The following is a 115,343-nucleotide window of genomic DNA, read 5'->3' on the forward strand; positions in this document are numbered from 1 at the left end:
ATCTGCCTGAAAACAGAGAAACACATGAACTGCAAAGAACCATGAAGGCACGCCATCTGTTTATGATTTCTCTTGGCGGGGTAATCGGTTCCGGCCTTTTCTTAGGTTCGGGTTATACTATCAGCCAAGCAGGACCAACAGGAGCCATTCTATCGTATATTGTCGGCGGCTTTATTATGTTTTTAACGATGCTATGTCTTGGAGAATTATCTGTTGCCATGCCTGTATCGGGATCGTTTCAAACCTATACAACAAAATTCATTGGCCCGGGAACCGGCTTTGCCCTTGGCTGGCTTTACTGGTTAGGCTGGGCTGTTACCGTTGCCTTAGAGTTCCTGGCAGCAGGACAGTTGATGGAAAGATGGTTCCCTGATACACCGACGTGGATTTGGAGTGCTTTATTTGCAGTCATCTTGTTTTCAGTAAATGCACTATCTGCCAAAGCCTTCGGTGAAGCCGAATTTTGGTTTTCAAGCATTAAAATCATTGCGATACTGTTATTCATTGCCTTAGGCGGTGCCGCCATGTTTGGTTTAATTGATTTAAAAGGCGGACAAGAAGCACCGTTCCTGTCCCGCTTTACCGCATATGGTCTTTTGCCAAATGGAATCTCAGCCCTTATTATTACAATGATTGCGGTAAACTTTTCATTTCAGGGTACTGAATTAATTGGGATTGCCGCTGGGGAAAGCGAGACACCAGAAGTGACGATTCCAAAATCAATTAGGCAAACTGTCTGGCGCACTATGGTCTTTTTCGTGCTCGCTATTTTTGTAGTAGCAGGGTTAATCCCAATGGAAAAGGCGGGGGTGATCGAGAGTCCATTTGTTGTGGTCTTTGACAGTATCGGTATACCTTACGCGGCAGATATCATGAACTTTGTTATTCTTACTGCGCTACTGTCGGTTGGAAACTCCGGACTATATGCAGCAACTCGCATGCTTTATGCCTTGTCAAAAGAAAAAATGGCCAGTCCTGCTCTTGCCAAAGTGAATAACCGGGGCGTTCCGTTTAATGCTCTTTTGATCACCCTCGGTATTGCGCTTTTGTCATTATTAACAGGATTTTTTGCAGAGGAGACAGTTTTTGTTTGGCTGCTATCAGTTGCTGGCTTAGGTGCACAAGTTGGCTGGATCTCCATTACAGCTTCACAAATTGCCTTTCGCCGTAAGTTTATTCGCGAGGGTGGAAGAGTCGAGGATTTAAAATTTAAGACCCCGCTTTTCCCAATCCTGCCGATCATTAGCTTAACGTTAAACATTGCAGTACTTGTCAGCTTAGCGTTTGACTCTGAACAGCGCTTGGCCTTATACCTAGGCATTCCGTTTGTCATCGTCTGCTATCTGATTTATCACTTTAAGATTAAGGGCAATCGCGAGAAAGGCGATTTGGAGGAGCAAGAAATCCAATTGCAAAATGACAAGAGAATGATTATTTAATTCCTGTAAAAGCGCTGCGACACCAAAGCGATTTATAGTTTTTTGGACATACTACTAATGAGGTGATTTCTAATGGATAAATGGAACGAGCAATCAGCCCCAAATAACAATTTGCCTCCAAGTTCACTAAAGACAGGGAACTTTCTTGGTAACAGTAAAAAAGACCATGAATTTTCCGAAGAATTGTCTGATGGCGGAGAGCGTGACCAGTTCATTAAACGGCACCAAAATGATTTAAAGATGAAATGAAAGCGGCGATGGGATGATCGCCGCTTTTTTTCTTTACAAAGACTCGGCTTTATCAGAAGGGTGCTGGATTCTACACGAATTTAGACTAATTCTACATAGAAGAAGGATAATTCTACGTGATTAGAGGCTAATTCTACGTAAAACCAGAACAATTCTACATAATTCATGACTAATTCTACGCAACTACCCATTAATTCTACAAAAATAAAAAGCAGGGTCAATGAACTTGACCCTGCTTTACCCACCTAAAATTAGTCCCCATTAAACATGTCAAATATGCCGCGTGCGATGCTTCCTTCATCTTTGCCGCCGCCGCGGTGTGGGGCTGCCGCAAATACGCGGCTAGCCAGTCTGCTGAACGGCAGCGACTGAATCCAAACGGAACCAGGACCGCGGAGAGTTGCGAAGAACAGACCTTCACCACCAAATAAGGCAGTTTTAACTCCTTTTACAAATTCAATATCGTAGCTGACATTGCTGGTCATCGCCACCAAACAGCCAGTATCAACGCGCAATGTTTGACCTGGAAGTAGCTCTTTTTTGGTAATTGTTCCACCTGCGTGAACAAAGGCCATTCCGTCGCCTTCTAGCTTTTGCATAATAAAGCCTTCGCCGCCAAAAAAGCCGACACCGATTTTGCGTTGAAACTCAATCCCGACCTGAACCCCTTTTGCAGCCGCCAGAAACGCATCCTTTTGACAGATGATCTTGCCGCCAAGCTGGCTCAAGTCCATTGGAATGATTTTTCCTGGATATGGAGAGGCAAACGACACATGACGTTTACCGGAACCCGCATTGGTAAAGGTCGTCATAAATAAACTTTCGCCAGTGAGAACTCGTTTCCCCGCAGAGAAAAGCTTACCCATCAGACCGCCGCCTCCGCCGCCGCCGGAGCCATCACCGAAAATCGTTTCCATTTGAATGTCATCATCCATCATCATAAAGCTGCCCGCTTCGGCGACAACCGTCTCGTGCGGATCAAGTTCAACCTCAACAAACTGCATATCATCGCCATGAATCTTGTAATCAATCTCATGATTATTCATACAAGCTACCTCCACCTATTTAAAAATACAAGCCAACTATATTTTAAAATAAATAGGAAGAAAGTGCTAATTTTAACCAAAAAATCCAAAATAAAAAGGACGCCTGAATAGTTCAGACGTCCTTTTCTGCGTATTGCGGCGAAAAACCACACTCCACATAGTGTGTTCCGTTAAGGAATGTTTTTCGACTTATGCAACTCAGCTCATCGTTAGATGATTATAACATCCCCATAATAAAATATCAATGAAACAATTTTTAACATTTTACTTGAATATATATATCTATTATTATATATTCAAATAATCAGATATACAAAATAAGAAAATAAGAAGATAAGAAGGGTGAGTATGTTTACTGACAAAAGGTTCCATCAATATTCTTTAAAGAGCGTGCCAAAAGATCTGCTCTCAGGGCTGATTGTAGGGGTCATCGCGATTCCCCTTGGTATGGCTTTTGCCATTGCTTCAGGAGTGAAGCCAGAGTATGGAATCTATACGACCATCGTTGCCGGGATTCTCATCTCCTTATTTGGCGGATCCAAGTATCAAATTGGCGGTCCGACTGGTGCTTTTATCCCAATTCTATTTGGGATTGTCATGACATACGGCTATGAAAACCTGTTAATTGCCGGGTTCATGGCCGGAATCATCCTTGTGTTAATGGGCGTATTTAAACTGGGGTCATTAATTAAATATATCCCAAGGCCCGTCACGATAGGATTTACCGCGGGGATTGCTGTCACGATATTTACAGGCCAGATTGCCAGTTTCCTAGGATTAGAGGGGATTGAAAAACACGAAGAATTTATTAAAAACATTTGGGAAATCGTGGTTCATCTTGGTACGACCAATTTTTACAGCATCATAACAGCGGTCATTTGTTTGGTGACCATCATTTATACACCAAAAATCGCACCGAAGGTTCCTGGACCACTGCTTGGTTTGCTTGTTTCGACCTTTGTAGCAGCCCTGTTTTTTCCTGGGGAAGTAGCCACCATAGGCTCTGCGTATGGTCAGATTCCAAATTCATTACCGAGTATCCAGATTCCTGAAGTGAATATGGACGTGATTTTAAAGTTGATCAAGCCGGCGTTCATTATTGCGATGCTGGGCGGAATCGAGTCACTGCTGTCAGCGGTTGTTGCTGATGGAATGACCAATAGCCGTCATAACAGCAATCGAGAGCTGGTTGGTCAAGGACTTGCCAATATGATTACCCCATTGTTTGGCGGGATTCCGGCAACAGGAGCGATTGCGCGGACCGCCACGAATATAAAAAATGGAGCCGTGTCACCATTATCGGGAATATTTCACGGTATCGTGGTGCTCCTGGTATTAGTCTTTTTCGCACCATATGCCTCTTATATTCCACTTGCCAGCATGGCACCTATTTTAATGGTGGTTGCTTGGAATATGAGTGAGCGGAAGGTATTTGCCCATATCTTTAAAACGAAATCTACTGATTCACTTGTCCTGGTTGTCACGTTTATACTAACCGTGTTCGTCAACTTAACAACTGCAGTAGAAGTCGGCCTTGTCATGTCGGCAATCCTGTTTGTAAAGCGGATGAGCGATATCATGGTAACCGCAAAAGCATTGCCGAACCCGCAGAATAACCGGGCTAAAATGGAGACAGGGATGGTCACGGATACACATGATTGTCCGCAGATTAGTATCTTTAATATTGAGGGGCCGCTATTTTTTGGCGCTGCCTTAAGCTTTGAAGAAACCATTATGAAGACCATCAATTACCGGCCGAAAATCCTTTTGTTACGGATGGGCAGAGTTCCGTTCATGGATACTACCGGGGAAGCCAATTTGTCGAGTATTGTTCGCCAGTTTTCTAAAAATCGTATAGTATTAATATCAGGGGTAAATCCACAGCCTGAAAGGGTTTTGAGAAAAACGGGTCTATATGACATGATTGGCGAGGACCACTTTTTCGAGCATACCGGTGATGCCATTCAATTTGCCCTAAATCATCTTAATAAAAATAAGTGCCTCGGCTGTAAGCATTTTGCGTTTAGGGAATGTAAAAAGCTGTCGGGCTCTGAGGCAGTGGAAAGAACGAAGCAAAAGTTAACCGCTACGTTTTAGCAAATAGGTAAAGGTGATGATGATTTGAATTTAGAAATGCAAAGATTTAAGGCGGAATTTTTTAAGGCGCTTGCTCATCCCTTGAGAATCCGAATTTTGGAGCTATTAGCGGAGGGTGAAAAAAGTGTCAATGAAATTCAGACCATTGTCGGCAGCGAAGGTTCGGCTGTTTCTCAGCAGCTGCAGATTCTCCGAGCGAAGAATATTGTGTCTGGAACAAAAGAGGGTAATAAAGTCATTTATACACTGAAGGATCCGATGATTATCGAACTTCTGGCTGTTGCCCGGCAAATATTTAATAATCACTTGGTCGATACCATTACCATATTGGACAAATTTAAAGAAGATGAGGAAGTACCGATGGCGCCGAAGAATTAATTTCTTCGGTTTTTTTCTATTTATAAGGTAAAAAATGATTTATTGTTATAATTTGGAAATTATCGGTTTTTTGTAATATTTAGCCCATTATATCTGTAGAAAATTATATTACTATGAAAATGGAAAGATATTTATTTGGGAAGGTGATGGACTTATGTATGATTTAGTATTGCTGCATCCTCCAACTGTTTATGATTTCAGGAAAGAGATGCTGTTTACAGGTCCGATCAGCGATGTGGTTCCTTCTTCACCGGTATTTGAAATGTACCCCATTGGGCTGACGAGTATCGGAGATTATTTGGAGCGATATGGGTTAAAGGTCAAGATTATTAATATCGCCAACAGGATGCTGTTAAACCCAAACTTTGATGTCGAAAAAAAGCTTAGGAAAATCAAAACGAAGGCATTCGGGATTGACTTGCATTGGCTGCCGCATGCCCATGGCAGTGTAGAGCTTGCCAAAATCGTCAAGAAATACCATCCGGATACGCCCGTCATGTTTGGCGGCCTATCAAGCACTTATTTTCATAAGGAATTAATACAGTACCCATGCATTGATTTTGTTATGCGCGGTGATACAACAGAGAAATTGATTCTCATGCTGTTGAACAAGCTGGAAGCAAAGGGTGACAATTTTTTTGATATTCCAAACCTGACGTGGAAACGGGACGGACAGTATCATTATAACGATATGACCTATGTTCCTGAAAGTCTAGATGAATTTAATCATCCTGGATATCGCTACGTCATACGGTCAGTGTTTAAGTATTTTAATTTGTTGGATCCCTTGCCGTATAAGGGCTGGCTGCAATATCCAAACACCGCCATTCTTACCTCAAAAGGATGTACCTACAATTGCTTGATATGCGGCGGGTCGAGGGATGCCTACGAATTAAACTGCAATCGCAAGAGACTTGTCATGCGTTCCCCCAAAAAAATGCTTGAGGATATTGCGTTTATCCAACGGTTCACGCGGGCGCCGATTTTCTTGTTAAACGATATCCGCCAAGGCGGCAAGGAATACGTAGAAGAATTCCTTAGCGGTTTGGAAAAAATGGATTTGAAAAATGAAATCGTGTTTGAATTATTCAATTATGCCGATGAAGAATTTTTTAGCATGTTGGACAAGGCGATACCAAAATACAGTATCGAATTAACACTGGAATCGGCAGATGAGGAGATCCGGAAATATAACGGCAAGCTGCCTTGCACCAATGCAAAGGTAATCGAAATGCTGCAATATGCGCTGGAACATGGCTGTGCAAAGATTGATTTATTCTTCATGACGGGGATTCCTAATCAAGACTATGACAGTGCAATGCGTAATATTGACTTTTGTGAAATTATTCACAAGGAATGCGGTGAAAATCCCAAAATTTCGTATTTCGTTGCGCCATTATCTCCATTCCTTGACCCTGGCAGTCCTGCTTTTGAGCATCCGGATCAATACGGATATAAAAAATTCTGTCATAAGCTTGAAGATTTCCGCGAGACCATGAAGCAGCCATCATGGAAGAATATGCTCAGCTATGAGACAAACAAAATGACTCGTGAAGACATTGTCCGGGCGACCTATGATTCCGCATTGCGATTGAATGAATTTAAATATAACCATAACCTGGTTTCTAAAGAAGTTCATGATGAAGTAGCCTATAAAATTGAAAGGTCAGTACAATTCTTACGGCAATTAGATGAAGTGGCACTAATGCCTCAAGAAGAGCAATCCGTGGAATTGACGAAGATTAAAGAAGAGGTAGAGAGGATAAACCGCCATAGTATTTGCGGGAGTAATGAACTGAAATGGGAAGTCAAAAAGCTGTTCGCCGATTTCCCATCGCTAACCTTTATTGGTTTGGAATTACTGGTGAAGGATATTAATAAGGGTATCAAATGCCGGTTGGGGAAAATCGACCGAAATAATGCTGTTACAACAAGTGAAATCCACAAATAATAGAATGATATATTCGATATATTTTTCTACAAATAGTGACAATCGCATGACCTGTGTTAAGGTTGTTCAACTTATAGTCTGTTAATAACATAGTTTTGGGCCAATTTATGCTGCTTATAAACGGTTCTTTATCCTAGTTTTAAAGTAGAATTGTGTCAGATTATGTAGCCTAGACCTTTCTTGACATGATAAGAAATAAATGTTAAATTTTAATCAGCCGTTGCACGAGATAAGATTTATGTTACAAGCTTCTTCAAGGTTTTAACCATGTTTGGATGAGGTAATGAAAGTAAAGCTATCTACGTTGTAATTTGGTGAATTTACACATGGCTTGTTTCTAGCCAATAGGAGGATTTTTTTTCATGAAAAACGGTAAGGTTAAATGGTTTAACTCAGAAAAAGGTTTCGGATTCATCGAAGGCGAAGACGGTAACGACGTATTCGTACATTACTCTGCAATCCAAACAGAAGGTTTCAAAACTTTAGAAGAAGGTCAAGAAGTTTCTTTCGAAGTTGTTGAAGGAGCTCGTGGACCACAAGCTGCTAACGTTACAAAGAAGTAATTTCTGAATACTAAATTATAAACAGTCCGGTAAATGCGCCGGGCTGTTTTTTGTTGCCATTTTCCAACCGCCGTCTCCACCTTATTTTGCTATAATAGAAGTATTGGATTGCAACTCGAGTTTAAAATGGAGTGATGAGAATGAAATTTATCCATACAGCCGATTGGCATTTGGGGAAGCTGGTTCATGGTGTTTATATGACGAATAATCAGCGTGAGATACTACAGCAATTTATCGATGTTGTGGCTGAAGAGAAGCCAGATGCCGTAGTAATTGCCGGTGACCTATATGACCGTTCTGTTCCCCCAACAGATGCCGTCGAACTACTAGATGAAATTCTCTTTAAAATTAATGTAGAGCTAAAAACACCGGTGGTGGCAATTGCCGGAAATCATGACAGCGCAGAACGCCTGTCATTTGGCAGCTCATGGTACAAACACAGCCAATTCTATTTAACTGGAAAACTGACAAACACGTTCGAGCCTTTTCGAATAAACGGTGTTAACTTTTATTTGCTTCCATATGCAGAACCTGGCGTTGTCCGCCAGCTATTGGGGGATGACTCGATTCATTCCCATCAGGAGGCCATGAAGGCGCTAATCGGAAAAATGGAGGAAACGCTAAATCCAAATGAGCCCAACGTGTTGGTCGGACATGCTTTCGTTTTGGGAGGGCAAACTTCGGATTCGGAACGGATACTATCTGTTGGCGGTTCAGGCTGTGTCGGTGCAGAACTGTTTGAACCGTTTTCCTACACCGCACTTGGTCATCTACACAGCCCTGATGCGATTAAACACGACAAGGTGAAATATTCCGGATCACTGTTGAAATATTCTTTTTCTGAAGCGAAGCAGCGAAAGTCCATTTCAATTATTGAGATGGATGACAAAGGGAACTTTACCCATCGCTATCGTTCACTGAATCCTACTCATGACATGCGGGAACTGGAAGGGCATATGGAGGAATTGCTGGATCCGCAGTACTATGAAAAAGAACGGACTCATGACTATCTAAAAATAACCCTGCTTGATGAAGGGGCACTTATTGACCCCATCAATAAACTGCGGCAGGTATACCCAAACGTGCTTCATCTGGAGCGAAAAATGGATTTGACAGACCTAAAGAAAAAACAATCCTTTCAGGCGATCCGCAGTGAGAAAAAATCGGAAATTGAATTGTTTGAGCAGTTCTATACAGAAATGACCACTTCTGAATTCTCATCACAAAAAAAGGATGCGATGATTGAAATTATCGAGAAAGTGATGAAAGGGGCTGGGGTTGGATGAGACCGTTAAAACTGACCATGCAGGCGTTTGGCCCATACGCCGGAACAGAATTCATCGACTTTACGGAACTAGGAAACCGGACAATGTTTGTGATTTCTGGTAAGACGGGTTCCGGAAAGACCACCATTTTTGATGCCATCACTTATGCGATTTATGGCAAGGCAAGCGGTGAAGACCGAAATGGCCCTGAATTAAGGAGTCAATTTGCCAAAGACGATCTGTTAACAGAAGTTTCGCTAGATTTTTCGTTAAAAGGTAAAAGATACAGCATCACCAGGTCCCCGCAGCAGCTGAAAAAGAAGGATAAAGGTGACGGCTATACCCAAATCGGTGCCAAGGCCGAGCTTTATGAATGGGATGAAAATGGCGAGAAAACGATAATCGGCACTAAAATTAGTGATGTTGAGGAAAAAATTAAAGAAATCATGCTAATCGATGCCAATCAATTTCGGCAAATCCTGATGATTCCTCAGGGTGAATTCCGCAAATTACTGACCTCGGACAGTAAAGATAAAGAATTGATTCTTCAGCGGTTGTTTCATACTCAGCTCTATAAAATGGTCGAGGAGAAGCTAAAGGAAGAAGCAACAGTGTTGAAGAAATCTGTTGAGGACCAGGTCCAAGCAAGGAATGAAGCAATTCGTCGGATTGTGGCGGTGACAAATGATGAGCTTCGAGAGTACCTTGATGCTGGCAGTGTGAATGACACCATTATCATGCCGCTTTTGGAAGTTGAAATTGCTGGAATGAGCGACCTGTTGGAAAAATTGAAAGGTGAGCTAAATGAAAAGTCGCAAGAACGTGACCGAATCAAGGCTCAGCTTTTTGAAGCAGAGACAATCCTCAAACAGTTGCAAACAAAAGAAGAACTAAAGCAGGAAAAAGCGAGACTGCAGTCACAGGAGGATACTTTCAAGGAAGTCGAAGTGCAAATTGGGCGGGCACAACGGGCTGCACTGCTAGAGAAACAAGAGCAACTCTGCCACCGATTAAAACGGGAAGCCGACCAATATGAAGCCAATGTCAAAGCCATTAAGGTGGAGATTGGGCGTATAACTTTAATGGTTGAAACGAGTGAAACCAAGCTGCAAACAGAACTAGCTCGTGAAGCAGAACGCCAGGCTGCTCTTCATGAAGTGAATATGTTGGTAAATATGAAGGACGATGTGTATTGGTTTGCGGCATTGGCAAAAGAGACAGCTCAAACGGAACGTTTATTGGTGACAGCTAAGGATAAGCAGCTAAAGCTTGACAACCAGCTGATGGTTAATGAGGAAAAAGTTAAGGCTTTGCAAGCACAACGAGAAGAAATTGAAAAAGGGAAAATTACTTATCTTGAAAATAAAGGTAAAATGGACAAGCTGCAAGCTGAGCTCGTTAGTCTAGAAAAATACGAGACTTTACTTGGACGACACCATGAGGCAGTTACAAAGCTCCAAACTATTTCTAACCGCTATGAAAATACAAAAGCAAGGATGTTGGATGCACGAGCGCTTGTCGATGATTTGGAACAAAAATGGCTGCATGGACAGGCCTCACTATTAGCGTCAAAATTGCACGAAGGGGAAGCATGTCCAGTTTGCGGTTCGGAGCATCATCCAGCACCAGCTGCTGCGTATGGTCTTGGTCTCCCGAGCGAGGAAGATTTAAAGGTTGCAAAAGCCGATGCCGCGAAATGGGAAAAGGAAAAATCCGGTGATGAATCATTGCTGTATCAGTGTCAGTCGAACGAAAAAGCGGCCAAAGACGCTGTAGATGAAACTCTGGACGGTATTCTGTTATTGCGATCGGATTTTACCGAAGAAAATCTTGCGCTCATAAAAGGTGACATTATAGCTGAGAAAGCCGGACTTCTTCAGGTTCAAAGAAATCTTGAACAACAAATGGCACTGTTGGACAGAGTGATACAACAGATAGCGGCATTGGAAGCAGAAAAACAGGACATCCAGCGGCTTGGACAACAAATTGCTGGTGAAGTTACACAGTTAACCATTCAATATACCGAAAAGAATACCAATTTAACTAGAATGATGAATGCGATTCCGGAAAATCTTCGTTCTGAAGCTGAATACGAGAGAGCTGTTGCAGCCTCGAAAAATCGGCATGAATTATTGGTGAAAGTGTTGGAGGAGGCAACTCAACGCCTGCAGGCTGCGAAAGAAAAGCTTACTGCTGAATCTGCCAGATTACTAGACGCTGAGAGGTTATTCTCTACCAAACAGCAGGAACTTTTGACAGAACGTGAAATCTTTAAAAGTAACCTCGCGGAACAAGGTTTTGATAATTATAATGTTTATCATACCTCAAAGCGTTCTGAGGTAGAGATTCAGAGATTAGTGGCGGAGTTACGGAGTTACCGGGAGGGGCTTCGTTCGGTGTCCGACCGTTTGGAGGAACTGACACAGTTGCTGGCAAATGTTAAAACTCCGGATGTGGACGGACTAAAGGCCCTGTTAGAGAAAGCTAGTATTGCCATTGAGGCACTTAACCAAAAGCATACGAACTTGTTTGTGAAAAAGCGGGACAATCAAGAGATTTTCGCGGACGTGCTGCGTTTGAATGAAAATATGAAAGTGCTTGAGGAACGCTACAAGCTGATTGGCCACCTATATGAAATCACAAAGGGGCAGAACAGCTTCAGGGTTACCTTTGAACGCTACGTGCTAGCAGCATTTTTGGATGATATTCTACGTGAAGCAAATTATCGATTGCTCAAAATGACGTCGGGCCGATATGAGTTGCTGCGAAAAACTGACCGCTCGAAAGGAAATGCCCAGAGTGGATTGGAATTGCTTGTGTTTGACCAATATACCGGTCAAGAGCGCCACGTAAAAACTTTATCAGGCGGGGAGAGTTTTAAGGCCTCGTTGTCACTGGCCCTTGGGCTTGCCGATGTAGTCCAAAACTACGCAGGCGGGGTATCGCTGGAAACGATGTTCATTGATGAGGGCTTTGGCACGCTAGACCCTGAATCCTTGGACCAAGCGATTGAATCATTGATGGATATCCAAAGCAGCGGCCGATTGGTCGGGATTATTTCGCACGTTCCGGAATTAAAGGAGCGGATTGATGCCAGACTTGAGGTAATCGCCGGGCAAACCGGGAGCCGGACGGAATTTGTGTTTATGAATTAAATTGGAGCAGCGGGGGGCTTTAGGGCTCCTAGTTGCTTTTTTTGTTGATTGGGAATTTGGAAATCGTAACTTTGAGGGGGAGGAAGCGATCTACGTGCCCGAAAAGAGGATAGGAAGCTGAAATAGGTAACGTAGAAGGGGGTTACGTGCCCAAAAAGAGGGGAGAAAGCTGAAACTGGTAAGGTAGAAGGGTTCTACGTGCCCAAAAAGAAGAGAGAAAGCTGAAAAAGGTCACGTAGAAGGGTTCTACGTGCCCAAAAAGAAGAGAGAAAGCTGAAAAAGGTCACGTAGAAGGGTTCTACGTGACCAAAAAGAAGAGAAAAAGCTGAAACTGGTAATGTAGAAAGGTTCTACGTGCCCAAAAAGAGGAGCGAAAGCTGAAACTGGTAACGTAGAAGGGTACCGTCAAGAAATTTGTGTATTTGTTATATAGGGGCCAAGGAATTGTCGTTAATATTATTCTATCTATGGGCATTTATGTTACTGAACATTCAGACAGGGGAGGGGCGGAGGAGCCCCTCCCCTGTCTGAATGTTTCTGGAAACTTTTACTAGTTGTTGTATCTTTGGTCAAACATTTTTTGGAGCTGATCTTTAGCTTGGGCAAAACCGTCAGAAATACGTTTTGACCAAGTTTCATTCAGGTTTGTCACTGTGAAATAGACGATTTTTTCCGCGGCATTTATATCAGGCAAACTATTCATCGGCTTCAAACGCTTGCGGACCTCTTTATTCGTCCTCTCAATCCAGTTGGTGGTATAGATTGCCTTCCGAATGGAGGAAGGGTACTTCATAAAGGTCAACAGTACCGGTAAGTCCTTTTCCCACGAAGCTACCTCTTTAGGGTATTTCTTTTCCCAGTCCTTCTTGAACTTTTCAAATTGGATCTGGGCAATTTCGAATGTGGGAGACTGATATACAGCCTTTAAGCTTTCTGCAATTTCAGGCTGGTCTTTTTTACGGACATGATTCATCGTATTTCGTACTTTGTGAACTACGCAGCGTTGGACATCGGCTTTTGGATAAACGGCCTTGAATGCGTCATCTAGGGCGGCTAGTCCGTCAAATACTCCAAGAAGGACCTCTTTTACCCCTCGGGTGTACAAATCGGCAAGGATTTCTCCCCATCCAGTTGCACTTTCTCGACCACCGATATAGTAGCCCAGAATTTCTCTATAGCCATCTTCTGTTACTCCCATGGCCATATAGATAACTTCGTTATCAACGGTATCACGGCGCAGCTTGATGTACATTCCATCCAGGTATAGCACGGAATATCGTTTAGCCAGAGGGCGTTTTTGCCACTTCTCAATGTCCTCACGGGCCACTTCAGTAATGTTGCTTATGGTAGTTGCAGAATAAGCAGAGCCCACCATTTTTTCGATAAATTTGCCAACCTGTCTAGTACTCATCCCACCTTGATACATCCGCATTATAGCCTCTTCAAGCCATCCATCTCTTCGCTGGTATGGCTCAAACAGCTGAGTCTTAAATTCGCCCTGGCGATCTCGGGGAATAGAGATGTCTTCAATTCTGCCGTACTTTGTATCGAGGGAACGTTCATAATAGCCATTGCGTTTTAGATTAAGTTCAGGTCTTTCAACTTGAATAAAATTCTTAATCTCTTCCTGGAGAATCAGCTCCATTTTGTCCTTTAAAAAGCTTTTTACTAAATCTTCAAGTTGAATTGCGAAATCATTTTTAGTTATACTAGATGTCATGTAGGGTTATCCTCTCTTTCATGGAATGTCGACAATTCCGAGGATACCCTACTTTTTTTATTCCATGGAATACTCCAAATGTTGGAGAATCAATACACAAAATATTTTACATCATCCGTAGAAGGGTTCTACGTGACCAAAAAGAAGAGAGAAAGCTGAAAAAGGTCACGTAGAAGGGTTCTACGTGACCAAAAAGAAGAGAAAAAGCTGAAACTGGTAACGTAGAAAGGTTCTACGTGCCCAAAAAGAGGAGAGAAAGCTGAATCAGGTCACGTAGACAGGCTCTACGTGACCAGAAAGAGGAGAGAAAGTTGAAACAGGTCACGTAGACAGGTTCTACGTGACCAAAAAGAAGAGAAAAAGCTGAAACCGGTAACGTAGATTGCTTTTCAAAGATAGCAGCCAAAATAATGCAATGACTACATTGGCCGCCATCAAAAAGTACTCTATTTCAGCTCTTTCGCCAGCGCTCTTCCAGCCTGACGTCCCGTAAACAAACAACCGCCTACGAAGGTGCCTTCCAATGAGCGATAGCCGTGGATGCCGCCGCCGCCAAAACCAGACACCTCGCCAGCCGCATAAAGGCCCGGCACCGGATTACCCATTGAATCTAGGACTCTTCCAGATAAATCAGTCTGCAATCCGCCAAGAGTTTTCCTAGTTACTATATTTAACCGTACCGCAATTAATGGCCCCGCCTTGGGATCGAGAATCTTATGCGGCTTCGCAACCCTAATAAGCTTATCGCCTCGGTAGTTTCGTGCTGTCCGCATTGCCGCAATTTGCAGGTCTTTAGTAAATGTATTATCCATCTCACGGTCGCGGGCCCGGACTTGCCGCTCAATTTCCTCCAAAGAGAGCAAGTTATCCCCTGTTAATTTATTCATTCCCTCAACTAATTCTGGAAGGGTATTTACGATGACAAAATCCTCGCCTTTATCCATGAACGCCTGTACAGGAGCAGTCGGACCCGGCAGGACACGTACCAACACTTTTTTAATGCTCTTTCCGGTCAAATCAGGGTTTTGTTCTGATCCGGATAACGCGAATTCTTTTTCGATAATCTTCTGAGTTAAAATAAACCAAGAATAGTCGTAACCTGACTTCATAATTGCTTCTAAAGTTCCAAGTGTATCAAACCCCGGGAAATTAGGTGTTGGGAATCGCTTGCCGGTCGCATCAAACCAAAGTGAGGATGGACCAGGTAGAATTCGAATCCCGTGCATTGGCCACACTGGATCCCAGTTTTTTATCCCTTCCGTATAGTGCCACATCCGGTCGCGATTCACAATTCGTCCGCCGGCCTCTTCGGTGATTGCGAGCATGCGGCCATCGACATGCTCCGGCACCCCGGAAATCATCCTTTTTGGCACCTGACCAAGTCTCGACGGCCAATTTTTTCTAATCAATTCGTGGTTTCCACCAATGCCGCCGCTTGTAACCATAACTGCTTGGGAATGGAATTCAAAGCTGCCAATGACTTCACGTGAACTTGATTCGCCGCGTTTTGCATTACTTGGAACAAGGATATCACCACGGGCACCAATGACAGCTCCGTTCTCGGTAATTAACTCATTCACACGGTGACGCGGCCGGTAATCGACGAGGCCGTCAGCCATCGCTTTTCGAACTCTTTCCTCAAAAGGTTTCACGAGTCCAGGACCTGTTCCCCAAACAATATGGAATCTGGGTACGGAGTTTCCATGACCCTCAGCAAGATAGCCGCCGCGTTCTGCCCAACCAACAACCGGGAAAAAGCGGACACCCATATCATACAGCCACTGCCGCTTTTCACCTGCAGCGAAATTAACATAGGCCTCAGCCCATTTTTTTGCCCAATAATCTTCATCTTCTTCGCGATCAAATCCCGCAGAACCCAACCAATCCTGCCAGGCAAGCTCTTTGGAGTCCTTTATCCCCATTCTTCGTTGTTCCGGCGAATCGACGAGGAATAACCCGCCAAACGACCACCAGGCTTGTCCGCCGAGTGAGGTTTCCGGTTCTTGGTCCAAGAGAAGGACCTTTTTACCGGCATCAGCAAGTTCGGCAGTTGCGACTAAACCTGCCAGTCCCGCGCCAACTACAATCACATCATATCTCAAATTTCTCCCCCCAAAAAAATATATCTCTTTAGTACCAGATGGTATTGTAAGTTTACTGAAAAGTCAATCATTTTTGAGGTTCGGAGGTTAAGGGGAAAATTAAAAGAGTGGACTAGTTACGGAGGGATTTATTATGTCTGACTTTTGCCCAGTGCTTTGGCCGGAGGAACCCACACCGGACCATCTTAGAAATTGCAGTGAATGCGGCCTCGACAAGCATGGAACGCGGATGGTATGGGGTGAAGGGAATCCGAGCGCCCCGATAATGATCCTGCTCGATAATCCAGGGGCACGTGAGGACCGTGAAGGAAATGAATTTGTATGCGGCACCCGCCAAACGCTTCAGAAGGCTGCAAACCATGTTGGCTTAACGATGGAAGATTTGTATGTTACGTTTATTTTAAAAAGAAAGCCCGTTAAGGCCTATGACAAGGAACAGGTTCGGCAAATTTGTATGAATCACCTGTATCAGCAGCTAGAGGAAAAACAGCCTAAACTTATTATTTGTTTGGGAAATGTGGCGGTTCAATCCTTTTTCAAGGATGAGGTAGCTGAAGTGAAGGGACTAAGGGGAGCAATTCATCAAATAAACGGTTATCCAACAGCCGTTGCTTACCATCCATTGGCAGTCCGGCGTCGACCGAATCTTTGGACTGTTTTTATAGAAGATTGGCAGGTAGCAGCTGATTATTTTAAATCCAAATGAATACATAGATCAGTTTGATATTTTCATGAGAACTAAAATGATTGAAACAGTAGTTAAACAATCCTCATAGGCCGTTCATGAGGACAAAATCGAAGACAAAGAAAAGGAAACTGTCCTCAAGAAGCTTTATTGAGGACACTTTTGCTATTTTTTGATGCTGGTTAGTCCTCAAGGAGCTTTATTGAGGACACTTTTGCTATATTTTAGAGCTGTTTTGTCCTCAAACCATTCATGAGGACATCGATGACAAAGAAGTAGAGCCTGTCCTCATAAGCTATTCATGAGGACAAAACCGATGCAAGAGCCAGTGAAACTGTCCGCATTAGCTTACCATGAGAACAACCGGCCCCAAACCCCCGGGGCTAACCTTTTAAGACTATAAATCGATAGGTGTAGATTTTTGAATTTTTTGGTAAACTTAAAAAGGGGGAAAAGGTCACATGATAAAGGCTTTATTATTTGATTTGGACGGAACTCTATTGAATCGAGATGCTTCTGTCCACAAATTTATCAATAACCAATATGACCGCTTGAGAAAGTTCGTCGGACATATTCCAAAAGATACATACATTACAAGATTTATAGAATTGGATTGCCGCGGTTATGTCTGGAAAGATCAGGTCTACCAGCAAATGGTCAGTGAATTTTATAGTATCAATTTAAAATGGGAAGACTTGCTGCAGGATTATCTTGAAAGATTCAAGGATTCCAGTGTGCCATTTCCAAATTTGAAAGAAATGCTAGAAGAGCTGAAACTCCATGACTTTAAACTGGGAATCATCACGAATGGGAAGGGGCAATTTCAATACGATAATATCAAAGCCTTGGGTATTGAGCACTATTTTTCTACCATTCTAATTTCGGAGTGGGAAGGAATAAAAAAGCCGGACCCCAAAGTATTTAAGCGGGGTCTGCAGCAACTTCAAGTTTTGCCAGATGAATGTATTTTCGTCGGTGACCATCCAAACAACGATATACTTGCTGCCAAGAAGCTTGGAATGAAAACGATTTGGAAAAAAAACCAGCAATGGAATCATGTTGAGGCTGACTACATAATTAATGATTTAAATGAGATTCCGCTATTACTAAAGAAAGGTGATGGTTGACTATTACTAGGATTTGCATCGTTAGACATGGAGAAACGGATTGGAATTCAATCGGAAGGCTGCAAGGCAGCACAGATGTCCCGCTTAATGAGAAAGGGATTCAACAGGCAAAGGAAAGCGGCGAGTTTTTAAAAGATTGGCAATGGGATGTGATCTTTACCAGTCCGCTGCAAAGGGCGAATAGGACAGCGCAAATCATTAATAGTTACATGGACATCCCGCTTGTGGAAATGGATGATTTTAAAGAAAAGTATTTTGGGGTTGGGGAAGGCCTGACCTATGAGGAGAGAAAAAAGTTATACCCCGACCACAAATATCCTAATGAGGAAGACCAGGAAACCTTTACCAAACGTCTCATGAACGGTCTTGAGAAAATAAACCAAGAATATTATGAGAAGAAGGTTCTCTTGGTTTGTCACGGGGCCGTCATCAATGCTATCTTAGCCCACTTGTCTAACGGAGAATTGGGCTACGGGAAGACAAAAATAAGTAACGCGTGTATAAATGATATTCATTTCCACGAAAACCAATGGAAGATCAAAGCATATAATCAAACAGGTCACCTTTCGATAATAGTTTAAGGCGGTGGTTCGATTATGCATAAACCTAGTCTGATGAACAACAAGATGTCATCGCGGGTTCCATCCTTGTTCATGCATCTTGTTTATTGCTTACGTTTATGGTGTACCAACCGTCCAAGAAAATTTATTATCATGAAAACGGGCGGGAACAGCAATTTTTCGACCAATTGCAGGCGCCTAGTAAAGAATGGCTGATTTTTGATCGATCCGCTCACTCGCCGAATTATGAAGAGTTGGAGAAGTTTACGAAAATTGTAGTTTCAAAAGTTAGTTGAGGATATTTCAAATATATTTAAGGAATTGACATGATGATTAAAAAGATTGATTTTCAAGATATTACTCTGGTTGTAAGCCTTTTCGAACTTCAAAGGGCTTCCTACATGGTGGAAGCGAACATAATCGGCTTTGATGACATTCCTCCCTTAAAGGAGAGCTTTGATGAATTTCTGAACTGCCCTGAGACGTTCTTGGGGTATTTTGAAGGGGAAGAACTGGCTGGTGCCGTTTCGTACACAATTGATAGACATGAACTGACCATTTGCAGGATGGTGGTGTCCCCCAATCATTTCAGGAAAGGGATTGCTCAAAACCTATTAAATTCTGTGGAATCTAATCACCAAGGGATATTAGTTTTTAAGGTTTCCACAGGAAAGGACAATGACCCTGCGAAAAATTTATACCTCAAAAATGGCTTCCGTCTCATAGAGGAATTGGAGGTTGCACCCAACTTCTTTATCAGCAATTATGAAAAAAGAATGAAGTAAAGTGATAACCAGGGTGTCTAATTTTGGCACCCTGGTATCCTTTTATAGCACAGATTCGAACTCTTGAATCGTTCTTTTATGATCATCGGTAGTTTCTATGAAATTTCCCTCAGAAAATGTGGAAATAGTTTTCCTCCAAAATGCTTTAGCAGGTTCGTTTTTTTCAATTTGAGTTACTTGCCATTTTCCAGGGAACAATTTAAAAATTTCAGTTGCTGCGATTTTTCCATAGCCATTCCCGGCATATTTACGAATGATGAAGAATTCGAGTATGGTGTTTGGGTCGACTCCCTCAGCACTTTCGACTAAAGCAAACCCAATCAGTTCCTCCTCTTTTTTAATAAAAAAGGGATGATGGTTGGGACTGCTCCAATAGGGTGTTAAATCAAACGGTTTATAAGCGCCATTTTCCTCCAAAGTGATGGATGGGATATATTGACTGAATTCATAAATATAAAACTGCATTAGATTATGTAAAGTTTGCTCCTCTTCTTTTAACACGCGAATAAGTTCTATCATGTTTAACCTCCTAACTTACTTCTTTATTAAAATTTGACATTTTCCTGCTAAATCCCTTTAAAATAAATGTAGATATTATCTTGAACGGGGAGAATGAGGATGGACAAGTCCAAATTATTTGCGTACTGTCTCCAAGGGGATGTAACAGCTGCCTACGAGTATTTACAATTGGTACCTGATAAACCTAAAAAATACCAACAACTAGAGTTAAAATATGAAAATCGCTTTTTCTCTAGTAGACCAATGTATCGCTTTAAGACAAAGGATTCGTGGATACGAAAAGTACTAAAAGCCTACTACCAATATTTTACCGCGGTGCTGACAAGGAAGAGTGTGGTAGAGGCGGAACAGCAATTAATAGCGACACTGCAGCCATTGATTTCGGGCAACCTTGTTGATTTAGATAGTTTAGAAGAAAAATTGGAGGCATTGTTTAGGGAAAAAGGCTATTATTTTCTCGGTGGGGTCACACCTCCGTACCGGGGGCCTTATATTTGGAAAACACAGGAGAAGAGAGACTTCCAAGTTGAACTCCCGAATCATACCCAAGAAGTGACCGTATATTTTATATCCGATTTTATCCTGCTGAGCTGGGCTCACTACGCTACGTTTGGTGAGAGATATGCCGGCGGCTGGGCGCAACAAGACGGACTATATTATGTATGTGATAGCCAAAAGCGAAGGAATACTGAGATTGACAGTAATTGGTTCCAAGTAAGCTACTTGAAGCACGAAGCCCAGCATTCCAGTGATTACTCACAATTCCCGAACTTGGAGTCAAAAGATCTTGAATACCGTGCCAAGCTGGTTGAACTAATTTACGAAAAAGATTCGATGAGATTGTTAAAAAAGTTCTACTATGAACAAAAAAATGATCCGGCCCTGCCGCATCCTTATTCATCTTATGTCCTGATGAGCAGACTAGCATTACTCGCCTTTGGCAAAGAGATGATTGATGATCTTAAAGAATGGAAACTTGTAAACTCTGAGCAAATGAACTCTTGGGCTCGTGAATTATATGAGCAGCATACACAACAGCTTGAGGAAATTGGCCGTCATACTACCGGAATTATATAGTCATAATGCCGAAATTGGTCAATGAAGCTAATTTCGGCTTTTTAATTTCTTATCCATAGCTTGGGTAAGTTATTGCGATTTAGCAGGATGTTGCGTTAAATAGCTTGTCAAATCCTGCATATCCGCTGATTCGTGGACAATACCATTATTATCAAAGATGATAAACGCCGTCTTTTTATTGAGATGAAGATTAGGATAGATTTTTTTGGCCATATCAAGTTGGGGTAAACTTAAAATATTCTTTACATCGGTAATGACTGTTTGGTTCTCCTCAATTGGTGTCCCTTCATCCTGATTTCCGACGACCAAAAGTGAATAGGTTTGAGCGTCTTCAGCCAAAAGGGTGGGGTAAGGAAAAGGTTCATTAGGATCGTTTACTTGGGCTTTCTGCCCGCTAGTCTCGCTTTTGGGTTTTGTGTCAGCAGCTTTATGTTCTTTGCTTTGACAAGCTGTTACTAACAAGAAGCTCGCGAGCATTGGAATAATCAATTTTTTCATTGCGATGATCTTCCTTCTTTTAAAAAATGTCTTTCTAAAAACATATCACATTATTAAAAACTAAATCCTTTGTGAATGTGGAGGATTAGTGACAACAAAAGCAGGAAAAATAAAGAATATGTCAAAAAGAACAATATACACTTTTTTTGGGGAGTGATGGAATTGCAACAGGCTAAAATTGGGATTGACGCAGGCGGGACGTTAGTAAAAATTGCTTACCAAGAAAACGGTGAGATGCACTATAGAAAGTATCAAATCGGTGAATTGGATTCTGCCATTTCATGGCTGAAAATGATGACGCCGGATTTAAACGTTGCATTAACAGGCGGGAAAGCCCATATTGTCCAGGAAAAGTTTTACCCAGATGGGTTGAACGTTCCGGAGTTTGTGGCTACATGTGAAGGTGCCCGCTTTTTCTTGCATGAAGAAGGGAAGAAGCTGGATTCCCCGTTTATCATCGTCAATGTTGGAACGGGGACATCGTGGCATTTGGTAAATGGGGATAAGTATGAGCGTATCCTTGGCAGCGGAATGGGCGGCGGAACGTTTATGGGACTGGGTGCTTTGTTAACACATGAAGCTGGATACGAGCAGTTGACTGAGCTGGCGGCGAAAGGGAAAAAAGAACATTTGGACTTACTCGTAAAGGACATCTACGAATCTGATGAACCGCCAATTAACGGAGATTTGACTGCGGCCAATTTTGCAAAGGGACTTCAGGTTAAGCATTCTGACGAAGACAGGATGGCTGCCGTAACTAATATGATTGCGGAGACGATCATGTTATTAACCTTGCAGGCAGCTGCGATTCATAAGGTGAAAGAGGTCGTGTTTATCGGAAGTTCCTTAATTGATAATCCGATGTTAAAGGGAACACTGCACAATTATATGACGATGCTTGGTCTGCAGGCGATATTTTTAAAAAATGGTGAATACTGTGGTGCGCTTGGTGCGTTTCTGTCTGATTGAAAATTGTTCCCTTGAACATTTAAGCCTTTAAAGCTACAGTAGAGGAGAAGACGTTAAAGAAGGTGGCAAGCTTGGAAAAAAGATATTTTACGATCGGGATGGCAGGTCACATTGACCATGGGAAAACCTCCCTTACAAAAGCATTAACCAATGTCGATACCGACCGGCTGAAAGAAGAAAAAGAACGGCAAATTTCGATTGAACTTGGATTTGCTCCATTATATGAAGATGATGAGATACAGATTTCTGTCGTTGACGTTCCTGGACATGAACGGTTCATTCGTCAAATGATTGCCGGAGTTGCCGGAATTGATCTGGTAGTGCTTGTGGTGGCTGCCGATGAGGGTGTGATGCCGCAAACGAGGGAACACTTGGATATCTTAAAATTCCTCGGCGTTAAAAACGGCATCGTGGCGATTACGAAGATTGATCGGGTGGACGAAGACTTTATTGAGTTGGTAAAGGATGATATTTTAGGAGAGCTTACCGGGACCGTTTTTGAAGATGCTCCTTTTGTATTGGTCGATAGCCTATCTAAAAAAGGTATTGAGGAAATAAAGCAGCTTATTATCAAAAAACTGAAGGAACAGGAAATGCGTGATTCCAAGGGTGCCTTCCGACTGCCAATTGACCAGGTGTTTACCGTAAAAGGGCAGGGAACAGTGGTTCGTGGCACCGTATACGAAGGAACTGTGGAAGAGGGCCAGGCATTAAAAATCATGCCGAAAGGGCTGGAGGTTCGGGCCCGGCAAATCCAGGTCCATCATAAACAAGCGACAAAAGCTTATGCGGGGCAGCGGGCGGCAATCAACCTTTCCGGAGTTTCCAAAGAAGACCTTGAACGTGGTGATGTTCTCGTTTCTTCCGAACATTTTATCGTATCTAAAGTCATTGATGTGGCGATAAGAGTTGTCGATGAATTAGAGCATTTAATCAAACAGCGCATGCCTGTCAAGTTACATATTGGAACTGCTGAGGTAATGGGGCGCATCGTATTCTTTGACCGTAACGAAGTGAAAGCGGAGAACGGCGAAATTCTTTGCCAGCTTAGGTTAGAAGAAGAAATCCTGACCAAACGGGGCGACCGTTTCATATTACGCCGGCCTAGCCCTACAGAAACGATTGGCGGCGGCTGGGTTATTGACCCACGTGGGAATAAGTACCGGTTCGGGGACCAAACCATAGAAGAACTTGAGAAGAAAAAAGAGGGCTCTCCAACAGAACGGATTACGGCGGCGCTTCTAGAGGCAAAAAGCTTGCCGTTAACGGAATTGATTAAACGCACGGCGCTCGATGAGGGGACATTATCGCAACACCTGCAAAAAGAGGATGAGTTTGTTTTATACAATGGGAAGGAATACACCCTGAAACAGTTAGTTGACGCCATTGAGGAAGATCTATATGACCGCCTGCAGGACTTCCATAATCAACATTCGATGAAACCAGGTGCCAATAAGGCAGAACTTATTCAAACCATGCAAAAGAGATTTCCAAAATCATTGTTGGAATATGTTGTGGAAAACGGGATAACAAATGAGGTATTCCAGCGCAAAGGTCAGTTTGTTTCACTGGCGGCGTTTGTTCCGCATGTACCGAAAAGCTGGGCGAAACGGACAGAAAATCTGGTGGAAGATATGAAAAAGGATGGCTTAAAGGTACGTTACTTAAAGGATTATTTCGCTGCCGCTGGAATTCCAAGTAATCTTGAGCATGATCTTCGGAAGTTTTTGGAGGACCGGGAACTGATTGTCATGCTTGATGACCAATATGCCTATTATGGGGAAGTCTTTAAGCAGGCTGTGGAAAAACTTCGCAACGGAACAGGTCCCGAATTTGAAGTGGGAGCAGCAAAGGAAATTCTCGACCTATCACGTAAATATATGATTCCATTCCTAGAGAGATTAGATGCAAACGGGTATACCAAACGGGTCGAAAACAAACGAGTGTGGAAAAATTAGCAAACAAAAGCCCCAATCCCAATAACAAACGGGATAGGGGCTTTTTGCATTACGATAAAAATTCTGCCGGATTTAACCCAAGTTCTCGGCATATGTCGGCGACTGTTTGCTTTTCATAATTATCAAAGTTGCCATCCGCATAGCCAATTGCGATGCAATAGCGTGCAACAAGGCGGGCAATCTCTGGTTTATTTCTGATCTTTCCAATCGCACGAAATGCTTCTGCCGTCCCAAGCATCCGGTCCATTTCAATCCGTGATACAAAGTAATTGAATCGCTGAATGACCTTATTGGTATCGAAAACACGTAATTCATCACTCTGATGAACAAAATCGAGGAGCTTTTGGCGTTCGGAGGCATCTAAATAGCCATCGGCCATTGCCACTAAGGCGCATCCAGCGACAACCGCATCCAACACATCCTGGCTCTTATAGCGATTAAATAATTCCTGCGCACGCCGCTTCTGATTGTTTGCCCATTCCGCATAATCGGTTTGTGAAGGCGACCAGGTACTGCCGCAGCTGTTACAGGTAAATTTCAATTGATTTTGTCCAATAAAACCCCCGAGCAAACCAATTGGGCCAAGGATTAATCCGCCAACTGCTGCCTTGCCCAGACCAAATCCCTTTTTACCAGTTCTGACATTTGTTGAATGGCAGCGCGGGCAGCTAATATCGTCACCAGCATAGGAGGTCCGATGGGTCCCCGCATTCGAAGGAAACGTCTGTGACGGGTAGCCATAGGATGGTTGCCTGTTTGATGACTCAGGTTCAAGATGAATGGGCTGTTGATTAAATGGCTGATTAATCTGGCTTTGACGATAGGGGTCATAGTTGGTTTGGTTTTGTCTGTAAGGGTCATAGCTTTGTTGCGTTTGCCGGTTTTGATTATATCCGCCTTGGTTCTGCTGATTAAGATTGAAATTTCCTTGGTTGGGAAACCCGCCCTGATTCTGTCCAGCAGGGGTATAGCTTCCGTGACCCTGTTGAGCAGCACTGGTTTGATTTCCAAAATTGGGTTGTTGATAAGTATTAGTTTGCTGACTTGCCGGCGGATCATCAACGGTAACCCCGAAATTGCCGCATAACGCTGCCAAGCCGCCTTGGAACCCGCTGGCAATCGCGTTAAATTTCCATTCGCCATTATGTCGATAAAGTTCGGCCGCGACAATCGCCGTCTCGATGGTAAAATCCCTGCCCAAATTAAACCGCAGCAATTCTTCATTACTAACTTGGTTAAAAATTCGTACATAAGAATCCGATATTTGCCCGAAATTTTGCCGCTTTACTTGGGCATCGTGAATGGTGATTGTAAAGGCAATCCGGTGGATATGGGCAGGTACGCTTTTTAAATCAATCCGGATTTGCTCGTCATCCCGAACGCCTGAACCAATGCGATTATCGCCGCTATAGACAATTGAACCATTTCCACCTGAAGGATTATTATAAAAAACAAAATCGAGGTCCGACTGAACTTTCCCGTTTTGGCCCAATAAAAAGGCAGAAGCATCCAAATCAAAGTTGGCGCCGCCCTGATTAATGGTCCAGCCAAGCCCGACGACGACATTCTGCAGCCCCGGGTGGGCCTTAGTCAAATCTACCTTTTGCCCCTTGCTTAGTGTTACTCCCACAATCGCTCACTCCTATCATATTCTACTTCCAATTATAAACCATATAAGAGGAAATTTTTAAAAACAAAAGTACTAGATTCAATAGAAAATACTACGGTTACATTGTAGAAAAGTTTCAATTACTTTTTAAAAAGCAGAAAAAATATTTCAGGAATTTTAAGAACAGTTTGAATAATAGTCAAAACTATTCTATAATATTAAAAAAATAGAAAAATAGAAAAATAGAAAAAGAAAGGAGAACCTATGAAATTATATGTATCCGTCGACATGGAAGGGATTACAGGCCTTGTGGACCATACCCATGTTGATTCAGACAAGCATAATTATGAGCGCAGCCGGATTATTATGACGGATGAGGCCAATTATGTCATTACCTCTGCCTTTGAAACCGGTGCGAAGGAGGTAGTGGTAAATGATAGCCACTCAAAAATGAATAATCTATTAATTGAAAGGCTGCACCCCGAAACACAGCTGATTACGGGTGATGTCAAGCCCTTTTCAATGGTGCAGGGGTTGGATGGATCCTATGATGGTGCCATCTTTACTGGATATCATGCAAGGGCAGCGCAATTTGGCGTCATGACACATTCGATGATTTTCGGTGTTCGGAATATGTACATAAACGATGTAGCTGTTGGAGAACTAGGATTTAATGCCTATGTCGCCGGCTATTATGATGTACCAGTGATCATGGTTGCAGGAGATGACGGTGCTGCACTTGAGGCCGAACAATTGATTCCAAACATCACCACCGCTATTGTCAAGGAAGCCATTTCCCGTTCCGCGGCAAAATCATTAACGCCTGCGAAGGCAGGGCAGCTGCTTAAGGAAAAAACAGCTCTGGCGATAAGAAACAGAGACAAAGTGAAACCGCTGACTCCGCCAGACCGGCCGCTCCTTGGAATTGAATTTACCAACTATGGTGAAGCTGAGTGGGCTAATTTAATGCCGGGTACCGAAATTGTGCCTGGAACAACGATCGTCCGCTTTCAAGCAAAGGATATTCTGGAAGCATACCAAGCCATGCTGGTTATGACCGAATTAGCGATGAGAACAACATTCTGTTAGGACGTGGTGATACGTGAATACATATTTTATTAAACGCTTTGTCGCCATGATTATTACATTATGGCTCATTATTACCGGGACATTCTTTTTGATGCACTCGGTCCCGGGGTCACCGTTTAACGAAGAACGGACAACCAATGAAGCGATTCAAAAAAACCTGGAGTCCTACTATCAACTCGATAAGCCGTTATTAGTCCAATACGGAAATTATCTCAAGGCCTTGGTCCAGTTCGATTTGGGTCCTTCGATAAAAAAATCATCACAAACAGTAAACGATATGCTCGGCAGGGGATTCCCGGTTTCGTTCGAACTCGGCTTTTACACCTTAATTCTGGCGGTCATTTCCGGAATTACACTTGGTGTTTTGGCAGCGCTTCGCCATAACGGAATGGTCGATTATCTGGCGATGAGTATTGCGGTACTCGGCATATCGGTTCCAAACTTTGTCATGGCGACTTTATTAATTCAACAATTGGCTGTAAACATTCCCATTTTTCCAGTAGCAACCTGGTCCAGCCCTAAACACATGGTTCTGCCAATCCTGGCATTGGCAACAGGTCCGATGGCGATTATTGCCCGCCTGACACGGACCAGCATGCTGGAAGTCTTGACCCAGGATTATATTCGAACTGCAAAAGCGAAAGGGCTTTCACCAGTGAAAATAGTCTTCAAACATGCATTAAGAAATGCACTACTGCCAGTTGTAACCGTGCTCGGTTCCCTTGCGGCAAGTATTTTAACGGGAACATTTGTTATTGAAAAAATCTTCGCCATCCCTGGAATGGGCAAATACTTCGTTGACAGCATCAATAACCGGGATTACCCCGTCATCATGGGGACAACCGTATTCTACAGTGCCATTCTCATACTTATGCTGTTCTTAGTTGATTTAGCCTATGGGGTTTTGGACCCTAGAATTAAGCTGCACAAAAAGGAGGCGAAATAAATGGAACTGCGCAAACAAGATGTACGAAATATTTCGCCCGACGTTCCAGACGAATGGTTCGTTCCGAAAAATCAAAGCAAGCAAGCCCAGGAGGCCGTTGTCCGGCCGAGTCTTTCCTACTGGAAGGATTCCTGGCACAGGCTGTTGAAAAATAAATTAGCGATGACGGGATTAGTCTTCCTAGTATTGTTGGCGATACTGGCTATTTTCGGTCCGATTTTATCGCCCCATTCAATTGAAACGCAAAGATTGACCGAGCAAAATTTGCCGCCATCTGGTAAGTATTGGTTTGGCACAGATGATTTGGGACGGGATGTGTTTACCCGGACTTGTTATGGGGCCAGGATTTCCTTATTTGTCGGGTTGATGGCTGCGTTAATCGATTTCATTATCGGTGTCGTCTACGGTGGGATTGCCGGCTATAAGGGCGGCGGGACTGATAACCTGATGATGCGGTTTGTTGAAATACTATACGGCCTTCCATACCTTTTAGTCGTAATTCTTGTCATGGTCGTGATCGGCCCGGGGTTAACAACTATCATTCTAGCCCTTTCGATTACCGGCTGGGTCGGAATGGCCCGGATTGTCCGCGGACAGGTCCTGCAAATTAAAAACTATGAGTTTGTCCTAGCTTCCAAAACATTTGGAACAAGTGCAGCCCGGATTATCCGGAAAAATTTGCTTCCTAATACAATGGGGCCAATCATCGTGCAAATGACCCTGACCATTCCATCGGCGATTTTTGCTGAAGCATTTTTAAGCTTTATCGGGCTGGGAATTCAAGCCCCGCACGCAAGCTGGGGTGTGATGGCTAATGATGGATTGTCTACAATTCTATCAGGCTACTGGTGGAGACTATTCTTCCCGACCTTATTTATCTCACTGACCATGTTTGCATTTAACGTTTTAGGCGACGGGCTGCAGGATGCACTCGATCCAAAGCTGCGGAGGTAGACAGCATGGAAAAAATACTACAAGTAAAAGATTTACACGTATCCTTTTCAACCTACGGGGGTGAAGTCAAAGCCGTCCGCGGTGTCAGCTTCGATTTACATAAAGGTGAAACGCTGGCCATTGTAGGGGAATCGGGCTGTGGAAAGAGTGTTACCTCACAAAGCATTATGAGGCTAATTCCCGAGCCGCCCGGAAGGATTCATCAAGGAGAAATCCTTTTTAAAGGCAAGGATTTAATTCAATTAAAAGAACCGGAACTGCGAAAAATTCGCGGTGCCAATATATCAATGATCTTCCAAGACCCAATGACCGCGTTAAATCCGACGATTACCATTGGTGAGCAAATTATGGAAGGAATCATCCAGCACGAAAAACTTTCAAAAGAGCAAGCGAAAAAAGTCGCGATAGAAATGCTGAATCTGGTTGGAATCCCAAACCCGGAAATTCGTTTAAAACAATATCCGCACCAGTTCAGCGGCGGGATGCGGCAGCGGATCGTGATTGCGATGGCGCTAGTGTGCCGCCCGGATGTATTGATTGCTGATGAACCGACAACAGCTCTCGATGTAACTATTCAAGCACAAATATTGGAGCTGTTTCGTGATATTCAAAAGAAAACCGGGGTATCGATTATCCTGATTACACACGACTTGGGCGTTGTAGCCCAGGTTGCTGACCGAATTGCGGTTATGTATGCCGGCCGGATTGTCGAAGTCGGTACAAGGCGGGAGATTTTTTACAAGCCGCAGCACCCGTATACCAAGGGACTGCTTCAGTCGGTACCAAGATTGGATGCTGAAAAAGCGGAGCTTGTGCCTATTCCCGGCACGCCACCGGACTTATTTTCACCGCCTGTGGGCTGTGCGTTTGCTGCACGCTGTCGATTTGCGATGGAAGTATGCGACATGGTTTATCCGTTAAAAACGCATCTAAGCAATGACCATAATGTGGATTGCTGGCTGCAGGACGAACGGGCTAAAAAATTGGTTTCATCCTTTAATTAACATACAAAAACTTGGTAGTGTCAAAAGTTCTATGAAAACTCCTTAAGGGGTTAGGCTCCTTTCCACATATTGGGTGCGTCGGCCCCGCAACCGCTCTTGACAAACACGCCAATGGTTTGAGATTCCTTTATCAAGGGCGACGGGGACAAAAAGAAGGCATGCCAAATAGCCCTTGGTATTTCCATTTTAAACCATTGGCAAGTTCGGTTTGTCAAGAGTTCGCTTCGCCGGTTGCTAGTGGGTTCAAGGGCTCTGCTAAACAAAAAGTTAGACTGTTTGTTCAATGATCCAATCTTGAGCTAAACCTATTAATTTAGTCCAGCGTGCAGGCATATTCGGTCGCAGTAAGAGCTCTGGATTAACCACTGGCACATTACCTTCTAACGCTGAGTGAGGCCGTAAAAAGTTAAAGTAAGCCACAAAAAGCGTCACAAACGAAACAGACCCATGTTCGGACCCAAACCCGTGTGTTGAGCGATAATTGCCCTTAAATGTGCGATTGAGTCTTTCAATCACTTGTTTGAGAGGCCTATACTCCTTTGATACAGGATCTTCATTGGTAAGCCCAATGACCTGAGTAATGTCAAAGTGAATATCATGCTGGGCGTAAAAGTGTTGGGCTAAGAGATATATCGGATTGCCGTCCACCACAAATGTAAGATCTTCCGGAATCTCTTTAAATTTCATTAGGACATCATCAATGGCACGGATTGCTGTCGCTGTATCTCGATTTGCTGACACTGGATAAGACAGAATGATCTTTTTTACCGCATCAAAGAAGAAGAACAAGTAATGCCAACGACCTTGAACCCTAATATAGGTTTCGTCCCCACAGAACTGATCAGAAAGCTCGTAGGGATAGTGGTCTACGTAAGGTTTAAGGATTAATGCAACTGCGTTCTCGTAATTTAAAATGCTTTGATGCGATATAGAAACACCATGGATATCTTTCATGAGTGCAGCTGTCTTCCGGGCCGAAAGGCCATAGTTAACGTGATAGGTTAAAATAAGCCCCAATGTATGTGGCGACACATAAAGCCTGGCCAAGTCAACCTTTGGTTTCTTAGGAGAAGCCTTTGACAATGGCTGAAAATCAATGTGGAACTGCCGGAAGATATATCTTAATTTAAAGGCTTGTGGATCCTTTTTAAACTGTTTCTTCTCTTTCGCAGACATGCCATTCAGTTTCTGCTGGTAGTAGGAACAGTCATTATTTTTACACTTGTACACGTCAAAGTCTTTTCGCTCTTTGACTTTCTCAAGGGTCCTAGAACAATGAGGACACTTCAAAATAGCCTCCTTCGAATAGCGATTTTTATCATTGAAAAAACAGGCACACACCTTACATTGACACTGTCCTTTGCCTCCATTATTGGCATAAAGATAATCCGCTGGAGCACCACACTGCGGACATTTCATTGACTTGGGCACACATGCCTTTGTATTCGAACGCCTTTGAACAGGTTTTAGTTGTTTACCGTTCTTCTCCAGGTATTCGGTTAGGAGGCTTCGGTAATCAAGTTTCTGAATGGTTTCGATAATCGGAAGATCATCCACCTGGAGTTTACGATAAGGTTTATTTACAGGTTTTTCCTCAGGCTTTTCAAACATCCCCTTCCCAATAAGAAGGGTAAGTAATGTTCGAATTATTTGTTCTTGGTACTTAATAAAAGTTAATAAATAGGTTATAATTTGAGGGTACAACTTGTCACTTCCTTAATCTAGGTTGTTGGGTGTGTGGTAACCTCAATTATCCTTAGATTTCAGGGGGTGGCAATTTTTTTGCTTATAAAGCCCTCTATCTAGGTATTTTATAGCCTATTTCTTATAAAAGTTTTTACAATACGAAAAACTTACGAGGGGGAAGAAGATGAAAAAGTTTACTGCAATTTTAGCTGCTGTCATGATGATGTTTGCTTTGGCAGCCTGTACAGCCACCAAGGATGCCGGAAGTGAGCCAAAGGATAATAGTAAAGGCGGCGAAAAGGAAAAGGTTGAAAAGGTTCTATACTTAAATAATGGACAAGAACCAACTTCATTCGACCCGCCAATCGGCTTTGACGCTGTTTCCTGGAATTCCTTGAACAACCTGATGGAAGGTTTAACCCGTCTTGATGAGAACCACCAGCCTAAAGCAGCAACGGCTGAAAAATGGGATGTTTCCAGCGATGGAAAAACCTATACGTTCCATATCCGTGAAAATGCCAAATGGTCCAACGGTGATGACGTAACCGCCGATGATTTCGTGTTTGCGTGGAAGCGTCTGGTAGATCCAAACACTGGTTCTCCAGCATCGTTCTTAGGTTATTTTATTGAAGGTGCCGAAGCGTACAACAACGGCGAAGGCTCTGCCGACGATGTGAAAGTGAAAGCAGTCGATAAAAAGACGTTTGAAGTCACATTAATCAGCCCGCAGGCTTATTTCTTAAGTGTTATTTCAAACCCTTGTTTCTTCCCAATCAATGAAAAGGTTGCGAAAGAAAATCCAGAATGGTTTTCAGAAGCTAATTCATTTGTAGCCAATGGCCCATTCAAGTTGGCAGAATGGAATCATGACAGTGATTTCACAATGGTAAAAAATGATAAATACTGGGATGCAAAAAATGTAAAATTGGATAAGGTTCATTGGGCAATGGTAGCTGATACCAATACAGAATATCAAATGTTCACTACAGGTGAGCTCGATACTTCCGACGTTCCTGCAGAACTTGCTGACAAGCTGTTCAAAGAAGGTGACGTAAAGGTTGAAGACCAAGCAGGTCAATACTTCTATCGTTTTAACGTGACAATGGAGCCATTCCAAAATGAAAATATCCGTAAAGCATTTGCATTGGCCGTAAACCAAAAGGATATGGTTGAGCTTGTGACAAAGAACCAGGAAAAACCTGCTTATGGCTTTGTCTCCTACGGATTTAAAGATCCTGAGGGAAATGACTTCCGTAAGAAGAATGGCGATTTGATCAAGACAGATGTGGCAAAAGCTAAAGAATTGCTGAAAAAAGGTATGGAGGAAGAAGGCTATGCCACACTTCCAGAAGTAACCTTGACTTATAGTACTCTTGATACACACAAAAAAATTGCTGAAGCATTACAGCAAATGTTTAAGGAAAATCTTGGTGTAGATGTAAAGCTTGCTAATTTGGAAAGCAGTGTATTTGCAGCAGATCAAAAAGCATTAAAGTTCCAATTTTCTCGTAGTTCATTCCTTGCTGACTATGCGGATCCAATTAACTTCCTTGAGAACTTTATCACTGGCTCATCAATGAACCGTACAGGCTGGAGCAATGCTGAGTTTGACAAGTTAATCAAGGATGCGAAGCTTGAAAAGGATGAAAAGAAACGTTTCGATATGATGTACAAGGCAGAAAAGATCTTACTTGATGCAGCACCAATCGTTCCAATCCACTTCTACAACCAAGTTTACATGCAAAATAAAGATGTTACAGGTATTGTTCGCCACCCTGTTGGTTACCTGGAATTAAAAGGGGCTAATAAGAAGTAATAGTTTTATCCAAGAGGGGTGTTCGAATTTGAACATCCCTTTTGTCCTCATAACATAGAGATAAAGATGAAAGGGGGCTATCATAATGAATTTGTTCAAACCAGCACGGCTTCAAAAAGGGGACACTGTGGGAGTAATTGCTCCGGCGAGTCCGTCAAACCAGGAGAATCTTGAACTGGGAACCCAATTTCTAAAAGAGTTAGGATTAAACGTAAAGATTGGGAAAAGCGTCTACAATATTTACGGCTATTTGGCAGGATCTGATCAGGAACGGCTTGATGATTTACATGCAATGTTTAGGGACCCTGAGGTGAAAGCCATTATTTGTGCACGTGGCGGTTACGGGACAGGAAGAATCGCTGCTGATATCAACTATGAATTAATCAAAAACAATCCCAAAATATTTTGGGGATACAGTGATATTACCTTTTTACATACGGCGATTCGCCAAGAAACGGGCTTGGTCACCTTTCATGGGCCGATGCTCGCTTCCGATATCGGCAAGGAAGATGTTCATCCATTATCAAAAGAAGGATTCCTGCAATTATTTACTCCAAAAGAGTTGGACTACACGGAGAAATACTCCGCACTGGAGGTACTGATACCTGGAACTGCCAGCGGTCCTCTAGTAGGCGGCAATCTATCACTCCTAATAAGCACACTTGGGACCAAATTTGAAATCGATACAAAAGGGAAACTGCTGTTTATTGAAGATATCAATGAAGAGCCGCGGGCTGTAGACCGCATGTTGAATCAACTATATATGAACGGAAAGCTTACCGATGCCAGTGGAATCGTAGTCGGAGATTTCTGTGACTGCCTGCCGAAACGTGACCTATCGTTAACACTGGAGGAAGTCATTAACCATTATGTACAGTTGGCGGGAAAACCGGCTATGAAAGGCTTCCAAATCGGCCACTGCAATCCACATATTTCAGTTCCATTTGGTGTTAACGCAAAAATGGACACAGCGAATAAAAGATTAGATGTTGAGAGTGGGATTCTATAAAAGGAATGATTTATGATGAAGATTGAAAAAATACAAACGTTTAAAGCTGCAGTACCTCTGACTAAACCATTTAAAACAGCACTTAGAACCGTGACAACAGCGGAGACGATTATCGTAAAAATAACCTGTGATAATGGAATTGTTGGTTGGGGTGAGGCGCCGCCTACTGTTGTGATTACAGGTGACAGCCTGCAAAGCATCGAATCTGCCATCATACATGTTATTAAACCTTTCTTGATACAGAAAAGCCTATTAAACTATGAGCTGTTATTTCAAGGCTTGAAAACTATTCTAGTAGGTAATTCAAGTGCCAAAGCCGCTGTCGACATGGCTTTGTATGATTGCCTGGCACAAGCCTGTAAGCTTCCTCTCTACCAGTTCCTTGGCGGGCATATGAACCAACTGGAGACGGATTTTACCGTCAGTGTCAACGGTCCGGAGGAAATGGGGGAGGATGCGGTTTCCTACGTCAAGCAGGGATTTAATGTATTGAAGGTCAAGGTCGGCAAGGATGACATTGGTACGGATATTGAACGTATTCGTGAAATCAGGAACCGAGTAGGCTATGACATTAAAGTTCGTCTCGATGCCAATCAAGGCTGGACCGCCAAAGATGCCATCACGGCCATTCATAAGATGGAAGATAGCGGGCTTGAGATTGAACTTGTCGAACAACCGGTTAAAGCTGACGATATCGAGGGGCTGAAGCAGGTAACAGATCACGTTGATACCCTGATTATGGCCGATGAAAGCATATTTACCCCAAAACAGGCCTTCCAAGTTTTAAAAACAAGAAGTGCCGACTTAATTAACATCAAGCTGATGAAAGCTGGGGGAATCTATCAGGCACAGATTATCAATCAGCTAGCCGAAACATGCGGTGTAGAATGCATGGTTGGCAGCATGATTGAAACAAAACTCGGAATTACCGCCGCTGCGCATTTTGCCGCCAGTAAGAAAAATATTACCCGTTACGACTTTGATGCACCGCTAATGCTGGCAAAGGAAATTGTCGATGGCGGAATTCAATATAATAGCAGATTCATTACTTTACCGAATGAACCTGGTCTTGGCATTAAGGGGATTAACATCGATGGGGGGAATCAAATTGGATAAATGGCTTGTCAATGTCCCGGTTGCTACCGTTTGGACGTCTTATGATTCAGCGCGGGAAATCGACCAGGATGGTATTTCAAACCCGGTTAATCTCGATAAATGGTTATCTGCCCTAACTTATGAAACAAGATTGGGACTATGCGAAGATAACCTTGTGCAAACTCAAGTATTATATGGTCAAGAAGTATTATTGCTAGAGGAGAAGGAAGAATGGGCCCATATTCTTATCCCCGAACAGCCTTCCTCGAAAAATGAGCACGGCTATCCAGGCTGGGTTCCTAAATGCCAGCTTGTTAAGTGCTCCGGAGATTGGGATTTGAATAATGGCAAAGTAGCCGTTGTGACGAAACGTAAAGCAATATTAACAAGTGATACAAAGGTAGAATTATCCTATCAAACGGTACTTCCGCTAATAAGTGAAGATCATAATCAGGTTATCGTTAGAACACCGGAAGGAACTGGAGTAATGGAACGTGCAGACGTCGATGTTTCAGAATCCTTAGCAGCAAGGTATAAAGGCACCGGCCAGGAAATTGTATCAGCAGGTGAAAGATTCCTTGGGCTTCCTTACCTTTGGGGCGGGATGAGCAGCTTTGGCTATGATTGCTCTGGTTTTAGTTACTCGATGTGTAAAGCGGCTGGCTATGTGATTCCGCGCGACGCCCATGACCAAGCACAATCAGGGAATCCTGTAGAACTCACCGAATTAAAACCGGGTGATTTATTGTTCTTTGCTTATGAAGAAGGGAAAGGGAATATTCATCATGTCGGCATTTACCACGGTGACGGCAAGCTGATGCACTCGCCGAACACCGGTAAGACTATTGAAATCATCCCTCTTGCTGGGACAATCTATGAAAAAGAATTATGTGCAGCAAGACGCTACTGGCTACAATCGGAGGAATAGATATGAGTAATCAACAAGCGCTTCTAGAGGTCAAAAATTTAAAAAAACATTTCCACCTGGGCAAAAATGAAGTTTTAAAAGCAGTTGATGGGGTTTCTTTCCAGATTAATAGAGGGGAAACGTTCGGGATTGTCGGTGAATCTGGCTGTGGTAAATCGACGGCAGGAAGGACCATCATTGGATTATACGACCGGACCGATGGCGAAGTCATTTTTAACGGAAAAGATGTCCATACGCTAAATAATAAAGAAATGTTCTCCTTTCACCGGCAAATGCAGATGATTTTTCAGGACCCGTACGCTTCGTTAAACCCGAGGTCGACTGTAGCAGAAATTATCTCCGAACCGATGGAGGTTCACGGTTTATTTAAGAGTAAACAAGAACGCCTGCAGCGGGTGTATCAGCTGCTGGAGGATGTTGGTTTGAACAAAGACCATGCCAATCGCTATCCGCATGAATTCAGCGGGGGGCAGCGACAGCGGATTGGGATTGCCCGGGCACTAGCCTTGGACCCGGAATTCATCATTGCTGATGAGCCAATTTCCGCCTTGGATGTATCGGTTCAGGCACAGGTTGTTAATTTGCTGATGCGCCTGCAGAAAGAAAAAGGGCTGACCTATTTGTTTATTGCCCACGATCTTTCAATGGTGAAACAAATCAGTAACCGAATTGGTGTTATGTATTTAGGTCACATGGTGGAGTTGACTTCAAGCAGTGAACTCTATAAAAATCCGCTCCATCCCTATACCCAGGCATTGCTGTCAGCCATTCCGATTCCGGATCCGGATGTAGAGGACCGGCGGGAACGGATTATTTTAAAAGGGGAATTGCCGAGCCCGATTAACCCGCCAAGCGGCTGTGTATTCAGAACCCGTTGTCCGATGGCAATGGAGGTATGCGCAATGGAAAAACCGGCATGGCAGGAATTGGCCGAAAGCCATTTTGTCGCTTGCCATTTATATGATAAAAAGAAAACGGGCGGCCATGATTATTCCCAAGTCGCCGCAACGAGATAATCAATGAAAGCTCTCGAAGCAAAGATTAGAGATGAGCTGGCAGATTTCAGAGGCAGGGTCGGTTTGGCTCTTGAAATCGGGGATGAATGTTTTTATTACAATAGCGAGGAAGTTTTTCCTTCAGCAAGTGTGATTAAGGTTCCGATTTTACTCGCGGGACTTAAGCAAGCGGAAGAAGGGAAATTAAACCTGAATCAATTAACTGTGATTACAGATAGTGCAGGCGGTTCTGGGGTTCTGCAAAGTCTTTCCTCGCTTGCCTCCCTGACGATAAAAGATCTGATGACCTTAATGATTACCGTTTCTGATAATGTAGCAACAAATATGATAATAGATTTGCTCGGCATGAAGGATATCAATCAAGTGATAGATTGTCTAGGTATGAAGTCTACTAAACTAAATCGCAAAATGATGGACTTTGAAGCTAAACAACGTGGTTTAGATAATGTAACTAGTCCTTCCGATATCATGAAATGCCTTAAGGTAATGAATGGGAGCACCTTTTTATCAGAAGAATACAAAGAGGCTGCCTTAACGATCATGGGGGCACAACAATTTCAGGATAAATTGCCGGCGATGATGGACCCTGAAAGGATGTATATCGGGAACAAAACGGGCGGTCTACCGCATGTTGAGAATGACTGTGCGATTATTAGATATAAGGGAAAAACCGCTTACGTTTCAGTATTAACGGATATGCTCGAAGATGTTTATTATGCTAGACAAACCATTGCCAGAATCGGCAAACACATTTATGATTATTTGCTATCCGAATAAATCAAGCAAAAGAAAAGGACTGGCTCCCTAGTGGAGTCAGTCCTTTTGACTTTAATCAGCCAGTCTTTTCAGATTCAAGCGGATTGTATTCTTTCTCCCAGAAATCCGCATCTTTAATGCCTAATTTAACTGGATCGAATACAGGGTCCTTGCCATCTTTTAGCTGTGCTTCATAGTCGCGAAGCACTTTTAAAGTAGGTTTGGTGAGTAATAGAATCGCGATAATATTAAGCCAAGCCATACTTCCTACACCAACGTCACCCAAAGCCCAGGCAAGGGATGCCGTTTTCACGCTACCGTAAAACGTCATTCCGCAAATAATCACTTTCAGGGCAAGGATTGTCCATGGACGTTTGGTTTTTCTATTAATATAGGCTAGGTTTGTTTCTGCCATGTAATAGTAGGCCATGATGGTAGTAAACGCGAAGAAGAACAAGGATAATGCAACAAATGGAGCACCAAAACCAGGGAATACGGATTCCACTGCGGCTTGAGTATACCCAGGGCCAGGTTCAACATCAGCTAAGTTGTTAACAATGGCAGGCTTATCATCAGGAGTTACATTGTACATGCCTGTAATAATAATCATAAACGCTGTGGCTGAGCAAACTAATAATGTATCTACATAGACGGAAAATGCCTGCACAATCCCTTGTTTAGCAGGGTGGGATACCTCAGCGGCAGCGGCAGCGTGCGGTCCAGTACCTTGACCAGCCTCGTTGGAGTAAATTCCACGTTTTACACCCCAAGAAATCGCCGCGCCCAAAATACCACCAAATGCAGCATCGGCACCAAATGCACTTGAGAAGATCAGCTTAAGAACACCAGGCAATTCTGAGATGTTCATTATTACAATGATTAGTGCAACTAGAACATAACCCAATGCCATAAATGGTACAACAAACTCAGCAACGCGAGCAATCCGCTTTACACCGCCGAAAATGATGACGCCAAGTAAAACTACTAGAATAGCACCAGTAATCGCAGGGCTAATACCGAAAGCATTTTCAACACTTAAGGCGATGCTGTTTGCTTGAACGCCAGGTAAGAGCATACCTGTTGCTATTACCGTTACAACAGCAAATAATACTGCATACCATTTGATTTTTAGCCCTTTTTCTATGTAGAAAGCAGGACCGCCACGGAATAGACCATCTTGTTTAACCTTATAGACTTGACCTAATGTAGATTCAATGAATGCAGACGCGGCTCCTAAGAAAGCCATTACCCACATCCAGAACACGGCACCAGGGCCCCCAAACGCAATTGCTGTCGCAACCCCGGCGATATTACCGGTTCCAACCCTTCCGGATAAAGCGAGTGATAATGCCTGAAAGGAAGAAATCCCCGCTTCTGATTTTCCGCCTTTGAACATCAATTTAACAATATCCTTCATATGAGCTACCTGAAGGAATCTAGTTGCGATTGTGTAAAACAACCCTACCCCTAAACAAAGATAAATGAGTGCTTGGCTCCAAATAATATCGTTGAGCCAATTAACGATTTGCTCCATAAGTTTCCCCCTTTGTCTTTTAATCATTCCTATTATATATCAAACGTATGGTTAAATAAAGAATATTCTCTATTTTTAAAATATTATAATACAAAAATAATAAAGGAGAAGGGGGAAAAAAGCACGCTGAACAGCATGTTAAAGGGTTCACTTAAAGGGTGCACGAAGACAAATTGACACACGAAATGGCATACGAATTGACGTATGCCATTTTTGTTGTCGTACCAAGGGTTTAGAGGGTGTTTCAAGAAGAATTAACAGGGTATTAAATAAGTTTAATAGCAAGGGACAATACAAATTGTACAACGAAAAATTAATGTCAAATTAAATGCCATTTTTAATGCCAAAGCCGGTGCCAGTTGGGGAGTCTTTGGCTACCGAAATGGTGAAAATCCAGTGAGCTCGGTCGCCAATAGAGGGTCTTGGCTACAGAAATAGTAAACACCCAGTGAGTTCGGTCGCCAATAGAGGGTCTTGGCTACCGAAATGGTGAAAATCCAGTGAGTTCGGTCGCCAATAGAGGGTCTTGGCTACCGAACTGGTGAATACCCAGTGAGTTCGGTCGCCAATCGAGGGTCTTGGCTACCGAACTGGTGAAAATCCAGTGAGTTCGGTCGCCAATAAGGGGTCTTGGCTACCGAAATGAAGAAATCTTGGAAAAAAACGTGCCAATTCACTACTTCAAAACACCAAAGTTTTCTAAAACATCCTAAAAAAGAGTGCCATATTGATTCAAAAAAGCACTCTTTTCTATGTTATTTTGTTTTGAAATTCTCGGGCATTTGCTATGCCAAAACAAGGTCATGCACCTCTAAAGTGAACCCTTTAACAGCATGTTCAGCGCGCTTTGGGATTACCTTATGTCTGTGTTTCTTCTAAATGGCCACCAGTTTGCATCGCCAAATGTCCTTACCATTACTGGAACGAATAGCGGCAGGACAACTAATGCATACAAGGCTAGCCCAATTAAAAGAATCGTGGCAATTTGGAGCAATGATAAAACGCCTGAAGGCATCATTGCCGCGAATGTCCCTCCAAGGATAATCGCTGCCGAGATGATAACTGAGCCCATTTTCTTCATTGATTCGTGAATTGCCTGTTCAACAGGCAAGTTTCTAAACTCATTGAACCGATCCATTAAGAAAATACTATAGTCGATTCCAAGTGCGACCAGTATTACGAAGGCGAAGAATGGTACAGCCCAGCTGATGCCAGTATAACCTAACCAATTCATGAAAATCACTTCAGAAATCGACATCGCTGTATAATAGGTCAGAATCAACGAGCCTATCAAATAAAATGGCATAATAAATGACCGTAGCAAAATGACTAAGATAATACTAATCCCGGTAAGCATAAGGACAACCGTTCTCGTATAATCACCTTTGGAGATGGTATCCAAGTCCTTATGCATGCTTGATACACCACCAATCGCAACCTTGGCATTTTCAAGCTTCGTATCTTTTACTGCACGTTCTACTGCTTGCTTAATGGCAGGTATTGAGTCAATTGCTTCATTTGAATATGGGTTTCTATTAAAGACTACATCGATTGTCATCACTTTACGATCTTTTGACAAGTAGGTGTCTAGTACCGGCTCAAATTCCTTGCCATTCAGCATGTCTTCAGGAATATAGAACCCTGTTCGCTCTTGTTTGGATACCCCAGTAAGGTAATCTTGAGCAGAAGCTAAACCGTCTGAAACCTGGTTTAAACCTTCGGCACTTTGTGTTAAGCCGTCGGAAAGCTGAGTTATTTGACCTCCAATTGTCTGGAAGCCCGTAAGTAGTTCCTGCTGGCCATTATTGATTCCAGTTAAACCGTCAGTAAATTTAGGCAGATTGGACACAATTTCGCTTTGGCCATTTTGCATTTGATAAAGACCTTGTTCCAGCCTTTCAAGTCCTGGCAGCAGTTGCTCCATACCGTTGACAAGCTGTTGTTGACCGGCAATAAGTTGTGAAAACCCTGCATCGGCACTAGTAAGACCTTCATTTATTTGTTTCAATGCTCCTGCTAACTGTGCTGTAGCCAATTGGGCACCTGGTGCCTGTGGATTACCAGGAATCCCCTTTATGGTCATTTTAATTGTTTGGTAGTCGGGACTACCAACAACCTGCGGATAGTCTGTTTCTAAGTTGCTGAAGTTTTTATCTAAAGCCATAAGGCTTTGGTTAAGTTTTTCCAGATTACCTGAAATCTCACCGATACCCGCGTGTGCTTGGCTGTAACCTGCCAGTAATTCCTTGCTTTTTTCTAATACCTTAGCTGAATTGGATTTAATTTCAGCGAAGCCCTTTCTAATTTCAGTAGTTCCTAGTGAACTATCTTTTAAGCCTTTCTCAATAGTCGAGAGTCCGCCCTGAACTTTCGTCAAATTCGTTTTGATTTCTGTTATACCTTTGATTAATTGATCAATTCCATCTGTTGCCTGTTCCATTTTCGGCTGATTGGCCGCCATTTGGCTGCTGGCATCGGCAAGCCCATCACTGATTTGTTTAATTCCGCTATTCCCCTGATCCAGTCCGGCGCTTAGAGATTCAACCTGCTTTGAAATATATAGTTCATCAATCGGTTTTCCCGTCGGGCGGGTGAGGGAACGGACGGTTTTGACATCCTCCACTTTTTTCAACTCTTGACTGATATTTTCGGTTATCGCTACATAATCTGCACTATTCATTTTGTCATCGTTTTTAATGACAATTTGCGTCGGCATCGATTCTCCGGGACCAAATGCATCGGAGATAATATTAAAGCCTTTAATGGAAGCATAGTCATCACTGATCTCTTCCAGAGAGTTAAAAGATAATTGATCCTTGTAGGTGAACAAGAATGGAACAGCAATTATGACAACTAGAATAAACGCGATGAGTGGGCGCTTTAACGCGAAGCTTCCCATCACACCCCAAATTTTACTATCGGCATGTTCAAGCTTGCCTTTGGACGGCCAGAACAATTTCTTGCCAAGCACCGCCATGAAAAATGGAACAACTGTAACGAGAGCAAACAAAAGAATTGCTACGCCAACGGCAACAGCAGCAGCCGACTTATATAGTTGGAAGGTTGATAGACCGATAGACGCAAATCCAATTAGCACGGCGACACCGCTGAAGAAAACAGTTTTACCAGCAGTACGGTACGTTTTGACAATCGCTTCTGTGACGCTTTCATCATGAGCCAATTCTTCTTTAAAACGGCTAAGCAGCAAAATGCAATAGTCGGTTCCAATCCCGAACAGGACTGCTACCAGGAAAATCTGGGTGAACGTTGATAACGGAAAATCAAACTGATCCACGAGGATCGCTACTATAGATTGGGATGTCAGGTAGCTAAAGCCCACGGTAACTAATGGGATGATTGGTGCGACTGCCGACCTAAATACAAGCAGCAGAACGGCCAGGATGAAAACGACGGTAATACCTTCTGTTTTTTTCAAGCCCTCCTGAGAATTGGTGACAAGGTCCTCGCCAATCACCCAGCTGCCAGTATAATAGTGTTGAAGTTTTACATTATCGACTGCCTTATCTAAGTCCTTGACAATTTCTTTTGCTTCCCGGCCATTGGCAGTAACCTTCAATGATACAAGAATGGTTTTGCCATCCTTGGAAATAAGCTGATCCTCTAACTCCTTTTGTTTAAAATGGGTGAGGATATCGGTGATGCCAAGCTCTTCTTTGTTAGAATCCAGTTCGTTAATGGCTTTTTCCGCAGCTGCGAAATCTATGTCAGTCAGCTTTTTATCGCTGTGGAAAACAAGCGCTGTTTGCAGGTCGGTGCCTTTATTTTCGCTTGATTGTACATCACTAAGTATTTTTTGTGCCAAGGTGGATGAATAGCCCTCGGGAACGGCAATTTGACCTTTTTCCCGAACGAGATTCTCCATATTGGGAGCTGCCATAAATAAGCCGGCAATAACGGCAATCCAGGCAATCAGAATGATCCACTTTCCTTTAATGATCGTTCTCAATTGTGCTTTCCTCCAGTTCTTCCTTTTTCTTGTTGTCCAGTATTTGAGCTAGTTTTTCATATGTATTGATAAATGTGGTAATTTCGGTTTCATCAAATTTGGTAATAATAGATTCTACTAATTGATGAACTTTTTCCTTGCATGCTTGGTAAAGTTCCTTGCCATCGTCTGTTAACGCTAAATAAACGACACGGCGGTCATTTACATCACGGGTTCGTTGGATTAGGCCTCGGTCGGCCATCCGGTTGATGATGGCAGTGATCGCGCTTTTATTGACATCGAAGGCGTCGGCAAGTTGTGTTGAGGTACACTCGCCAGCCTTATGGATATAACTTAAAATATAATGCTGGTCATTCGTTAAGTCATTGCTAAGCTCCGCTTTTATAAGGGATTCCGCTTTTTTATGTACCTGAAAGGAAACATTCACATATCGATCTATTAATTCTTGAATTAGGGCATCCTTCATTGGGTCTCACCTCGTTTTTTTGATATTAGTTAAAGTGTTGAACTATTCACGTGATTAACTATAAATCAAATGGAAAATAGAGTCAATTAGAAACGTCCATAAAAAAGGCAGTGACCTTGTGATGGTCACTGCCCTTTAGAAACATTCAGTTTTTTCCTTTTAGCAATTTTTCTTACCAAATAAATCCCGGCAATTATAGCTAACAGGTTTAAAGAATCCCCAAGATTAATTGTCAAATTTAATTGGTTACTGACTCTTACACTATTCTGGTTGTTATTCGTAGAGGGAGTGTTAACTTCAGTATTCATGAAAACACCTCCAGATAACTTAATTATAATTCATTCATATTCAACAAGAATGGTTTTAATTTTAATCTCATAAATAAAAACAAGCCATGGTTCATGGCCTGTCAGGAAGAATTATTCAACAATTACTGTGCCTTTAAACATATTCATGCCGCAGCTAAAGGTGTATTCACCAGTTTTGTCAGGGGTAAAGGTTAACTTGGTTGTGCCTATTTTTAAATTGGCATTGTTAATATTAAAATCTGGCATATTGAAGGTGGAGAAACAGCTATTATCAATGGGATTCTGGATTTCAAGCTCAACGGTAACACCTTTTTTTACCCGAATCACATTAGGTGAATAACCTTTATCGGTTACAAGCATGTTCACCTTTGGTGAAGCTTCATCCGTTACGTCGATTTCAGTCTTGGGTGCAGGCTGACTGCTTGCTGTTTGGGAAGCTTGAGCCTCTGAACCGCCAGTTTTTGCAGGAAGATCCACCAGATCGCTGCTATATAAAAACAGAAACAGGGCGGCAAACACAACTCCACCAGAAATAATCGCAAACGGCGACATTTCTTCTGTCTTGACAGCAAATTTGTGACTACTTTCCGCTAGTATAAATAACATTACAAGGCCGATAATCACGATAAATATGCCCAATAATATGCCCAAAAGAATCATAGGATTGATGAATTGAAGAAAGACACCAAGAATGGCTCCAATGATTCCGCCAATTAAGCCAAACATCGAGCTCATGATAATAGCCAGCAGTCCAATGGGATGACCGGTCAAAAAGCCAAGAATAAAACCAATAATCATACTGATCCCGACGACAAGGAACATTTCGCCAGATAGTATTCCGATAATGGTCCCGAATAGCAAACCTGACATCGTAGAAATAGCAATGGAAATCATCAAGGCTGGAGTTTTGGCTAATTGTGCATTATTACGATAAAGAAGATAAATAGAATAGCCCGCAGCGGCAGCCACAATTAAGGCTGAAATAATCAAAAAAATAGTCATACCTACGTCTCCTCTTATGAGTTATCAACATAAGAGTATTATAAAGGGTATTAACACATTTGCTCCGCGAAGAATTGAACGTTTTATGAAACTATTTTTTCTCTTCGTTTTCTAACGCCTTTTTATAAATACGTTTTAGGGTATCGTTTTGCAATTTCATTATATCCAAAAGGAATTCCTTTTCCTCTTCTTCAATCTGTAGTTCATCCTTTTTCTTATCCTCCATGCAAATCACCCCGCTTTATCTGATAACTAGCATTTTACTCGATTTACCGAAGGCTTTAAAGTATGAAAGAATATTATTTTGCTAAGACTGGCATTATTATGAAAAATAATCCGCGATAGGAATTGACTTTTCTGTTGCATAACTATATAATTTTTTCAAAAATATAGCTTGAAACTATGACGAGGACTAGTAAATTGAATCTGTCTTAACAAGAGAGGGAACCATTGGTGGAAGGTTTCTTAAGGCAATCATTAGAACCTGCCTCCGAGTTCTGTATCGGATGTTACTTGAAGATACACGCGGATAAAATCCGTTATCATGGAAAGAGTATAAAGCAAACGCTTTATGAATTTAGGGTGGTACCGCCAGGCCTTGGTCCCTTTTTAGGATCAAGGCCTTTTTATATTTAAAAGCGGAGGCGCCTTGCCCAGGGGCGACAGGCATAAGACGAGCCGGCGAGAAGGCTGCTTTTTAGCCTTCTTGACGGATTGGCTTATGACCCCGAGCCCCTAGGCGCTGGAGCTGGATATAATTATTATTAACAATGAGGTGTCAAAATGGCTAAGGAATTTGTAAAAGATATTACTGCGATGGATGATGATTTCGCGCAGTGGTATACAGACGTCGTAACGAAAGCAGATCTAATTGATTATTCAAGCGTACGCGGGTCGATGATCATCCGCCCATACGGCTATGCGCTTTGGGATAATATCAAAAATGAATTGGACCGCCGCATTAAAGAAACTGGACATGAAAATGTCTATATGCCTTTATTTATCCCTGAGAGCTTGCTGCAAAAGGAGAAGGACCACGTAGAAGGATTTGCTCCTGAAGTCGCATGGGTAACACATGGCGGTTCTGAAGAATTGACGGAGCGATTGGTTGTCCGTCCAACATCAGAAGTCCTATTCTGTGAGCATTATAGCAATATCATTCATTCTTACCGCGACCTGCCAAAGCTGTATAACCAATGGGCTAACGTTGTCCGATGGGAAAAAACAACCCGTCCATTCTTACGGACCTTGGAGTTTTTATGGCAGGAAGGACACACCGCGCATGCGACGGATGAGGATGCAATGGAAGAAACCATCAAAATGCTGAATGTGTATGCCGAAGTTCTTGAAGGTATTCTAGCGATTCCAGTTGTAAAAGGCCAGAAAACGGAAAAAGAAAAATTTGCCGGGGCAAAAGCAACGTTTACAGTTGAAAGCTTAATGCACGACGGTAAAGCCCTGCAGTCCGGTACTTCCCATCACTTTGGAACGGGCTTTGCCGAGGCATTTGGCATCCAGTATACCGATAAAGAAGGTAAACTCCAGTATGTTCATCAAACATCATGGGGCTTCACAACCCGTGTTATTGGTGCCTTAATCATGGTGCATGGCGATGACCGCGGCTTGGTGATTCCGCCAAAAGCAGCACCAACTCAAGTCATGATTGTTCCAATCGCCCAGCATAAAGAAGGCGTGCTTGATTTTGCTTACGACTTGAAAGCATCACTTGCGAAGGTCGCCCGCGTTGATATCGATGCCAGTGACAAGAAGCCAGGCTGGAAATTCAACGAGTATGAAATGAAGGGTATTCCAGTTCGTCTTGAAGTCGGACCAAAAGATATTGAGAACAAGCAGGTTGTCTTGGTGCGCCGTGATACTTTGGAAAAAGTGATTGTGCCAATGGATCAATTAGAGGAGAAGCTTGTTGCGTTACTGGATGAAATCCAGTCTAATCTATACAATAAGGCGTTGAAGCACCGCGAAGAAAGAACTTCAGTTGCGGTGACGCTTGATGAGTTAAAGAACAGTCTTGAGGCAAAACCAGGGTTTATTAAAGCAATGTGGTGCGGCGAGCTTGCTTGCGAGGAGAAAATCAAAGAAGATACAGGGGCAACTTCCCGATGTATTCCATTTGAACAGGAAAAAATCTCTGATAAGTGCGTTTGCTGCGGTAAAGACGCCGATACAATGGTGTATTGGGCAAAAGCCTATTAATTTTACGGGCTCTTCCGGGGTGGAAGAGTCCTTTTTTTGGCTGCAGAGGATTATATCCGCGAAAAATTGGTGGATATCTGCGAAAAATTCGATATATCCGCGAAAAATTGAATATATCCGCGAAAAAATCAATATATCCGCCAAAACGACAAAATATCCGCGAACGCGGTTTTTACAAAGGATTTCTACTATAAAAGACGAATATATAAATCTTGGGGGGAGAGGACGACATAATGAAACCAATACTAAAAGAGTTTCCAGACGAGTTTATTACAGAAAGACTGTTAATCCGTAAGCCGATGCCAGGCGACGGAAAAGCTGCTTTTCAGGCGATGCAGGCGTCAATGGTGGAACTGAAACCATGGATGCCATGGGCTCATCGGGAGCAAACAGAGGATGATGTTGAAGCGAACATGCGTGAAGCTCACGCCAAGTTTTTGATTAGGGAAGACCTGAGATTGCATATTTTTAATAAGGAAACAGGAGAGTTTATCGGTTCGTCTGGCCTGCATCGAATAAATTGGGATATACCGAAGTTTGAAATCGGCTATTGGATTGACACCCGGCATGCTGGGAAGGGGTACATAACGGAAGCTGTAGCAGCTATAACCAATTTTGCCTTTACAGAACTGAACGCAAAGCGGGTAGAGATTCGCTGTGATTCAAAAAATAACAGAAGTAAAGCGGTAGCGGAACGTCTCGGGTTTCCACTTGAGGGGATTTTGAAAAATGATGGTTTGTCCGGGGACGGCAAAGATGTAAGAGATACTTGCGTTTACGCCAAGACAAAATAGAAAGAACTCGGCCTATAGAAGGCCGAGTTTTCATTTAATCGAGAATATATCTTTCTAAATAAAATTTGGAAATCGCCAAATATTCTCGCCCGTAAGACTTCACCACTGCTGATCTTGGTGTTTCCGCGGGAAGTCCCGAGGCCTCTAGCCCTTGATCGCTGGCGATGCTGACAGCCCTGTACAGATGAAAGGTATTGGTTACAATCACGCCATTGCTGGAATCAGCCGGAATTAGCTTTTTAGAAAAACGGACATTTTCAGACGTGTCTGTGGATTGATCCTCCAACATTATCCGCGACTCACTGATGCCTTGGTCAATTAACTCTCGCTTAATACATTCTGCTTCGGAAATGTCTTCGCCGCGGCCTTTGCCACCCGATGCAATGACGACCGTATTAGGATTATCTTTAAGATACTCCGCTGCGGCATCAATTCTGCGGTCAAGTGCCAACGACGGAACGGTGCCATTTACTTTCGCACCCAAAACGATTAAATAATCGGCGTTCTTTGGTGTCTCCAACTTGATGGATTCACTAATTTTAAATTGCAATAAACCAACATAAATAATCCCCAATACTAAAAAACAGAAAAAAATAACTAAATTTCTCTTCTTACGTTTCATGTTTCTCCTAGTCTTTTTTTCTTTTATAGTAAGCTATCATATAAATAATTTCCAGCATAATGCCAAGAAACAGATGGGAAAAGTGTCCTGTGTCCTAGTTCGAATTATTCAAAAATAACAATGTGTGATTTAAATCACTAAATCACTGTGCTGGTTGTCATATAATCACTGTGTAAATAGTGGAAACCAGAGGAGTGTTAAAAGTGTTAAGTCAAAAAACAATTGATATTATTAAATCAACTGTTCCGGTACTGGAGGAACATGGTGAAAAAATTACGACAAAATTTTATCAGCTCATGTTTGGAAACCATCCAGAATTATTGAATATTTTTAATCATGCCAACCAAAAACAAGGCCGGCAGCAAAAGGCCTTAGCAGGCACCGTATATTCTGCGGCAATGTATATTGATAATTTGGAGGCCATCCTCCCAGTCGTAAAACAAATTGCGCATAAGCATAGAAGTCTTGGGATCAAGCCGGAGCATTATCCAATTGTCGGCAAACATTTGCTGCTGGCAATTAAAGAAGTGTTGGGGGATGCTGCAACAGATGAGATCATTGATGCTTGGGCGCAGGCCTATGGTGTCATCGCAGATGCCTTTATCAGTGTCGAAGCCGAGATGTATCAGGAAGCCGAAACACAACAAGGCGGCTGGGATGGTTTCCGCCCCTTTGTGGTAGCTCGTAAAGTAAAGGAAAGTGATGTTATTACATCCTTTTATTTAAAACCGACTGATGGTAAAAAGATTGCCAGCTTTAAACCGGGACAATATATTAGTATCAAACTTGAAATTGAAGGCGAAAAATTTACCCATATCCGCCAATACAGTCTATCCGATGCACCTGGCAAGGACTATTATCGAATCAGTGTCAAGCGTGAAGGCGGTAATCCTAATCCAGATGGGGTTGTGTCCAATTACCTTCATGAAGGTGTAGAAGAAGGCGAACTGCTTATGGTGAGTGCGCCAGCAGGTGATTTTGTGCTTGATACCGCTCAAGAGAACCCTGTTGTTCTGTTGAGCGGAGGTGTTGGCTTGACACCAATGTTTAGTATGCTAAAAACCGTGGTTGAAGTTCAGCCAGAGCGGAAGGTTACTTTTGTTCATGCCGCCCAAAATAGCAATGTCCATGCCCTTAGAACTGAGGTTGAGGAGTTGGCACAGCTTGAAAATGTGACATCTTCCTTATTCTACGATTCACCGACGGAAGAAGACCGCAAACACCATCGTTTTGATGTAGAAGGGTATATTACCTGTGAATGGTTGAAAGAGAAAGTTTCCATTGAAGATGCCGATTTTTATTTCTGCGGTCCAGTTCCATTCATGAAAGCCATAAACAGCTTCCTTCAAGAACTGGGTGTCAATGAAGAAAGAATTCATTTTGAATTTTTCGGTCCAAAAGCTAGTTTAGTTTAAAAAAAGAGAACCCGATTCCACTACTATTGCGGAATCGGGTTCTTTTATTATTCACAAACCCACGAAAGTCCAAGTGTTCCAACCCCCGTATGCACGCCGGCAACGGTGATTAGCATCATAACTTCGGTCTCTAACTCGGGAAATTGTTCATTTATATATTTTTCAAACGTAATAGCCTTTTCCTGTTCGTGTGCATGAAGGATGACTGCTTTCGTTATTTTATGTGTGTCTAAATCATCTAGTAAGCGATTGACGAGCCAGGATAGTGCTTTTTTTTCGGACCGGACTTTGTCCTTGATTTTGGCAGTTCCTTCCTCAATCGATAGGATCGGTTTAATATTTAACAGTGATGCCAAAATCTTCTGCCCTCCAGATACACGGCCGCTTTTGTGAAGCTGGTCGAGATTGGAAGGGACTAAGTATAGACGGGTATTATCGCGCAGACCATTCAGGTGGTGGACTAATTCGTCCATTTCAACTCCCTGCTCAATTAGCCCCATGCCTTTTTTTATTAAAAAACCAAGTGGATAGGAACCGGTACGAGAATCAATAGCAAATAGCTTAAAGCCTGCCATTTCCGCAGCCAGGACAGAAGTCTGGTATGTTCCCGTCAAGATGCTGGAGGCATGAATCGCAACCCCATAGTCATAGTCTTCCTTTAATTTTTCATATAGTTCAACAAAATCACTAAGTGAAGGCTGGGATGACTGGAATTTTCCTTGTTCTGTTTTCATTCTTTCATAAAAAACTTCCTGGGTAATATCAATGGTTTCTTTGTAAAATTCATCATTAATCACAACGTGCAGGGGAATGACATGGATTTGATGCTCCGCGATAAATTCCTCGCTAAGCGATGATGTTGTGTCTGTAATCCAAGCAATTTTAGCCGGGTTCATTTCATTTCTCCTCCTGAGAATGCACCTTATTTATAGTTTTACCCGCTACATGTATGACTTTATTAAAGCATTTTTTGGACTAAATCATAGAATAGAGGATATTCAGGTATATAACCAAGTAAACAATACTGGAAGGGCAAAACTTGGTCAATAAACAAATGTCATGTTTATCGCAGAAATTTTTTATTACTAAAATTTTATTCTAGTATCGAACTGTGATTTAATGAAGGTAAGATATTGGCCGGAAAGGAATGAGCACTTTGAGTAGAAACATGGTTCGCTTTTTTACTATAATTGCGGCTTTATTTTGCCTGATGTGGCTAATTGGACTTGGCTTGTCGGTCAATGAATACTATGCCGGAAAACCGGATAAACTGCCGTCGGCTAGTGAGCAAAGTCCGGAAAAGACTGATAACAAAAAGGGATTAACAATTGTGGCAATAGGTGACTCACTGACCCGAGGGACTGGTGATGAAACGGGCAAAGGTTATGTCGGCGTTTTAGTTGATGAACTAAAGGAAAAAACAAAACAGCCTGTGCAGCTGACAAACCTTGGCATCAATGGCCAGCGTTCGGATCAATTGCGGGAACAGGTTCAGCAGACTGAGGTCGGGCGGCAAATTCAAAAGGCTGACGTGGTTTTAGTCACAATTGGCGGGAACGATTTGTTTCGGAGCGGACAAGGTATTATTAATTTTAACAAGGAAGACCTGACCGGGATACAAACCAAATATCTCGATAATTTAAAGTTTATTTTTGAAAGAATCAGGAAAAACAATCAACATGCCAACGTATTTTTTATTGGTCTCTATAACCCGTTTATTGAACTGGGAGAAGGAAAAGAGATGTCCAAGGTAGTCCGGCAATGGAATTATCAAAGTGCGGAGGTAAGCGCAGCATATCCGAAAATCGTCTTTGTTCCAACATTTGACTTGTTTGAGTTAAAGGTCAACGATTATTTGTATTCTGACAAGTTTCATCCAAATACAAAAGGGTACCGGTTAATTGCGGAACGGGTTGCCTCATTAATTACTTGGTGAGGAGATGGGCGTATGGAAAAAAATATTACATTGTCCGTAAAGGATTTAACAAAGAAAATTGGCAAAAGAGAAATTATCAAAGGATTATCCTTTGATTTGCGGGAAGGGGAAGTATTTGGCTTCCTAGGTCCGAATGGTGCCGGAAAGACGACGACAATCCGGATGATTGTTGGCTTGATTAAACCGACATCCGGTACCATCCAAATCTGCGGTTATCCTATCCACGAGAGATTCCGTGAGGCCATGAAAAATCTAGGCTGTATCGTTGAAAATCCAGAAATGTACCCTTATTTATCGGGTTATAACAACCTGCTCCATTTTGCCCGAATGCTTGAGGGGGTAGGGGAAGAACGCATACAGGAAGTCACCAAGCTCGTTGGCTTAACTGAACGAATCCATGATAAAGTCAAAACTTATTCACTAGGGATGAGGCAGCGCCTTGGAATCGCCCAGGCCTTGCTTGGAAATCCAAGGGTGTTGATTTTGGATGAGCCTACAAATGGGCTCGACCCGGCAGGAATACGGGAAATGCGGGAATTTATCCGATTTCTTGCGGAACAGGAAGGTTTAAGCGTGCTGGTTTCCAGCCATTTATTAAGTGAAATCCAGCAATTATGCGACCGGGTTGCCATCATCTCAAAGGGGCAAATTATCACCACTGACAGTGTTGAAAGGCTATTATCTAACCGTGAACGAGTTCAGTGGCGTTTAGAACCATGCGATAAGGGTAAGCAAATATTAAGTGAGTTAACAAAGGTCGAGGAGCAAGAGGATGGAACGTTCCTAACCGAGTTTGATGAACAGGGAACCCCTTTATGGAATAAAGGATTGGTGGAAGCGGGTGTCTCGGTATTGGAAATGAACCGAAAGATGCCGGTGCTGGAAGATTTATTCCTCGAACTGACAGGTGGTGAGACCATTGAATAAGCTGATTCAAAATGAAATGCTGAAACTCATTGCCAAAAAGCGCCTAGTTGTTATCACCATCATTATTGGTGTTCTTGTCATATTGTTTACATACGCCCAATACAAGGAAACAGAAACGCAGCGAAAAAAACTGGGGACGGATGATTGGCGGACAATCCTGCAGCAGCAAATTGTCGACACGACCAACCGGTTAAGCAGCAGCCGAATTTCTGAAGAATGGAAAAAGCAACTGCAAATTTCACTGCAACAGAAGCAATATTATCTTGATCATGATATCAACCCAGCCGAGCCGGGAGCCCCTACATTTATGAGAATTTTTCTCGAGAACTCTATTGATTTATTTATCCCGTTAATGGTTATGGTTATTGCCAGTGACTTGGTCTCATCAGAACATAGCCTCGGGACGGTTAAACTGTTGTTAACTCGGCCGGTAAAGCGGTGGAAAATCCTCATGAGCAAGTATATTACCTTGTGTCTGGCCGTTTCCTTAATCATCGCGATTGCGGGAATCTTGTCATACGTCATTTCCGGTGTTGTTTTTGGCTACAAAGGCTGGGGGGCGCCGATGTTGACCGGCTTTAATATAACCGATGAAGGACTAAATACTGCCGACGTCAAACTATTAAGTCTATGGAAGTTTTTATTAATGGATTTCGGACTTGTTTGGTTTGTAGCGATTGTTGTAGGAACATTATCATTTATGCTGTCTGTATTGATTCGCAGTACTGCCGCCGGAATGGGGGTCATGCTTGCCGCCCTTATATCGGGTGCCATTTTAAGTAACATGGTTTCTTCGTGGGAATCAGCCAAATATTTTTTCATGGTGAATTTAAGGCTGACGGACTTCATGAAAGGCAATGCCCCGCCTATTGAGGGCATGAACCTGTCTTTCTCGTTGATGGTACTTCTTGTCTGGTGGGCTGCGGCACTGATTGTATCCTTCGTTGTTTTTGCCAAAAAAGATGTATATTAACGGGGGGCCATTCTCCTTTTATCGGGGAGTGGCCATTATTGTTATTCTTTAGTTTGCAATTGCCAGAAAGTTAGCAATCTTATAGAATAATAGGTGAATATGACTAGATGGGGGAATTGGAGATGTCATTTGCCATAACAAAAATAGACCATGTACAACTGGCCGGACCGAAAGGGTGCGAAGACGAAGCAAGGGCTTTTTTTGGAGAAATCCTTGGACTGACGGAAGTAGAGAAGCCTGAAGAATTAAAAAAGCGAGGCGGGGTTTGGTTTGAATTCGGAACTTTCCAGCTCCATATCGGAGTGGAGGAGCCATTTTCCCCGGCAAAAAAAGCTCATCCGGGCTTTACCGTAGATCATCTTGAAGCACTAAAAGCACAGTTAATCCAGTACAAAGTGAATTTTACCGAGGACAATAATTTACCTGGGGCAGACCGGATTTATGTCAATGATCCGTTTGGCAACAGGCTGGAAATTTTAGAGTGGAAATAAAGTGAACGTGAAAACAGCCCGCTCCAGTTTGGCAGCGGGCTGTTTGTCTTAAATTTGGGGGAATTTAAGACAGTATATTGGGATGCTTCTATTCAAAAACAACAAGGGAAGGAGAGGAGGGAACGCCCCCCTTGTCGCAGGAAAGTATCACGAGTTTCGCGATATTACTGACTATTGCTTCGCTGTCATTTTCACAGGCTCACTGCTAACGCCAACGTGTTGCTTTAAGATTAATGCCGGGCCGCCCAAGTTAAATAAATAGCGGGCCTCGATTACTTGTTTCATAAAGGCACCGATTAAGCCGGAAAGGCGGACGCTGCCGACTAAGCCAACAGCTGCAAAGTTACCTATGGAGGCAACAGAGCCTTTATGATGATATTCAAAAACATTAAGCTCTTCGCCACGAATGCTGGCCACAATGTTTTTCGCACATACAGGAGCTTGCTGCAAGGCTACTTGTGCAGTTGGAGGCAAGGCGCTTTTTTCATTCTTCATAAACAGGGAACAATCCCCGATACTAAAGACGTTGTTCATATTTTTAACTCTCAAGGAGGAGTCAACGGCAATTTTTCCTCTTTCTAACGGCAAACCAAACTTTTGGACGATAGAATTTGCTTTGACACCGCAGGACCAAATCAAAGTCCTGGTCGGTATATCAAGGCTATTTTCAAGTCGAATTTTCTCAGCTGTTACTTCTAGAATCTTTGTTGATGTAATTAATTCAACATTGTATTTCTTTAAAGTATCCATCGTGTATTGGATTGATTGTTTTGGGAAAAACGGGATAACAGAAGGTGCCGCCTCGACAGCAACGATTCTGATATTCTCAAATGGAATGTCATGCTGTTTGCATAGTTTTGGAAGCCCATCAGCCAATTCGCCCATAATCTCGACGCCGGTAAATCCACCACCTGCAACGACAAAAGTTAGCCGGGAAGGATCGTGATCTTCCTTATAAAGGTTAAATTGTTTAACAATCTGATGATAAATCGCCTTTGAACTCTTAAAGCTGCGAATTTCAAAACCATGCTCTTTCACACCTGGAATTCCGAATGTTTCCACTTCAAACCCTAAAGCTACTAATAAATAATCATATGCTACTGTAGCGCCGCCTTCAAGATGGACTTCTTGGTTATGAACATCTACTGATGATACCTCTGATTTGATAAAACGAGTTTTAGAAGGATCAATTAATTCCGGAATAGAGATAGCAATTTGCTTATCTGCAGCAGTACCTACACCGATTTTGTGTAGCTGCGTTGTTAAGTAATGGTAGTTATGCTTATTAATTAAAGTAACATCTGCTTCACCAGATTTTAATAATTTCTCTAACCGTTTCGTTGTGATAAGGCCGCCGTAACCTCCACCTAAAATAACGATTTTTGGCTTGTTCATCGTAAATCACTCCTGATTCAAAATACTTAAATAGTTTTTTGTGAAACATTTCACATAAATAATCTTTTAAAATGGAGCAATCGCTCCAGAGTTATTGTTTGTGAAATATTTCACATATAATTTCTATATATAGAATACGACACTTTCATAAACAACGCAATGACTTTCTCACTAAATTTTTGTCAAAATGGTAAATTTTTTTCTTGAATTCGGGCATGATAACGTAGGGCAAATTTACTATCACTGCAGGATCAACAATATCATCAAACGAAAGGAGATCATCAATGAAAACAAAAATAATGATATTCGTATTCGCTCTATTATTCTCTATTCCATTTATGGTTAGTGCAAAGGAAGTGTTGCCTGACACTAATGTGGATAACCAGGAACAACTAAATAATGTAGATAACTCAGAAAATGACCAGCCTTGTGATTGCGAGGCGGAGGAGACACGTCATCATCAAAAACAAGGTCATGGGAATTGGCAGGCTAAGATGGTGGAGCGGGAAAAGCTGCTGCTTAGCTGGGTTGATCAGTATACGCCTGATAAGAAGGCTGAATGGACTCAAGTTTTAGAGGAAAAGAAGCAGCTTCGTAATGAGTGGATGAGCCCTGAAAATGCTGCAAAACGTGAGCAATGGAAAAGTGAAAGAATGAAAAAAATGAAAGAACTGCACAAACAGTTAGAAGAAGGCAAAATTACAAAAGAAGAATTCATAAAAGAGGCTCATGGCGGTAAGGATATGGGACGTTGGAAAACGTTTCACGACATCAAGCTTGCTGTCGAGAATAAGGATGCTAAGCTGGCCGCAGAACGTTTAAATCAACTTCTTGACCAATATAAGGAACATAACGTCAAACTTAAAGAAAAACTGAAAGATTAATGTGAAAGATTAATGAAATTGCCAATCCTTGAGGGGTTGGTTTTTCTATTCCTATGCATTCAGCATATTTGCATGGGGTTAGCAATGGTTAAAAGGACAAGAATCCGGGCAATTTAAAAGAGACGAAAAGCTGAGGAGGAATATAAATGAATCGAAAAAAATTAATGATGACAACTGTTGCGCTAGGAGCAGCCTATTTACTCCGTAATGACAAGTCCAGAAAAAAAATAATGAATCAGTTTCAGAATTTAGCAGACAAATCAAGACGATAATTCCACTGGAAAGGCTCCCCAGACGCTGCACTGTAAACTAAAAGCATCCCCCGAAAACGATGGGGATGCTAATATCAACATTACTTCTTCAATTCAATCTGTTTAACTTCATTAATATCTTCTTTTATATCTTGCTTAATGTCATCAGCAATGCTGCTGGTGGCATTTTTAAATTCACGGATCGACTTACCGAAGGCACGGCCAATTTCAGGAAGTTTATTTGGCCCAAAAATAATCAAGGCTACAGTTAGGATTAAAATTAACCCTGGAACACCGATGTTAGATAGCATAATTCCATCTCCAATTATTTAGTAAACTGTCATCTTCATTATAGCTCTTTACCGCAGTTTGTAAATGCACTATTATATGACCATTTGTGATTGAACATAATGATATAAAAGCTTTGCCGTGTTTTCTAGTGATGTTTGATGTGTCCGTTCAAACGCATGGGATGAATCAATTCCTGGTCCGATTAATCCATGAACAATATCATGACCAGATCGGATTGCTGCAGAGGCATCCGATCCATAGTATGGATAAATATCAAGCTTGTAGCCGATATTATTGGTCTCCGCAAGCTGTACTAGGGCCTTTCGCAACCCATAATGGTACGGGCCGCTCGCATCTTTCACACAAATTGAAACCGTATATTCATCTGTCGACTGGCCGTCACCCATGGCTCCCATATCCACCGCCAAATACTCCACCGTTTCCGATGTAATATTGGAATTGCCGCCATAGCCGATTTCCTCATTATTAGAAATTAAAAAGTGTGTCGTATATGGCAAGATGATTTTTTCTTCTTTAATCTGTTTGATTAATTGCAGCAGTACCGCAACACTTGCCTTGTCATCCAGATGGCGTGATTTGATGTAGCCGCTCGGCGTCACCTCTACCCGCGGGTCGAAGGAAACGAAATCACCTACTTCAATACCAAGGGCTCGAACCTCTTCTGCACTATGTACCTTTTCATCAATTCTGATCTCCATGTTTTCCTGATTGCGCTCCGCTTTCCCTGCATCCTTATATACATGGACGGATGTTTGATGCATCAGGATGGTTCCGGTATACTTCTTACCGCTGCTAGTTTCAATTTGACAATACTCGCCTTCAATCGAGTTGTATTTAAACCCGCCGATTAGGTCAATGCGGAGCCGACCATTTGCTTTAATTTCCTTCACCATCGCTCCTAGCGTGTCAACATGTGCGGTCAGCATGCGGTGCCTGCTGGAATCTGTTCCTTCAATTGTGGCAATCAATCCACCCTTCCGGTTCCTTCTCGTCTTCACCTGCAATTCTGTTAGGTATTTTTCAACATATGTAATGACTTCATTGGTATTGCCGGATGGGCTTGGAATAGACACCAAGTTTGTTAACAATTTCATCGTTTCTTCAGTATTTGGATGCGCCACTGTCTGTTCCCCTCTCGATAATTTTTGTTCTTATTTATTATACAACTATTTGAAAATCTCATGTCAAATGTCAATATTCTTAATCATCAAGCCTATTTTCTAATCTTTTTTATAAAATGAAACATTTTTGTGCAAACTAATACCGATATGGGGGTGTTTGTATATTGTGAAAATCAAAATCCTAGTGTGTTTATCGATATTTTTACTCTTATTTTCAACAGGGTGGTTACTGCAGCAAAAAAATCATCGGGAATTTAATATTAATCAAACAGAATACCAAAATCATAACATGGAAGGAACCCTGTTAAATACCCAAAATACTCTGATGAATAATCAATTAAACACCCAAGTAATAAATACCAAAAGAAAATTATATAAACCATTTAAGCCTAGAGAATATGTTCGAATTGAACGATATTAAAGAGTGTTCCAAGATCTATTCCTTGGAACACTTTTTAATTAATCTATCATTTTTCTGCTGTGGACGAATTCATTATTTTTTTATTATATTCTTTTAAGTCGTCTCTAATACTTTTATCCCAAAGTTTGACTCCCGCATTGTAAGCAGCTCTATTAATGAGGTGACCAGAAATGGGGGAGGTCATAAAAACAAAGACAATTCCTAAGATAAGCCTGGAATTTAAATAGCCTTTAAGAGCATAAACGTACAGTACAGCACCTAATAGAATGAACATTACTCCTAATGTTGCCGCCTTTGATGCGGCATGATTCCTCGTATATACATCAGGAAGCCTGATGACTCCGAAGGTAGCAATCAGACAAAGCAGGGCACCTGTAAGTATAAAAAATCCAATCACAAAATCAATAAGTGCGCTCACGTTCAATAATTACCCCCTTTTCTAAATATTTGGCGAAAGCGATCGTTCCGATAAAAGCAAGAATGCCGATAAGTAAAATGATCTCTAGAAAGGCAGGAGATTGTAGAACAATTGAAATAAGGGCAGTAATCGCCAGCAGATTGATCCCAATTGCATCTAAAGCAATTACTCGATCTGGTACCGTAGGGCCTTTAATGACCCTGTAAATCAGTCCAAGCATTGATAAGGAGCAGCATAATAAAGCAATTCGAATCACAATCTCAAGCATTAACGGCTCACCTCCAAAATGGCTTTCTCAAATGAATTTTTAATACTGCTGATTTCATTTTCAACTTCTCCTATATCCATGGCATGTACAAATAATGTTTTATTGTCTTCTGAAACGTCGATGACTAAAGTGCCTGGAGTAAGGGTAATCAAACTGGACAAAAGGGTAATCTGCCAATCCTCTGTTAAATCCGTTTGTAAGGCAAAGATGCCAGGGCGCATATCTAATTTAGGCTTTAACACAATTTTGACGATTGCGATATTAGATAAAATAAGTTCTTTTACAAAGATAATGGAAAGTTTGATAAAAGACCAAATTCTAAAAAGATAAAAGCGGCTGTCGAAAAAACGTCTTAGGATAAAAATCACCAGCAGCCCGAACAAATACCCTTTCACAAAGCTAATGGGATCATAGGAAACTTTGATAAACATCCATAGAAAAGCCAAGATAATATTTAATAAAATTTGAAATGCCATACTGATCACTCCTTTAGGACAGCTTTAATGTAAATATCAGGATTTAATAAAGTATCAGCTGCCTGAGAAATATAGGGTAAAAAAGCCTCAGAATTAATCCCCAAAAGGGCAGAAATAGCTACCAAAATGACAGGGGAGATAAGCAGCCATTTGACAGGTGCTTTTTCTTCATGCTGGTAAGTACCATCTTTCCCCCAAAAACCATTGATGAATATTTTCATAATAGAAAACAAGACAAGCAAACTCGACATTAAGACAATAACGCCGCCTAAAAAGCTTTTTCCTTCAAATCCGCCTTGTACGATGAGTAGTTTGCCGATAAAACCGCTTAAAGGGGGAATACCGGCAAGAGCCAATGCCGCAAGGAAAAAGGTCCAGGCCAAAGCTGGATAATGACGGATGAGACCGCTGATATTTTTCAAATTAGAGGTTCCCGTTATGGAAATGATGATTCCAACGAGTAAAAATAGTCCTGCTTTTATGATCATATCATGTATTAAATAGTACACAGATCCTGCCAGCGAATTAGAGTTCAATACAGAGACGCCATAAAGAATGACTCCGACGGCAACGATTATATTATAAATAATGATTTTCTTAACGTCCCAATAAGCTATGGCCCCAATCACTCCAACTACAATTGAGAGAATGGCTAGAATGGAAAGGAGTTGGAACGAAAAGTCCATATCATGATAAAAGAATAACGTATATGTTCTAGTGATCGAATATACACCAACTTTTGTTAATAATGCCCCGAAAAGAGCTAATACAGGTGCTGGAGGCGCAAAATAGGAGCCAGGCAGCCAAAAGAAAAGTGGGAAAATCGCCCCTTTAAGGCCAAAAACAATTAAAAACATGACCGCAATAACAGTTAGAATACCAGGCATTCGATTACTGCTTAATTCGCTGATTCGTTCTGATATATGGGCCATATTCAATGTGCCGACAACCGAATATAAATAAGCAACGGCAATGACAAATAGTGCAGAGGAAATGACATTGACTAACAAATATTTAATCGATTCCCTTAATTGAATCTTTGTGCCGCCAAGCACCAGGAGGACATACGATGACATGAGCATAACCTCAAAAAAGACGAACAGGTTAAAGATATCTCCTGTCGTAAAGGCGCCGTTAACCCCAACTATTAAAAAGAAAAATACTGGGTAGTAGTAATGTTGTTCACGTTGTTCGCCAATCGATTTAAAGGAGTAGAGTAAACAGACGACCGCTATTATATTTGTAGTAAATACCAATAGGGCAGAGAACATGTCGGAAACTAAAGTAATCCCAAATGGTGCATCCCAGCTTCCCATATTAAGAGATTGAACCCCATCACTATGAACTTTTTGAATAATTAAGTTTGATACAACTATCGTCACTAAGGATGAAAATACAGCGACCACCCGCTGAGCCATAATACTTTTACTCAAGCAAATTAAAACCGCCCCTGTTAACAATGGAATTAAGATGGGGAGAATAATTAAATTAGTCATTTGATTGTGTTCCTTTCATTTCTTCCACATTATCCGTGCCCAGTTCTTGATAGGACCTGTATGCTAAAACTAAGAAAAAGGCTGTAACCCCAAAACTAATCACAATTGCCGTTAAAATTAATGCCTGCGGCAGCGGATCTGTATAGTGTTCTGCATGTTCTCCCAGTAACGGGGCTGATCCTCTTTTTAACCCGCCCATTGTTAATATAAGAAGATGCGCGCCATGGCTCAAAAAACCGGTCCCGATAATGATGCGTAATAAACTTTTGGACAGCATCAAATAGGTTGCTGACATAAATAAAATGCCAATGACAAATGCCATTAATATTTCCATTATTCATCCTCTCCAATCGTTAGAATAATGGTCATCGTCACACCGACAACAACAAAATAAACTCCTAAATCAAATAGTGTAGCAGTATGAAGAGATAAGTCACCTAGAACAGGCAGGTCGACATGTGTGAAGGCATGTGTTAAAAAGGGAACATCAAAGAAAATTGCGCCTGCACTAGTTCCAATCGCGAATAATAACCCGATAGCCGTGATGATGCGATAGTTAACGGGCAAAATCTGCTGTACCGTTTTAATATCATAGGTAATTAATAAGAGAATAATCGCTCCCGCTGTCATTAATCCGCCAATGAAACCACCGCCGGGATAATAGTGGCCTGCGGTAAAAATATAGACTGAAAAGAGGACTATGAAAAAAAGTAACAATTTTATAGCTGTTTCCAGAATAATATTGTTTGTCTTTTTCAACTTTCTTTCCTCCCTTTCAATCTTAATTTGATCATGCCATAAATACCTAATGAGGCAATGGCAAGTACAGTAATTTCAAAAAGAGTATCAAAGCCCCGAAAGTCCACCAAAATGACATTAACCATGTTTTGTCCTGCTGCTTTTTCGTACGTATTTTCCACGTAGTATTTCGATATAGACTCAAACAGTTTATTGCTGTGAGCAGAAAGAGCGATGGCTGTGACAACTGCACCTACCCCAACCGAAATAAGGGCATTTGTAAGTTTAAATCTGATTCGGGTCTCAAATCGGCGCAATTTTGGCAAATGATAAAAACAGACCAAAAATAGCGCGACTGAAATCGTTTCAATCACCAACTGGGTTAAAGCCAAATCCGGCGCCCTAAAGAGGACGTAGAACAGCGAAACTGTATATCCGACAGCACCAAGCAAAATAATTGAAGTCATTCTAGATTTGACAAATAAAATGCTGATTGAACTGACCACCACAAACATGGCGAGGATCCCTTCATAAACCCCGATGGAAGAGACATTACCTGTATCAAGGATAAAGGCATTTTTCCATAGTAGTGTGAATGTTAAGATAAAAATTAAGAAAGCCAATATATAAACGAGGTAGGAGCGAATCGAACCGTTCATATATTTGTTTGTTAATTTATAAGAACTAGATTGAGAACCTTCCACTAGGAAATCGTAAAAGCGGAACAAAGAAAGCTTCTCTGGAATGTGCTCGTAAAGCTTTTTCCATTTAGGTAAGGTTTTATATAGGATGATTCCCAATAAGATGACTCCCATTGTCATTAATAGTTCAATGTTAGGTCCGTGCCAAAATGATATATGAACAACAAATTCTCCGCTTTCGCTTAACAGACTTGGAAGAATGGCAGACATAGCCGGCGAAATAAGACTCTCTGATAACAGATTTGGAAAAAAACCAAAAATGACGACAAGTGATACAAGAATAACAGGAGGTATTAACATACCTAAAGACGCTTCATGCGGCCTCTTGTTCAGCTTTTCAGGCTGGTATTTTCCTGTGAATGTTTTGAAAACCAAAATCATACTGTAAATAAACGTGAAGACACTGGCTACCCACGCAATTATTGGAAATAAAAACCCCAATGATTCAAGATTGAAAATATCCATTTGTGTCACTCTAACCATGCCAGTAAAGAACATCTCTTTACTGAGAAATCCATTGAATGGGGGGAGTCCAGCCATGGAGAATGCTCCAATTATGGAAATTGTAAAGGTAATCGGCATAAAATGCATAAGTCCGCCCAGTTTCCGTATATCTCTCGTTCCTGTTTCGTGATCGACTATTCCGGCAGCCATGAACAAACTCCCTTTAAACGTCGCATGGTTGATTAAATGGAAAATGCCTGCTGTGACGGCAACCGTATATATATTTTCATCCAATGCTTCATAGTGGAGGGCAGCGGATCCGACACCTAGCAAAGACATAATAAGTCCTAGTTGACTAACAGTTGAAAAAGCCAGAATGCCCTTTAAATCCGTTTGTTTAATTGCAAATACAGAACCCCACGCTAATGTAATAATCCCCACCCCGGAAACAAGCCAAAACCAGACACTTGATGTTCCAAATACTGGAGTCATTCGGGCAACTAAATAAATTCCAGCCTTAACCATTGTGGCTGAATGTAAATAAGCACTTACCGGCGTAGGTGCCTCCATGGCATCTGGAAGCCAAATATAGAAAGGAAATTGAGCTGATTTTGTAAAAGCGCCAAGCAAAATGCAAATTAATGCAGGTGTAAATAATGAGTGTTGAAATATTTCATTTGATTGCGCCATGATTTCGGTAATACTGAATGTCCCTGTCATGAGGTATAAAAGGATAATTCCGCCCAGCATGGCCAGACCGCCAAACACAGTAATCAACATAGACTTTTGTGCTCCATACCGAGATAGATCCCTTTCATACCAGTAACCGATTAATAGAAAGGAAGAGAAGCTTGTTAACTCCCAAAAAGCATACATGACAATCAAGTTATCAGATAGGACAACACCCAGCATTGCTCCCATAAAAAGCAATAAATATACATAGAAGGTGTTGAGCTGTTCTTTCATTTTGTCTAAGTAAAAAATGGAATAAAAAACGACTAAAGCGCCAATACCAGTAATTAAAAGAGCAAATAAGAGACTTAGCCCATCAACTTTAGCTGTGAAATTAATACCTAAAGACGGAATCCAATTTACTGTTTCCGTAACAGTCTGGTGAGTTGATATTTTTGGCATGGTAGAAAGAAAGTAAATAAATAGAAAAGTGGGTAATGGAAGAACAGACCATCCAGTATGTATACGATTTATCTTTTTATATAAAATTGGTATAAAAATAGACAATAATAGTGGCGAAATAATCGCCAGATGTAAATATGACAATACTAAGTCCCCCTTTTAGCAAAACTTTTAATAACATTTAGAATAGAAGCTATTAAGCTTAATCCATAACAGTATTCCCAAATTATATTGGATATTAATAGTATTCTCCCTTCAATTTTTATCACTCGAAAATCCTTTAAAATGCAAAAAGAGTCTGTCATCAATGGGCATAATGATCCCATTGGTGACAGACTCCTCCGTAAACTTTTTATTATATTTAAAATGATAATAACACATTTTATAGTGAAAATTCAATATTTTTCCTGCATTTCGTGGATAAATTTAAAACCAGCCCTTTTTCCTAAACCAAAAAAACATGGATAACCCCGAAACCCCCATTACTAAAAGAGCATAAGCATAACCATATTTCCATGAAAGTTCAGGCATATGTATAAAATTCATCCCCCAAATTCCGGCCAATAAGGTCAAGGGAGAAAAAATAGAAGTCATAATTGTAAGGATCTTCATTACATTGTTCGTTTGATGTGAATTTAATGAGAGGTAATTATCTCGAATATCTGCTGTAATCTCCCTGTTACTCATCACCATATCCGATAATTTTAAAAGGTGGTCGTAGATATCGGAAAAGTACTCTTTTCTTTTTATAATACCTTTCAAATGCTGTGAATTTAACATCCGGTATAAAAGGTCACGCATAGGATTTATCGTGTGCATTAGATATAAAAGCATATACCTGGTATCAAATAATTCACTCAATAAATTGTTCATTTTTTTATTGAGCGTATTTTCCTCGATTTCGTCCAATTTGTCCTCAATTTTGTAAATAATAGGGAAGTAATTATCGACAAGTTTATCTAAGATTTCATAAAATACATGCGAACTTGTAAATTTATCTGCCTTATTTTCTGCTTTTAATCTTCCCAACACCTGAGTAACTTCAATAGATGGCTTTAAATGAAACGTAACCAAAAAGTTTTCCGCTACAAAAAAATCCAGCTCATCTTTGGTCATTTCCTCCGCTTCCTGTCGAACAATATGAGTAATAAAGAAAGTATAGTCATCATAATAATCAAGCTTGGGTCTTTGGAGGGTACTATTTAAACAATCCTCAATTGCTAGTGGGTGAAAGCGAAGAGTGTTACTTAAATGCTGTGACTCTTCAATAGTCGGTTCATTAAAATCAACCCAGTACCATTTATAATTAGAGAAATTTAAATTTTCGATGGAATCATGTTTTTCTATTGTTTTTGCTTCTGTCATACCGATAAAGCTGATCATGTTTAACATCCTTTAAGCTATTATTTCTTTTTTGCCGATAAAAGCGACTTTTCTACCCACATTTTCTGTATTCTTTTATCCTGCCATCCTTGAATTAAACTGCTAATAAGCAGGAATCCCACTACAATCATACCACTAAACACTATAAAGACAGCAAAATATTCGAATGGATTATAGGATTTTAACTGTCCCCAGTGTATGTTTCCTTCCAAATCGTGTGTAAACAAATTCATACTGAATATCCCGCAAATAACGGTATAGAGAGTCAAAACCAAAAGCAATAGGCTGTCTTTCTTCGTAGCACTATTTTGCTGGTAATGAAAAAGGGTTGTAAGGACTTCTTTTGCGCATTGATGCAAATAGTCAATACGAAAAGCACTTTTAAATTGATTAAAGTATTTTTCACCATCGGAGTCTCGTGGAAGTGTGACAAAAAAATAATTGGAAGTAAATGAATTAAGCATATATATCAGGTGTTTAATGGCTTTTTTGTCATCAACGATATTGATACAAGAGTAGTCCTGTAAAAATTTCAAAAAAAATAACCGATGAAATAAATTAGCTATTAGGGAGTAATATAGTTGACCGTAAAATGAACCAGCAAGTATGTCTGCTTCTTGACTTGAAATACAGGTTAATCCATAGTCCGAGAAATGATATTGAGTTTTCCTATCATTATTAACTGAAATTAAAGAAAGAAGGTAAATTTTTGAATCAAACCCAGCAGCTATACCACCATTTAGAAAGTCATCCAAGCCTAGTAATTCAATAACTAACCCTTTTAGGAACGAGGAACTAGTCCGAATTTGGTTAGCGAAATGCTTCGCATCAGTTAAAGGGAGATGGCAAACCTCAGTCCTGATGGTGATGAAACCAATTTCATAGGGACAGAGAAACAGGTCAACTGAATGAATCTGAAAATCTATATCAGTATTGTTAATCGGAAATGAACGCCGGTCTTGTAATTTCTTGGAGAATCTCTGATATCCCTTAGCTTGCTGTGATGATGGAAAAAAAAGCTTGTTTGTTAAAGGAAGAAAAAAAGCTTCCAAATCATCATGGTTAACTTGATACATTCCATAGTAATCAGCTTCCTGATTCCGGTGGTTTAGTTGAAAGCTGGTAAACTGACGGTTTTCAAGACTCATGCGCAGTTGCAGTTCATCTTTTGCTTTATATGTAAAGGGAAAGATAAATTGAAACAAGGCTGTTGAGACATGAGTTGCTGTAGCTGCGTATTCTACCATAAAAAATAGTTCCCTCCGTTAAAATATACCTAAACTAAACATGCCCGAAACAATCGTAGCTTAATCAAAAAAGAATCCCCTTAACCAATGCCACTTATGTTTATTCTAGAATAAAATTCCAACCGCGTGGGAAATTAATGGAAAGCACAGTGTGAGGTAATGAACATGCCTACCCCAAAAGTTGAATCAATTAAAGCAGGATTACTGAGTAAAATCCAAAAGTCCGAGGATTTGGTTTTTAAAGAGAACTATACCAAGGAGAAGTATCTTGAAATTTTATATATAAAAACAATTAGCGATGAAGCGGTGCTCCATGAGAATATCTTTAAGCCTTTTTTTGAAATTCAGGGGGCAGAAGAATATTTGGCCTATCTTCAATCGCATCCGAAAGTAAGTGAATACGAAACTGAAAGTAAAGCGATTGATGATTTGTTAAGAGGGGTTGCCATTGTTTTCTTTCAGGATTTTGTTTATATCTATGACAGTAAAGTGGACCGCAATAGTCAAGTCCAGGATACGACGGTTGAAACAACAATCCAGGGACCGCAATCAGGGTTTAGTGAAAGCCTACCGACCAACCTTGGTCTGATCCGCCATCGCTATCCTGAAGCAACACTAACTATCGAGTCCTCTAGTGTGGGTTTGATATCGAAAACCCAGGTTATGCTGGTTTATGATTCACAGCATGCAAACAAGGATACGCTTGATCGGGTCAAACAGTTTTTGGCGTCGATTGACGTAAATATGTTTCAATCCGGTGAACAATTGCTGGATATTATAAAAAAAAGTAATCGAGCCTTATTTCCCATTATGCTGGCTACGGAAAGACCCGACCGGGCAGCGATTAATTTGGCAACAGGAAAAATTATTCTGCTTGTCCATGGGTCCCCATTTGCAGTCATACTCCCAACCGTTATGAAAGACTTTATGGTTTCAATGGCGGATATCTATCAAACCTATTGGGTTGGAAGGTTTCTTCAGTTGATCCGTTATATTGGTCTTCTAATAAGCCTGATAACGCCAGGATTATATGTAGCGGTAACCAGACCAGCTATAACCCAGAGGTATTCCGTGTTCAATTGGCACTTTCGATTGCTGGGAGCCGAACGGCTGTCCCGTATCCATCGTTTGTAGAAGTGCTGCTGATGCTATTCATGATGGAAATGCTCACTGAGGCAAGCATCCGCCTGCCAAAGGCGATTGGCCCGACTGCTACGACAGTAGGCGGGTTAATTTTAGGACAGGCGGCAACTGAAGCAGGACTCGTCAGTAATATTATGATTATTATTGTCTCGGTTGTAGCAATCGCCAATTTTGTGATTCCGATTAATGCCTTTGGCTTTTCTATAAGGATAGTCAAATATTTTATTTTGTTATTGGGTACGTTGTTTGGACTAGTGGGGGTTGTTCTTGGCTTTTTCATGTTCGTTACCTATATGGTGAAGCTTGATAGTTTTGGTGAGCCGTATTTAACGTTAGTTCAAAGCACGACAAAAAGTAAATAGAACAATGGGAGGGAGGTTGTTGAATCGGTATTTTTTATATTTAATTCTTTGCAATATGATTATTAATGTTATCATGTTTGTTCCGCACTCTTTGCTCCAATACCGTTTCGACGGGGCCGTAATGGGAATTATTCTTTCCATTCCAATTGGCATTACATTAACGGTTATTTACAGCCGTTCCCTTTCCAAATTTCCCGGACAAGGTTTACCCGAGATCATGGCGGACTCAAACCGTTGGTTGAAAGCAGCGTTGTTCGGCAGCATCCAGTTAGCCTGGTTATCGGCGGGAATGATTAGTTTATTTGGGTTTATTGATATCTTAAATCGATTTGTCAATCCGGACATGCCAAAAATATCGATGCTACTTATTTATTTGGCGGCCATTTTCCTAATCATTAGACTGCCAACTGACCGGGTGATGTATTTGCTGGAAATTGTACTATTTTTAAATACACCATTTATTGCTTTTATTGTTCTAAAGGCGATTACAAGCCCGTATTTAAACTGGGACTCGATTATGGAGGTTGGTACCTATATATTTGAAGCTCCGAACTTAAAGGTAATTGCAGCGGCAACATTCGTTTTTACAGGACATGCCAACTTAATTATCTTTAACAGGATTTTCAAGGAAAAAATAAAACTTGGTAACTTCATTATAATTGTTGGATTGGCCGTGTTTAATTTATTTACATCCTTCTTTATACCGATTGGCTTGAACGGTGCAGACGGGGCAGCGGAATATCTTTACCCATGGGTTTCCGCTTCGGATTCGCTGCGGTTGATTTATAGCCCGATTGAGCGGGTAATTTATTTATTCCTCATGTTTTATATGAGTATTTCCTTATTAAGTGTTTCGATACACTGGCATGTAGCCCTGGAATTATTAAAGGGAATCAATAAAAATCGTCATAATAAAAAGTTGAATTGGATTGTTCTGTCCGCTATTGCTTTTATCACAGTTGTGGCATCGTTAAAATTTAATACTTTGCTCCTACATAAAATTGCAGCATATTGGCTCATTATTCGGTTGTTCTTTGAGGCTGTCCTTGTAGTTGTTACAGCCTTTTGGCTAAGGAGGCGGACAGCTTGAGGCATTTGGTAGATTGGAAAAATACTGCAATCATTTTGGTTTCAATTATGTTCTTGACGGGCTGCGGCTATAAGGATATTGATAAACGCATGTTTGCCGTCTCTATTGGTGTGGACGCAGCAAAGGACAGCTCAAAAAAATACCTAATCAGTGTAAAATTTGCTGTCCCCAGTGGGTCCAAAGATCAGCCAAATGAATTTACGATTATTTCACAGGAAGCGGATTCGATGTCAGAGGCGATAAGAAAAATTAAAACGATGGCTGATAAAGAAATTGACTTTAGCCATAATAAAGCCGTTATTTTTAGCGAGAAAGTGGCGAAACGAGGAGGAAATGCCGGCATTTTTTATTGGCTGTCGAGAAGGCGGGATATCCAACAAATTGCTTGGCTGGCCATTTCAAGTTCAACCGCAATGGATGTTCTTAAAGTAAAACCTAAATCAGAACAGCTGCCTTCAAACTCGCTATTTCTTGCCCTTGGGAAAGATGGCTCCGAAACACCTTATGTAATTTCAGAATTCCTGTTTGATTTTAAAAAACGGTTAATCGAAAAGGGACTTGATCCATTTCTTCCAATTATTGAACCCGATAAAGAGATACTGGAAATTAATACTGTTGGAATTTTTGATAAAAGCCAAATGAAGTTAAGTCTGTCCCAAGAAGAAACCAAATTTTTAAATTATTTTTTGAATAGGGAGGAAAAAAGTGCATTATGGTCTAAAAAAGGGAAAACATCATTTACTATTGATACTAATAAGGTAAAAACAAAATACAAAATTATTACTCCAAAAGGGAAACCGCCATATATAGATGTTACAATTTCGATAGCAGGGAAAATCGAAGAAACCAGTCGAAAAATATACAACAGCAATCTATCCATCTACGAAAAGGCAGCCGCAAGACAAGTAGAAAAGGAAATGATGGCGGTATTGAAAAAAATCCAACAAGCCAATCTTGATCCTATTGGCTTTGGACTGCACTACCGGGCCCGTCATTTTAACAAAAATGATTGGGAAGAATGGCAGAAAATTTATCCCACCATACAATTTAAGGTAAAATCCAAAGTTCAGATTTCAGATACAGGTCTAATTGAATAAACAATAGGCAGCCCGCGGGCTGCCTATTTATTGGTTAAACAGTCGGTGATGCTTCTTTTTTGCGCATGGCCTGCGGAATATACACGCAGAATGGTTCACTTTCCAAATAATCACCAGTAACTGCATAGGTTCTCGAGCGGGACCCACCGCAGATTTTATTGTATTCACAAACGCCGCATTTTCCTTTGTAATTGTCAGGCTGGCGCAGTTCTTTAAATACCTTTGCCTCGCGGTAAATTTCGGCAAGTGGTGTTTCACGAATGTTGCCGCCGACAATCGGCAAGAGACCGCTTGGCATGACATCGCCAATATGGGAAACAAAGGCGAAGCCGTTTCCGTCGTTGACACCCTTTGGTGCCCGTTTTAATCCGTCATGCATCGATGCGAAATCGGTAGTGATCGTGTCTTCATAATGGATATCGCCTTTTGCAATTACATGATCACGCATTTTTTCCTGAAGGACAACGCGGCGATAATGCTGGGCGGCTGTTGTTTTGATATCATATGGAGCTGTCTTGCTTAAATCATACAGCCAGCGGAATACCTTTTCATGCTCAGCAGGGGTAATGCAGGCATCCAGTTGGCCTCTTCCGGTTGGAACCAACAAGAAAATATACCACATTACCGAACCGAGTTCAGCGACTAGTTTCGACATTTCTTCAAGATGGTCATAATTGTAGCGCGAAATGACTGTATTAATTTGCAACGGCATTTCCAATTCATTTAAGTATTTAATTTTTTCAAGTGTCAGGTCGAAGCTTCCCGGCGTGCCGCGGAAGTGGTCGTGGATTTCCGGTGTCGGGCCGTCAAGGCTGAAGCCCCAGCGTGATAGTCCAACCTCTTTGGCGCGTTTCATTTTTTCAATCGTGACATTTGGGGTGGCACTTGGTGTCATTGAAACCCGCATACCTTTTTTGATCGCATAATCAGCTAGTTCAAATAAATCATCCCGCATCATGCAATCTCCACCGGTAAATACTAGCATCGGGTTATCCATATCATAGATTTGGTCTATGAGATTAATTCCTTCCTCATGAGACAATTCGCGCGGGTCAGGTGTAAGCTGCGCATCGGCCCGGCAGTGTACGCACTTAAGCTGGCAAGCTCTAGTCACTTCCCAAATGACGATAAATGGGTTTTGATCATAATCGATCGTTTTACTCATCCCGTGTGGATGTCCTTTACTAATTCCTTGCATCTTCATCACCATGCTTTTTCAAATTTTAATGTAACAGGTCTTTATAAATTCATTATAAATTTGTGTTTTGGTAATGCATGGGTGGTTTGTTACAATATTTCTACATTATCTAAGCTAATAATTAATAAAACTAGCAAAGTGGTGGAAATTGCTGACATGTAAACCATATCTTTGGTATTACATCCAGTTGTACTCTCCTATATTATAAAACTATCAATATTGAAGGAGTGCCACCTATGAAAAAACATCTACTGACAGTTGCAGCAACAACCGGTATCTTATTTGCATCTTTTGCGGGAGGGGCAAGTGCCCATGAAAACATCTATACCGTACAATCCGGCGACACTCTATGGAAAATCTCGCAAGCAAATAAAGTTGCAGTTTCCGACCTGAAAACATGGAACAAGCTTATCAATGACACCATCTATGTAAATCAAAAGCTATCACTTTTAGCCCCGCATAGCCATGAAACACAAACGGTCTCTTCTTCGAACAATACCATTTATAGTGTAAAATCCGGCGATACCCTATGGGGGATCTCCAAACTGTTTGGAATCACGGTTACTGATATCAAGAATTTAAATGGATTAACTTCAGATATGATTTATGTTGGTCAACAGCTTACTGTTAAGGCTGCCAATCCTGCCCCAACAGTCTCAAAAGCGCAAATGGTTATGGATGAAGCAAAGAAATATATCGGAAGCCCATATTTATGGGGCGGTAATACGCCTGCCGGGTTTGATTGCAGCGGTTACGCTAAATATGTATTCGAGAAGGTAGGAGTGACGATTCCGCGTACTACCGCAGCTCAATGGTCCGGTTTGAAGGCAGTCAACAGCCCGAATCCAGGAGATTTGGTATTTTTTGAAACTTATACAACAGGTCCGTCACATGTCGGCATTTACCTTGGAAACAACAAGTTTATTCAGGCTGGTTCAAGCGGTGTTGCGATTAGTGATATGACGACAACGTACTGGAAAACGAGGTATTTAGGGGCAAGAACAGCATTTTAATAGGTGAAGAAAAAATCCGCTCTTTGAAGAAGCGGATTTTTTTGCTAACTAATATTCTGCACAGATAAGTCGTTCTGATTTTCAATTACAATGATTTCCTTGAAGTAACTCTTTAGAATCAGCCACTTTGCCGGATATGTATACATAAAATCCTCAACAGCCTGTTGTGAATAATGGATAAAACAGTCGAATTGGTTTTTAACCCTTTTTAAATCATATAGCAGGGCATGCGGAATCGTATAATAATCAGCTAATTGATAGGGATTCAGCTTAATGGCTTGGATTCTTTGCTCTTTCATATACTTCTGGATCGATTGTTCCTGCAGCAGCTTGCTTTCCTCATTTGATAATCCATTGAAACAAATACGATCATTAATATAATATATTCCCTTCAACCAATAACACCTTCTTTTCGAAGTTTTTTTACTGTTATTGACAGGGAATCCAGGAACTATACCTAAAAAAATAGACCCGGCAATTTACCGGGCTTCAAGCAACATCTATTATAAAAGGGGGCGGAGGTTGAAGGGTTCTGTTTGAGAACCTATCACTATCATAGCCGGTAAATATGAACAAACTATGAAGGAAACATGAAGAGTTTAAGAAATAATTAGACACGCTTTATTTTAAAAAAACTAAGTGTCTCCCTTGAAAACCAGAGGCTCATAAAAAAGCTGACTACCCCTGTCAAAATAAGGACTTCTCCAACGGTCTTTATCTTTTCAGCAGAAATATTCTCACCAAAAATCAAGCCTAGGATAATAGTTGAAAATATGGACCCTAAATAACGGCAGGTTTGGAAAAGTCCAGAGGTCGTTCCTACAATTTCCTTAGGGCTCTCCTGCAGCATGGCAACTTGCAGTACCACATTGCCAATCCCGTAGCTTAACCCCATCAGGGCTAATATGATTCCGATTACCACATAATTGGCATTAATAAAGAAGAAGGTAAAAGTCAGTGCACCAATAATGGAAAATAACGCCCCAATCATTATTGGCTGATATATGCCCGCCCGATCAATCCATTTTCCTGCTATGGTTGAGATTAAAATGCTGACTCCGGACATAAATAACATCATCAACCCGCTCTTTTCGACACTAAGACCAAGGACTTCTTGGAAATAGCTGGGCAGACCGAAAAACAAACAGTAAAAGAAAATATTTAGAACAATAAACTGCAAATATACCATTGTTAGTTGTGGATGGGTTTTAAATATCCGAATATCAATGAAGGGTTCTCGAACCCTTAGCTCCCTCCATGCAAACAAGCCAAAGAAAATCAGCCCGGCGAACCCTGCCAGATAATGAACCTGCGTTTCGAATGATAGTAAAAACCATAAAAACAGTACCATTCCTGCACCGAAAAATCCCATTCCCCAGAAATCAAGATTAGAAAGTCTTTTAATCGTTTCTTTGTCCTTTTTAACATCCTTGGGAAACATAAACCAGCCAAGCAGAAAACTGATGAGAACAAACGGGAAGTTGACCCAAAAGATCGCTGGCCAGCTGCCCCAGACAATCAGGAAGCCTCCGATAGTCGGGCCGAGTGCCACCATTGCCGAAGCAAAAATGGATAGGACAGCAAGCGCGGAGGCTTGTCTCTCTTTAATATGGTCGCGTATTAATGCCATTCCTGACGGATAAATTGCACTGCTGCCGATGGATTGAAATAGTCTCATAACCAGGAGGATTAGAAAGGTTTCCGATAATGGGGCACCAAATGCTGAAAGCGCGACGAGGCCCAGTCCGAATAAAAAGGTCTTCTTTCTTCCGAAAATATCCCCGATTTTGCCAGTAACAGGCTGGGCCACCGCACTTGCTAAATAAAAGCTAGAGATTAACCAGGACGCGGTGGCAAAAGAAAGCTGAAACTCCCGTTGGATACTATGAAGTGCCAGGGCTATCATGGAGGAATTTAGGGGATTTAGCATGGTACCTGATGCTACGGCAGAAATAAATAGTGCTCTTTTACGATCCAAATTCATTCATTCCTTTCATCTCCATAGAGGAGAAAAGGCATCTGTTCTCTATTGGTGATTTGTTAAAGACATAACTATATGAAAAATTGATATTACTATTTAAGTATGTATGGTTTAGCTTATCCTGCCCTCTAATTAACTATGAAAGAAATTTACCAGTCTAGGAATAGCCTTCCCATCCATATAAATACGGTAGGGGTTTCTGTATTGATTACGATGGACAACGATGTAAAGTCTCCCGAGAGGAGGAGCGTTAATGAAGGTTGTTGGAAAAAGTGTTATTCGGAAAGAGGCATTTGACAAAGTAACCGGCCGGGCTAAATATACGAATGACTATCATTCAACTGGGATGCTGTCCGGGAAAATGGTCATCAGCCCTTATGGCCATGCAAAAATTATAAAAATTGACACATCAAGAGCCTGGAAAGTTCCTGGTGTCAGAACGATACTAGCCGGAAAGCAATATCCGCTGACCGGTGAGGCCATTCGCGACAGACCGCCGTTGGCAGTTGATAAAGTCCGTTATCACGGCGAACCGGTAGCACTTGTTGTTGCCGATACACCAACACAGGCGAAAACAGCAGCAGACCTCATAGAAGTTCAATACGAATTACTGCCCGTGGTCAATTCGCCGACAGAGGCATTCCAAAGGGGTGCGCCTTTGGTTCATGAGAACCTTGGACAATATGAAAAGGAAGAAGATTCCCTTCCGGTGCCAGGCACCAATATTGCAACGCATATAAAAATTCGCAAAGGGAATATGGAGCAAGGGTGGGCGGAAAGTGAAACAGTGGTTGAAGCCAGTTTTTCGTTTTCACCTTCTGACCATTCGGCCATGGAAACACGGTGTTCCACCGCTGAAATCATGTCAGACGGTAATGTTATTATCATGACTTCGTCGCAGGCTCCGTTTATGGTCAAACAGTTAATTTCCAAGTATTTTGGCGAGGACATGGGCAAGATTATCGTTCATACGCCGCTGGTTGGGGGTGCCTATGGCGGAAAGGCTTCAGTCCAGCTGGAGCTGCTCGCGTATTTGGCTTCCAAGGAAGTTGGCGGGGAACCTGTAAAAATATTTAATACGAGAGAGGAGGACATGATTACCTCCCCCTGTCATATTGGCCTCGATGCTGTTGTCAAATTGGGGGCAGGGCGTGACGGGAAACTAAAAGCGGCGCAAATACAATATTTGTGGGATGGCGGAGCTTACTCCGATAAAGCCATTGATGTTACAAGGTCTGGCGCGGTGGATTGCACCGGCCCATATAGCATAGACAATGTTTGGTGCGACTCCTACTGCATGTATACGAACCATCCTTATGCCTCACCGTTTAGGGGGTTCAGTCATTCAGAACTTTCGTTTGCCATTGAACGGACAATGGATCTTCTGGCACAAAAACTAAACATGGACCCGCTGCAGCTTCGCTATATCAATGCGATTAGGCCAGGGGATACAACACCCACTAGAGTGAAATTAAATAGGAGCAATTTGGGTGATTTGCCTAAATGTATTGAAAAAGTAAGAGAGCTGATTAAATGGGATGAGGGAGCGGTTCGAGAAATTAATGAGCGCCTTGTCAGGGTCAAGGGGGTCAGCTGCAGCTGGAAAACCTCGACAATTGATTCCGATGCCCCGTCTGGAGCAATATTGACCTTTAATCGGGATGGGAGCATCAACTTAATGTCCGGGTTAATCGAAATTGGCACTGGTACAAAAACAATTTTGGCACAAATCCTTGCCGAACGGTTGAAAATGGATGTAGATAAAATCCATGTCCGGATGGAAGTGGATACACAAACCACACCGGAGCATTGGAAAACCGTTGCCAGCCGAGGAACCTATATGGGTGGCAGAGCAGTTTTGGAAGCTGCCGATGACGTAATCCGTCAATTGAAAGAAATAGCCTCCTGTGCGTTAAGGGCCCCTGTGGAGGATTTTGAAGTAGGTGACAGCCGCGTCTTCCTGCGTGATGATCCTTCTATTGGGCTTCATTTTAAAGATGTTGGTTATGGCTATAAATATCCAAATGGAAATGCAATTGGCGGGCAAATCATTGGACGGGGTAATTTTGTTTTGCGGCATCTTACCCACCTTGACCCAGAAACGGGTGAGGGCAAGCCGGGACCAGAATGGACGCCGGCAGCATACGCTGTAGAGATTGAATTTGACCGCAGGGATTGCACGTACAGACTAGTAAAAGCTTGCACGGTGGTAGATGCCGGAAAAGTCATGAATGAAAAGGCTGCTCTCGGTCAGGTGATGGGAGCGATGAGCATGGGGCTGGCGTTTGCCGGCCGAGAGACGTTTTATTTTGATGAGCTTGGCAGGGTGTTGAATCCGCAGCTTCGTACCTACCGGCCGCTTAGATATGGTGAAAATCCAGAATACTTGGTCGGTTTCGTCGAAACACCTGCACTTGATTCAGCTTATGGAGCACGCGGCCTCGGCGAGCATGGATTGATGGGGATGCCAGGTGCACTTGGGAATGCTCTGTCAGTTGCCGCTGGTGTTTCAATCCATCATTTGCCGTTGATCCCGGAACTAATCTGGAAGACGAAAAGGGGGACAAATCATGCTTCCCTTTGATTTTGAGTATTACCGGCCAAAAACGCTGCAGGAGGCTGTACAGCTATATCAATACATGCAGGATTTAGGCAGACAGCCGATGTATATTTCTGGTACAACGGAGCTTATTACACTGGGAAGAATTGATTTGGTTTATACAGAAGCAGTCATTGATATCAAGGACATTGTAGAATGCCGGATGATGGAACATGATGGCGACCATCTTGTGTTAGGAAGTGCTCTGACATTAACGGCAATTGAAGAGGCTGATCTTTTTCCGCTGTTAACAAAAACGTCAAGTGAAATTGCCGACCATACTGCTCGTGGAAAAATAACAGTTGGCGGTAATATATGCGGACAAATATTTTACCGCGAGGCAGTATTGCCATTCCTGCTTGTAGATAGCCAGGCCGTAGTTATTGGTCCGCAAGGGGTCAAAGTCCACTACATCAATGATATTTTTCAAAAGGAGCTGCAGCTTGGGAAAGGAGAATTACTTGTACAGTTGGCCACCGAAAGGAAATATATTCATGCCCCGTTTATTAGCATTAAACGCCGCCAGCAGTGGGATACGGGTTACCCGTTACTCACTGTGGCAGCTGTAAAAATTGGCGGAGAGGTGCGTGTTGCCGTAAGTGGGCTGTGTCCATTTCCGTTTCGTTCAAAGGAAATGGAGGCAGCAATTAGTCAGGGTGGGGCTGTTCCAACCAGGGTATCTGGGGCACTTGACGTGTTACCGGCACCGATACTGGATGATATTGAAGGTTCAGCAGAGTATCGGAAATTTGTTTTGCAGAATCTGTTAACTGATATTTTGCTGGAATTTGATAGTATAAATGCTTAACGGGGAGGATGGCACCGTGACCTTACAGACGTTTACTTTATCGATAAATGGGGAAAAGCGGGTTGTGCATGCAAGGTTTGCCGATACACTGTTATATATATTAAGAGGCAAGCTTGGATTGACCGGCGCGAAGCCAGGCTGCCTCAATGGGGATTGCGGGGCGTGCACAGTAAATGTGGATGGCTGGCCAATGAAATCCTGTTTGATGCTGGCAGTGGAAGCGGTTGGAAAAGAGGTAACGACAATTGAGGGGTTAAAAGATGCGCCAATCCAACAAGCCTTTGTCGAGAATTTCGCATTTCAATGCGGCTACTGTACCCCCGGCTTTATTATGAATTGTCACTCATTAATCGGGCAGCATCATGATGCTGATGATAGAACGATTAAAGAGTGGCTGGAATCAAATATCTGCCGCTGTACCGGCTATGCTGAAATAGAACAGGCGATAAAAGCTGTGCTGAATAAAAGCTAAAGGGTGCGATTGTGGCACCCTTTATTGTAAATTGGATGAAACGGAACCAGAAGAACCGTCCCCGTGGTTCTTCCCGTGGTTCTTTAGTTGAAAGTAAGTATCCATCACTCTCCGGCCGATTTTAAAGTTGAGTTGGTTGTTGTTGTCTCCTTGGTATGCCCATGGAACTAATACGGCCATTGCTACTTCGGGGTTAGAGCTTGGTGCATAGCTGACCAGGCTGAGATTGATGACAGCTGGAGGTTCTTTACCGAATTTGTGCCGTTGTGGACCATCGTAAAAGGCTTCGGCTGTGCCTGTTTTTCCGGCCGGGGCATAACTGACATCCAAAAAGTGTTTATAGGCTGTGCCGCCAGGCTCTTGCATTACCTTTTTAAAGCCTGTTTGGACTCGATTCATCCATTCCTTTTTGGCATCAATCGTATTAAGGACAACAGGATTGACTTCCTTAGCCACAGACCCCAACTGATCCACTTCCTCGGATGGGTTGCGAATTTCTTTCACAACATGCGGCTGCATCCGGTAACCGCCATTGGCAATGGTGGATACATATTGAGCCAGCTGCATTGCCGAATAGGTATCATACTGCCCGATGGATAAATCGAGCAAATAACCAGGAAGCCTGCTTTGGCCTTTAAAGCCTGCTTGTTCATTGGGAAGGTCAATTCCGGTCCGGGTGCCCAAACCAAATGCCGCGAAATTATTACGAATTATTTCAAATGCATTTCTATTGTTGAAACTTAATGGTTTGTCGTATTCATAGCGGCCATTTCCGATTCTGATCGCTGTATGGAACATATACACGTTGGAGGATTTCTTCAAGGCATTGATTTCATTTAATTTTCCCAAATACATATATGATTTTTTGACGGGGGTATCTTTAATCTTGATCCCGGTATCATCAAAGACCATCCCGGGAGAAATTGCACCGGTCTTATAGCCGGTTAAAATCGTTGCCCCCTTCACAGTAGACCCGACATTATATGTGGTCGTAAAGGTGCCAATTGCATCGTCTTCCATAACCGAGGTTCTTGTCTCCGGGTTTTTAACTATTTTTTTTCCGGCCATAGCCAATACTTCACCGGTAAAAGGCTCCATTAAAACAACATACGCGCGGTCTGTTAGTGCCGTTCCTGCCATTCGTTTCGCGTTCCATAGTTCTTCCTCAATAATTTGGTCCACCGCTTTTTGCAATTTCATATCCAATGTCAGGACAAGGTCTTTTCCTTTTTGGCCATCGGAAACCTCCATGGTTTCTATGACATTTCCCGTTTTATCGGTGATATTTTTAATTTTTGATTTGTGGCCCCGTAATACTTCTTCATATTGCAATTCCAACTGGCTTTTGCCCACGCGGTCATTACGGCTGTAGCCTCTGGCTAAATAATAGTCTAGTTGGTCAGCAGGAAGCCCTTCCTCTGATTTCGTTACCTTACCCAGAACGGAGCGTAAAGTATTTTCAAACGGATACGCCCGTTCCCAGTCTGTGGTTGTATCGACCCCAGGGAGAGATTGAAGATTCTCGCTTACAACAGCAAATTCCTCATCGGTGACATCCTCATTTTTAACAATTTGCGAGGTGAATTTATAGCCACTCGTAAATTCTTTGAAAATCGCCATGACTTCCAGGTCAGCGTCAGTGAATGAGGCTAATTCTTCAGATGTGATCCGGTCCCGTTTTAATTTGTAAAGCTCTATGTCAGTTAATTTTTCAGCTATGTATAAATCTTTTTCTTTTTTGGTGATTTTGGTTTCAGCAAGCTTTGGATTCTTCATAATCCAAAAGTGACGCTTATCCATTTCCGATACTTTGTCAGTCTTTTTGTCAATCAATTGGGCCAATTTTTCGGCCGTTTGCAGCATCTCCTGGGTGGTGAAGCCTTCATTGGTAAACGTAATTGCTCTAATGGGAACATTGTCAACAACTACCCGCATGTCACGGTCATACATCACTCCGCGCGGCACCGGATTGCTGACCGTTACATCTTCCTTCCGTTCGAGGTCCCGTTTAAAGTTCTCCCCATAAACAATTTGCACAAATCCAAGTCGCAAAATCAATATAGAGAATAATAAAAAGACGCTAAAAAAGAGTAAATTTAGGCGAAAGGGAAAATGAGATTTTTTCTTTTTCTGGTCCTCCATACTATTCCACTTCCTTTTCCTACTGTTATTATTATTTTTATTATGTCTTAATGAAAAGTGATTTAATGCTAAATATGACAAATTTTAGCTGATAAGAGTCGAACGAAAGATTTTTAAATTTTTTTCCTTATTTGAATTTTTATTTTATAATGAAAAAGGGTGAAAACAGTCCCATATTATTTGGGATAAAGGACTCATCCAAAAGGGGGACTACTTATGGAACAGAAGGTACTTGAACCTGCTTTACAAAATGCAATGGAGCAATTTAGTGCGTTAGATGAAAAAATTACTCATTACTCCAGTATTCTCGGTTTAGCTGACTGGGACCAAAAAGTGATGGCGCCAAAAAAGGGCAGGCAAGTTTTTGCAAAAGCAACTGGTACATTACGTACAGAGGTGTTTAAACTATCCGTTTCAGATGAAATGGGAGAATTACTTCAAGTTCTTTCAGCACCAGAGCATGCTGCGCTTTTGGATGATGTTACAAAGGCGAAGGTTCGGGAGTACAGTGCCTTTTACCAAAAATCAAAAAGCATTCCGGCAGATCTGTTTAAGGAATACTCCGTGTTAACAGCTCAAGCTAACGATGCATGGGAAGAGGCCAGGGAAAATAATGATTTTGCTGCTTTTCTTCCAGCACTGGAGAAAATAGTTGAATTCAAGCGGAAATTTGCTGAAATTTACGGATATGAGGACCACCCTTATGATGCACTATTGGATGAGTTTGAGCCAGGATTAACAGTAAAAACACTAGACCCATTGTTTGCCAAGTTAAGAGAGTCCAGTGTCAATTTGTTAACTCGAATTAAGGAACATGGAAAGGTGACACCTTCCGAGATTTTTCAGCAAGCATTTGATATTGAAAAACAAAAGCAATTTAACCGTTATATCCTGCCGATTATTGGCTTTGATATGGAAGCGGGCCGCCTCGATGAGACCGTTCATCCGTTTGCCCAAACAGTCAATATTGGCGATGTTCGTTTAACTACCCGATATCTTGAGAATAATGTCCGATCAGCGCTATTTGGCACGATACATGAAGCAGGGCACGGCATCTACGAACAGCATGTGAATCCTGAATATGAAGAATCTGTGCTGCAAAGCGGGACTTCATTTGGAATCCATGAATCGCAATCAAGATTCCTGGAAAATATGGTTGGCCGCAGCAAGGAATTTTGGAAGTTTTTCTATCCAAAGCTGCAGGAGACCTTCCACAATCAACTTGCCAATGTAACGTTAGATGAATTTTATCGAGCAGTGAATACGGTCGAGCCGTCGTTTATCCGCGTTGAGGCAGATGAGTTGACCTATAACCTTCACATCATGGTGCGCTATGAAATTGAAAAAGCACTGATTGCTGGAGACATTGAAGCAAAAGAACTACCGGCAATTTGGAATCAAAAGATGCAGGATTATCTCGGGGTTACTCCGGCAACAGATACAGAAGGGGTGCTGCAAGATGTTCACTGGTCTTTCGGTGGAATTGGGTACTTTCCGTCGTATTCTTTAGGGAATCTTTACGCTGCGCAAATCCTGAGAAAAATTCAACGCGATTTGCCTGATTTCTATCAACATATTGAAGCCGGCAGATTCGACATAATTCAAAACTGGCTAAAAGAAAATATCCACCAATATGGCAAGCTTTATACACCAAATGAGTTAATCGTCAAGGTTACCGGCGAGGAATTAAATGCGCAGTATTTGGTTGAATATCTCGAGAAAAAATACTCAGAGGTATATGAATTGTAAAAAAATTATTAATCTTTAAATCTAACATTGACATTGGATTTAAATGATAATATCATAGTAGTAATAAAATATTTCCTTTTTAAAGGGGAGTAGCTGCTACAGTAAAGTCGTCATTTCGAGAATGGTATTCTCCGGCTTTATTGGCAACGTTGATGTTGTTAGCAAGACCTTTACTTTACAGGTAAAGGTCTTTTCTGTGTTTTTTGAGGCCTTTACTGTATACGGTAAAGGCCTATTTTAGTGGCGAGAGGAATATTTTTAAGAAACCTTACTTTTAAGGAGGAAATATTCATGGATTTCACTTTATTACTGGAATACGGTTGGGTTTTGCTAGTATTGATTGCCTTGGAAGGGCTCCTCGCCGCTGATAATGCGTTGGTTTTGGCGATTATGGTTAAACATTTACCGGAAGAAGAACGGAAGAAAGCCTTATTTTATGGATTGGCCGGGGCGTTTGTCTTCCGTTTTGCATCATTGTTCGCGATTTCCTTTCTTGTTGATGTGTGGCAGGTTCAAGCAATTGGTGCCATTTATTTATTATTTATGGCCGGAAATCATATTTTCCGTAAGTTTTTTGTAAAAGGTAAAGGCGAGGTAAAACCGCAAAAAGAGGGTAAAAAAGCAGGAGGATTTTGGGGTACCGTGTTTAAGGTCGAACTGGCGGATATTGCTTTCGCAGTTGACTCTATCCTTGCAGCAGTGGCAATGGCTGTCGTTCTTCCAAATACACCATTGCCAAACATCGGCGGACTTGATGGTGGTAAATTCCTGGTCATCTTCGCAGGCGGTATCATTGGTTTGGTGATTATGCGATTTGCCGCAAACCTATTCGTCTCACTTCTGGAAAAAAAGCCAGGCTTGGAAATTGCCGCTTTTACCATCGTCGGATGGGTTGGTGTAAAACTTGCTGTTTATACCCTTTCACATCCCGCACTTGGCATCTTAAGCGAAGAATTTGCTCATTCTACACAGTGGAAACTAAGCTTCTATCTCGTGTTAGTTGGAATCGCCGCTGCAGGTTGGTTCTTTTCGAAGGATAAGAGCCAGAAACAGGCAGAAGGTGAATCAACGGCATCTTAAAATGGTAAATACGTACAAAAAGGAAGGCGTTCCAACACAGCTTGGATTGCCTTCCTTTTTTTGAAATATATATGATTCCCAACCTAAAAAGTGTTATGATTTATGGGAAAGATATACTGATTATAGTTCATACTAATGAAAGTAAACTTTACGATCATAATGGTATTTGGAAAAATGGAGTGATACACATTATAAGAAACAGTATTCCTAATTTATTTACGCTGTTTAATTTATTTTTTGGCTTTCTATCCATCATGTATTCGGCACAGGGGGACTATAAAAATGCCGCCATCCTTATTTTAATCGGGATGATGTTGGACAGCATGGATGGCCGAATTGCCAGAATACTTCGGGTACAAAGTGAATTGGGGAAAGAATTGGATTCGCTTGCTGACATTGTGACCTTTGGGGTTGCACCGGCAATGATGGCCTATTATGCCTATTTTTCGAATTTTGGTGTTTTGGGAATGGCCATTTCCGGATTGTTTCCGCTATTTGGCGCCTATCGGCTCGCAAGGTTCAATATCAATGCGGTCAAATCCTCGCTTAAGTATTTTACCGGAGTGCCCATTACTGCTGCTGGAGGTTTGTTAACACTTTTAACACTTTTTCACGGAAAAATGCCATCATTCATTTTGCCAGTAGCTTTTTTTGTCCTTTGTTTTCTAATGGTTAGTACCGTTAAAATACCAAGTTTGAAGGAAGTGCCGCTTCCCAAATACGGGATTATTGTCACCGCGTTTTTGGCCTATGCCATTTATTTAAGTTTAACAAGAGAGCGTTATCCGTACTTTATTTATGTCGCTGTTCCGCTCTACATTGCCTTTATTGTTTTCCAGCAGGTCCGTCGTAAGCGAAGACGTAAACCAAAGCTATAGGATTGCATTTATGGAAAATGGACAAAGAACTGGTAATTTATCAGCATATTGTTTATTTTAATATAGTATAGGTTTTATTACGATTCTCAGAAAGAAGGAACAGCTATGAAAGTAAAAGTAAATCGCATTGCAGCAAAGGCAATAAAACGAATGCTGGAGCAGGAGGAAGCGCAAGGAAAAATGTTCCGGGTCTACGTGACAAACGTTCACGGTGACCACGCCCACTATGATTTAATGCTTGATACGCCAACCGAAAATGACGTTGTCGTCACATCAGATAAAGAAATTGACTTCATTATTGAAAAAGGCAATCAATACTTGGAGGATCTCTGGATCCAACTCTTCCAAGTCCCTGAAGAACAATGGGTCATTACCAACCCTTCAATGGCTCACCATCACCACCATTAAAGAAGTACGAAAACATTTGGACTCCTGTTCAAATGTTTTCTTTTGCTTTTTCAAAGATTCTAAATTCTTGAAAAAGTAATACATTTTTTCATATAATCAAAATTGTTGCATCTATAGACAAAGGGGATATTTCATGATTCGACGTTTCTTTTCTTATTATAAACCGCATAAAAAGCTGTTTATTCTAGACTTTAGCAGTGCGGTGGTCGTAGCGATTCTGGAATTGGCCTTTCCGCTCGCAGTACAATGGTTTATTGACGACCTGCTCCCGGAAAGCGATTGGCCAGCCATTGTGTCGGTCAGTATCGGGCTATTATCATTATATTTAATCAGTACGTTTTTGCAGTTCATTGTCAACTATTGGGGACATAAACTCGGCATTAATATTGAAACAGACATGCGGCAGGAATTGTTTGAGCATGTCCAAAAGCAGTCGTTCCGCTTTTTCGATAACACCAAAACAGGGCATATCATGAGCCGGATTACCAATGACTTATTTGACCTAGGCGAACTTGCACACCACGGCCCGGAAGATGTGTTTATCGCATTCATGACATTTATTGGAGCTTTTTGGATTATGTTTACCATCAATGTCAAATTGGCGCTGTCTGTTCTTTTGATTTTGCCACTGTTAATACTGTTGGTTGTGGTTTGCAACTTGAAGATGAATAAAGCATGGTCCAACATGTATTCAAGCATTGCTGACGTGAATGCCCGGGTAGAGGACAGTGTTTCAGGAAGCCGTGTCGTACAATCTTTTACAAATGAAGATTTTGAGATTGAGCGATTTAGAAAAAACAACCGCAAATATCGCGCGGCCAAGCTGGGCGGCTATCGCGTCATGTCGGTTAGTCTGTCCGGAATTTACATGATGACCAGATTGATTACCATCATTGTGTTGGTGTACGGTGCCTGGCTCAGTTTCACGGGTCAACTATCATACGGTGAATTGGTCGGATTTGTCCTTTATGTGAATGTTTTGGTGAAACCAATCGATAAAATCAGCGCCATCATGGAATTGTTTCCAAAAGGGATGGCCGGATTTAAACGTTTCACGGAGCTGATTGATTCACAACCCGAAGTTAAAGACACCAAGGACGCCGTGGAAGTTGCCTCACTAAACGGAAATATTGCATTTCATGATGTATCTTTCCGCTATGACCGCCATAAGGCTGTTTTGGAAAATATTAATATGCAGATTCAGGCCGGGGAAACGGTTGCCTTTGTCGGACCTTCAGGTGCCGGAAAGACCACGATTTGTTCCCTGATTCCAAGATTTTACGATGTGAACAGCGGTGCTATTACAATTGACGGTTTGGATATTCGGAACATGACGAAAAAGTCATTGCGGTCACAAATCGGAATCGTCCAGCAGGATGTGTTTCTTTTTACCGGAACGATCAGAGAAAATATTGCTTATGGAAAACGAGATGCAACTGATGAGGAGATTTATGAAGCCGCCCGTCGAGCCCATCTAGAACAATTTATTGCTTCTTTGCCGGATGGCTTTGAAACAGAAATTGGCGAGCGGGGCTTAAAGCTGTCTGGAGGGCAAAAGCAGCGGTTGGCGATTGCGCGGATGTTCTTGAAAAACCCGCCGATATTAATTTTGGATGAAGCCACTTCCGCATTGGATACCGAGACAGAAAAGGTCATCCAGCAAGCGCTCAATGAACTCGCACAGGACCGGACGACATTAATCATTGCCCACCGTTTGGCCACCATCCGAAACGCAGACCGAATTGTGGTCATAACCGAAGATGGAATTGCCGAGGAAGGGGCACATGATGAATTAATTGAACAGGGTGGAATATTTGCCAACCTGCACCGTGTACAATTTCAACAATAATTTTTGTATGAACCCTGCAATCAATTTTTGCAGGGTTTGTTGATGCGATTTCATAATTACATTATGTTAACTGAGTGCAATTTTTGATTCTTAAATAATAAACATGGTAAGCTTGTATATGGAAATTTTCAAAAGGGGGACATAAAGGAAGCTATGGAGATAAAATTAATTGCGCTTGATATGGATGGAACATTGTTAAATGAAAATCATGAAATAACAGAGGCAAATCGCCAAGCAATTAAGGAAGCGCAAGATAGAGGGATTCATGTTGTGCTTAGTACAGGAAGACCCATTCATCATTGCAGGCCGCATGCTGATGAATTAGGGCTTGCTTCTTACTTGGTAACAGTCAACGGCAGCGAAATATGGGATGAGAAACGCGAATTGGTTGAACGAAATTTGCTCAAAACCGACCGTATTGAATGGATGCTCAAGCTGGCTCGCGAGCATGGTGCGACCTTCTGGGCAATCGATACGGAGCGAAGCTGGCATAATGAAATGCCGGAGGATTTATATACTGTTGAATGGTTGAAATTCGGTTTTAACGTTGATGACGATGCCGCAAGAGAACTCATTTCGAATGAGCTTAAGGCAAAAGGGGAATTCGAACTGAGTAATTCCACTTTGAAAAATATCGAGGTAAACCCTATTGGCATCAGCAAAGCAAAAGGCCTCGAAATTGTCTGCAGCCGACTGGGCATAGAAATGAAAAATGTCATGGCGGTTGGAGACAGTTTGAATGATTTAGCGATGATCGTTGAGGCTGGTGTCGGTGTGGCCATGGGAAATGCACAGGACACCGTGAAAGAAGCTGCCGATTGGGTTACCGCTTCAAATGAAGAAGATGGAGTGGCCAAGGCTATTCGGAAATGGGTATTAACAGAAGATTAATTTTTCGGTATAAAAATAATTGAAACGGGAAGCCTATAAATAAGCATTTTTTGAATGCTTATTTACACGTGGGAGGCTACATTAAAATGGAACATGGCAAGGTAAAATGGTTTAACAGTGAAAAGGGCTTTGGCTTTATTGAACGTGAGGGCGGCGATGATGTATTTGTCCATTTCTCCGCGATTCAAGGAGAAGGGTACAAATCTTTGGAAGAGGGTCAAGAGGTTACATTTGAGATTGAAAATGGACAACGCGGGCCCCAGGCTGTTAATGTTCGTAAAGGTTAAGGTTCTTAATCAAACAGACTCCATTGTGGGGTCTGTTTTTTTAAATGGGTAATTATCGTTTTTAGGACAATTATATCCGCGTTCGCCCCTAAATCATTCTATAATAGAAAAAAAGGAGGCGGCATGTATGAACGAACGAATTGCAATAGTTACCGGAGCTTCGAGTGGATTTGGACTGCTCACGACATTGGCGCTGGCTCGAGAAGGATTCAAAGTGGTGGCAACAATGCGTAATCCTGCTAAAGGTCAGAAATTATTAACACAAGCAGCGGACCAAAACCTGGAACGAAGAATCATCATCCATGAACTCGATGTCACCTCAGAAGCTTCAGTAACGACATTAAAACCGCTGCTAGAATCACTCGGCAGGGTTGATGTCCTTGTGAATAACGCCGGATACGCGGCAGGAGGGTTTGTCGAGGAACTCTCCGCCGATGAATACAGAAAGCAATTTGAAACGAACGTTTTCGGGGTAATCGCTGTAACGAAGACTGTGCTGCCGTTTATGCGGACCCAAAGACAGGGAAAAATCATAAACGTAAGCAGCATCAGCGGAATTGTTGCGTTCCCAGGATTATCGCCATATGTCGCCTCCAAACATGCACTGGAGGGGTGGAGTGAAAGCCTCCGCCTGGAAATGAAGCCTTTTGGTGTAGATGTTGTGTTAATTGAACCTGGATCTTACAAAACAAATATATGGACTTCCGGAAAACAGGTCACCAGTTCCCCAGAAGAATCGCCTTACTTTACATTGATGAGAAATCTTGAAAAGTATATTGAGTCGAGTGCTGACCAGTATGGGGACCCACAGGAAGTAGCAAATAAAATCGCCGAAGTTGCAATAATGAAAGCCCCATCCCTTCGCTATCCAATCGGTAAAGGAGTCAAAAGTATCATTATCCTAAAAAACCTTCTCCCTTGGAAACGGTGGGAAGCTATTTTTTCAAAAAGGCTTCCAAAATGAACCAATGACCCCTTTATTTTCTCTAGTAGCCAATTCAATCATAAATGTTAAATTATACCAAATTTTTCTAAAATAGCGAATATAGAAAAAAGTCGAATTCTTTTAGCAGGATTTTGCGGATATTATGAGAATTATAAAAATAAGATAGTACAAAAGGGGGGGCTTTACATGGATATAAAAGTAGTAGAAAAAGATAGTCTAAAAGTAGTAGGTATTAGCTGGAATGGGACGTATTCTCAAACAAGTACGATTCCCGGTATGTTTACGGAATTAGAGCAGCGTCTTGAGGAAATTCCGCATAAGGCGGAGGAACCAGTGTTGATTGCGCCCTTTCATAGCAGGGAAACAGAATTTACCTATTATGTGACCGCTCCTGTCGAAAAAATTGAGCAGGTTCCTGATGGTATGATTGGTTTCACAATACCACCAAAGAATTATGTGTTTTCTACTCATGTTGGAAGACCCGAGGACGTTGAAAATACATACCTGCAAATGTTTAAGTGGATGCAGGAATACGGTTATGAACAAGATCAGAATGCCCTAAGTCTGGAAATATACAAAGAGGAATTTAAGCATCAAAACGCTGACGGCAATCTTCGTTTCGAAATATATTTGCCGGTAAGAGTATATAAATAGATTATAGAATGGAGGAGGCTTTGCCTTCTCTTTTATGCATTTCATTTCCTATTTAAATCTTAATAGGGTATACTATACATATTTAATTGAATATTCCTTCGGGGTGCGGTGAAATTCCGAACCGGCGGTGATGAAGCAATATAGCTTCTTAGTCCGTGACCCGGTTAACCTTTGGTTAAACGGTGGATCTGGTGTAATTCCGGAGCCGACAGTTAAAGTCTGGATGGGAGAAGGATAAGACAGGTTTAAAAATTTGCAAAAAAATGCTTATTTTTAAGCCTTAGTTTGTTATTGTCATTTTTCTAACCCCTGAAGGAATACTTCAGGGGTTTTTTTCGTGTAAAGGAGCAGGAAAAATGGATGATACACACTACATGAATTTGGCATTAACCTTTGCCAAAGGAACATTAGGGCAAACAACACCCAATCCGGTAGTTGGGGCCGTTGTTGTAAAGGACAATCAAATCATTGGGATGGGGGCCCATTTGAAAGCTGGTGAGCCCCACGCTGAAGTACACGCTATTCGCATGGCCGGCGATAAAGCAAAAGATGCCACCCTTTATGTCACACTTGAACCATGCAGTCATTTCGGCAAAACACCGCCTTGCTCGAATTTGGTTATCAAAACCGGAATTAAAAAAGTCTTTGTAGCCACCACCGACCCCAATCCCCAGGTTGCCGGGCGGGGAATTGAAATGATGAGGCAGGCCGGAATCCAGGTTGAAGTTGGCTTATTACAGCAGGAAGCCCAGGATTTAAACAAGGTGTTTTTTTATAACATCCAAACGGGGCTGCCATTCGTGACCTTGAAATATGCAGTCAGCCTGGATGGGAAAACCGCTACGGCCACAGGAGAAAGCAAGTGGATTACCGGAGAAGCAGCACGGAAAGATGTCCATCAATTCCGCCATATTCATGATGCGATATTAGTTGGAGTCAATACCGTTATAAAAGATAATCCAACGTTAACAACAAGACTGCCCTCAGGTGGAAAAAATCCCATCCGCATCATCATTGATACCAAATTAAGGACACCGATTGACGCCAATATCATTACCGATAACCAAGCGCCTACTTGGATCATTACCGGTGGTGAGGTTGATGAAAATCGAGAGGCGGTATTCCGTAAAGCAGGAATTGAAATAATAAAAATGGACAATAGCCTAATTTGTATCAAAGACATGCTGGAGGTGTTGGGACAGCGCGGAATCAGTTCTGTCTTTGTCGAGGGCGGTGCCGAAGTACATGGCAGTTTTTTAAAAGAAAAAGCTTTTCAGCAAATAATCGCTTATATTGCCCCAAAACTGATCGGCGGCAAACTTGCTCCCAGTTCAGTTGGCGGTGAAGGGATCCCAAACATGTCGGATGTGGTTGATTTAACGTTTCGGCACGTGGACATAATTGGCTCGGACATCAGGGTCATAGCGGAACCAAGATAGGAGAAGGTGTATGTTTACCGGAATAATTGAAGAAATTGGAATAATGGAAAATATTCAGCGCACGGGAAAATCCTTTGTTATGACAATCACGGCAAAAAAAGTCTTGGAGGACGTTCATCTTGGTGACAGCATTGCCGTGAACGGTGTGTGCCTGACGGTTACATCTTTCACGGGAACTCGCTTTACCGTTGATGTTATGCCGGAAACGGTTAAGGCGACAAGCTTACAAACATTAACTCGCGGATCTAAAGTAAATCTAGAACGGGCGATGGGAGCAGGCGGCCGGTTTGGCGGGCATTTTGTCAGCGGTCATATCGATGGCACTGGAATCATTATGAGCAAGGAAGCACTTGAGAATGCTGTTTATTATGAAATTGAAACAGCCTCTGAGTTATTGCAATACGTGATTCAACGGGGCTCAATTGCCGTGGACGGGACAAGCTTGACGGTTTTCGGCGTATCGGAGAATAGCTTTACTCTGTCTCTGATCCCCCATACGTTGTCGGAAACCGTATTGGGGCAGAAGGGTACTGGCGATATCGTCAACCTGGAATGCGACATGATTGGCAAATATGTCGGTCATTTTTTAAAAAATCAAACTAAGAACCAGCTACAATCTAAATCCGGAATTACCGCCAAGTTTTTAGAAGAAAATGGTTTTTGAACTCGAGAGAAGGAGTGATGAGGCATGTTTGATTCCATTGTGGACGCACTGGATGAGTTAAAACAAGGAAAAGTCATCATTGTATGTGATGATGAGGACAGAGAAAATGAAGGGGATTTTGTATCTCTGGCGGAAAAGGCCACCCCAGAAGTCATTAACTTGATGGTAACTCATGGGCGAGGACTTTTATGTGTTCCAGTTGAGGAAGAGCTGGCGCAAAAACTCGATTTATTTCCGATGGTGTCAAAAAACACTGATCCTCATGGAACTGCCTTTACGGTAAGTATTGACCATAAGCTTTCCACCACGGGGATATCGGCCTTTGAACGGTCTGGAACTGTTTTGAGCATGCTCGACCCGGAAGCCAAGGCTGTAGATTTTAAACGACCGGGGCATATTTTCCCGCTTATTGCGAAAAAAGGTGGAGTCCTAAGAAGAACGGGACATACTGAAGCGGCAGTCGACCTGGCAAAGTTATGCGGGGCGAAACCAGCGGGAGTCATATGTGAAATCATGAATGAGGATGGCACGATGGCACGTGTTCCCCAACTAAGAAAAATTGCCGATAAACTTAACCTGAAAATGATAACGATTAAAGATTTAATTGAATATCGGAACAAAAAGGACAAATTAGTTAAGCGTGAAGTAGAAATAAAGCTGCCGACAGAATTTGGCGAATTTAAAGCGGTTGGATATTCGAATCTGGTGGATGATAAAGAGCATGTCGCCCTGGTAAAAGGAGAAATCGATCCGGAGCTGCCAATTCTTGTCCGCGTCCATTCCGAATGCCTGACTGGGGATGTGTTCGGTTCTTATCGCTGTGACTGCGGTCCACAGCTGCATGCAGCCTTAAATCAAATTGAAAAGGCCGGTAATGGGGTCCTCCTCTATATGCGACAGGAGGGACGCGGTATTGGACTTTTGAATAAACTGCGTGCCTACAAGCTGCAGGAGCAAGGCTATGATACGGTTGAAGCAAATGAAAAACTGGGATTTGGCGCAGACTTGCGTGAATATGGCATTGGCGCACAAATCCTAAAAGACTTGGGTATTAAAAAGATGATGCTCTTGACCAATAACCCTCGCAAAATCAAGGGATTGAAGGGTTATGATCTTGAAGTTGTCGATCGGGTGCCGCTGCAGATGGAAATGAAACCAGAAAATGAACGCTACCTAAGGACAAAGCATGATAAACTTGGCCACCTTTTATATTATTAAAAAATTGGAGGAATAGTAACATGGGACAAATATTTGAAGGAAATTTAGTAGGATCAGGTCTTAAAGTCGGGATTGTTGTCGGACGTTTTAATGAGTTTATTACAGGCAAGTTATTGAGCGGTGCTGAGGATGCATTGAAAAGACATGGCGTCAGTGAGGCAGATGTCGATGTTGCCTGGGTTCCGGGTGCTTTTGAAATACCCTTCATTGCGCAAAAAATGGCAAATAGCAAAAAGTATGATGCAGTCATCACTCTTGGGGCGGTCATTCGCGGAGCCACACCACATTTTGATTATGTCTGCAATGAAGCTGCTAAGGGAGTTTCGGCAGCAGGACTAAATAGTGGGATTCCTGTGACCTTTGGTGTCTTGACAACCGATTCCATTGAACAGGCAATTGAACGGGCCGGCACCAAGGCAGGAAATAAAGGCTGGGAGGCCGCAACAACGGCGATTGAGATGGCAAATTTATGCAGGGGTTTTGACCAATAAACAAATTTAATCGAAATGGCGGGGTAGACTGGCAAATAGCTGCCCCAAAATATATTTATAAAAAACATATACAATACGATCTATTTTTTACTATAATAAAAGAAGCATAAAAATATCATTAAAAAACAGGTGCTAAAGTCTTAACGAGACTCTTAGCTTAATAGGGAAGTTGGTTAGAAGCCAACGCGGTCCCGCCACTGTAAATGGGAGCAACCTATAAATTGTCACTGTCGAAAGATGGGAAGGCATAGGGAGCGATGACCATGAGCCAGGAAACCTGCCTGTTTTCAAACACCAAAAACCTACGCGGATAGGGGAGTGTTACGCTAGAAACTTTTATTGTTTGTTTCTTGCCATACATAACACTTCCTCCTTGATTGATAGGAGGATTTTTTTATGCCATTTTTGTTATTAACAAAAAAGGAGAGAAGAAAATGAAAAAAGCAACATTTATTTGGGTCTTAACTTTGGCCCTTGCCATCGTTATACCTTTCAATGCAGCAGCGGCCGAGGATGTTTCCATGAAAGTTTCCTCCACCGCACAACATGTCCAAGCTGGTGAGTTTGATTTTAACTTTGATTTACTGGCAATTTCACTTTTAAAAGCTGGAAAAATGACAGAGTCAAATAAGGCAGCGTATTTAACAGTATTAAAAAATAGAGTAAATAGCAGTGAATTAGCAGGGCCCAATCTTCACAAAACAATCTTGGCAGTTCGTGCATTAGGTTTGGAACCAACTAATTTCGAAGGTCAAGATCTGATTAAAAAAGCTTACAACGATACAACGCTCAATACATTAACTGCGTATGTATATGCATTAATTGCCTTCGACAGTGCTGATTACAGTATTCCCGAAGATGCAGTATGGACCAAGGCAAAACTCATTGACAAGATTACGAACATGGATTCAACGGGCGGCGGTTGGAACTGGGCCGGGGTAACAACAGACCCTGCTGACCCTGATACTACTGGAATGGTACTAACTGCGTTAGGGAAACATAAATCAAATCCTGTCGTGAAATCGGATATAAATAATGCAGTTTCCTATATAAAGGCGGAAGAAACAGATAACGCAGGTTTTATAAGTTGGGGCAATGAAAACTCTAATTCTACAGCGCAAATCGTGATTGGATTATCAAGTATTGGGGTAGACCCAACATCTGCGGAGTTTATGAAAAACAATAATAATCCGGTTAATCACTTATTCACCTATGAGACTAGTAATGGTGGTTATAAATATACGATGGGCTCTGAAGAAGATTCTTTTTCGAATGAGCAAGTTTATCAGGCTTTAGTGGCATATGACAAATTTAAAGTGGGTGATCATCTTTTTAGTTTCCCTTACCAAGAGAACGAGGACCCGTCTTTGCCAGAAGCGCCGGTTCCATCCTCACCAATTGTTAACAACAATAATACTGTTTATGTCACACCGAGTACAGACGTTTCAAAGTTACCAGTTGCTCAGTCAACAAAAGAGACTATTAGGGAAATCATTAAAAATAACAACACAGGCACAGCAGGCACAGCAGGCAATGCACCAACGCAGCCGCAAGTGATTATCGTTCAACAGCCTGCAGCTGCACCAGCTGTTGCGGGGGAACCAAAGGTCGAGGTAAAGGTTGAGAAAGATGGCGGTACGTTTAACTCCAATAATCTAAAGGTTGGGGGGACGACAGCGCTTATTGGTGCAATTGCTTTAGTATTAAGAAGAAAGTTCTTGGGGGTGTAACAACATGAAAGGCTGGCAAAAAATCCTCGGTGATATTGTGGCTTGGTTAATGGTTATAGGCGGCATTGGCTATGCCCTATACGGCTATTCTCCCGGCAAAACGATTACGACAACCACCACCACGCCACAGGTAAGTCAGGTTCAACAAGACGAGACTACTGTTCAAAAAAATGAAGATGTGGCAGGAACTGCTTTAGCAGCTGCTGCAACCGCTAAGACGACAGGGGAAACTTCGTCAGTTAAAGTAATAACAAATGATACTGAACAACAAAAATCAGCTCAAACGCAACAGGCTTCTAACAACATTACTGCTGAAACAACACCAAAGGAAGAAATGAAAGAGGACACAGTAACCGTGTCAGTAAAAACACCAGAAGGTTATTTACTTGCCCCTAGGAAAATAGCGATAGACGATCAAACAAAAGCCGCTGATGTGCTAATACAAGCGTGTAACGAAGCAGGATTGAAGCTGGAAAACACCGGTTCAGGAGCGATGCTCTATACCAAGGCCGTTGGAGATTGGCGTGAGTTTGACAAGGGGCCTTATAGTGGCTGGAGTTACAGGATAAATGGTGTGAAAGGGGATCGGTCATCAGGTGTAAAAGATGTAAACCCGGGGGATACAATTGAGTGGAGTTATGTCCTTGATTTTAGGGAGGATAAATGATGAATAGTATCGGTTCGATGTTAAAGCCAAGGGGAGTGAGGCTTTTCACCTTAAGAAATATGACCCTGATGGCCTGTCTATCCACCCTAAGTATTGTAGGCAGGATTTATATGAGTGCAATCCCAAATGTTCAGCCATCCACTGTAATCATAATATGTGCTGCCTTGGTTTATGGAGTTCGATTTGGTTTAATCGTTGCCTTTTTAACTGTATTTGGTTCAAACCTGGTACTGGGATTTGGCCCATTTATCGTCATGCAATTGATTGCTTGGGGCAGCATTGCCATAATCTCGGGCACGTTCGGGAGATTTTATGAAAAAATTCCTCCGATTATTATATCCGTATACTCTGGTTTAACAGGGCTGTTCTTTGGTTTTATGGTGTCGCTTAATGTTTTATTTATAGGCGGGCCTGCAGCATTTTGGGTTTATTATTTAAGGGGTATTCCCATGGATTTGTATCATGCAGCAGGAAACTTTTTATTTTATTTAACTCTGGGACCGGTTATTGTAAAAATGTTACAGAAATATAAAGATAAAACGTTTTATGAGAAGCCGGTAGATTTAGTTGATAATAAATAGCACGCCGATATCCGGCGTGCTACTTTTTCAGCTCCTGCAGTTTAACTATAACTGAATCTACCGCTTCGCCGATATTATAAATGACTTTATTTAAGTTTTCTTTCCATTCAGGCGCCCGTTCTTTAATAGTGCTCCCAATTTTCTTGGCATTTTCATTTAGTTCTTTGCCAATTTCTTCCGCCTGGTCTTGGATGCTCCGGCCTGGATTTGATTCACCTGCCAGACGGGCATTCACGGATACGACGGCAAAGGATTCTTTTGGCAGGTTTTGTGTGGATGACCTCATGATTTCTCTGAAAATCGGAACAACATTTGATGAGCTTGAACTTGGTAAGTAATGCTCCCGATCCGTCTGGTCAAAGCCAATCCAGATTGCACCGACAAGATTCGGCGTGTAACCAACCATCCATTGATCCTTTGTCCCATTGATATCGTTGTAGGGAAGCTGAGTAGAGCCGGTTTTTCCGGCAAGCTGTACCCCGGGGATATGGGCTTTTCGCCCCGTTCCAGTTTCGACCACATTTAACAGCATGGCGGTAATTTCGTCAGCTGTTTTTTCAGAAGTCACTTTTGTTGTTTTCGCCTGATGCTCGGCAACAATATTTCCGGTCGGCCCAACAATTTTAGTAATCAAATGGCTATCCTGCCGTTTGCCGCCATTTGGGAATGTGGAAAAGGCATTGGCCATTTGTAACGGCGAAACCCCTTTGCTCATCCCGCCAAGTGCGATGGCTAGATTTTCATCCTGTTTTTCAATCGGAATCCCGAAGCGTTTTAATGAATCCAGCCCTTTGTTCAAACCAATCTCATTCAACAGCCAGACGGCAGGAATATTTAAAGAGTCTTCCAATGCCTTATACATTGGCACCTTTCCTTGAGTAGTTTTTGAAAAGTTTTCTGGTTTATAATCTCCAAATGAAGTAGGCTCATCTACTAGTTCTGAATCAAAGGTATAGCCTTCCTCAAGTGCTGGAGTATAAACGGCCAGCGGCTTAATCGTTGACCCCGGCTGTGCCTTTAACTGTGTTGCCCGATTAAATCCGCGGAACACCTGCTCACCGCGGCCGCCAACAAGTGCACGGACACCGCCAGAGGAAGGGTCCATTAACACGGAACCGCTTTGGACGATTGCCTCGCCTTTTCCCCTTGGGAATAGGGCTTTATTGGCATAGACTTTCTCAAGTCCAGCCTGAAGATTTGAATCCAGCTCGGTATAGATTCGATAACCTCTTGTTAAAATTTCATCCTGAGTCAGCCCGTATTTGGAGATGGCCTCATTTAACACGGCATCGACATAGTATGGATATTTTCGTTCCACAAAGGAGCCGCCGCCATCATGAAGGCGGATTTTTTCCTTTTTCGCCTGATCAGACTGTTCTGCGGTAATCATGCCATGCTCTTTCATTTTATCCAACACAACATTTCGGCGTTTCATGGCCTCATCATAATTGCGATAAGGGTCAAGATAATTCGGAGCATGTAGTAGTCCTGCCAGCATGGCTGCTTCACTAATCGACACATCTTTAATATCTTTATTGAAGTATTTCTTTGAAGCATTGCCAATGCCCCAGGCGCCGCTGCCAAAGTAGACCTGATTTAAATACATTTGCAGGATTTCATCCTTTGAATAGACCTTTTCAATTTTTACTGCCAAAAATAATTCCTCAGCTTTTCGCTTGTATGTTCGCTCCGGCGATAGCAGGGCGTTTTTTGTAAGCTGTTGGGTTAGCGTGCTGCCACCGCCAGTTATTCGGCCAGCAAATAAATTGCCAAAGAATGCCCTGGCAATACCCTTGATATCAAAACCGCTATGCTGATAAAACCGTTCATCTTCAATAGCCACTACAGCATTAGGGACATATTTCGGCAGCTGTTCGATGTTCACACCTTTTGTCCGATTGGTGGCGACATTGGTGGCCACATTGCCGGTATGATCATAAATGACCGTAGGCTGACTCAAGCCTTCTTTTAATGATTGAACATTTGCTCTAGAGGCAAGCCAGCCAAAATACGAAATGGTTGAAAGCACAACAACCAGCCCGACTAACAGCAAAATTTGTGTAAGATGTTTTCGTTTCCAGAAAGTGACGACCATTTCCCAGAAAGGGCGCAGCTTGTCCATAGTATTCTCCTAACCTTAATTACGATTTTTGCTTTCTATATTATAAATATTGTTCCCACAAAAGACCAACAAAAGCCTTTTTGATACTATTTTTCCTCTTTTACTATAAGAAAATCTTATCGGGGTTGATTAAAACTGAATAATTTCTATGCTGTTTGTTGCCTGGTATAATTTGGTTAGGAACATGAGGGGGGAGCTATATGTTTACCGTGAATCCAATTGGTACTGTTGTAAATAGCCGTAAGGAAGTAGAGGATGACTACTGGGGGGATGTCACGTCTGTTATTGAGTTGGCGACTGATTTGGACGAAAGTAGCTTGGATGGGATTCAAGCTTTTTCCCATTTGGAAATCATCTATCTGTTTCATCTTGTCAGTGACGAAAGGATTCAATATGGGGCAAGGCACCCAAGGAATAACAAGTCATGGCCAAAGGTTGGGATTTTTGCTCAAAGAGGCAAAAATCAGCCAAACAAGTTGGGAACCACGGTTGTAAAACTGATTAAGTGTGAGGGGAGAAAACTATTTGTCTCCGGATTGGACGCAATCGATGGAACACCAATTATTGACATTAAGCCAGTTATGAAGGAGTTTTTGCCAAGGGAAGAAGTGACCCAACCGGATTGGTCAAAACAGCTTATGGTGAATTACTGGAAATAGATAAAATTTAATAACCTATGACATTCGTGGACAACCATTTTCCATCACTGCATATGTTAATAGAAAGGAAGTTTAGCATATTAGGAAGGGGATGGACTAATGATTAACTGGAAAGTACGATTCCGGAACCGTAATTGGGTCATTGCTTTTATAGCGCAATTGTTTATTGTCGCTCAATTTGTATTAGGCGGGTTAAACTCTCTAGGTATAACTGATTTTCAAATTTCCGATGCCCTGCAAGAATGGGTAATTACCCTTGTGAATGCAGTCTTTGTCCTGCTGTCCATGCTGGGAATTGTCCAGGATCCTACCACCAAAGGATATGGTGACAGCCAACGGGCACTGCAATACAAAGATCCAAATTAATCACATTAAGTCAGTTCCAACTGGAACTGACTTTTCACATGTGAAAGGGGCTGAGGTAAAAATCTTTACTTTTTTGGGTTAAAATAGTTAACTAGAAAAATAGTCTTTCCATTTAAGAGGAGTTACATATGTACAAAGTTAGCAGCTATTTCAAGCAATTTCACCCCATTGTCTTGGTTTTATTAATCGGTACTGTGCTATCAAGAGGCTCTGCCTATATGACGATCCCGTTTCTGTCCATATATTTATCGAGACATATGGAAATATCCCCCGTTATTATCGGATTAACGGTTGGGATGAGTCCGTTAATGGCAACAGTCGGAGGGTTTATCGGCGGACATCTGTCTGACCGATTCGGCCGCAAACCCGTCATGTTAACAGCTCTTTTTGCGCTTGCGTTTGTCTACTATGGTTTTATGAACGCTGACAGCCAGGGGTGGTTTATCCTGCTTAACGCGTTAAATGGACTTTGCGGTTCATTTTTTGAACCAACCGCCCAGGCATTAATGGCTGATTTGACAGAAAAAAAGCTCCGGATGAAAGTATATTCTCTTCGATATACGGCGATGAATATCGGGGCATCTGTTGGTCCGCTTATCGGTGCCTTTTTGGCCAATTCATCTGCCGACATTTCCTTCGCCATTACTGGAACAACCTATTTGCTTTATGCGGTAGTGCTGTCAATGTTAATGAAGAAACTGGGCATAGCTAAACTTGAACTAAATAAGAAGACAGTATCCTTTACAGATGCATTTAAAATTATCAAGGCAGATAAGGCGTTAAGATTTTTAGTCATCGGGATTATATTAACCAATATCGGTTATGTGCAAGTAGATTCAAACCTGCCCCAATTCCTGGAGGTATCGTTGGAGAATGGTGTGGTGATTTTCTCGGTGCTCCTTACAATTAATGCGGTAATGGTGGTATTTTTGCAGATGCCCATCAGCCATTTTGCCGAAAGATTCAGCCTCATGCAAGGTATGGTCTTTGGAGCCATTTTTATTGCTGCCGGTTTAGTTGGCTTTAGCTTTGTAAGCGGATGGGTTACTGCTATCTTGGCTATGGCACTTTTAACTATTGGTGAAATTTTAATTTTTCCAGCCAATAATATGATGATGGATCAGTTGGCCCCGGAACATTTGCGGGGTACCTATTTCGGTGCAGGTCAGTTTCGAAAGATTGGAAACTTCCTTGGGCCCATTTTCGGAGGCTTACTGTTTACCCATTTGCATGGTCAATGGATGTTCTGGATTATATCGGCAGTCACACTAAGCAGCATGATGTTCTTTACCGCAGGGAATAAAATTTACGAAAAAAATAAAACAATAAATGCTAAAATTGTCTAATATTTTCAAAAATACAGGATATTTGTTAAAATAAAATCATAGAGTAGCAGAATGTCGGAATTCCTCATCAATTTTTTGAATAGGATGAACTATCCTTTTGGAAAAGAGGTCTTGAGAAATGGTCTATTGGATTGCGGCATTTTTTGTTAGCTTGATTGTATTTGAGGAATTACTTTATTATGTTTGGAATCGTTATGTATATGGGAAAAAACATTCCAAGACTAGGATAGGGATTGGGAAGATGGTAGTGTGGTTCAAAGGCTGGAAATCACGGAGAGAAAAAGATGTTCAATTATAATAAGCATTTCAGAAAACTCGCCTTCTTATGATGGCGAGTTTTCGTTTTTGGTTTGTTGCGAGGATTGTTGATTCTGCTTCTTTTTTAGAAAACCGACTATGGCCTTTGTAACAAAATACAGTGCAAATAGCCCTAAAATAACAGTTTCTGTCATTTCTGTTACTTTAAAGGGTTTCAGTTGTTTCCATAAGAGGTTTGAAAGGCTGAAATTCATCAAAAAGTCCATTATAATAACGAGCAAAAAAGTGGATATAGCTAGGAGCGAGAAGACAAGGATTGTTTTCATGTTTCCACCCTTTTTGTCCATATTGTTTCTGGATATAAGGATAATATGCATTTTCTGTTCCTAATGGATAATACAAGACAAATTGGTTAACATAACCATAATTATTGTGTGCGATAAGTGGGGCGGAATGATTGTTGAAACTATCCAAACTATTAAAGAATAAACAACCAAAGCAAAATGATAATTTACGACAAAGGCAGGATCCATCACAACCAGGTGAATTATTAATTCGTCGGGATTATCAAGAAAATATCTCGAGAATTAAAGGGGAAATGGGCAATAGCTCCGACCTGGTAACTAGGGAAATTAAGATTGGTCAACATCGCGGTGCCATTGCCTTTATCGACGGTCTAGTTGACGGCAAGGGAATCAGCGATTATCTTTTAGAAACCTTCATGGAAACGAACGTGACGGAGGAGGACAATGCTTTTGATTTATTTCAGTTTGTTCTGGACAAAACCGTCGCTCTAGGATCAATAAAAACGGTAAAAAATTGGAATGAATTATATGATTTGTTATTATCGGGTTGTACGCTGATTTTTTTGAATGGATATAATAAAGCGATTAGCGGCGAAACAAGGGGAGGCGATCGGCGAGCTGTTTCAGAACCAACCCAGCAGCTTGCTATTCGTGGCCCTAAGGATTCTTTTACGGAGATACTTAGGACTAACACTGCCTTAATCCGGAGAAGGATCAAAAGCCCTAATTTATGGGTAGAGCCAATGAAAATCGGAACCGTTTCTCAGACTGATATTGCAATCTTATATGTAAAAGGGATTGCCAATGAAAAAATCGTGGATGAGGTAAGGAAAAGGTTAAACCGCATTAATATGGATGCCATTTTGGATTCAGGATATATTGAACAGCTGATTGAAGACCAAACTTGGACTTCTTTTCCGACCACCTATCATTCAGAGCGGCCGGATGTAATATCTTCACAGCTGCTTGAAGGCAGAATAGCAATCATCGTCGATGGAAGTCCGTTTGTATTGACTGTACCCGCGTTATTTGTTCAATTTTTTCAGGCTCCGGATGATTATTATTCACGTTTTGATCTTTCAACCGGAATCCGCCTTTTAAGAATCGTAGCTTTTTTAATTGCGCTTGTCGGTCCATCCCTGTATATAGCCGCTACAACCTTTCATCAGGAGATGATTCCGACAACTTTTGCGATTGCCATTGCGGCGCAGCGGGAGAACGTCCCTTTTCCAGCCTTCGTTGAAGCTTTGGCAATGGAATTAGTCTTTGAGGTCTTGCGGGAAGCAGGTCTCCGACTCCCAAGGGCGGTCGGGCAGGCCGTTTCCATTGTAGGCGCATTGGTAATCGGTCAAGCAGCAGTAGAAGCCAGTATTGTTTCTCCAGTCATGGTTATCGTTGTCTCTGTTACAGCCATCGCCAATTTTTCTACACCTGTTTTTGCGATGGCCATTTCTGCAAGACTACTTCGATTTGCTCTAATGGTTCTCGCAGCTTTCATTGGCTTGTATGGAATTGCGATAGGTTTGATGATTATGGCTATCCATTTGTGTTCATTGCGGTCATTTGGGGTTCCGTACATGTCACCATTAGCTCCGTTTAACCCTGAAAACCAGCAGGATGTATTTATTCGTTATCCAATTTGGGCGATGAAAAAACGGCCAAAGTTTATCAGTGAAGGCAATCTCGTCAGGACTGGGAAGGACCAGAAGCCTCAGCCTCCATCAGACAATAACGAGCAAGGCTCGAAGGGGGAACAATCATGAAAAAAGGGATAATGCCAGTTTTGATAATCCTGATTCTGACCCCGCTGCTGGGAGGCTGCTGGAACCAGCGTGAATTGACTGATTTGGCCATTGTAATGGGGATGGGGATTGATAAGGGAACAAATGGGAAGAAATATGATGTTACCTTTCAAGTTGTAGTACCCTCTAATGTAACAGCCTTTAGCGGGGGCGGTGGTGGTCAAGGTCCGCCGGTTGTCACTTATAAGACTTCAGGAAATACGATAACAGAGGCCGCTCGACTAGCAGAGAGACATATTCCAAGGGTGCTGTATTTCGCACATACCAATATTCTATTAATTAGTGAGGAGCTGGCAAAAGAAGGGATTCTAGATATATTGGATTCATTGGACCGAGATCCCGAATTCCGCACAACTACTAATATGATAGTTGTGAAAAATGTGAAGGCAGGGGACTTGAACTCAATCCTAACAAATCTTGATAAGCTGCCTGTTAATAAATTTACTAAAACCTTGGAAGCGACTCATGAAAGGTTAGGTGAAAGTTTTAAAATTTCAGTTGATGATGTCCTATCTGGTATTGTAAGTGCAGGGAAGGAAGCGATGATGAGCGGTTTTAAACTTGTGGGAAAAGCAGAGAAAGGAACATCAACTGAAAATATTAATACGACGAAACCGAAAGCTATGATAGTATCGGATGGACTTGCCGTTTTCCGCAAAGGAAAATTGGCAGGTTGGTTAACTGATGAAAAAGCTCGCGGTGCGCTTTGGGTGTTGAAGGAAATGAAGGGAACCTACATTGACTTTGATTTAAAAGGAAAAAAAGATGCTGTAAGTGTGACACCCTATTTGGCTGATACGGAAGTGAAAGTGAGCGTAAAAAACGGAGAACCTTTCGCCGCAATAAAAACTGAAACGATTTTTAGACTTAGTGAAGTAAATGTTGCAACAGATCTAATGGATCCACAAAGTACTGAGGAATTTGAGAAAAAAGCCGCTGAAAAAATTAAGAATGAAATCGAGTCAGCTATTCGCCAAGTCCAAAAATATAAGGCGGACATCTTCGGGTTTGGTGAAAGTCTTCACCGCTCAAACCCTGCCTATTGGAAAAAGGTGAAGAAGAATTGGCCGCAGCAATTCGCCGAAATGGATTTTGAAGTAAAGGTCAATGCTTTCTATCGTGAATCTGGTGTAAGAAATAACCCTTTTTGGAAGAATATGGATAAATAAGCAGCAAAGGGGAGAAAGGGCATGGAAAAAGCGAAAATCAGCACAAACCAGCTGTTTGTTCTTGTTGTGGTATTTGAAATGGGCAGCGCGATACTCGTAGGCTTAGCTGGGAATTTAAAGCAGGATGCCTGGATAGCCATTTTACTGGGAATGGTTGGCGGATTGGCGTTATTTTTTGTGTATCACCGGTTGTTTTTGTTTTACCCCGACCTTCCGCTAACCAGTTATCTCCAAAAAATTATCGGAAAATGGCCAGGACGGGCACTTGGTTTTTTTTATATTGTGTATTTTATCTATCTTTCCGCAAGAGTATTGAGAGATTTTGGAGAACTGTTAACATCGACAATTTATACAAGTACCCCTGTGTTCTTTATCATGACCATGCTGATTCTAACGATTGCCTATGCTATTTATAAAGGGTTTGAAGTAATTGCCCGAGTGGGGGAGCTTTTCTTTGCGGTAGTCTATTTCATGGCGATCCTTGGCTTTGTTCTCATCATCTTTTCGGGATTAATTCATCTGGAAAATTTAAAACCGATGTTCGAAAATGGATGGATGCCTATTATCAAAACGACATTGAATCAGACATTAACTTTTCCATTTGGTGAAATGATTGTTTTCACGATGCTGCTCCCCTATGTGAACCGTCCAAAGAAAGCGAGGCGGATTTGCTTAATTGCGATGGTACTTAGTGGGGTGAATATTATTATTGCAGCTGTGGTCAATATCGCGACGCTTGGGGTAGATTTGTTCGTCCGATCTCCCTATCCACTTCTCTCTACAGTAGGAAAAATTGAGCTCGCCAATTTTATCGAGCGGCTGGATGTTTTGTTCATGCTTTATTTGATGATTGCCGGCTTTATTAAAGTAGCGATTTTTTATTACGCGGCCGTAATGGGAACGACGGATATTTTTAAGTTTGAAAAACATCAAACAATAAGCCTGCCGATAGGTGTCATCATTTTATTAACAGCGATGGCTATTGCCCCCAATTATGTGGAGCATATTAAAGAGGGGCTCGAAGTCGTACCAATTTATCTCCATTGGCCATTTCAAATAATCATTCCTGTCATTCTTTTGGGAGTTGCTTACTTGAGGAACAAGAAAAAGAGGATGGCCAAAGGCTCTACACATACAGCTGATGGGGCGGGCGCATAAAAAAACTGCCAAGGGCGGAATCATCCTAGGCAGTTTTTTGATCGTTTTTTTGACGATTAGTCTGTGTCAGTGGCAAAATGACCGAGACGGATGTCCCCAGGTTTTTCTGGCTGTCAAACTGTATGGTTCCCATATGGGACTGGACGATTTTAAAGCTGACTGTCAATCCCAATCCGGTTCCTTTTTCCTTTGACGAATAAAACGGTTCGCCAATTTTTTCTAATCTTTCTTCAGAAATACCACAGCCATTGTCCTGTACCAAAATGGAGACGTTGTCGTCTTCACACTTGTTCATTAGAATCGAAACGGTACCGCCATTTATCGATGCTTCAATAGCATTTTTGATGATATTAATAAATAATTGCTTCAGCTGGTTCGGTTCACATTCAATTAAGATATCTTCATCAGAGAACTGGAACTCTATTTGCACATTATATAAGCTGGCTTCCGTCGATAGTAATGAAATGACATCATGTAATAATTTTTGCAGTTCAACGGTTGAAAATTTAACCAACTGAGGTTTTGCCAATAATAAAAGCTCACCGACAATGAAATTAATGCGATTTAATTCATCATGCATAATACGATAGTACATTTGGTGCTTAGGATCTTCTACCTGAAGCAGCTGCACGAAGCCTTTTAAGGAAGTAAGCGGATTTCGGATTTCATGTGCTACACTCGCAGCTAGTTCACCGACAACTGACAATTTTTCTGTCCTGCGCAGCCGTTCTTCTCTTTCCTCGAGTTGTTTCACCATTTCTCTTCTTTCTGTAATATCGCGTCCAATGATGACAAGTCCCTGCCTTGAGCCATCATGATTAAACAGCGGGACCTTTATGGTGTCAAAGATTTTTGTTGACCCATCGTGAAGAGGAAGAACTTCTTCAATTCGGGTAATTTTTTTATTTCTCCATGCCTCTTCATCAGTAACTTCACAATTTTTAAGCGCCTCACCATAAAAATCGGTATACTGTGCCAATTCGGAATCCTTTTTACCGCGATAATCAACATGATCAAGTTGAAATAATTTTAATCCGCATTCATTTGCTTCAATCCATCTGCCTTCGCCATCTTTAAAGTTGACAAAATCGACCATTGAGTTAATTAACGTAGACAGGCGTTCCTGGTCCCGTTTTGACTCGTTTAATTCTTTGCTTTTGTTCATGAAAAAATAGAGAAATCCCCCGGTAACGACAACATAAATAACTTCCTTAGTCCTTTCTACCGCATCCTCGAATGCTGGAGAAACGAAGAACTCTATTATATAATTAGAACCATATATCCAAATTAAACTAGTAAAAAAGTAGAGAACGATCAGCCTTTTTTTATGCATGTAAATATCTCCCATTCATGTAAATGGATTCATTTCATTAAATTTCCCTCTATAATATATTACTAGACAATGGATTATAGTTGAATATTATTTTTTGGGAATTAATAAATTCTTTTGCCAAGAATCACCAAATCCCTTTCAACTTGATCCAATTCTGCAACCCCTGGAAGATGGGCCCATTTTTCAAAGCCAAAGCTTTCAAATAGCTTTAGACTTGGCTCGTTATGGGCAAAAACAAACCCGAGCAAGGTTTTAATGTTCAGGTCCGGGCAGGCATCGATTGCCTTTTGGATCAGATATTTCCCCAGTTTTTTGCCGCGATAGTCCGGATGAATATATATGCTGATTTCAGCCGTTCCATTGTAGGCTGGCCGGCCATAAAACGATTGAAAGCTAAGCCAAGCGCAAACTTTTCCTTGATCTTCAACAACCCAAAGTGGACGAAAGGAGGGAGAATGGTCATGAAACCAAGGCAGCCTGTTTTCAACCTCAATCGGTTCGGTATCAGCTGTCACCATTCTACTGGAAATGGTTGTATTGTAAATTTCTACGATTGCTGGCAAATCGTTTACTTTTGCATCTCTAATTAAGAATCCTTCAAACATAACGTTACACTCCTAAACAATAATAGATTTATGGTAAACCCTGAAGCGGGCGAAATCAATACAGCTTTCATGAAAAGTGGAAAAACCTTTTCCCGGTCCATTGTCCCTGAGAAAAGGTTTTTCAGATTGGATGCAGGTACTCCTGCTTCCGGTTTACGTTTCTTTGGCCTAGGACCTACCAGCGATGGGCCTTGGCATTACTCCTTAAGATGATGTTGTTTTGCGACATTTGCGTTTCGCCATTCACCTGAGATTTTTGGCGCTTCGGCCTTGTCCAGGTTTTGACAAACATATCCGAGTGTGAATCTAAACGCTCTCTGTAGCTCATCAAATCACCTCATCAGCGGATTTTGAAACGGATATTCGGTTAGGAATATCAAGTTTATCATTTGTAAAATAACGTAAAATTAGTCAAAATGGAAAAATTTATTTTTTTATAAATTTTGGCTTGTATTTTCTGAAATTTCCAAATAAAATAAAATTACATACCAACCGGTAGGTATGTTATTAGAAACTTTAACATATTATTTTAATGCAGCTAATTTACTAGATTACCAGAAAAAATAAAGGAGTGAATGAAATGCATTTACGTCTAACAGATGAACAGAAAATGGTACAGCAAACAATCAGAAAGTTTGTTGAAAAAGAGCTTATTCCGCTTGAAAACGATGTGTTACGAAATGAGCGGGAAGGAAAGCCAAGCCTGCCTCCAGGTAAATTAAAAGAACTGCAATTAAAAGCAAAAGAAGCTGGTTTCTGGGGAATCAATACTCCTGAAGAATACGGCGGCGCTAATCTTGGCCAAATGATGATGGCGCTTGTTTACATGGAAATTTCCAAAACGTTTGTTCCGTTTTCTTTCGGAGGCTCGGCGGACAATATCCTTTATTATGGTAATGAAGACCAAAAGAAAAAATACCTGATTCCAACAATTAATGGCGAAAAGAAATCCTGTTTTGCGATGACTGAGCCAGGTGCAGGTTCTGATACGCAAAATATTAAAATGACTGCTGTCAAAGATGGAAATGAATGGGTATTAAATGGTGAGAAAACCTTTATTACTGGTGGAAATGAAGCTGACTTTGTTATGGCAATTGCCATTACTGACAAAGAAATGCATCAAAAAACAAGAGGACGGGAAGGGGTAACCTGCTTCATCGTGGATCGCGACATGGGCTGGAAATCAGAGTATATACATACCATGGGAGAATGGGGTCCAGCCGGCCTAGTATTTGATAATGTACGCGTTCCTGAAGAAAACATTCTCGGTGAATTGCATAAGGGCTATAATCTTGGCCTTGAGTGGATCGGTTTTGCGAGATGGGTTGTCGGCGCGAGAGCTGTTGGTACAGCAGAACGGCTGCTGCAAATGGCGATTGATTATGCCAAAGAGCGTGTGACTTTCGGTAAACCAATTGCCGAACGCCAAGCCATTCAATGGATGATTGCCGATAGTGCTGTCGATATTGAAGCAGCAAGATGGCTCGTTCTAAATGCTGCCTGGACTTTGGACCAAGGCGAAGATAACCGTCATTTGGCTTCAATGGCCAAGCTGTATGGAGCGAACATGGGTAATCGTGTCGTTGATAAAGTGATGCAAATCCATGGCGGCATGGGATACACAAGAGAATTGCCAATTGAGCGCTGGTACCGCGAAGCCCGTCTGTGGAGAATTTATGACGGTACAGACGAAATTCAAAGAATGATCATATCCCGTAACCTCATCAAAGGTCATGTGAAAATAGGTCAATATATTTAAAGGAATTTTGAAAGCGTTATCTAATATATAAAGCGAAAGCGCCTTGACCAGGGGCGACAGGCATAAGACGAGCCGGCGCAGAAGGATGTTTTTTATCCTTCTTGACGGATTGGCTGTAGACCTTCGAGCCCCTAGTCGCTGCAGCTAGAATTCACACAAAGACAGAACATGTGATGGAGGAGGAATACAGAAATGGCAGGAAGATTTGAAGGGAAAGTAGCATTTGTTACCGGGGGAAGCCGCGGAATCGGCAAAGGGATTGTTGAACTTTTTGCCGAAGAAGGGGCAAAGGTAGCGCTGATTGACTTGAATGAAGAGGCATTAAGTGAAACAGCAAGTGAATTAAAGGAGAAAGGCTATGAGGTGTATGCAAAGGTCGCGAATGTAGTTGACCCGGACCAGGTAGAAGCCGCTGTAAAAGAAGCTCATGATGCCTTTGGGCGTATTGATATTCTTGTCAATAATGCCGGGGTCATTCGTGATAACTTATTGTTCAAAATGACTGACGCTGATTGGCAGACAGTTATGGACGTGCATTTGAAAGGTTCCTTTAATGCCGCCCGCGCTGCCCAAAAGTATATGGTCGAGCAAAAATATGGCCGTATCATCAATATTTCTTCCACCTCTGCGCTTGGAAATCGCGGTCAGGCCAACTATGCTGCTGCAAAAGCAGGCTTACAGGGCTTTACAAAAACTTTGGCACTTGAACTAGGCCGATATGGAATTACGGCTAACTCTGTTGCCCCTGGATTTATCGAAACAGATATGACCAAAGCAACAGCTGAACGGATCGGAATTTCCTTCGAACAAATGATTCAAGCAAGTGTTGCAGCAATTCCGGTCGGCAGAAGCGGTAAACCAGCGGATATTGCCAATGCCGTCGCATTCTTTGCCGATGAAAAATCATCGTTTGTAAATGGTCAAGTAATCTATGTTGCCGGCGGACCAAAATGTTAATGGGATGAGGTGAAATAATCATGTTCAAAGATCAAATTGGCAAGCAATCGGATAAAGTCAAAAACGTAGTTGAACGCGGTGCGGTTAAGAAATTTGCTGAAGCCATTGGTGACCTTCATCCAATCTATTTCGATGAAACTACCGGCCGGCTTTCCCGCTATCAAAAGAATATTGCTCCACCAACATTTCCAAGGGTGTTTGATTACGGCGTGATTGAAGGCTTGCATCTGCCGAATAAAGGCTTGATTCATGGGGAGCAATCCTTTCAATATGAACGCCCGCTATATGTCGGCGAAGAGGTTTATTGTTATTCCCAAGTGAAAAATTACTTTGAGAAAAAAGGTAATTTTGGGGAAATGGGCTTTTTGGTAATGGAAAATGTAGGTGTAGATAGTGAAGGAAAGAAGATTTTCACATCCAGTTCAACAGTCGTTATTTCTGAAGCGGTAAGGAAGGTGTTAACAAAATGAGTTCTCTTGCAGTGTTACAGAAAGGCGAAAGTGTTAAGGAAATTCATTTAGCGCCTGTATCCAGGATGGACCTGATTAAGTATTCCGGCGCCTCGGGCGACTTTAATCCAATTCATACCATTGATGAGGAAGCAACTAAAGCAGGACTTCCGGGAATAATCGCACATGGTATGTGGACAATGGGCAATCTGGCCAAGCTGTTCACAGAGTTTTATGAGGAAGGTTTTGTTAAGGATTACTCAATTCGCTTTAGAGGGATGGTCTTTTTAAATGATGTCGTCACCCTTAAAGCGACATTGGTTGAAAAGGAAGGAAATGACCTTCGTTTTCAAGTCCGTGCTGTAAACCAGCATGAAAAGGATGTTTTAAAAGGCGAGGTAGTGTATCAACTTTACTAACAAGAATGACAGCTTAATTGTAAAAATAAAACCCGGCACGATGGAAGGAACCCCCTCTTAATGCTGGGTTTCTTACTATAAAGCAGAATATAGGGGATGATTGTATGACAGTAAAGATGAAATTGAGTTACAAGCCTCCTGTTTTTGCATCAGTTGAAGAAGAACGGCTCCATTTGAAACAAAAATTGGCTGCATCCTTCCGCTTGTTTTCAAAGTTTGGCTTTGATGAAGGTGTCGCTGGCCATATCACTGCCCGCGATCCGGAACATAAGGACCATTTCTGGGTGAATCCATTTGGCATGCATTTTAGCCTAATCAAAGCCTCTGATTTAATCCTATGTAACCATGATGGAGTGGTCGTGGAAGGAAATTACCCCGTCAACAGGGCAGCATTTGCGATTCACTCGCAAGTCCACCAAGCCCGCCCTGACATTATTGCTGCTGCCCATGCCCATTCCGTTTACGGGAAATCATGGTCTTCACTTGGCCGCTTAATTAACCCTATTACCCAGGATGCCTGCGCTTTTTATCAGGATCATTCCCTGTATGATGACTTTAACGGAGTGGTTAAAGACATCGAAGAAGGTCGGCGCATTGGTGTTGCCCTCGGTGACAAAAAGGCTTGTATCCTTCGGAATCACGGGCTGTTGACGGTAGGCAAGTCTGTCGATGAAGCGGCATGGTGGTTTATCACCATGGAGCGCTCCTGCCAGGCTCAGCTGTTGGCCGAAAGTGTCGGGAAGCCGGTTATCATTGGTGATGAAGATGCCCAGGCAACCTATGACACAGTCGGGACCTCCGACGCAGGCTGGTTCCAATTCCAGCCATTATGGAACAGGATTGTGAAGGAACAGCCAGATTTATTAGATTAATCTAATAGGTCCAAAAGGAAGATAAGCATCTTTTTGGACCGACTACATATGTAACTGGAGGAACACAACGTGAAAATTGGAGTGGCCGGAACCGGCGCGGTCGGCGGTTATTTTGGAGGTTTTTTAAAAAAAGCTGGAAACGAAGTGGTATTTTTCGCAAGAGGCAGCAATTTACTCAGAATGCAGGAGAAGGGGTTAACTGTTGAGGCAGGTGATGAATCCTTCACTGTCCACGGTTCATTCACCAACCAATATCAGGATTTTTCCGAGGTTGACCTGCTGCTGTTTTGTGTCAAAGGTATTGCCACGGCAGAGGTGGCGATGCACCTGCGTCCTATACTAAAAGAATCTTGTCTCGTTATAACTTTGCAAAATGGAGTTGATAATGAAGAAATTCTCGCAGATGTGTTTGGAAAACAGCGTATATTATCGGCAGCAGCCTATATTCAGGCACATGTTACGGAATCCGGTGCAGTCAAAAGAATCGGCCTGCCGCCAAAGCTGGTAATTGGGTCCATCGACAGCGGCCAAGCACCTAAAGCTGCGGAACTAGCCTCATTATTTACAGAAGCAGGAATTGAGGCCTTTCCAACCCGAGATATTTTTAAAATCAAATGGAATAAGCTGCTCTGGAATGTCACGTTTAATCCGTTAACTGCCCTGATTGAGGAGAAGGTTGGTGCCATTTATAAGGATGCGGGCTTATATGCGGCGGCGGTTAAAATTTGCCAAGAGGCAATTGCGGTTGCCCAAGCAAGCGGGATTGAAGTCGAGGACAATTTTTACGAGAGTATTTTAGCCCAAGGTCAGCTGGCGAAGGATCACCACACCTCCATGCTGCAGGATAAGCTAAAAGGAAACCCGCTCGAATTGGAATCCATTGCAGGATATATCGTTAAAAAGGGCAAAGCATTAAACGTTGGGACACCAGTCCTTGAAACCGTCTATCATCTATTAAGCTATCAAACAACAAGGAATTGAGGTGATGAGTTTGCATGTACCACAGGAACGTCCATGGATGACAGTATACCCATCATCGATGCCTCATGATTTCGACATCCCGGAAACTAGCCTTTATTCCATTTTGGATACTACAGCAGAAAAATATCCGGAGCACATCGCGATCATTTTTGAAAACCAACAAATTTCCTATTTTCAATTAAAAAATATGGTTGATAGGCTTGCGGCAGCTTGGAAACAGCGCGGTGCCGCAAAAGGCGAACGCCTTGGCTTAATGGTGTCAAACGACCCGCTATATGTGGTTTCCTATTATGCGGCCTTGAAGCTTGGCATGATGATTGTACAAATCAACCCACATTATACTGCAAGAGAGCTGCTCGAAATTTTCAATGATGCCAGCGTGAATTATTTGGTCACAGAGCCTGAATGCCTTGAAAAAGTGACAGGGATAAAAGACTACTCATTTAAAGAAATTTTCGTAACAGCTAATGGTACCGGCTATCCTGGTCTGCCGGAATTAATACAAAATGCCGTCCCTTTGGAGGATACATACTCCATTCAGGCAGTGACAGATATTGCCGTCATTCAATATACCGGCGGCACGACTGGGAAAAAGAAGGGTGCGATGCTGACCCACTATAATTTAGTGGCCAATGTCATGCAAAGCAAAGCGCTTTATGGTAAGCGCATGCTGGAAGGGGCAGAAACCATCCTTACAGCCACACCGCTCTATCATGTCTATGGAATGACGAGCGGGATGAATCTGAGCATTTACATTGGAGCGACGAATTTGTTAGTGGCCAAATTTGAGGTGGAAAAGGTCCTGCAGCAGATACAGATGTATAAACCGACCATCTTCCCTGGTGTTCCGAAAATGTATCATGCGTTCGCTCATTATCACGATATTGAAAGCTATAACTTGACGTGTTTTAAAATGTGCACGAGCGGTTCTGCGCCGCTGCCAATTGAAATTATGAAGAAGTTCGAACGCTTAACCGGAGTGACGGTAGGTGAGGGCTATGGCCTGTCGGAAACGTCACCCACGACCCACCGTAATCCGCCTGATGGCGTCTCAAAAATAGGCAGCATCGGAATCCCGCTGCCAAAGACAGACTGCCGGATTGTCGATGATAACGGCGAGGATGTTCCGGAAAAAGCGGTCGGTGAGCTGTTGATTAGAGGGCCGCAGGTGATGCTCGGCTATTGGAATAAGCCGGAAGAAACAAAGAATGCTCTTAAGGATGGCTGGTTTTATACCGGTGACTTAGCGATGATGGACGAAGAAGGGTATTTCTATATTGTCGGCCGGAAAAAAGAGATGATCCTCGTTGGCGGTTTTAATGTCTATCCTCAGGAAGTGGAGGGTGTTTTGTATGCACATCCTGCGGTGTTGGAGGCAGCCGTTGTTGGGATACCGGACCGGGAAATTGGAGAAGTGGTCACAGCATTTATTGTTCCCAAACCTGATTGTGACATTGATTTTGATGAATTACGCGACCATTGTCAACGGCATTTAACCCGCTACAAGGTACCAAAGGTGTTTGAAATAAGGGACGCTCTGCCGCGAAATTCGGTTGGAAAGCTATTAAAGCGGATCTTGGTGGAAGAATCTACGAAAAAGACTAAGGCATAAGGGGGGAATCCAGTAATGAACTTCGAATTAGATGAAGATATTCTTTTTTTAAAAAAGAATGTCAGAGAATTTATTCAAACAGAAGTCGAAGCGGTTGCAATGCAGATTGAGGACGACAACCAAATTCCCGAAAGAATAATTCATCTCTCGAAGGAAATGGGCCTGTTTGGGTTAAGCATCGCTGAGGAATATGGCGGTCTTGGGATTGGTATGGTAGGCAAATGCGCGCTGTACGAGGAAATCGGCCAAACCCATAATGGCTATACGACGCTGATTGGCGCCCATACCGGAATTGGCAGTGTTGGAATTGTCGAAATGGGCAATGAACAGCAAAAGCGTAAGTAT

The 115,343-nt window shown here is 42.0% G+C and carries 109 protein-coding genes, 2 riboswitches and 1 other annotated feature (2 of these 112 only partly in view); of the genes, 73 read left to right on the forward strand and 36 right to left on the reverse strand.

Annotated elements, in window-relative coordinates:
* Nucleotides 1–1,439 carry the 3' portion of an amino acid permease gene (locus tag ACZ43M_RS11020; RefSeq protein ID WP_464507449.1) on the forward strand. Its footprint begins 4 nt before the window's first position, so 1,439 of the gene's 1,443 nt are visible here — the last part of the coding sequence; its start codon lies beyond the left edge, outside the window; its stop codon occupies nucleotides 1,437–1,439.
* A 72-nt stretch (nucleotides 1,440–1,511) separates the two neighbouring features.
* Nucleotides 1,512–1,688, forward strand: coding sequence for a hypothetical protein (locus ACZ43M_RS11025; protein WP_464507450.1), 177 nt, complete (start codon nucleotides 1,512–1,514; stop codon nucleotides 1,686–1,688).
* A gap of 251 nt (nucleotides 1,689–1,939) precedes the next feature.
* Here the strand turns inward: ACZ43M_RS11025 and ACZ43M_RS11030 are convergent, their stop codons facing one another.
* The gene (locus tag ACZ43M_RS11030; protein ID WP_464507451.1) at nucleotides 1,940–2,734 is read right to left on the reverse strand and encodes a TIGR00266 family protein; all 795 of its coding nucleotides are present in this window, start codon (nucleotides 2,732–2,734) and stop codon (nucleotides 1,940–1,942) included.
* A gap of 348 nt (nucleotides 2,735–3,082) precedes the next feature.
* Between ACZ43M_RS11030 and ACZ43M_RS11035 the strand changes: the two genes are divergently transcribed.
* From ACZ43M_RS11035 to ACZ43M_RS11060, 6 genes are all read left to right on the forward strand, one after another.
* Nucleotides 3,083–4,831 carry a SulP family inorganic anion transporter gene (locus ACZ43M_RS11035; protein ID WP_464507452.1) on the forward strand — a complete coding sequence of 583 codons (1,749 nt, stop codon included), beginning with the start codon at nucleotides 3,083–3,085 and terminating at the stop codon, nucleotides 4,829–4,831.
* Nucleotides 4,832–4,855: 24 nt separating this feature from the next.
* Entirely contained in the window at nucleotides 4,856–5,209 is a 354-nt protein-coding gene (locus ACZ43M_RS11040; RefSeq protein ID WP_464507453.1) for an ArsR/SmtB family transcription factor, read from the forward strand.
* Nucleotides 5,210–5,363: 154 nt separating this feature from the next.
* Nucleotides 5,364–7,160, forward strand: coding sequence for a TIGR04190 family B12-binding domain/radical SAM domain protein (locus ACZ43M_RS11045; protein WP_464507454.1), 1,797 nt, complete (start codon nucleotides 5,364–5,366; stop codon nucleotides 7,158–7,160).
* Nucleotides 7,161–7,522: 362 nt separating this feature from the next.
* The gene (locus tag ACZ43M_RS11050) at nucleotides 7,523–7,723 is read left to right on the forward strand and encodes a cold-shock protein (RefSeq protein ID WP_042463935.1); all 201 of its coding nucleotides are present in this window, start codon (nucleotides 7,523–7,525) and stop codon (nucleotides 7,721–7,723) included.
* A 140-nt stretch (nucleotides 7,724–7,863) separates the two neighbouring features.
* Entirely contained in the window at nucleotides 7,864–9,009 is a 1,146-nt protein-coding gene (locus tag ACZ43M_RS11055) for an exonuclease SbcCD subunit D (RefSeq protein WP_464507455.1), read from the forward strand.
* Nucleotides 9,006–12,143 (forward strand): AAA family ATPase, encoded by a 3,138-nt coding sequence (locus ACZ43M_RS11060; protein WP_464507456.1) that lies wholly within the window; start codon nucleotides 9,006–9,008, stop codon nucleotides 12,141–12,143. The genes ACZ43M_RS11055 and ACZ43M_RS11060 overlap by 4 nt, the downstream gene beginning before the upstream one ends.
* Nucleotides 12,144–12,693: 550 nt before the next feature.
* Here the strand turns inward: ACZ43M_RS11060 and ACZ43M_RS11065 are convergent.
* Together ACZ43M_RS11065 and ACZ43M_RS11070 are read right to left on the reverse strand one after the other, a co-directional pair.
* Nucleotides 12,694–13,863, reverse strand: a complete 1,170-nt coding sequence (locus ACZ43M_RS11065) for an IS256 family transposase (protein ID WP_464507457.1) — start codon at nucleotides 13,861–13,863, stop codon at nucleotides 12,694–12,696.
* A 446-nt stretch (nucleotides 13,864–14,309) separates the two neighbouring features.
* Nucleotides 14,310–15,965, reverse strand: coding sequence for an FAD-binding dehydrogenase (locus ACZ43M_RS11070; protein ID WP_464507458.1), 1,656 nt, complete (start codon nucleotides 15,963–15,965; stop codon nucleotides 14,310–14,312).
* A gap of 133 nt (nucleotides 15,966–16,098) precedes the next feature.
* Between ACZ43M_RS11070 and ACZ43M_RS11075 the strand changes: the two genes are divergently transcribed.
* The 4 genes from ACZ43M_RS11075 to ACZ43M_RS11090 all read left to right on the forward strand — a co-directional run bounded on the left by ACZ43M_RS11075 (nucleotide 16,099) and on the right by ACZ43M_RS11090 (nucleotide 19,122).
* A complete protein-coding gene (locus tag ACZ43M_RS11075; protein ID WP_464507459.1) occupies nucleotides 16,099–16,671 on the forward strand; it encodes a uracil-DNA glycosylase in 573 nt (190 codons plus the stop codon).
* A gap of 440 nt (nucleotides 16,672–17,111) precedes the next feature.
* Complete coding sequence (locus ACZ43M_RS11080; RefSeq protein WP_464507460.1) at nucleotides 17,112–17,777, forward strand: HAD family hydrolase; 666 nt, start codon at nucleotides 17,112–17,114, stop codon at nucleotides 17,775–17,777.
* Between the two features lie 2 nt (nucleotides 17,778–17,779).
* Nucleotides 17,780–18,358: a histidine phosphatase family protein gene (locus ACZ43M_RS11085; protein WP_464508006.1), complete on the forward strand. Its 579-nt coding sequence runs from the start codon at nucleotides 17,780–17,782 to the stop codon at nucleotides 18,356–18,358.
* Between the two features lie 305 nt (nucleotides 18,359–18,663).
* A complete protein-coding gene (locus ACZ43M_RS11090; protein ID WP_464507461.1) occupies nucleotides 18,664–19,122 on the forward strand; it encodes a GNAT family N-acetyltransferase in 459 nt (152 codons plus the stop codon).
* A 42-nt stretch (nucleotides 19,123–19,164) separates the two neighbouring features.
* Here ACZ43M_RS11090 and ACZ43M_RS11095 read toward each other — a convergent pair whose 3' ends face one another.
* Entirely contained in the window at nucleotides 19,165–19,641 is a 477-nt protein-coding gene (locus ACZ43M_RS11095; protein WP_464507462.1) for a GNAT family N-acetyltransferase, read from the reverse strand.
* Between the two features lie 99 nt (nucleotides 19,642–19,740).
* On the opposite strand from ACZ43M_RS11095, the gene ACZ43M_RS11100 reads away from it, so the two are divergent.
* Nucleotides 19,741–20,718, forward strand: a complete 978-nt coding sequence (locus tag ACZ43M_RS11100; protein ID WP_464507463.1) for a hypothetical protein — start codon at nucleotides 19,741–19,743, stop codon at nucleotides 20,716–20,718.
* A 69-nt stretch (nucleotides 20,719–20,787) separates the two neighbouring features.
* Here the strand turns inward: ACZ43M_RS11100 and ACZ43M_RS11105 are convergent, their stop codons facing one another.
* Nucleotides 20,788–21,216 (reverse strand): hypothetical protein, encoded by a 429-nt coding sequence (locus ACZ43M_RS11105; RefSeq protein ID WP_464507464.1) that lies wholly within the window; start codon nucleotides 21,214–21,216, stop codon nucleotides 20,788–20,790.
* Nucleotides 21,217–21,378: 162 nt separating this feature from the next.
* Here ACZ43M_RS11105 and coaW point away from each other — a divergent pair, with 162 nt between their 5' ends.
* Both coaW and selB read left to right on the forward strand, forming a co-directional pair.
* The gene (gene coaW / locus ACZ43M_RS11110; protein ID WP_464507465.1) at nucleotides 21,379–22,185 is read left to right on the forward strand and encodes a type II pantothenate kinase; all 807 of its coding nucleotides are present in this window, start codon (nucleotides 21,379–21,381) and stop codon (nucleotides 22,183–22,185) included.
* Nucleotides 22,186–22,256: 71 nt separating this feature from the next.
* The gene (gene selB / locus ACZ43M_RS11115; RefSeq protein ID WP_464507466.1) at nucleotides 22,257–24,143 is read left to right on the forward strand and encodes a selenocysteine-specific translation elongation factor; all 1,887 of its coding nucleotides are present in this window, start codon (nucleotides 22,257–22,259) and stop codon (nucleotides 24,141–24,143) included.
* 49 nt (nucleotides 24,144–24,192) lie between these two features.
* Here the strand turns inward: selB and ACZ43M_RS11120 are convergent, their stop codons facing one another.
* Nucleotides 24,193–25,773: a TerD family protein gene (locus ACZ43M_RS11120; RefSeq protein ID WP_464507467.1), complete on the reverse strand. Its 1,581-nt coding sequence runs from the start codon at nucleotides 25,771–25,773 to the stop codon at nucleotides 24,193–24,195.
* 243 nt (nucleotides 25,774–26,016) lie between these two features.
* Here ACZ43M_RS11120 and ACZ43M_RS11125 point away from each other — a divergent pair, with 243 nt between their 5' ends.
* The 4 genes from ACZ43M_RS11125 to ACZ43M_RS11140 are packed head-to-tail and all read left to right on the forward strand — an operon-like array spanning nucleotide 26,017 to nucleotide 29,745.
* Nucleotides 26,017–26,841, forward strand: coding sequence for a M55 family metallopeptidase (locus ACZ43M_RS11125; RefSeq protein ID WP_464507468.1), 825 nt, complete (start codon nucleotides 26,017–26,019; stop codon nucleotides 26,839–26,841).
* Nucleotides 26,842–26,854: 13 nt separating this feature from the next.
* Nucleotides 26,855–27,787 carry an ABC transporter permease gene (locus ACZ43M_RS11130; RefSeq protein WP_464507469.1) on the forward strand — a complete coding sequence of 311 codons (933 nt, stop codon included), beginning with the start codon at nucleotides 26,855–26,857 and terminating at the stop codon, nucleotides 27,785–27,787.
* On the forward strand, nucleotides 27,788–28,741 hold the full coding sequence (locus ACZ43M_RS11135) for an ABC transporter permease (protein WP_464507470.1): 954 nt from the start codon (nucleotides 27,788–27,790) through the stop codon (nucleotides 28,739–28,741).
* A gap of 5 nt (nucleotides 28,742–28,746) precedes the next feature.
* Nucleotides 28,747–29,745, forward strand: a complete 999-nt coding sequence (locus ACZ43M_RS11140; protein ID WP_464507471.1) for an ABC transporter ATP-binding protein — start codon at nucleotides 28,747–28,749, stop codon at nucleotides 29,743–29,745.
* A 267-nt stretch (nucleotides 29,746–30,012) separates the two neighbouring features.
* On the opposite strand, the gene ACZ43M_RS11145 is transcribed toward ACZ43M_RS11140, so the two are convergent.
* The gene (locus ACZ43M_RS11145; RefSeq protein WP_464507472.1) at nucleotides 30,013–31,449 is read right to left on the reverse strand and encodes an IS6 family transposase; all 1,437 of its coding nucleotides are present in this window, start codon (nucleotides 31,447–31,449) and stop codon (nucleotides 30,013–30,015) included.
* 166 nt (nucleotides 31,450–31,615) lie between these two features.
* On the opposite strand from ACZ43M_RS11145, the gene ACZ43M_RS11150 reads away from it, so the two are divergent.
* The 6 genes from ACZ43M_RS11150 (at nucleotide 31,616) to ACZ43M_RS11175 (ending at nucleotide 38,072) form a co-directional block, all read left to right on the forward strand.
* Entirely contained in the window at nucleotides 31,616–33,247 is a 1,632-nt protein-coding gene (locus ACZ43M_RS11150) for an ABC transporter substrate-binding protein (protein ID WP_464507473.1), read from the forward strand.
* An 85-nt stretch (nucleotides 33,248–33,332) separates the two neighbouring features.
* Complete coding sequence (locus ACZ43M_RS11155; protein WP_464507474.1) at nucleotides 33,333–34,256, forward strand: S66 peptidase family protein; 924 nt, start codon at nucleotides 33,333–33,335, stop codon at nucleotides 34,254–34,256.
* 15 nt (nucleotides 34,257–34,271) lie between these two features.
* The gene (locus ACZ43M_RS11160) at nucleotides 34,272–35,372 is read left to right on the forward strand and encodes a dipeptide epimerase (RefSeq protein WP_464508007.1); all 1,101 of its coding nucleotides are present in this window, start codon (nucleotides 34,272–34,274) and stop codon (nucleotides 35,370–35,372) included.
* Nucleotides 35,365–36,279: a C40 family peptidase gene (locus ACZ43M_RS11165; RefSeq protein ID WP_464507475.1), complete on the forward strand. Its 915-nt coding sequence runs from the start codon at nucleotides 35,365–35,367 to the stop codon at nucleotides 36,277–36,279. The genes ACZ43M_RS11160 and ACZ43M_RS11165 overlap by 8 nt, the downstream gene beginning before the upstream one ends.
* A 2-nt stretch (nucleotides 36,280–36,281) precedes the next feature.
* The gene (locus ACZ43M_RS11170; RefSeq protein WP_464507476.1) at nucleotides 36,282–37,295 is read left to right on the forward strand and encodes an ABC transporter ATP-binding protein; all 1,014 of its coding nucleotides are present in this window, start codon (nucleotides 36,282–36,284) and stop codon (nucleotides 37,293–37,295) included.
* Nucleotides 37,296–37,298: 3 nt separating this feature from the next.
* Complete coding sequence (locus ACZ43M_RS11175; RefSeq protein ID WP_464507477.1) at nucleotides 37,299–38,072, forward strand: serine hydrolase; 774 nt, start codon at nucleotides 37,299–37,301, stop codon at nucleotides 38,070–38,072.
* A gap of 55 nt (nucleotides 38,073–38,127) precedes the next feature.
* Here ACZ43M_RS11175 and ACZ43M_RS11180 read toward each other — a convergent pair whose 3' ends face one another.
* The 6 genes from ACZ43M_RS11180 to ACZ43M_RS11205 all read right to left on the reverse strand — a co-directional run bounded on the left by ACZ43M_RS11180 (nucleotide 38,128) and on the right by ACZ43M_RS11205 (nucleotide 45,554).
* The gene (locus tag ACZ43M_RS11180; protein WP_464507478.1) at nucleotides 38,128–39,585 is read right to left on the reverse strand and encodes an alanine/glycine:cation symporter family protein; all 1,458 of its coding nucleotides are present in this window, start codon (nucleotides 39,583–39,585) and stop codon (nucleotides 38,128–38,130) included.
* Nucleotides 39,586–40,438: 853 nt separating this feature from the next.
* Entirely contained in the window at nucleotides 40,439–43,552 is a 3,114-nt protein-coding gene (locus ACZ43M_RS11185; RefSeq protein ID WP_464507479.1) for an MMPL family transporter, read from the reverse strand.
* Nucleotides 43,536–44,018: a MarR family winged helix-turn-helix transcriptional regulator gene (locus ACZ43M_RS11190; RefSeq protein WP_464507480.1), complete on the reverse strand. Its 483-nt coding sequence runs from the start codon at nucleotides 44,016–44,018 to the stop codon at nucleotides 43,536–43,538. The genes ACZ43M_RS11185 and ACZ43M_RS11190 overlap by 17 nt, the downstream gene beginning before the upstream one ends.
* Nucleotides 44,019–44,143: 125 nt before the next feature.
* Nucleotides 44,144–44,326 (reverse strand): hypothetical protein, encoded by a 183-nt coding sequence (locus ACZ43M_RS11195; RefSeq protein WP_464507481.1) that lies wholly within the window; start codon nucleotides 44,324–44,326, stop codon nucleotides 44,144–44,146.
* A 111-nt stretch (nucleotides 44,327–44,437) separates the two neighbouring features.
* The gene (locus tag ACZ43M_RS11200; RefSeq protein ID WP_464507482.1) at nucleotides 44,438–45,328 is read right to left on the reverse strand and encodes a cupredoxin domain-containing protein; all 891 of its coding nucleotides are present in this window, start codon (nucleotides 45,326–45,328) and stop codon (nucleotides 44,438–44,440) included.
* Between the two features lie 91 nt (nucleotides 45,329–45,419).
* Nucleotides 45,420–45,554, reverse strand: a complete 135-nt coding sequence (locus ACZ43M_RS11205) for a hypothetical protein (protein WP_464507483.1) — start codon at nucleotides 45,552–45,554, stop codon at nucleotides 45,420–45,422.
* A 167-nt stretch (nucleotides 45,555–45,721) separates the two neighbouring features.
* Nucleotides 45,722–45,938: a binding site (T-box leader), on the forward strand.
* 173 nt (nucleotides 45,939–46,111) lie between these two features.
* On the opposite strand from ACZ43M_RS11205, the gene proS reads away from it, so the two are divergent.
* Both proS and ACZ43M_RS11215 read left to right on the forward strand, forming a co-directional pair.
* On the forward strand, nucleotides 46,112–47,542 hold the full coding sequence (gene proS / locus ACZ43M_RS11210; protein ID WP_464507484.1) for a proline--tRNA ligase: 1,431 nt from the start codon (nucleotides 46,112–46,114) through the stop codon (nucleotides 47,540–47,542).
* 233 nt (nucleotides 47,543–47,775) lie between these two features.
* The gene (locus ACZ43M_RS11215) at nucleotides 47,776–48,336 is read left to right on the forward strand and encodes a GNAT family N-acetyltransferase (RefSeq protein WP_464507485.1); all 561 of its coding nucleotides are present in this window, start codon (nucleotides 47,776–47,778) and stop codon (nucleotides 48,334–48,336) included.
* A 34-nt stretch (nucleotides 48,337–48,370) separates the two neighbouring features.
* Here ACZ43M_RS11215 and ACZ43M_RS11220 read toward each other — a convergent pair whose 3' ends face one another.
* Complete coding sequence (locus tag ACZ43M_RS11220) at nucleotides 48,371–48,958, reverse strand: YdcF family protein (RefSeq protein ID WP_464507486.1); 588 nt, start codon at nucleotides 48,956–48,958, stop codon at nucleotides 48,371–48,373.
* A 203-nt stretch (nucleotides 48,959–49,161) separates the two neighbouring features.
* Here ACZ43M_RS11220 and hmpA point away from each other — a divergent pair, with 203 nt between their 5' ends.
* A complete protein-coding gene (hmpA, locus tag ACZ43M_RS11225) occupies nucleotides 49,162–50,373 on the forward strand; it encodes an NO-inducible flavohemoprotein (RefSeq protein ID WP_464507487.1) in 1,212 nt (403 codons plus the stop codon).
* A gap of 47 nt (nucleotides 50,374–50,420) precedes the next feature.
* On the opposite strand, the gene ACZ43M_RS11230 is transcribed toward hmpA, so the two are convergent.
* Nucleotides 50,421–51,269: a DegV family protein gene (locus tag ACZ43M_RS11230; RefSeq protein ID WP_464507488.1), complete on the reverse strand. Its 849-nt coding sequence runs from the start codon at nucleotides 51,267–51,269 to the stop codon at nucleotides 50,421–50,423.
* Between the two features lie 251 nt (nucleotides 51,270–51,520).
* On the opposite strand from ACZ43M_RS11230, the gene ACZ43M_RS11235 reads away from it, so the two are divergent.
* The 4 genes from ACZ43M_RS11235 to ACZ43M_RS11250 all read left to right on the forward strand — a co-directional run bounded on the left by ACZ43M_RS11235 (nucleotide 51,521) and on the right by ACZ43M_RS11250 (nucleotide 54,700).
* Entirely contained in the window at nucleotides 51,521–52,309 is a 789-nt protein-coding gene (locus ACZ43M_RS11235; protein WP_464507489.1) for an SGNH/GDSL hydrolase family protein, read from the forward strand.
* Nucleotides 52,310–52,321: 12 nt separating this feature from the next.
* Nucleotides 52,322–53,236 (forward strand): ABC transporter ATP-binding protein, encoded by a 915-nt coding sequence (locus ACZ43M_RS11240; protein ID WP_464507490.1) that lies wholly within the window; start codon nucleotides 52,322–52,324, stop codon nucleotides 53,234–53,236.
* Nucleotides 53,229–54,209, forward strand: a complete 981-nt coding sequence (locus ACZ43M_RS11245) for an ABC transporter permease subunit (protein ID WP_464507491.1) — start codon at nucleotides 53,229–53,231, stop codon at nucleotides 54,207–54,209. The genes ACZ43M_RS11240 and ACZ43M_RS11245 overlap by 8 nt, the downstream gene beginning before the upstream one ends.
* Nucleotides 54,210–54,331: 122 nt before the next feature.
* Nucleotides 54,332–54,700 (forward strand): VOC family protein, encoded by a 369-nt coding sequence (locus ACZ43M_RS11250; protein WP_464507492.1) that lies wholly within the window; start codon nucleotides 54,332–54,334, stop codon nucleotides 54,698–54,700.
* Between the two features lie 171 nt (nucleotides 54,701–54,871).
* On the opposite strand, the gene ACZ43M_RS11255 is transcribed toward ACZ43M_RS11250, so the two are convergent.
* Nucleotides 54,872–56,095, reverse strand: a complete 1,224-nt coding sequence (locus tag ACZ43M_RS11255) for an NAD(P)/FAD-dependent oxidoreductase (protein ID WP_464507493.1) — start codon at nucleotides 56,093–56,095, stop codon at nucleotides 54,872–54,874.
* 284 nt (nucleotides 56,096–56,379) lie between these two features.
* On the opposite strand from ACZ43M_RS11255, the gene ACZ43M_RS11260 reads away from it, so the two are divergent.
* Complete coding sequence (locus ACZ43M_RS11260; protein WP_464507494.1) at nucleotides 56,380–56,979, forward strand: hypothetical protein; 600 nt, start codon at nucleotides 56,380–56,382, stop codon at nucleotides 56,977–56,979.
* A gap of 146 nt (nucleotides 56,980–57,125) precedes the next feature.
* Nucleotides 57,126–57,251, forward strand: coding sequence for a hypothetical protein (locus ACZ43M_RS11265; RefSeq protein WP_464507495.1), 126 nt, complete (start codon nucleotides 57,126–57,128; stop codon nucleotides 57,249–57,251).
* A gap of 80 nt (nucleotides 57,252–57,331) precedes the next feature.
* On the opposite strand, the gene ACZ43M_RS11270 is transcribed toward ACZ43M_RS11265, so the two are convergent.
* From ACZ43M_RS11270 to ACZ43M_RS11320, 11 genes are all read right to left on the reverse strand, one after another.
* Nucleotides 57,332–57,541, reverse strand: coding sequence for a twin-arginine translocase TatA/TatE family subunit (locus ACZ43M_RS11270; RefSeq protein ID WP_464507496.1), 210 nt, complete (start codon nucleotides 57,539–57,541; stop codon nucleotides 57,332–57,334).
* Nucleotides 57,542–57,613: 72 nt separating this feature from the next.
* Complete coding sequence (locus ACZ43M_RS11275) at nucleotides 57,614–58,636, reverse strand: M42 family metallopeptidase (RefSeq protein ID WP_464508008.1); 1,023 nt, start codon at nucleotides 58,634–58,636, stop codon at nucleotides 57,614–57,616.
* 494 nt (nucleotides 58,637–59,130) lie between these two features.
* Nucleotides 59,131–59,502, reverse strand: a complete 372-nt coding sequence (gene mnhG / locus ACZ43M_RS11280) for a monovalent cation/H(+) antiporter subunit G (RefSeq protein ID WP_464507497.1) — start codon at nucleotides 59,500–59,502, stop codon at nucleotides 59,131–59,133.
* Complete coding sequence (locus tag ACZ43M_RS11285; RefSeq protein ID WP_464507498.1) at nucleotides 59,486–59,770, reverse strand: Na(+)/H(+) antiporter subunit F1; 285 nt, start codon at nucleotides 59,768–59,770, stop codon at nucleotides 59,486–59,488. The genes mnhG and ACZ43M_RS11285 overlap by 17 nt, the downstream gene beginning before the upstream one ends.
* Nucleotides 59,770–60,246, reverse strand: a complete 477-nt coding sequence (locus tag ACZ43M_RS11290; RefSeq protein WP_464507499.1) for a Na+/H+ antiporter subunit E — start codon at nucleotides 60,244–60,246, stop codon at nucleotides 59,770–59,772. Before ACZ43M_RS11290 ends, ACZ43M_RS11285 begins: the two co-directional genes overlap by 1 nt.
* A gap of 5 nt (nucleotides 60,247–60,251) precedes the next feature.
* On the reverse strand, nucleotides 60,252–61,742 hold the full coding sequence (locus ACZ43M_RS11295) for a Na+/H+ antiporter subunit D (RefSeq protein ID WP_464507500.1): 1,491 nt from the start codon (nucleotides 61,740–61,742) through the stop codon (nucleotides 60,252–60,254).
* A complete protein-coding gene (locus ACZ43M_RS11300) occupies nucleotides 61,735–62,076 on the reverse strand; it encodes a Na(+)/H(+) antiporter subunit C (protein WP_464507501.1) in 342 nt (113 codons plus the stop codon). Before ACZ43M_RS11300 ends, ACZ43M_RS11295 begins: the two co-directional genes overlap by 8 nt.
* A complete protein-coding gene (locus ACZ43M_RS11305; protein WP_464507502.1) occupies nucleotides 62,076–62,501 on the reverse strand; it encodes a Na(+)/H(+) antiporter subunit B in 426 nt (141 codons plus the stop codon). Before ACZ43M_RS11305 ends, ACZ43M_RS11300 begins: the two co-directional genes overlap by 1 nt.
* Complete coding sequence (locus ACZ43M_RS11310) at nucleotides 62,498–64,903, reverse strand: Na+/H+ antiporter subunit A (protein WP_464507503.1); 2,406 nt, start codon at nucleotides 64,901–64,903, stop codon at nucleotides 62,498–62,500. The genes ACZ43M_RS11305 and ACZ43M_RS11310 overlap by 4 nt, the downstream gene beginning before the upstream one ends.
* A 282-nt stretch (nucleotides 64,904–65,185) precedes the next feature.
* Entirely contained in the window at nucleotides 65,186–66,142 is a 957-nt protein-coding gene (gene corA, locus ACZ43M_RS11315; protein WP_464507504.1) for a magnesium/cobalt transporter CorA, read from the reverse strand.
* 20 nt (nucleotides 66,143–66,162) lie between these two features.
* Nucleotides 66,163–67,389: a hypothetical protein gene (locus ACZ43M_RS11320; protein ID WP_464507505.1), complete on the reverse strand. Its 1,227-nt coding sequence runs from the start codon at nucleotides 67,387–67,389 to the stop codon at nucleotides 66,163–66,165.
* A gap of 165 nt (nucleotides 67,390–67,554) precedes the next feature.
* Between ACZ43M_RS11320 and ACZ43M_RS11325 the strand changes: the two genes are divergently transcribed.
* Genes ACZ43M_RS11325 through ACZ43M_RS11340 form a run of 4 tightly spaced genes read left to right on the forward strand, consistent with a single transcriptional unit; the run spans nucleotide 67,555 to nucleotide 71,081 of the window.
* Nucleotides 67,555–68,523 (forward strand): spore germination protein, encoded by a 969-nt coding sequence (locus ACZ43M_RS11325; RefSeq protein ID WP_464507506.1) that lies wholly within the window; start codon nucleotides 67,555–67,557, stop codon nucleotides 68,521–68,523.
* Nucleotides 68,469–68,894 (forward strand): spore germination protein, encoded by a 426-nt coding sequence (locus ACZ43M_RS11330; RefSeq protein ID WP_464507507.1) that lies wholly within the window; start codon nucleotides 68,469–68,471, stop codon nucleotides 68,892–68,894. The genes ACZ43M_RS11325 and ACZ43M_RS11330 overlap by 55 nt, the downstream gene beginning before the upstream one ends.
* Nucleotides 68,895–68,913: 19 nt before the next feature.
* Complete coding sequence (locus ACZ43M_RS11335; protein ID WP_464507508.1) at nucleotides 68,914–69,984, forward strand: GerAB/ArcD/ProY family transporter; 1,071 nt, start codon at nucleotides 68,914–68,916, stop codon at nucleotides 69,982–69,984.
* Complete coding sequence (locus ACZ43M_RS11340; RefSeq protein ID WP_464507509.1) at nucleotides 69,981–71,081, forward strand: Ger(x)C family spore germination protein; 1,101 nt, start codon at nucleotides 69,981–69,983, stop codon at nucleotides 71,079–71,081. The genes ACZ43M_RS11335 and ACZ43M_RS11340 overlap by 4 nt, the downstream gene beginning before the upstream one ends.
* A gap of 34 nt (nucleotides 71,082–71,115) precedes the next feature.
* Here ACZ43M_RS11340 and ACZ43M_RS11345 read toward each other — a convergent pair whose 3' ends face one another.
* Complete coding sequence (locus tag ACZ43M_RS11345) at nucleotides 71,116–72,279, reverse strand: TIGR04053 family radical SAM/SPASM domain-containing protein (protein WP_464507510.1); 1,164 nt, start codon at nucleotides 72,277–72,279, stop codon at nucleotides 71,116–71,118.
* 236 nt (nucleotides 72,280–72,515) lie between these two features.
* On the opposite strand from ACZ43M_RS11345, the gene ACZ43M_RS11350 reads away from it, so the two are divergent.
* Entirely contained in the window at nucleotides 72,516–73,292 is a 777-nt protein-coding gene (locus tag ACZ43M_RS11350; RefSeq protein WP_464507511.1) for a C40 family peptidase, read from the forward strand.
* 44 nt (nucleotides 73,293–73,336) lie between these two features.
* Here the strand turns inward: ACZ43M_RS11350 and ACZ43M_RS11355 are convergent, their stop codons facing one another.
* On the reverse strand, nucleotides 73,337–73,687 hold the full coding sequence (locus ACZ43M_RS11355) for a hypothetical protein (protein ID WP_464507512.1): 351 nt from the start codon (nucleotides 73,685–73,687) through the stop codon (nucleotides 73,337–73,339).
* Nucleotides 73,688–73,902: 215 nt separating this feature from the next.
* A complete protein-coding gene (locus ACZ43M_RS11360) occupies nucleotides 73,903–75,276 on the reverse strand; it encodes an MFS transporter (protein ID WP_464507513.1) in 1,374 nt (457 codons plus the stop codon).
* Between the two features lie 250 nt (nucleotides 75,277–75,526).
* On the opposite strand from ACZ43M_RS11360, the gene ACZ43M_RS11365 reads away from it, so the two are divergent.
* From ACZ43M_RS11365 to ACZ43M_RS11375, 3 genes are read left to right on the forward strand one after another with little or no spacing between them, the layout of a single operon-like run.
* A complete protein-coding gene (locus ACZ43M_RS11365) occupies nucleotides 75,527–77,857 on the forward strand; it encodes a xanthine dehydrogenase family protein molybdopterin-binding subunit (protein ID WP_464507514.1) in 2,331 nt (776 codons plus the stop codon).
* Nucleotides 77,844–78,680, forward strand: coding sequence for an FAD binding domain-containing protein (locus ACZ43M_RS11370; RefSeq protein WP_464507515.1), 837 nt, complete (start codon nucleotides 77,844–77,846; stop codon nucleotides 78,678–78,680). The genes ACZ43M_RS11365 and ACZ43M_RS11370 overlap by 14 nt, the downstream gene beginning before the upstream one ends.
* Before the next feature lie 16 nt (nucleotides 78,681–78,696).
* Nucleotides 78,697–79,152, forward strand: coding sequence for a (2Fe-2S)-binding protein (locus ACZ43M_RS11375; protein ID WP_464507516.1), 456 nt, complete (start codon nucleotides 78,697–78,699; stop codon nucleotides 79,150–79,152).
* A gap of 21 nt (nucleotides 79,153–79,173) precedes the next feature.
* Here the strand turns inward: ACZ43M_RS11375 and ACZ43M_RS11380 are convergent, their stop codons facing one another.
* Nucleotides 79,174–81,294 (reverse strand): peptidoglycan D,D-transpeptidase FtsI family protein, encoded by a 2,121-nt coding sequence (locus ACZ43M_RS11380; RefSeq protein ID WP_464507517.1) that lies wholly within the window; start codon nucleotides 81,292–81,294, stop codon nucleotides 79,174–79,176.
* A 216-nt stretch (nucleotides 81,295–81,510) separates the two neighbouring features.
* Here ACZ43M_RS11380 and ACZ43M_RS11385 point away from each other — a divergent pair, with 216 nt between their 5' ends.
* The 16 genes from ACZ43M_RS11385 (at nucleotide 81,511) to ACZ43M_RS11460 (ending at nucleotide 96,826) form a co-directional block, all read left to right on the forward strand.
* Nucleotides 81,511–83,043 carry a carboxypeptidase M32 gene (locus ACZ43M_RS11385; protein WP_464507518.1) on the forward strand — a complete coding sequence of 511 codons (1,533 nt, stop codon included), beginning with the start codon at nucleotides 81,511–81,513 and terminating at the stop codon, nucleotides 83,041–83,043.
* 291 nt (nucleotides 83,044–83,334) lie between these two features.
* Nucleotides 83,335–84,123 (forward strand): TerC family protein, encoded by a 789-nt coding sequence (locus tag ACZ43M_RS11390; RefSeq protein ID WP_464507519.1) that lies wholly within the window; start codon nucleotides 83,335–83,337, stop codon nucleotides 84,121–84,123.
* Between the two features lie 179 nt (nucleotides 84,124–84,302).
* Nucleotides 84,303–85,001, forward strand: coding sequence for a CDP-diacylglycerol--serine O-phosphatidyltransferase (gene pssA, locus ACZ43M_RS11395; RefSeq protein ID WP_464507520.1), 699 nt, complete (start codon nucleotides 84,303–84,305; stop codon nucleotides 84,999–85,001).
* 105 nt (nucleotides 85,002–85,106) lie between these two features.
* Nucleotides 85,107–85,409 carry an iron-sulfur cluster assembly accessory protein gene (locus ACZ43M_RS11400; protein WP_464507521.1) on the forward strand — a complete coding sequence of 101 codons (303 nt, stop codon included), beginning with the start codon at nucleotides 85,107–85,109 and terminating at the stop codon, nucleotides 85,407–85,409.
* 133 nt (nucleotides 85,410–85,542) lie between these two features.
* Nucleotides 85,543–87,258, forward strand: coding sequence for an ABC transporter ATP-binding protein (locus ACZ43M_RS11405; RefSeq protein ID WP_464507522.1), 1,716 nt, complete (start codon nucleotides 85,543–85,545; stop codon nucleotides 87,256–87,258).
* Between the two features lie 153 nt (nucleotides 87,259–87,411).
* On the forward strand, nucleotides 87,412–88,149 hold the full coding sequence (locus ACZ43M_RS11410; RefSeq protein ID WP_464507523.1) for a Cof-type HAD-IIB family hydrolase: 738 nt from the start codon (nucleotides 87,412–87,414) through the stop codon (nucleotides 88,147–88,149).
* Between the two features lie 86 nt (nucleotides 88,150–88,235).
* Complete coding sequence (gene cspD / locus ACZ43M_RS11415; RefSeq protein WP_464507524.1) at nucleotides 88,236–88,436, forward strand: cold-shock protein CspD; 201 nt, start codon at nucleotides 88,236–88,238, stop codon at nucleotides 88,434–88,436.
* A 127-nt stretch (nucleotides 88,437–88,563) separates the two neighbouring features.
* Nucleotides 88,564–89,400: an SDR family oxidoreductase gene (locus ACZ43M_RS11420; protein ID WP_464507525.1), complete on the forward strand. Its 837-nt coding sequence runs from the start codon at nucleotides 88,564–88,566 to the stop codon at nucleotides 89,398–89,400.
* Nucleotides 89,401–89,568: 168 nt separating this feature from the next.
* Nucleotides 89,569–90,036, forward strand: coding sequence for a GyrI-like domain-containing protein (locus tag ACZ43M_RS11425; RefSeq protein WP_464507526.1), 468 nt, complete (start codon nucleotides 89,569–89,571; stop codon nucleotides 90,034–90,036).
* Nucleotides 90,037–90,126: 90 nt separating this feature from the next.
* Nucleotides 90,127–90,275, forward strand: a riboswitch (FMN riboswitch).
* Nucleotides 90,276–90,392: 117 nt separating this feature from the next.
* Complete coding sequence (ribD, locus tag ACZ43M_RS11430) at nucleotides 90,393–91,475, forward strand: bifunctional diaminohydroxyphosphoribosylaminopyrimidine deaminase/5-amino-6-(5-phosphoribosylamino)uracil reductase RibD (protein ID WP_464507527.1); 1,083 nt, start codon at nucleotides 90,393–90,395, stop codon at nucleotides 91,473–91,475.
* A gap of 10 nt (nucleotides 91,476–91,485) precedes the next feature.
* Nucleotides 91,486–92,139 carry a riboflavin synthase gene (gene ribE, locus ACZ43M_RS11435; protein ID WP_464507528.1) on the forward strand — a complete coding sequence of 218 codons (654 nt, stop codon included), beginning with the start codon at nucleotides 91,486–91,488 and terminating at the stop codon, nucleotides 92,137–92,139.
* Nucleotides 92,140–92,163: 24 nt separating this feature from the next.
* A complete protein-coding gene (locus ACZ43M_RS11440; protein WP_464507529.1) occupies nucleotides 92,164–93,357 on the forward strand; it encodes a bifunctional 3,4-dihydroxy-2-butanone-4-phosphate synthase/GTP cyclohydrolase II in 1,194 nt (397 codons plus the stop codon).
* 20 nt (nucleotides 93,358–93,377) lie between these two features.
* On the forward strand, nucleotides 93,378–93,848 hold the full coding sequence (gene ribH / locus ACZ43M_RS11445) for a 6,7-dimethyl-8-ribityllumazine synthase (RefSeq protein WP_464507530.1): 471 nt from the start codon (nucleotides 93,378–93,380) through the stop codon (nucleotides 93,846–93,848).
* 110 nt (nucleotides 93,849–93,958) lie between these two features.
* Nucleotides 93,959–94,147, forward strand: a riboswitch (cobalamin riboswitch).
* Nucleotides 94,148–94,282: 135 nt separating this feature from the next.
* Nucleotides 94,283–95,578: a prenyltransferase/squalene oxidase repeat-containing protein gene (locus ACZ43M_RS11450; RefSeq protein WP_464507531.1), complete on the forward strand. Its 1,296-nt coding sequence runs from the start codon at nucleotides 94,283–94,285 to the stop codon at nucleotides 95,576–95,578.
* A 4-nt stretch (nucleotides 95,579–95,582) separates the two neighbouring features.
* Nucleotides 95,583–96,245, forward strand: a complete 663-nt coding sequence (locus tag ACZ43M_RS11455; protein WP_464507532.1) for a DUF4430 domain-containing protein — start codon at nucleotides 95,583–95,585, stop codon at nucleotides 96,243–96,245.
* The gene (locus tag ACZ43M_RS11460; protein ID WP_464507533.1) at nucleotides 96,242–96,826 is read left to right on the forward strand and encodes an ECF transporter S component; all 585 of its coding nucleotides are present in this window, start codon (nucleotides 96,242–96,244) and stop codon (nucleotides 96,824–96,826) included. The genes ACZ43M_RS11455 and ACZ43M_RS11460 overlap by 4 nt, the downstream gene beginning before the upstream one ends.
* A 19-nt stretch (nucleotides 96,827–96,845) precedes the next feature.
* Here the strand turns inward: ACZ43M_RS11460 and ACZ43M_RS11465 are convergent, their stop codons facing one another.
* Entirely contained in the window at nucleotides 96,846–98,948 is a 2,103-nt protein-coding gene (locus tag ACZ43M_RS11465; RefSeq protein WP_464507534.1) for a transglycosylase domain-containing protein, read from the reverse strand.
* 200 nt (nucleotides 98,949–99,148) lie between these two features.
* Here ACZ43M_RS11465 and ACZ43M_RS11470 point away from each other — a divergent pair, with 200 nt between their 5' ends.
* From ACZ43M_RS11470 to ACZ43M_RS11485, 4 genes are all read left to right on the forward strand, one after another.
* Nucleotides 99,149–99,607 (forward strand): SAM-dependent methyltransferase, encoded by a 459-nt coding sequence (locus ACZ43M_RS11470; RefSeq protein ID WP_464507535.1) that lies wholly within the window; start codon nucleotides 99,149–99,151, stop codon nucleotides 99,605–99,607.
* Between the two features lie 99 nt (nucleotides 99,608–99,706).
* A complete protein-coding gene (locus tag ACZ43M_RS11475) occupies nucleotides 99,707–99,973 on the forward strand; it encodes a phage holin (protein WP_464507536.1) in 267 nt (88 codons plus the stop codon).
* Between the two features lie 128 nt (nucleotides 99,974–100,101).
* Nucleotides 100,102–101,319, forward strand: coding sequence for an MDR family MFS transporter (locus ACZ43M_RS11480; protein ID WP_464507537.1), 1,218 nt, complete (start codon nucleotides 100,102–100,104; stop codon nucleotides 101,317–101,319).
* 118 nt (nucleotides 101,320–101,437) lie between these two features.
* Entirely contained in the window at nucleotides 101,438–101,617 is a 180-nt protein-coding gene (locus tag ACZ43M_RS11485; protein ID WP_464507538.1) for a hypothetical protein, read from the forward strand.
* 25 nt (nucleotides 101,618–101,642) lie between these two features.
* Here ACZ43M_RS11485 and ACZ43M_RS11490 read toward each other — a convergent pair whose 3' ends face one another.
* Nucleotides 101,643–101,903 carry a hypothetical protein gene (locus ACZ43M_RS11490; protein WP_464507539.1) on the reverse strand — a complete coding sequence of 87 codons (261 nt, stop codon included), beginning with the start codon at nucleotides 101,901–101,903 and terminating at the stop codon, nucleotides 101,643–101,645.
* A 134-nt stretch (nucleotides 101,904–102,037) separates the two neighbouring features.
* On the opposite strand from ACZ43M_RS11490, the gene ACZ43M_RS11495 reads away from it, so the two are divergent.
* From ACZ43M_RS11495 to ACZ43M_RS11505, 3 genes are read left to right on the forward strand one after another with little or no spacing between them, the layout of a single operon-like run.
* Nucleotides 102,038–103,645 carry a spore germination protein gene (locus ACZ43M_RS11495; RefSeq protein WP_464507540.1) on the forward strand — a complete coding sequence of 536 codons (1,608 nt, stop codon included), beginning with the start codon at nucleotides 102,038–102,040 and terminating at the stop codon, nucleotides 103,643–103,645.
* Nucleotides 103,642–104,853 carry a Ger(x)C family spore germination protein gene (locus ACZ43M_RS11500; RefSeq protein ID WP_464507541.1) on the forward strand — a complete coding sequence of 404 codons (1,212 nt, stop codon included), beginning with the start codon at nucleotides 103,642–103,644 and terminating at the stop codon, nucleotides 104,851–104,853. Before ACZ43M_RS11495 ends, ACZ43M_RS11500 begins: the two co-directional genes overlap by 4 nt.
* Nucleotides 104,854–104,874: 21 nt before the next feature.
* Complete coding sequence (locus ACZ43M_RS11505; protein ID WP_464507542.1) at nucleotides 104,875–106,011, forward strand: GerAB/ArcD/ProY family transporter; 1,137 nt, start codon at nucleotides 104,875–104,877, stop codon at nucleotides 106,009–106,011.
* A 25-nt stretch (nucleotides 106,012–106,036) separates the two neighbouring features.
* On the opposite strand, the gene ACZ43M_RS11510 is transcribed toward ACZ43M_RS11505, so the two are convergent.
* The 3 genes from ACZ43M_RS11510 to ACZ43M_RS11520 form a co-directional block, all read right to left on the reverse strand.
* Nucleotides 106,037–107,344, reverse strand: a complete 1,308-nt coding sequence (locus tag ACZ43M_RS11510) for an ATP-binding protein (protein ID WP_464507543.1) — start codon at nucleotides 107,342–107,344, stop codon at nucleotides 106,037–106,039.
* 101 nt (nucleotides 107,345–107,445) lie between these two features.
* Nucleotides 107,446–107,949, reverse strand: coding sequence for an N-acetyltransferase family protein (locus tag ACZ43M_RS11515; protein ID WP_464507544.1), 504 nt, complete (start codon nucleotides 107,947–107,949; stop codon nucleotides 107,446–107,448).
* Nucleotides 107,950–108,124: 175 nt separating this feature from the next.
* On the reverse strand, nucleotides 108,125–108,277 hold the full coding sequence (locus tag ACZ43M_RS11520) for a YpzG family protein (RefSeq protein ID WP_464507545.1): 153 nt from the start codon (nucleotides 108,275–108,277) through the stop codon (nucleotides 108,125–108,127).
* A 252-nt stretch (nucleotides 108,278–108,529) separates the two neighbouring features.
* Between ACZ43M_RS11520 and ACZ43M_RS11525 the strand changes: the two genes are divergently transcribed.
* The 8 genes from ACZ43M_RS11525 to ACZ43M_RS11560 form a co-directional block, all read left to right on the forward strand.
* Nucleotides 108,530–109,708 carry an acyl-CoA dehydrogenase family protein gene (locus ACZ43M_RS11525; protein WP_464507546.1) on the forward strand — a complete coding sequence of 393 codons (1,179 nt, stop codon included), beginning with the start codon at nucleotides 108,530–108,532 and terminating at the stop codon, nucleotides 109,706–109,708.
* 192 nt (nucleotides 109,709–109,900) lie between these two features.
* The gene (locus tag ACZ43M_RS11530; RefSeq protein ID WP_464507547.1) at nucleotides 109,901–110,665 is read left to right on the forward strand and encodes a beta-ketoacyl-ACP reductase; all 765 of its coding nucleotides are present in this window, start codon (nucleotides 109,901–109,903) and stop codon (nucleotides 110,663–110,665) included.
* A 20-nt stretch (nucleotides 110,666–110,685) separates the two neighbouring features.
* Nucleotides 110,686–111,135, forward strand: coding sequence for a MaoC family dehydratase N-terminal domain-containing protein (locus tag ACZ43M_RS11535; protein WP_464507548.1), 450 nt, complete (start codon nucleotides 110,686–110,688; stop codon nucleotides 111,133–111,135).
* Nucleotides 111,132–111,533, forward strand: a complete 402-nt coding sequence (locus ACZ43M_RS11540) for a MaoC/PaaZ C-terminal domain-containing protein (protein WP_464507549.1) — start codon at nucleotides 111,132–111,134, stop codon at nucleotides 111,531–111,533. The genes ACZ43M_RS11535 and ACZ43M_RS11540 overlap by 4 nt, the downstream gene beginning before the upstream one ends.
* 104 nt (nucleotides 111,534–111,637) lie before the next feature.
* Nucleotides 111,638–112,405 carry a class II aldolase/adducin family protein gene (locus tag ACZ43M_RS11545; protein WP_464507550.1) on the forward strand — a complete coding sequence of 256 codons (768 nt, stop codon included), beginning with the start codon at nucleotides 111,638–111,640 and terminating at the stop codon, nucleotides 112,403–112,405.
* Between the two features lie 69 nt (nucleotides 112,406–112,474).
* Nucleotides 112,475–113,386: a ketopantoate reductase family protein gene (locus ACZ43M_RS11550; protein ID WP_464507551.1), complete on the forward strand. Its 912-nt coding sequence runs from the start codon at nucleotides 112,475–112,477 to the stop codon at nucleotides 113,384–113,386.
* Nucleotides 113,387–113,390: 4 nt separating this feature from the next.
* Complete coding sequence (locus tag ACZ43M_RS11555) at nucleotides 113,391–114,998, forward strand: long-chain-fatty-acid--CoA ligase (protein ID WP_464507552.1); 1,608 nt, start codon at nucleotides 113,391–113,393, stop codon at nucleotides 114,996–114,998.
* A 15-nt stretch (nucleotides 114,999–115,013) separates the two neighbouring features.
* Nucleotides 115,014–115,343 carry the beginning of an acyl-CoA dehydrogenase family protein gene (locus ACZ43M_RS11560; protein WP_464507553.1) on the forward strand. 819 nt of this gene lie beyond the right edge of the window, so the window shows 330 of its 1,149 coding nt (coding positions 1–330); the start codon lies at nucleotides 115,014–115,016; its stop codon lies beyond the right edge, outside the window.

This window comes from Neobacillus sp. B24, assembly GCF_055381825.1.

What these genes read in the sequence shown, in the direction of transcription:
- ACZ43M_RS11155 (WP_464507474.1), top strand. Translation starts at nt 33,333, where the DNA reads ATGAATTTGTTCAAACCAGCACGGCTTCAAAAAGGGGACACTGTGGGA.
- ACZ43M_RS11290 (WP_464507499.1), bottom strand. Translation starts at nt 60,246, where the DNA reads ATGGCATTTCAAATTTTATTAAATATTATCTTGGCTTTTCTATGGATG.
- ACZ43M_RS11250 (WP_464507492.1), top strand. Translation starts at nt 54,332, where the DNA reads ATGTCATTTGCCATAACAAAAATAGACCATGTACAACTGGCCGGACCG.
- ACZ43M_RS11490 (WP_464507539.1), bottom strand. Translation starts at nt 101,903, where the DNA reads ATGAAAACAATCCTTGTCTTCTCGCTCCTAGCTATATCCACTTTTTTG.
- ACZ43M_RS11300 (WP_464507501.1), bottom strand. Translation starts at nt 62,076, where the DNA reads ATGGAAATATTAATGGCATTTGTCATTGGCATTTTATTTATGTCAGCA.
- ACZ43M_RS11400 (WP_464507521.1), top strand. Translation starts at nt 85,107, where the DNA reads ATGAAAGTAAAAGTAAATCGCATTGCAGCAAAGGCAATAAAACGAATG.
- ribH (WP_464507530.1), top strand. Translation starts at nt 93,378, where the DNA reads ATGGGACAAATATTTGAAGGAAATTTAGTAGGATCAGGTCTTAAAGTC.
- ACZ43M_RS11270 (WP_464507496.1), bottom strand. Translation starts at nt 57,541, where the DNA reads ATGCTATCTAACATCGGTGTTCCAGGGTTAATTTTAATCCTAACTGTA.
- ACZ43M_RS11200 (WP_464507482.1), bottom strand. Translation starts at nt 45,328, where the DNA reads ATGACTATTTTTTTGATTATTTCAGCCTTAATTGTGGCTGCCGCTGCG.
- ACZ43M_RS11135 (WP_464507470.1), top strand. Translation starts at nt 27,788, where the DNA reads ATGGAACTGCGCAAACAAGATGTACGAAATATTTCGCCCGACGTTCCA.
- ACZ43M_RS11485 (WP_464507538.1), top strand. Translation starts at nt 101,438, where the DNA reads ATGGTCTATTGGATTGCGGCATTTTTTGTTAGCTTGATTGTATTTGAG.
- ACZ43M_RS11195 (WP_464507481.1), bottom strand. Translation starts at nt 44,326, where the DNA reads ATGAATACTGAAGTTAACACTCCCTCTACGAATAACAACCAGAATAGT.
- ACZ43M_RS11370 (WP_464507515.1), top strand. Translation starts at nt 77,844, where the DNA reads ATGCTTCCCTTTGATTTTGAGTATTACCGGCCAAAAACGCTGCAGGAG.
- ACZ43M_RS11190 (WP_464507480.1), bottom strand. Translation starts at nt 44,018, where the DNA reads ATGAAGGATGCCCTAATTCAAGAATTAATAGATCGATATGTGAATGTT.
- ACZ43M_RS11180 (WP_464507478.1), bottom strand. Translation starts at nt 39,585, where the DNA reads ATGGAGCAAATCGTTAATTGGCTCAACGATATTATTTGGAGCCAAGCA.
- ACZ43M_RS11405 (WP_464507522.1), top strand. Translation starts at nt 85,543, where the DNA reads ATGATTCGACGTTTCTTTTCTTATTATAAACCGCATAAAAAGCTGTTT.
- ACZ43M_RS11500 (WP_464507541.1), top strand. Translation starts at nt 103,642, where the DNA reads ATGAAAAAAGGGATAATGCCAGTTTTGATAATCCTGATTCTGACCCCG.
- corA (WP_464507504.1), bottom strand. Translation starts at nt 66,142, where the DNA reads ATGATCAGCTTTATCGGTATGACAGAAGCAAAAACAATAGAAAAACAT.
- ACZ43M_RS11410 (WP_464507523.1), top strand. Translation starts at nt 87,412, where the DNA reads ATGGAGATAAAATTAATTGCGCTTGATATGGATGGAACATTGTTAAAT.
- ACZ43M_RS11365 (WP_464507514.1), top strand. Translation starts at nt 75,527, where the DNA reads ATGAAGGTTGTTGGAAAAAGTGTTATTCGGAAAGAGGCATTTGACAAA.
- ACZ43M_RS11460 (WP_464507533.1), top strand. Translation starts at nt 96,242, where the DNA reads ATGATGAATAGTATCGGTTCGATGTTAAAGCCAAGGGGAGTGAGGCTT.
- ACZ43M_RS11510 (WP_464507543.1), bottom strand. Translation starts at nt 107,344, where the DNA reads ATGCATAAAAAAAGGCTGATCGTTCTCTACTTTTTTACTAGTTTAATT.
- ACZ43M_RS11440 (WP_464507529.1), top strand. Translation starts at nt 92,164, where the DNA reads ATGTTTGATTCCATTGTGGACGCACTGGATGAGTTAAAACAAGGAAAA.
- ACZ43M_RS11480 (WP_464507537.1), top strand. Translation starts at nt 100,102, where the DNA reads ATGTACAAAGTTAGCAGCTATTTCAAGCAATTTCACCCCATTGTCTTG.
- ACZ43M_RS11345 (WP_464507510.1), bottom strand. Translation starts at nt 72,279, where the DNA reads ATGCAAGGAATTAGTAAAGGACATCCACACGGGATGAGTAAAACGATC.
- ACZ43M_RS11360 (WP_464507513.1), bottom strand. Translation starts at nt 75,276, where the DNA reads ATGAATTTGGATCGTAAAAGAGCACTATTTATTTCTGCCGTAGCATCA.
- ACZ43M_RS11035 (WP_464507452.1), top strand. Translation starts at nt 3,083, where the DNA reads ATGTTTACTGACAAAAGGTTCCATCAATATTCTTTAAAGAGCGTGCCA.
- ACZ43M_RS11350 (WP_464507511.1), top strand. Translation starts at nt 72,516, where the DNA reads ATGAAAAAACATCTACTGACAGTTGCAGCAACAACCGGTATCTTATTT.
- ACZ43M_RS11080 (WP_464507460.1), top strand. Translation starts at nt 17,112, where the DNA reads ATGATAAAGGCTTTATTATTTGATTTGGACGGAACTCTATTGAATCGA.
- ACZ43M_RS11220 (WP_464507486.1), bottom strand. Translation starts at nt 48,958, where the DNA reads ATGAAACGTAAGAAGAGAAATTTAGTTATTTTTTTCTGTTTTTTAGTA.
- ACZ43M_RS11285 (WP_464507498.1), bottom strand. Translation starts at nt 59,770, where the DNA reads ATGCTTGAGATTGTGATTCGAATTGCTTTATTATGCTGCTCCTTATCA.
- ACZ43M_RS11505 (WP_464507542.1), top strand. Translation starts at nt 104,875, where the DNA reads ATGGAAAAAGCGAAAATCAGCACAAACCAGCTGTTTGTTCTTGTTGTG.
- ACZ43M_RS11520 (WP_464507545.1), bottom strand. Translation starts at nt 108,277, where the DNA reads ATGAGCTACAGAGAGCGTTTAGATTCACACTCGGATATGTTTGTCAAA.
- ACZ43M_RS11380 (WP_464507517.1), bottom strand. Translation starts at nt 81,294, where the DNA reads ATGGAGGACCAGAAAAAGAAAAAATCTCATTTTCCCTTTCGCCTAAAT.
- ACZ43M_RS11470 (WP_464507535.1), top strand. Translation starts at nt 99,149, where the DNA reads ATGTTTACCGTGAATCCAATTGGTACTGTTGTAAATAGCCGTAAGGAA.
- ACZ43M_RS11465 (WP_464507534.1), bottom strand. Translation starts at nt 98,948, where the DNA reads ATGGACAAGCTGCGCCCTTTCTGGGAAATGGTCGTCACTTTCTGGAAA.
- ACZ43M_RS11530 (WP_464507547.1), top strand. Translation starts at nt 109,901, where the DNA reads ATGGCAGGAAGATTTGAAGGGAAAGTAGCATTTGTTACCGGGGGAAGC.
- ACZ43M_RS11525 (WP_464507546.1), top strand. Translation starts at nt 108,530, where the DNA reads ATGCATTTACGTCTAACAGATGAACAGAAAATGGTACAGCAAACAATC.
- ACZ43M_RS11265 (WP_464507495.1), top strand. Translation starts at nt 57,126, where the DNA reads ATGAATCGAAAAAAATTAATGATGACAACTGTTGCGCTAGGAGCAGCC.
- ACZ43M_RS11150 (WP_464507473.1), top strand. Translation starts at nt 31,616, where the DNA reads ATGAAAAAGTTTACTGCAATTTTAGCTGCTGTCATGATGATGTTTGCT.
- ACZ43M_RS11420 (WP_464507525.1), top strand. Translation starts at nt 88,564, where the DNA reads ATGAACGAACGAATTGCAATAGTTACCGGAGCTTCGAGTGGATTTGGA.
- ACZ43M_RS11255 (WP_464507493.1), bottom strand. Translation starts at nt 56,095, where the DNA reads ATGAACAAGCCAAAAATCGTTATTTTAGGTGGAGGTTACGGCGGCCTT.
- ACZ43M_RS11240 (WP_464507490.1), top strand. Translation starts at nt 52,322, where the DNA reads ATGGAAAAAAATATTACATTGTCCGTAAAGGATTTAACAAAGAAAATT.
- ACZ43M_RS11320 (WP_464507505.1), bottom strand. Translation starts at nt 67,389, where the DNA reads ATGGTAGAATACGCAGCTACAGCAACTCATGTCTCAACAGCCTTGTTT.
- ACZ43M_RS11160 (WP_464508007.1), top strand. Translation starts at nt 34,272, where the DNA reads ATGAAGATTGAAAAAATACAAACGTTTAAAGCTGCAGTACCTCTGACT.
- ACZ43M_RS11455 (WP_464507532.1), top strand. Translation starts at nt 95,583, where the DNA reads ATGAAAGGCTGGCAAAAAATCCTCGGTGATATTGTGGCTTGGTTAATG.
- ACZ43M_RS11205 (WP_464507483.1), bottom strand. Translation starts at nt 45,554, where the DNA reads ATGGAGGATAAGAAAAAGGATGAACTACAGATTGAAGAAGAGGAAAAG.
- ACZ43M_RS11075 (WP_464507459.1), top strand. Translation starts at nt 16,099, where the DNA reads ATGTCTGACTTTTGCCCAGTGCTTTGGCCGGAGGAACCCACACCGGAC.
- ACZ43M_RS11095 (WP_464507462.1), bottom strand. Translation starts at nt 19,641, where the DNA reads ATGATAGAACTTATTCGCGTGTTAAAAGAAGAGGAGCAAACTTTACAT.
- ACZ43M_RS11325 (WP_464507506.1), top strand. Translation starts at nt 67,555, where the DNA reads ATGCCTACCCCAAAAGTTGAATCAATTAAAGCAGGATTACTGAGTAAA.
- ACZ43M_RS11390 (WP_464507519.1), top strand. Translation starts at nt 83,335, where the DNA reads ATGGATTTCACTTTATTACTGGAATACGGTTGGGTTTTGCTAGTATTG.
- ACZ43M_RS11030 (WP_464507451.1), bottom strand. Translation starts at nt 2,734, where the DNA reads ATGAATAATCATGAGATTGATTACAAGATTCATGGCGATGATATGCAG.
- cspD (WP_464507524.1), top strand. Translation starts at nt 88,236, where the DNA reads ATGGAACATGGCAAGGTAAAATGGTTTAACAGTGAAAAGGGCTTTGGC.
- ACZ43M_RS11025 (WP_464507450.1), top strand. Translation starts at nt 1,512, where the DNA reads ATGGATAAATGGAACGAGCAATCAGCCCCAAATAACAATTTGCCTCCA.
- ACZ43M_RS11545 (WP_464507550.1), top strand. Translation starts at nt 111,638, where the DNA reads ATGACAGTAAAGATGAAATTGAGTTACAAGCCTCCTGTTTTTGCATCA.
- ACZ43M_RS11140 (WP_464507471.1), top strand. Translation starts at nt 28,747, where the DNA reads ATGGAAAAAATACTACAAGTAAAAGATTTACACGTATCCTTTTCAACC.
- ACZ43M_RS11050 (WP_042463935.1), top strand. Translation starts at nt 7,523, where the DNA reads ATGAAAAACGGTAAGGTTAAATGGTTTAACTCAGAAAAAGGTTTCGGA.
- ACZ43M_RS11235 (WP_464507489.1), top strand. Translation starts at nt 51,521, where the DNA reads ATGAGCACTTTGAGTAGAAACATGGTTCGCTTTTTTACTATAATTGCG.
- ACZ43M_RS11100 (WP_464507463.1), top strand. Translation starts at nt 19,741, where the DNA reads ATGGACAAGTCCAAATTATTTGCGTACTGTCTCCAAGGGGATGTAACA.
- ACZ43M_RS11090 (WP_464507461.1), top strand. Translation starts at nt 18,664, where the DNA reads ATGATGATTAAAAAGATTGATTTTCAAGATATTACTCTGGTTGTAAGC.
- ACZ43M_RS11170 (WP_464507476.1), top strand. Translation starts at nt 36,282, where the DNA reads ATGAGTAATCAACAAGCGCTTCTAGAGGTCAAAAATTTAAAAAAACAT.
- ACZ43M_RS11065 (WP_464507457.1), bottom strand. Translation starts at nt 13,863, where the DNA reads ATGACATCTAGTATAACTAAAAATGATTTCGCAATTCAACTTGAAGAT.
- ribE (WP_464507528.1), top strand. Translation starts at nt 91,486, where the DNA reads ATGTTTACCGGAATAATTGAAGAAATTGGAATAATGGAAAATATTCAG.
- proS (WP_464507484.1), top strand. Translation starts at nt 46,112, where the DNA reads ATGGCTAAGGAATTTGTAAAAGATATTACTGCGATGGATGATGATTTC.
- ACZ43M_RS11215 (WP_464507485.1), top strand. Translation starts at nt 47,776, where the DNA reads ATGAAACCAATACTAAAAGAGTTTCCAGACGAGTTTATTACAGAAAGA.
- ACZ43M_RS11385 (WP_464507518.1), top strand. Translation starts at nt 81,511, where the DNA reads ATGGAACAGAAGGTACTTGAACCTGCTTTACAAAATGCAATGGAGCAA.
- ACZ43M_RS11125 (WP_464507468.1), top strand. Translation starts at nt 26,017, where the DNA reads ATGAAATTATATGTATCCGTCGACATGGAAGGGATTACAGGCCTTGTG.
- ACZ43M_RS11295 (WP_464507500.1), bottom strand. Translation starts at nt 61,742, where the DNA reads ATGACTAATTTAATTATTCTCCCCATCTTAATTCCATTGTTAACAGGG.
- ACZ43M_RS11230 (WP_464507488.1), bottom strand. Translation starts at nt 51,269, where the DNA reads ATGAACCCGGCTAAAATTGCTTGGATTACAGACACAACATCATCGCTT.
- ribD (WP_464507527.1), top strand. Translation starts at nt 90,393, where the DNA reads ATGGATGATACACACTACATGAATTTGGCATTAACCTTTGCCAAAGGA.
- ACZ43M_RS11515 (WP_464507544.1), bottom strand. Translation starts at nt 107,949, where the DNA reads ATGTTTGAAGGATTCTTAATTAGAGATGCAAAAGTAAACGATTTGCCA.
- ACZ43M_RS11105 (WP_464507464.1), bottom strand. Translation starts at nt 21,216, where the DNA reads ATGAAAAAATTGATTATTCCAATGCTCGCGAGCTTCTTGTTAGTAACA.
- ACZ43M_RS11475 (WP_464507536.1), top strand. Translation starts at nt 99,707, where the DNA reads ATGATTAACTGGAAAGTACGATTCCGGAACCGTAATTGGGTCATTGCT.
- ACZ43M_RS11275 (WP_464508008.1), bottom strand. Translation starts at nt 58,636, where the DNA reads ATGAAATTGTTAACAAACTTGGTGTCTATTCCAAGCCCATCCGGCAAT.
- ACZ43M_RS11060 (WP_464507456.1), top strand. Translation starts at nt 9,006, where the DNA reads ATGAGACCGTTAAAACTGACCATGCAGGCGTTTGGCCCATACGCCGGA.
- ACZ43M_RS11045 (WP_464507454.1), top strand. Translation starts at nt 5,364, where the DNA reads ATGTATGATTTAGTATTGCTGCATCCTCCAACTGTTTATGATTTCAGG.
- ACZ43M_RS11540 (WP_464507549.1), top strand. Translation starts at nt 111,132, where the DNA reads ATGAGTTCTCTTGCAGTGTTACAGAAAGGCGAAAGTGTTAAGGAAATT.
- ACZ43M_RS11425 (WP_464507526.1), top strand. Translation starts at nt 89,569, where the DNA reads ATGGATATAAAAGTAGTAGAAAAAGATAGTCTAAAAGTAGTAGGTATT.
- ACZ43M_RS11555 (WP_464507552.1), top strand. Translation starts at nt 113,391, where the DNA reads ATGAGTTTGCATGTACCACAGGAACGTCCATGGATGACAGTATACCCA.
- ACZ43M_RS11055 (WP_464507455.1), top strand. Translation starts at nt 7,864, where the DNA reads ATGAAATTTATCCATACAGCCGATTGGCATTTGGGGAAGCTGGTTCAT.
- ACZ43M_RS11450 (WP_464507531.1), top strand. Translation starts at nt 94,283, where the DNA reads ATGAAAAAAGCAACATTTATTTGGGTCTTAACTTTGGCCCTTGCCATC.
- ACZ43M_RS11260 (WP_464507494.1), top strand. Translation starts at nt 56,380, where the DNA reads ATGAAAACAAAAATAATGATATTCGTATTCGCTCTATTATTCTCTATT.
- ACZ43M_RS11175 (WP_464507477.1), top strand. Translation starts at nt 37,299, where the DNA reads ATGAAAGCTCTCGAAGCAAAGATTAGAGATGAGCTGGCAGATTTCAGA.
- ACZ43M_RS11535 (WP_464507548.1), top strand. Translation starts at nt 110,686, where the DNA reads ATGTTCAAAGATCAAATTGGCAAGCAATCGGATAAAGTCAAAAACGTA.